We start from the raw sequence: 115,343 nt of genomic DNA, 5'->3' as shown, positions 1-115,343 counted from the left end.
TCGAACGGGGATTCAGGGGTCGCTACCGGTTCGCGAGCGACAGCGAGCATCAGATAGCGGCAGTCCGCAAGCAGATCAACCAGGCCGCTGCCACCTACGCACCCTACCCTCCTGTGCACAGTGGAAACATGCTGACTACAGGGGGGGCGTACCCGGTCTATCACCTGCGGGTCGAGGCGCAGCCGCTATCGCAGGCTCCGCGGAAATCGCGGCGCTGGCTGGCAGTCGGCGCGCTATGCCTTGTTCTGCTTGCTGCCGCCGCCGGGTACTGGCGTTATACGCAGATCATGCAGGCCAGACCCACCCTGTCGCCATCGATGCACTAGCAGGCAGGCTCACGGGCCACCTCGCGAGCGAAGTGAATGCGGGCACCGTCACCCTGGCAGAAAACGCCCAGCACACCACGCTCACCCTCCGGCTTGAAGGCATCTTCGAGGCCCGCCAGTCGACGGGCAAGGCCGCGCGAATACGCTCGCGCCCCGGCGTCGACGCAACCATCCAGTCTTCGAGTTGCCGGCGCGAGCGCACGCTCAGCACGTTACCGAGCAGGATCTTCGTGACCGACTGCACGATGGCGCGCGGCGTCGTGGTATCGAGCGCACCGTCGTACTGGTTCGAGGCCGGCTCGTAGCGATCGGAGCGCGTCACCGTATCGCCAAGACCGCGCACGAATTGCGTGAGCCCCTCCGGGCCGCCCGCGCTGCGCATGAGCAGGATGGCCGCCGTGTTGTCGCTCACCTCCACGGCGGCCTGGCACAGCGCGCTCACCGTCATCGCGCCGTGCGCGACATTCGCCTCGGTCACCGGCGAGGTGAAGATCAGGTCCTTGCGCGTATAGCGCACCTGCCGGTCCGGCTGCTCTTGCCCGGCGTCGATGCGCGCAAGAATCTGCGCCGCGAGCAAGCCCTTGAACGTGCTGCACATGAGAAAGCGCTCATCGGCGCGATGGGCCAGTGTGCGGCCCGAGCCGGTGTCGATGGCGAATACGCCGAGGCGGCCGCCGTTGCGGCGCTCGATATCGGCGAAGGGGGATTCGGCGGCGCCGGCCGGGCGGGTCATGGCGCCCGTGCCGAGCAGGAATGGCAATGCGATAGTCAGATGGCGGCGCGTTCTGGAGATCGTCACGGTTGTTTTGAGGTTCTGGCTGGCGTCTGCGGAAGCGGGAAATCGGGCAGGCAACCGGCAATGTATCCGCATACGCCTTTCGCCGTCCGTTACGTGTATGCACGTGCGTGCGTGCGCCCAGGGTCGCGCGGGTCCCGAGGCATCCGCCGCACTCATGCAGCCACGCTGCTGCGGCCGCACTCACGCAAGCCGGTAAGCCCCGTCCCCGTCGCGCTCGACCCGCCCATCGGCCATCAATTCGGCCAGATGCTGCGAGATCGTCCGGGTCTCGGCGGACCGTACCCACGGGCTCTCATAGCCAGGCGGATACAGCAGCCGTTGCTCGACCAGTTGCTCCAGCGTCTGTGGCGCGTCTTTCAGCCATGCCAGCAGGCGCCGCTCGCGTTCGTCGAGCTTGGCCGCATACGCGGCGAGGTCGCGCAAGAAATGGTCCCGGTCCGTATACACGCCCCGATGATGCGAGGTCACCCACACCTTCGCCGGAATATCGGGCAGCCGCGCCAGGCTGCGGCGGAAGTCGCGCAGGCTCGAACAGGCGTCGCCGTAGTAAGGCCCGAAGCCGGTCAGATCGATGTCGCCGGTGAAGGCCACGCCTTCCGGCTCGACCAGCAGCACGCAGTGGCCAACGGTGTGGCCGGGCAGGTGGAACGCGCGAATGCGCGACTGGCCGAGGTCCCAGCAAGTGCCGTCCACGTAGCCTTGCGCGTCCGGGCGCGGCGCATAGAAGAAGTCGCGCTGGAGCAGATCGTGCATTTCCGCCGCGTCCTGCTCGCGCAGGCCGTAAGCGGCGAGCATGCCGTCCCAACTGCGGATGGCAGGCAAATCGGCCTCGTGCACATGGACCGCAGCGCGCGCGATGCGGTGCAGGGCGGCCATATGGTCTTCGTGCACGTGCCCCATGACCACGAGCTCGGTGGCGTCGAACTCGGCGCCGATGTGGTTCGAGACCCGCGGCGTATCGAAGGCCGCGCGCGTGTCCGAGCCGCGAATGAGCACCTGGTTGCCGTCGGGATATTTTCCGTTCTTCTCGCCGAACAGCACCGAAACGCGGCCGAAATCGGCGCGCGCAATGCGTACGTCAGGCGCGACGGGTACGTGGGAAGCGGGGTTGCCGGGAGCCTGGTCCATATCGATCCATCCCTCTGCAAATGGTGTTGACCGCAGTGGCGAGCCGCCCCTCATCGCTTCGAAACGCGAGTCACGCCTCGATCATGCCTGGGTCATGCCTTTCTGACGAACTCCGATTTCAGGCTCATCGCGCCAAAGCCGTCCACCTTGCAATCGATGTCGTGATCGCTGTCCACGAGGCGGATATTCTTGACCTTGGTGCCCATCTTGATCACGCCGCCCGAGCCCTTGAGCTTCAGGTCCTTGATGACGGTGACGGTATCGCCGTCCTGCAGGACATTGCCGGCCGAATCGCGATAGACCTTCGCGGCGGGCTCGGCTGCGGCGGCCTCCGCGCCCGCGGCCCATTCGTGGGCGCACTCCGGGCAAATATAGACGGCGCCGTCTTCATAGACGAATTCGGAATGACACCGCGGGCACGGCGGTAATGCGTTCATGGTTCGATTCTCACGCCTTTCGAAGGCGGTTGTTGCGGTATGGGTCGACGGAGGGTCCGGCAGGCGCGGCGTGCGCGCCTTGAATGGCTTACCGGCGCGCGCGCGTGCCTACGGTACTTTTCGTCTTGTAGGTCACGCCGTGCTGGGCGAGGTAGTCGCGGATCAATTGACGGACGACCTGTGAGGGCGTCAAATCCTGTGCCGCGCACAGCTCTTCAAATGCCGCCTTCTTTGCGGGGTCGATCAGAATCGTCAGTCGGGCGCTTTTGGTTTCCATCACGCGGGTCCTGGAGAGTCCAGATATGTTAATCAAATTATAATCGAATCCGGACGCCTCCGGAGACCTGTATCGCCGGCGCACGCCGGCGTTCATTACGCCGCATCCGCCAGCGCGCCGACGAGGAACTCGCTTAACAGCGTCTCCCAGCCCGCTTCGCGCACGCTGACCGAGGCCCTGTCGATGCAGTTCATCTGCGAGTCGAAGCGCATGACGCCAAGCTGTTGCAGCGGCGGCGCGGCGCGGAAGAAGAGACCGCTCTCGTCGAGCAGCAGGCAAGGCTTGCCACTGTAGCGCGCCGCCAGCACCGAAAGCCCATCCTGAACGTGGCGGGCAGATTCCGCCGGATAGACGAACACGAGGTTCACGCCGGCGGCGTCGAGCTGCTCGCTCACGGCCGCAAAGCGGTGCAGCATCTGAAACCCGCGCCCGCCTGCCCGGCCCACGCTCACGGCAATGAGGCCGCGCTCGCCGCTCGCCTCGCGCAGGCTCACGCGCTTCCTCTCATGAGTCAGCAACGGAACATCCTCGTTAATCATCCGACCTCTCCCCGCTACACCACCACCCGGCACGACGCGCATCCAGCCCTCGTCGGGGTGTAATTACATGTTAATCATCTTGGAATTCGATGTAAACGCCGCCGAGCCGATTCCGAGGGCTGCGTCTATCCGTCTCGTTGCGTGTTCTTGCGCGTTTTTGCGTGTCGATACCCTCTGGAAACGCGAATCCGGTTCTGATAGTATGATAATGTTGTTAACATATTCTGTTAACCGTATGCGCTTCATCCCGAGAGCTGCATGACCCATCGCGCCCGCACACGACCCGCCCCTCATGGGGACCATCCCGAGCCGCCGCCCAACCAGGGCCGCCTCAGTCCGCTCTTCGCGGAGCTGTGCGGCCGCCAGTCCTCGCCGGTCGTCCCCGTGGTCCCCGTCGTCCATGAAGGGCTGCGCACGCGCACCCTCTGCTTCGGCACGCTCGGCGCGGTCCAGACCACCATGCGCAAGAGTGACCCCTACGCGCTGCAGCTCCCCTACACGCGGGCCATGATGGCGTTTCAGCTGTTCCAGCCGCGGCCCGCGCATATCCTCATCGTGGGTCTGGGCGGCGGGTCGCTCTCCAAGTACTGCCATCGCCGCTTTCCCGAGGCGCTCGTCACCACCGTCGAGATCGACGAGCGCGTCATCGCGCTGCGCGACTGAACCCAGCGGAGACCCTGCCCGATGGAACCTCGCCTCGTGATCCAGCTCGCGCTATGCGTCGTCGCGGGCTGGCTCGCGCTCGGCTGCGCGGGGCTCGCGCATCTGCGCCGCACGCGCGTGGTGGCGCACGGCCTGTTTCCGGCTGGCGCGCTGCTCGGGGTGCTGCTGTTCGGGATCGGCCTCTATGCCATGCGCGGCCCCGAAGCGACGCTCGTCTTGCCGCTCGGCCTGCCCGGTCTGCCGGGCTCGCCGTGCTGTTTCGCGCCTTCGGCATGAACGGGCTCGCGGCGCTGGCCATGACGGCGCTGCTCTACCAGATCGCGAGCCATGCGGCGTTCAAGAGTCTCCTGTTCGTCGGCACGGGCGCCGTGCTGCACGCCACGGGCGAGCGCAATCTCGGGCGCCTTGGCGGCCTGATTCACCGCATGCCCTGGACCGCGTGGGCCGCGCTCGTGGGCGCGCTGGCGAGCGCGGGGCTGCCGCCGCTCTCCGGCTTCGTGTCCGAATGGCTGCTGCTGCAAAGCTTTCTCTTCACGCCCGGGCTGCCGAACGCGTTCCTCAACATGGCCGTACCGCTCATCGCCGCGCTGATCGCGCTCGTGGCGGCGCTCGCCGGTTACACCATGGTCAAGTTCTTCGGCATCGTCTTTCTCGGGCAGCCGCGCGAAGCGGCGCTGGCCCGCGCGCGCGACGCGGGCCGCTGGGAGCGCACGGGCTTCGGCTGGTTCGTCGTGGCCACGGTGCTGCTCGGCCTCATGCCGGTGCAGATCGTGCGCGCCCTCACGCCGGTCGTGCGGCAACTCGCGGGCGCCGATCTGAGCGCGGCGATCTCGGCGGGTGGCTGGCTGCTGCTCGCGCCCAGCGGCATCGAGCGCGCGAGCTACATGCCCGCCGTTTTCCTCGCGTTCTTCGTGGGGTGCTGCGGGCTCGCCTTCGTGCTCGTGCGCCGCTTCTATCACGGACGCCTGCGCCGCGCGGTGCCATGGGCTTGCGGCAATCCGTTCGTGACCGCGCGCATGCAGGACTCGGCGGAAGGCTTCGGCCAGCCGATCCGCGAAATCTTTGCCCCGTTCTTGCGCATCGAGCGCAGCGTGCCGACGCCCTTCGACGCGCATCCGGCCTATCGCGTGAGCGCCTCGGATCGCACATGGGCCTGGATCTACGCGCCGCTCGCGCGCGGCCTGCGCTGGCTCGGCGCGCTCGCGGGGCGGCTGCAGACGGGCCGCATCGCGGTCTATCTGAGCTGCAGCTTTCTCGCGCTGATCACCCTGCTCATGCTGGTGCGCCGATGATCACGCGATCCGGGGCGCTCTCGCAAGGGCTCGAAATTCTCGTGGCGCTCGCGGCCGCGCCGCTGCTCTCGGGCTGGGTCGGCATCTGCCGGGCGCGGCTCCAGGGCCGGCGCGGGCCGAGTCTGTGGCAGCCCTACCGCATGCTGCACAAGCTCTTCAACAAGGAATCGGTGCTCGCGCAGCACGCGAGCCCGCTCACGCGCGTCGCCCCCTACGCGGTCTGGGGCTGCATGACGCTGGCCTGCGCGATCGTGCCCACGCTCTCGACCGATCTGCCGCTCTCGCCCGCCGCCGACGCGATCGCGCTCGTCGGGCTGTTCGCGCTCGCGCGCGTGACGATCTCGCTCGCGGCGATGGACACGGGCACCGCCTTCGGCACGCTCGGCGCGCGGCGCGAGATGCTGGTGGGCTTCCTCGCCGAACCGGCGCTGCTCATGGTGCTGTTCTCGGCCTCGCTGATCACGCAGTCGACGGGGCTCACGCGCATCGTCGCCACGCTGAGCCACGGCCAGCTCGCCATCTATCCCAGTCTCGCGTTCGCGGGCATCGCGTTCGCGATGGTATCGCTCGCGGAAAACGCGCGCCTGCCCGTCGACAATCCCGCCACGCACCTCGAACTGACGATGATCCACGAGGCGCTGATCGAATGGGCCGCGAGCCTCAAGCTCTTCGCGTACTCGTGCATCGGCCTCGCGCTGTTCGTACCATGGGGCATCGCCGAAACGGGCAATCCGCTCGCGCTGCTGCTGGCCGTGCCCGCGTTGTTCGCGAAGCTGCTCGCGGGCGGCGCGCTGCTCGCGCTCGTGGAGACGCTCAACGCAAAAATGCGGCTCTTTCGCGTGCCCGAGTTCCTCGCGACGGCCTATCTGCTCGCCGTGATCGGCATGCTCGTCCACTTCCTGCTGGGGGCCTGAATGCACGGCCTCGCCACGCAACTCGTCAACTTCCTCGCCGCGATCCTGCTGCTGATCTCGTTCGCGATGCTGAGCCAGCGCCGCATTCTCGCGCTGATCCACCTCTACACGCTGCAGGGCGTCGCGCTCGTGCTGGCCAATCTCGTGCTCGGCTTCGTGACCGCCGACACGCATCTCTACATTTCCGCGGCGCTCACGCTCGTGCTCAAGGTGGGGCTGATTCCGTGGATCCTCTATCGCCTCGTGCGGCGCCTGAACGTCACGAGCGACGTGGAATCGCTCATCAACATTCCCGCCACCTTGCTCACGGGCATCGTGCTCGTGGTCGTCGCCTTCAACGTGGCGCTGCCGGTCACGCAGTTCGCCGCGTCGGTGGCGCGCGGCACGCTCGGCATCGCGCTCGCGTGCGTACTGCTCTCGTTCATGATGATGATCACGCGCGCGAAGGCCATCGCGCAGGTGATCGCGTTCCTCTCGATGGAGAACAGCCTGTTCTTCGCGGCGGCGGCCGCCACCAACGGCATGCCGATGATCGTCGAGCTCGGTGTCGGGCTCGACGTGCTCGTGGGCATGCTGATTCTCGGCGTCTTCATGTTCCAGATCCGCGAGCAGTTCGACAGCCTCGACATTCACCACCTCGAAGAACGCAAAGATGAGTAGTGCCTGGATTCTCGCGGCGGTGTTCGGCCTGCCGATCGTTGCCGGTGCGAGCCTCGCGCTCGTGGGCGCGCGCCGCCTCGCGCCGGACCTGAACGCCACGTTCAGCTTCCTCACGCTTGCCGCCACCCTGTTGCTCGCGCAACGAATCCTGGCGCATGGTGCGACTTTCGTGTTCGGCCAGGCGTTCTATGTGGACCCGTTCAACGTCTTTCTCGCGGCGCTCACGGCGCTCGTCGGCTGGACCACGGCGCTGTTCTCGAAGCCGTATATGCGCGTCGAGCGCGAACGCGGCCGCATGAGCGCGAACCGCATGCGGCTCTATCACGCCATGTATCAGCTATTCGTGTTCGCGATGCTGCTCGCGCTGCTCACGAACAACATGGGCGTGCTATGGGTGGCGATGGAAGCGGCCACGCTCGCGGCCGTGCTGCTGGTGGCGGTCTACCGCACGGCAGCGAGCCTCGATGCGGCGTGGAAATACTTCATCCTCTGCGGCGTGGGCATTGCGCAGGCGCTGTTCGGCACGATCCTGCTGTACCTCGCCGCGAGCCGCGTGCTGGGCGGCGACGACGCGCTGCTGCTCACCAGCCTGAACGCCGCGAAGGCGAGCCTCGACCCCGCCATCGTTTCGCTCGCGTTCGTGTTTCTGCTGATCGGCTATGGCACCAAGGTCGGCCTCGTGCCGATGCACAACTGGCTGCCCGACGCCCACGCCGAAGGCCCGACGCCGATCTCGGCCGTACTCTCTGGACTCCTGCTCAACGTGGCGCTCTATGCGGTGCTGCGCTGCAAGGTGCTCGCCGACGGCGCGCTGCAAAACGGCCTGCCCGGCCATTTGCTCGCGGGCTTCGGGTTCGTCTCCGTGCTGGTCGCGACGTTCTCGCTGTTCAGGCAGACCGACGCAAAGCGCCTGTTCTCGTTCTCGTCGATCGAGCACATGGGCATGATGACCTTCGCCTTCGGCCTCGGCGGCCCCGTGGCGACGTTCGCGGGCCTGCTGCACATGACGGCGCACGCGCTCATCAAATCGGCGATCTTCTTCAGCGTGGGCCACGCCGCGCAGAAGACGGGCACCCAGGCCATCGACGGCATTCGCGGGCTCGTGCGCACGAGCCCCGTCGTCGGCTGGGGCATGGTGCTGGGCACGCTCGCGATACTCGGCATGCCGCCGTTCGGCGTATTCGCGAGCGAATTCCTGATTCTCACCACGGCGCTGAAAGCGCTGCCGTGGGCCGTGCCGCCACTGATGCTGGCGCTCGTCGTTGCCTTCGCGGTCATCTTCCGGCGCGTGCAGGGCATGGCGTTCGGCGAACCGACGGCGCGCCGCCTCGCCTATCGCCCGGCGCTGCTGCCCGTGTTCGTTCATCTGGCCATCGGGCTCATGCTCGGGGTCTACATTCCCTCCTGGCTTGCGGCCTGGTATCGCGCAGCGGGAGTTGTTCTTGCAGGATGATTGATGCGGATCGATGCCTTTCACGATGCCCGCGACATACGCGGCCTCACGCGCCTTGCCGCCTTTGCTGAAGCGCCGGCGGCGCTCGTCGCGCAGGTCGATGCCGCTGCGTGGCTGCGCGTCGCCGCCGAGGTCGACGCAGGCGGCGGACGCCTGATCTCGGTCTGGGGCGCCGAGAGCCGCGACGGCACGCTCGCCATCAGCGCGGCCTATGCCGTCGACGACGGCCTGCTGTGGGTCCGGTTGCCGCTCGGCAAGACGTCCCTCAGCGCCGTCGAATACCCTGACCTCTCCGCGCTGTTTGCGTGCGCGGTCCGCATGCAGCGCGCCGTCCACGATCTCACGGGCCTGCGTGCCTGCGGCGCCGCCGACGTGCGCCCCTGGCTCAATCACGGCAACTGGCCCGCCGATTATTTCCCGCTGCGCAAAGCCGCCTCGGGCACCGAGCGCTTCGAATCGCGCGAGGCCGATTACGCGTTCACGCGCGTCGAGGGAGACGGCGTGCACGAGATCGCCGTGGGGCCGATCCACGCGGGCATCATCGAGCCCGGCCACTTTCGCTTCTCGGTCGTCGGCGAAAAAGTGCTGCGGCTCGAAGAACGGCTCGGCTATGCGCATCGCGGCATCGAACGTCTGTTCGAGCGCACGCCGGCGTTCGCCGGTCATCGCGTGGCGGCCCGAATTGCCGGGGACAGCAGCATCGCGTTTGCATGGGCGTATTGCATGGCGCTCGAGCGCGCGCTCGACACGGTGATTCCGGCGCGCGCGCAATGGCTGCGCGCGCTGCTGCTCGAACGCGAGCGCGTGGCCAACCATCTGGGCGACCTCGGCGCGCTCGGCAACGACGCCGGGTTCGCATTCGGACTCGCGCAATTCGCGCGCATGAAAGAGGACTGGCTGCGCCTGAACGAACGCGCGTTCGGCCACCGCTACCTGTTCGACGCGATCGAACCGGGCGGCGTCGCGCGCGATCTCGACGCGCAGCAGGCCGCCGCGCTCGTGACGCAGTGCGAGCGCATCGAGCGCGAGGTGCATTCGATGCGGCGCATCTACGACGATCACGCCGGCTTGCAGGACCGCTTCGCGAAGACCGGCACGCTCACGCGCGCCGTGGCCGCCCAGCTCGGCGTATGCGGACTCGCCGCGCGCGCGAGCGGTGGCACGATGGACCTGCGCGTCGATCAAGGCCCCGCGCCGTACCGCGAAATCGGGGCGCGCGCCGCCAGCGACGCGCGCGGCGACGTGGCGGCGCGCGTGGGGCTGCGCTTTCGCGAGATCGACGAATCGCTACGGCAGATTCGCGCGATCGTCGCGGGCCTGCCGGGCGGCGGCATTGCCGTGCAACCCGACACCGGGCGCCCGCCCTCGTATGGCGCGGGCTGGATCGAAGGCTGGCGCGGCGACGTGCTCGTCGCGCTCGAGACCGCCGAGGACGGCACGCTGGCCCGCTGCCATTGCCATGACCCGTCATGGCAAAACTGGCCCGCGATCGAGGTGGCGATCATCGGCAATATCGTTGCGGACTTTCCGCTCATCAACAAATCGTTCAACCTCTGTTACGCGGGGCACGACCTGTGACGTGGCAACTTCTCAAGCGGATCGCCAGCACCCGCGCGCCCGCGCAATCGCAGCCGCAGGGCGGCGACGACTGGCGCACGGAGTCCCAGCGGTTGCACCAGCAGATTCTCGACGTGCCTGGACGCGCGCTGTGCATCCGGCAAATCGATGCGGGTTCGTGCAATGGCTGCGAGCTGGAGATTCATGCGCTCGGCAACCCGTACTACAACATCGAGGGGCTGGGGATTCGCTTCGTCGCGAGCCCGCGCCACGCCGACATGCTTCTGGTGACGGGACCGCTCGCGCTCAATATGCGCGAGGCGGTGCGGCTCGCCTACGAGGCCACGCCCAGCCCGAAGCTGGTCGTGGCCGCCGGCGAGTGCGCATGCACCGGCGGAATCTTTAAGGATAGCTATGCAGTTTGCGGGCCGCTTGCGCAGCTGATTCCCGTCGACGTGAGCATTCCGGGGTGCCCGCCTTCGCCGGTCGAGTTGCTGAGGGGGATTTTTGCGGCGTTGCGGGGTTCGAGGGGGTAGTCGTGCACATGCCGCGCCGCTCTACTCCTTCCCCTGCCCCTCTTCACCGTAATAGCACAGCCGCTCGGACAGATCCTTCGCGGCCGCCTTCACGCGCCCCACGAGCCCCTGATCGACGAGGGTCTTTTCTATGAACGGCCGCGCCACGGTCAGCGTGACCGCGGCCGCAATCAACCCCGAGCTATCGCGCACCGGCGCGCTGATCACCGAAATGCCCGGCTCGAACGACGATTCGCTCACCGCGCAGCCCTCGGCCGCGTACTTCTGCGCGCGCTCGTAGACTTCCTTCGCGTTGCGCGGCGTATGGGGCGTGTAGGTCGGCAGCATCGGCTCGGGAAACAGCGCCTCGACATCGGCTTCGTCGAGATCGCCGAGCAGCACGTGCCCATGCACCGACGCATGCGCCGGTATGCGCGTGCCCACGTTCACCTTGATCGTGCTGAGCGTGTTGTCGTGCGTCCAGGCCTTGGCGACGAACACCACGTCGCGCCCATCGCGCACGACCAGATGGCTCGCGAAACCCGTGTCGTCGCGCAGGCGCTCGATTACGGGCGTGCCGATATCGGTCAGCGCAAGCGAGTTCAGATACTCGAAGCCGAGCTTCATCACGCGCGGCCCGAGGCGGAAATCGCGGTCCCGGTTCGCGCGCTCCAGATAGCCGAGCGACTGCAGCGTCTGGACGAGACGAATGGCGGTCGTGCGCGGCAGGTTCAAACGCTGCGCAATGACGTTGGGCGTGAGCACCGGATCGTGGTGGCAGAACAGCTCGAGGATGCGCAACCCGCGCTCGAGCGCGGGCACCAGATAGGTGTCTTCGGCCCCGGATGCGGTCTCGGTCTCGTTGTAGTCGGACATAACTTTTCTTGCTGACAGGCAGGCGTTGCGGCGTTCGGGTTTGCGCTCAATCCCGCGCGGACGACGCGGCTTGCGCCGGATTCGCGGCTTCGCGCTTCGGTGACGGCGTCGCATGTGCCGATTGTGCCGTATCGCCGGGCATATCGGACGGCTCATCGTCGATTTCGATGCGTTTCACCTCGCCGAGCAGGAACGTATAAGCGAGCGCGCCAATCACCGCGAATACGCTGACGAGACCGAGCGCCCAGCCGAACGAGCCGGTCTCGCGCAGGATGAACCCGATGGCGATGGGCGTAACGATACCAGAGAGGTTGCCCGCGAAGTTCACCGCGCCGCCGGTCATGCCGATCATGCTTCTGGGCGCGATGTCGCCGATCAGCGACCACGAGGCCGACGCCACGCCCTGCGCGAAGAACGCGAACGACATGATCGCGATGACCACGGCGTTGCTGTCGGTGAGCAGCGAAAGCGACATCGTCGGCACGAGCAGGAGGCCCGTGATGATCGGCGTCTTGCGCGCGGTGCCGACGCTCGCGCCGCGGCGCAGCAGGAAGTCGGACAGCGTGCCGCCCGCCACCACGCCGATCGACGCGGCGATGAAAGGCAGCGCCGTCATGCCGCCCGCCTTCAGCACCGTGACGTGGCGCTCGCTGATCAGGTAGGTCGGGAACCAGGTCAGGAAGAAATACAGCGACGAAAGCGATGCGAACTTACCCATGCAGATCGCAATGATCTGGCGGTTGCGGAACACGATGGCGAGCTTGCGCCACGGGAACTTCTGGCTGGCCGCGGCGCCTCGCGCGTTCGCCCGGCCCGCGGCGACCAGCGCCCCGCCGTTGCGGATATGCGCGAGCTCGGCCTCGCTGACCCACGCGCATTGCTCGGGGTCGCGATAGAGGATGTACCAGACCGCCGCCCAGACGAGCCCGACCGCGCCCGTCGCCCAGAAGATCGCGCGCCAGCCGTACGCGTGCGCGATCCAGAACAGCGCGGGCGTGAGCGCCGCCATGCCGATGTACTGGCCCACCAGATAGACGCTCGTCGCGGTGCCGCGCTCGCGCTGCGTGAACCAGATCGAGACCACGCGGTTGTTGACGGGAAAGGTCGGCGCCTCGGCCACGCCGACGCCCAGCCGCAAGCCGAAGATCGTCGCGAAGCGCCCCGCGAAGCCCTGCGCGCACGTGAACGCCGACCAGACCAGCACGGCGAGCGCATACATGGCGCGCGAGCCGAAGCGGTCGACAACCCAGCCGCCGGGGATGTTCGCGATCACGTAGGTCCACGCGTAAGCCGAAAACAGCACGCCGATCTCGACCGGCCCGAGCCCGAATTCGTGTTTGAGCAGCGGCGCGGCCACGGAAAGATTGGCGCGGTCCACATAGTTGATGACGGTCCCCACGAACACGAGGAACAGCATCAGGAAGCGCACATGGGTAGTTCGGGTGGCGGGCAAGGTGTCTCTCTCCTCGCAAGACGGTGGCGTTGAGGCTTGCGCCCCAATTAACCACGTATGGCTATTTGTGTCAGGAGTGGCGATCCTAGGACGCCGCGCGTGGCGCGTCAAGCGTGCGTCCATACCTGATCGATATATTTTTTTCTTGATTTCGCGCAAGAAGCGCTTTTATGATCTGACAAAAATATATCCAAATACTAACAAAACATCCACCTATGGTCATTGCTTGCCCAAGCGCGGTTCACGGCGCGGGGGCTTGCGCCTGAACGGTCAACAACATGAAAAAACACTTTCTTCTCGCCGGATGCGGCTTGCTGGCAAGCACGCTCGCTCACGCACAGAGTTCGGTCACGCTTTGGGGACAGGTCGACTCCGGACTCACCTACATCAGCAACAAGAAGGGCGGATCGTCTTTCGGGACGGCGTCGGGGATTGGATCGCCCACGCGCTGGGGCTTGACGGGCAAGGAGGACCTGGGCGGCGGCTATCAGGCCATCTTCATGCTCGAGAGCGGCTTCAACATCAACACGGGCACGCTCATCAAGCCGAACACGCTGTTCGACCGCAACGCTTATGTGGGTCTGGACAGCCCGTATGGCACGCTCACATTCGGGCGTCAGTCGGATCTGATGGATGACGTCGCGATCCGCTATTCCAACGCGTTCTGGAATCGCAATCTCTATGCATTCCATGCGGGCAATCTCGACAGCCTCACGAACGGCTATCAGATCGAAAACGCCGTGAAGTACAAGAGCCCCGACTTCTACGGCTTCCACGCGGGCGGCATGTACGGCTTCACGGGCTCGGACGCGACCGGCCACACGGCGGGCGGCTACCTGACCTACGACTACGGCCCGCTCTCGGCCGGCGTGGTCTACATGACGACGAAGCGGCGCGTGCTCGATCTGTACACCTACTTCGGCTTCACGAGCTTCCTCGGCCAGACGCTTTCCGCCACGCAGACGTTCCAGTCGAACGAGGTGAACAATCTCGGCATTGGCGCGACGTGGAAGTTCAGCGACGCGCTCTCGGCCAACGCGCTCTACACGCGCACCGACATCAAGGGCGCGAGTGCCTCGACGCACATGCAGAACCAGGACGTGGGCCTGCTCTACCGCTTCACGCCCGCCGAAGCCGTGACGCTCAACTACACGTATTCACGCATGGGCGCCGATCACTGGAACACGATCGAAGCGGGCAACCTGTATTCGCTTTCGAAGCGCACCCAGGTTCAGGTCACGCTCACGTATCAGAAGGCATCGGGCACCGATGCGACGGCCGCCACCTACCCGAACGGCAATTCGTCGTCGCAATCGCAGTTGCTGGCGCACGTCGGCATCACGCATTCGTTCTGATTGCGAGCGCCGGCCATCCGTCGATGCGGGTGGCGGTTCAGTTCGCCTGAACCGCCGCGGGTTGCGCCTCGCGCACGGCGTCATAAGCGCGCTTCATTCGACGCGCGCCTTCCCTGATCGCCTCCACATCGGGCGCGGCGAATGACAGCCGCAGCGAGGCGGGGTCAGCGGCATCGGCGAAAAACGCCTTGCCGGGCACGAAAATGACCTTCTGCCCGATCGCCCGCGCCAGCAGGTCCGAGGCATCGATGCCGGGCAGCCGGGCCCATACGAACATGCCGCCTTCGGGCGCCTGAAACTCGATGGCCGCTCCCAGTTGCTCGCGCAACGCCGAGCACAGCTCGCCGCATTTCACGCCATACGCCGCCGTGATTTTCGGCAGGTGCTGCTCCAGCGCGCCGGCCGCAAGGTACTCGGCCGCGACCGCCTGCGTCCACGGCGCGCTGCAAAGATCGACCGTCTGCTTGGCGATCACGCAACGCCGCACGATCTCGCGCGGGCCGACCATCCAGCCCACGCGCAAGCCAGGCGCGACGATCTTCGACAGGCTCGCGAAATGCACGACCCAGTCGCGCGCGCCGTCCACCTGTTGCGCCTCGGCAAGCAGCGAACGCAGCGGCTCGCCCGCAAAACGCAAGTCGCCGTAGGGGTCGTCCTCAACCACCACGAAGCGATGCTTGACGGCCAGCGCGAGCAGCGCGCGACGGCGTTCGGCGGCGAGCGTCGCGCCCGTGGGGTTGGCGAAGGTCGGCACGGTGTACAGGAGCTTCGGCTTGCCGCACGCGCCCGACTCCAGCAGCGCGGCAAGCTCGTCCACCCGGATCCCGTGCGCGTCGGTCGGCACCGCCACGATCCGCGCGCGCTGCAACCGGAACGCCTGCAGCGTCGCCGGGTAAGCGGGCTCCTCGGTGAGCACCACGTCGCCGGGCTCGACCAGCACGCGCAGCAGCAAATCGAGCCCCTGCTGCGAGCCCGTGGTCGCCACCACTTCATCGGCCTCGCACGTTGCGCCGCGGCGCGCCATCAATTCGACGATTTCGCGCTTCAACGCCGCGAGGCCGTCGGTCGGCCCATATTGGAGGCATTGGAGCGGAGACGCATAAGCGCGCTCTGCCGCGAGACGCAAGCCCTCCACGTCGAACAGATCGCTGGCCGGATATCCGCCCGCGAACGAGATCATGCCGGGCTCGCTCAGATACTTGAAGAGCTCGCGAATCGGAGAGCCCGAGGGCTGCTGAAACGGGGAAGTGAACTCGTACATGGCGTCGATCGAGGGAGTGGAGAACGGGATTTAAATCGGGATTTAAAGCGCGTGCATTCAGTCGATGTTGAAATCGATGCCCTGCGCGAGCGGCAACGCCGACGAATAGTTCACGGTATTGGTCGCGCGGCGCATATAGCCCTTCCACGCATCGGAGCCCGATTCGCGGCCGCCGCCCGTTTCCTTTTCGCCGCCGAACGCGCCGCCGATCTCAGCGCCGCTCGGCCCGATGTTCACGTTCGCAATGCCGCAATCGCTGCCGCTGGCCGACAGGAAGCGCTCGCTTTCGCGCAGGTCGGTCGTGAACACGCATGACGAGAGACCGTGATGCGCTGCGTTGTTCGCCTCGATGGCGGCGTCGAAATCGCGGTACTTGAGCACGTAAAGGATCGGCGCGAAGGTTTCCGTGAGCACGATCGGCGTTTGCGAGGGCATCTCGACAATCGCGGGCCGCACGTAGAAGCCCTGCTCGTTGCCTCTCACGATATGGCGCTCGCCGCCGAACACCGTGCCGCCCTCCGCCTTCGCCTGCGCGAGCGCAGCCTGCATGCGGCCGAACGATTGCTCGTCGATGAGCGGGCCCATCAGCGTGCCCTGCTCCAGCGGATTGCCGATCGTCACCTTGCCGTAGAACACCTTGAGACGCTCGAGCGTCTTGTCGTAGACGCTTTCATGCACGAACAGCCGGCGCAACGTCGTGCAACGCTGGCCTGCCGTCCCCACAGCCGAGAACAGAATGCCGCGCAGCGCCAGTTCGAGATTGGCCGTGTTCGACACGATGCCGGCGTTATTGCCGCCGAGTTCGAGAATCGAGCGGCCGAAACGGCGCGCCACTTCGATGCCAACGGCACGGCCCATTTCCGTGCTGCCCGTCGCGCTGACGATGTTCGAGCGCGGATCGGCCACGAGCTTCTCGCCCACTTCGCGGCGACCGTTGATCAGCGTCGTCAGCCCCTCGGGCGCGTCGCCGAATTCCTTCAAGGCCTCCTGGAGGATGCCGTCGACCGCGAGCGCCGTGAGCGGCGTCTTTTCCGAAGGCTTCCAGATCACGGCATTGCCGCAAATGAGGGCGAGCGCCGCATTCCACGACCACACCGCCGCCGGGAAATTGAATGCGGAGATCACCGTGCAGACGCCCATCGGGTGCCACGTTTCCGCCATGCGATGGCCGGGGCGCTCCGAGGCAATGGTCAGGCCGTAGAGCTGGCGCGAGAGTCCCACCGCGAAATCGCAGATGTCGATCATTTCCTGGACTTCGCCGAGGCCTTCCTGGAGGATCTTGCCGGTTTCGAGCGTGATGATGCTGCCCAGTGCCTGCTTCTTCTCGCGCAGCTTGTTGCCGAGGAGGCGCACGAGCTCGCCGCGGCGCGGCGCGGGGACGTTGCGCCAGATCTTGAACGCGGCTTGCGCCTTGTCGAGCAGCGCATCGACGTGGGCGACCGGCTCGCTCGGGACACGACCGATCAGTGCGCCGTCGATCGGCGAATGAACGGCGATATCGCCCGCTTCCGCCAGGTGGGCAATGCCGAGTTCGGTGAGAATGCTCGATGCTTTCATGCTATGACCTCTTGATCATTCCGGTTCAAAAAAATTGCCGACACCGATTCGCTCGGGATGGTCGACGATGATTAAGCTATTTCAGGCGCGGGCCTCGGCGCACTCGGGCATCGCTTCGGGCCGCGCTGATTGACGAGGCTCTGCCCCAGCGCAAGCGAGCGCAACGCCAGCTCCGCGATATGCAGCGTGTGCCGTCCCGCGCCCTGCGAGATCTGCTCGCGGCAACTGAAGCCATTGGTCACGACCAGCGTTTCGCGCGGCGCCTGCCGCACGAGCGGCAACAGCGTGTCCTCTCCAATCTTCATCGAAAGCGCGTAATGGTCGGCGTTAAAGCCGAACGAACCGGCCATGCCGCAACAGCCGGTATCGAGCAGCGTCCAGCGCACGCCCAGCTTGTTCAGCAACGCCGTTTCGCCCTTCATGCCGAACAGCGACTTTTGATGGCAATGCCCATGCACCATCACGTCCGCGTCGAGCGCGGGCCAGGCGAACGGCGCCTGCGCGACGAAATCCGAAAACAGGAAGCTTTGCGCCGAGAGCCGCCGCGCGATGTCGTTGCCCGGAAGCTGCTTCAGCAATTCGTCCTTGAACACCGAAAGGCAACCGGGTTCGAGCCCGACCACGGGCACGCCGCTGCGGATCTCGCCGGCCAGTTCCTCGACGATGCCGGACAGCAGCGCGCGCGCCTCATCGAGCAGACCGTAGTCGTAGAGCGGGCGTCCGCAGCAAAGCCGCTTGCGCGGCAGCACCACGTCGTAGCCGATGCGCTCCAGCACCTCCATTGCCGCCGACGCAACCTGCGGAGAAAAATGGTCGTTGAAGGTATCGACCCAGAGGATCACCTTTGGCCGCCCCGCGCTCTGTCCCGCCGCGTGTTCCCTGTGTTTTTTTGCGCTCGATGCCCGGAACGAGCGCGGCGCGAAAGCCGGAAGATCGCGCTGCGCGGCCACGCCCGCGACCCATTTGCCGATGCGGGCCAGCGGCGGCGCGGACATCGCGAAGTTCGCCAGCCGCGGGAAGCGGCTCGCCCACGGCGCCCATTGCCCGATTCGCCCCATGAACATCGCCTGCCGGGGCCGCCGATGATTCTCATAGTAGTGCGATAGAAATTCCGCCTTGTACGAGGCCATGTCGGTATGCGTGGGGCAATCGGACTTGCAGCCCTTGCAGGCGAGGCACGCGTCGAGCGCCTCCTTGACTTCGCGGCTGTTCCAGCCGTCCTTGATGACCTCGCCCTGCAACATCTCCCAGAACAGATGCGCGCGGCCGCGCGTCGAAAAGCGCTCCTCGCGGGTCGCGCGGAAGCTCGGGCACATCGTGCCGCCGTCGAGCGAGCGGCACTTGCCCATGCCGATGCAGCGCTCGATCTCGCGCTGCATGCCGTCGCCCTCGGGGCTCGCGAAAGTGAGCTTCGTCGTGAGCGTCACGGGCTGGTAGGAAGGCCCCATGCGCAGGTTCTCGTCGGCGCGGTAAGCATTGATGACCTTGCCGGGATTGAGGCGATTCGCAGGGTCCCAGATCGCCTTGAACTCCTCCATCGCCCGCATGATCTCGGGGCCGTACATGATCGGCAGAAATTCGGCCTTCGCCTGGCCGTCGCCGTGCTCGCCCGAGAGCGAACCGCCGAAGTCCACGACGAGCTGCGCCGCTTCGCGAAGGAATCCTCTCCATTTGAGGACTCCTTCCGCGGTGCGGATATCGAAGGTGATGCGCGCATGCACGCAGCCATCGCCGAAATGCCCGTACAGGCAGGTTTCGTAGCCATAGCGGTCCACCAGAGCCTGAAAATTGCGCAGATAGTCGCCGAGACGCGCCGGGTCGACGGCGGCGTCTTCCCAGCCCACCATCGGGTCGGGCCTGCCCGGATCGATCGAGAGCGCGACCGCCGAGGCGCCCGTCTCGCGTATCGACCAGACCTTCTGCTGCTGGGCTTTTTCCGTGACGACGAAGCCCGTCACGTCGGCGCCCGCTTCTCCCGCGAGAAAATAGCGCTCCGCCGCTTGGGCCTGGCGTGTCGCGTCCTCCGGCGAATCCGCGCCGAATTCGAGCACGACCCATGCGTCGCCGCGCGGCAGCAGCGCAATTTCCTCGCGCTTGAGGCCGCGCGCCTGCAGGCCGCGCACGATGCCGCGATCGAGCCCCTCGATGGCGATGGGATTGAAGCGCGTGAAGTGCGGCACCGCATCCGCCGCGACGTAGATATCCTTGAAGCCGAGCAGGAGCAGCACGCGGCATGCGGGGCTATGCACGAGCCGCACCTTGGCCTGCAGCGTGATCGCGCAGGTGCCTTCGGTGCCCACGAGCGCGCGTGCAACGTTGAAGCCGTTCTCGGGCAGCAACTGGTCGAGGTTGAAGCCCGAGACGCGGCGCTTGATCTGCGCAAACTCGTGGCGAATGTGTTCGGCGTAGCGGTCGCGCAGATCGCGCAAACGCCGATAAATCTCACCACGCCGGCCGCCTTCGGCGATGATAGCGGCAAGTTCCGCATCGCTGGTCGGGCCGGCCCAAAAGCGCGCGCCGTCGTACGTCAGGACCTCGAGCGCCTCGACGTTCTCCGCCGTCTTGCCCGCCATCACCGAGTGCGCGCCGCAGGAGTTATTCGCAATCATGCCGCCGAGCGTGCAGCGGCTATGCGTGGCCGGATCGGGTGCGAAGGTCAGGCCGTGCGCTTCGGCGGCATCGCGCAGCGCGTCGCAGATGACGCCGGGCTCCACGAGCGCCGCCTTCGCGACCGGGTCCACGGAAATGACGCGGTTCACGTACTTGCTCGCATCCGCCACCACCGCGACGTTCACGCACTGGCCGTTTTGCGAGGTGCCGCCGCCACGCGTCAGGAACGGCACGTCGTGACGCCGGCACACGGCCACTGCGGCGACGAGGTCCTCCACGTCGGCGGGCACGACCACGCCTAGCGGAATTTGTCGGTAATTCGAAGCATCCGAGGCATAGAGCGCCTTCGAGCTGGCGTCGAACCGGACTTCGCCACGCAGCGAGCGGCCGAGATCGGCCTGAACCTCTTGCAGCAGGTGCTCGCTGGCCTGAAACGGAGTGGCGGCTTTCAAGTTACTTCCCGGCCGTGGCGACGTTCGCGGCGTTCGCGGTCATCCTGAAGATGCCGGTGGCGTTGCCCGCGTCGAAGCGCAGATCGGTTTCCCACTGGCGCGTGGCCTGGTTGAAGGTGCGCTTGCGCGTGATGAATTCGTAGAACGAGCCCGGCACTTCGCGCTTGACTGTGCCGCCGTCGCTCCGGCGCAATTCGCGCAGCACGATATCGGCGCGATAAGCGGTCTGGAATACGCGGCCCGAGCGCGAGCGCTCGACCTCGGGCTTCATCGGGCGGCCCTTGGCTTTTTCGTCGTCGGAGAGCTTGAACACGTCGGCCACGCGGTCGGTCGCATGATTGAAGGCATTGCCCTCGGTCGAGATCCACGCCATTTCCGCCGATTCGCGCAGCAGCGTCTCGTAGTCGTCGACGTTCGGTGCATCGTGCTGACGCGCAAACGCGCCGATGATCACGGGCAGCAGTTCGCGCGCCGCGTCGAGCGGCAGATAGCCGTCGCGCGCGAGCTCGGCAAGCTGCGAGCAGGCCAGCGGCGTGAGCGGATCGCGCGAGGAGCGCAGCACGTTGGACACCGCTTGCTGAAACTCGGCCGAGAAGCGCTCCGGATGCAATTCGCTCACGAAGAACTGCGCGATCTCGTCGGGCGCGTCTTCGTGCACGTAAGCACGGCCCGTCATGCCGAGCTTGTCCAGCGGATAGCGGCCATTGAGCTTGAAGCCGAGCGGCAGCAGGATACGCGTGAAGGCGGCCTCGCCGGGCGGCAGCGCGCCGCTCTGCGCCCAGCGCACCGTGCGCAGCGCGCCATGATCGAAATACACCGAGCCGCCTTGCGCGACGGCGTCGTCGGTGTAGATCCGGCCATTGGGCGAGCGCTCGAGCAGGTCCTCGAACAGCGCCATGTTCATCGCTTGCGCCAGCTCCGCGCGCGTGACGACGCCCTCTTCCCATTCCTGCAGCAACGCAGGCGTATTCAAGGTCGCGAACAGACGCCCGGTCTTTTCCGCACCGAGCAATCCACGCAGCAGGCTTTCAACATTCGAATTTCTCATTGCCATCTCTCAGATCACAGCCAATCGGGGCTAATCGGGCGCGCGGGACTGGGCCAATCCTGCGCAACGCATCGAGAAATTATTCAAAACGCCAAGCTCGCCGTAAAGTGACATAAAATTGCCAATTGATGATTTTTTGGAACTATCATGCGCAAGTTCAGGATCCCCAACATGAGCGCGCTGATCGCCTTCGAAGCCGCGGCGCGGCACGAGAGCTTCACGCAGGCGGCCAGAGAGCTCTTTCTCACGGAAAGCGCCGTGTCCCGGCAGATCGCCACGCTCGAATCGGGCCTCGGCGTGCGCTTGTTCGTGCGGGCCAGGCAGCGCGTGGTGCTGACGCGCGCGGGCAAGCTCTACGGCATGCAGGTGCGCCGCTCGCTGGAAAGTCTCGACAAGGACACGCTCTCGATCATCGTGCACGGCAGCGGCGGCGGCTACCTCGAACTCGCGGTCCTGCCGACCTTCGCGTCCGAGTGGTTGATTCCCCGCATGAAAGACTTCAACGACCGCCATGCCGACGTGCGGATCAATATGGGCGTGCGAACGGATACGTTCTCGTTCGACGAATCGCATTTCGAAGCCGCCATTCATTACGGGAAGCCCACGTGGCCCGGTACGACTTCCGATTACCTGTTTGGCGAAGAAGTGGTGCCCATCTGCTCGCCGGCGCTGTTAAAGAAGCCGATCAGGAAAGCCCACGAATTGCTCGCGTATCCGCTGCTCCATTCGACGACCCGGCCGCATGGATGGACGCAATGGTTTGCGTCGCTGGGCGTGGAGGACAACACCACGATGCAAGGCGTTCGCTATGAGCTGCATACGATGCTCACGGCCGGCGCGGCGGCAGGGCTCGGCATCGCGCTCGTGCCGCGGTTCCTCGTCGAGGGGCAGCTCAAGCACCTGGGCCTCGTGATTCCGTTCGAATCCCCCATGGCGCAAAGCGCCAGTTCGGACGCCGCCTACTATCTCGTCTACCCAACGGAGTTCAGCCACGGCAAACCGCTCGAAGCATTTCGCGCGTGGCTGCTGGAACAGGCGGGGGCGTACGCCGGTATCGAATGATTGGCAGACCGAAGCATATCGCCATGAAGGCAACGGCTTCGGTTGCCGATGAAGCGTACGCGGCGCTTAGTGCCGGTAGGCCGCGAGCGCGTCGCGCGCCTGAAACGCGGTGTAGGTGAGCTGCGCGGCCGCGAGGCCGGCCAGGCCGAACGTGCGGGTCAGGCCGAAAGCGGCAAAGCCGTCCGGCACCGGCTGGCCGAGCGCCAGCGCGTCGGCGAGCGTTTCGCCGGCGACCGTGGTGGGCGCCATGCCGTGCCCGCCGAACGCGATCGCGTGCCAGACGCCGTCGCCATCGCGGCCGATTTGCGGCATCTTGTGCCGCGCATAGCTCATCAGCCCGCCCCACGCGTACTCGACCTTCACATCCGCGAGTTGCGGATAGACGCGCACGAGATCGCGCCTGAGCAGCCTGGCGATGGCCTCCGGGCCGCGGTCAAGCACCGAGATACGGCCGCCCCACAAAATACGCGTGTCCTTGAGCGGCCGGTAATAATCGAACGCGAAGCGCGTGTCGTAGACCGCATAGGGCGCGTCGATCGCATCGGCAAGGCGCGCGCCGAGCGGCTCCGTGGCGATCACATAGGTCGCGATTGGCAGCACCGCGCGCTCGATGCGCTGCACCACGCCGCGCGCATAGCCGCCGCACGCGAACACCACGTCCTTCGCGGTCACGGTGCCATTCGGTGTGCGCACAACGAAACCCGCGCCGTCGCGTTCGATCGAGCGGGCCGGCGACTGCTCGTAGAGATGCGCGCCGCCCTGTGCCGCCGCATTCGCCACGCCGAGCACGTATTTGAGCGGATGGAAATGAAACGCGTTGGGTTCGAACAGCCCGCCGTGATAGCGCGCGGTCTTCAGCCGCGCGCGCAGCGCGTCCTTCGCCACGGGCTCCCACTCCACGCTGAAGTCGCGCTTCATCAGCGCGCGCAATACGTCGAGCCTCGACGGATCGTCGAACCAGTTCGCGAGCATGACGCCCCGGTCGACGAGATCGCAATCGATGCCATAGCGCGCGACGCGCGCGCGGATCAGGTCCACGGCGTCGATCGTGAGGCCGTACAGATGGCGCGCCTTGCTCGCCCCCAGCGTGCCGAGCAGGTCGCCATTGTCGAGACTGTAGCCGCCGAACACGAAGCCGCCGTTGCGGCCCGATGCGCCAAAGCCGACGCGCTCGCCATCGAGCACCACGACGTCGCGCACGCCGCGCTCGACGAGCCCGAGCGCCGTGTTCAGGCCCGCGAGGCCGCCGCCGATGATGCACACCTGCGCGTCGACCTTGCCGCTCAGCGGCGGATAGGGCTGGCGAGTGACGGTGGATTCGTAGAAGTTTTGCATGCGTTGGGGTTCGAAAACGGGGCTTCGACAAACGGGAAAACCGATGCGAAGATTGTAGAGCATCCGAATGAACGCATGCATGCCGGGATGACCGACCGAGCGATACGAAACTGGAATTCGTGAACGCGTACTTCAGAATCGCGTGCGAATGCCGGCCCCCCAGGTACTCCCGCTCGACAGCTTCGAGACGTGGTCGTACATATAGCCCGCATAGACATCGGTGCGCCTGGAGAACGGATAATCGTAGCTGAGCGTTGCGGTTTGCCGCGTCTGGTCCAGATTGCTGTTGTCGCGCGACCAGGCATACGAGGCCAGGATGCTGCCCACGCCCACCGGCACAGCCAGGCCGCCCTGGAGCATGTTGACGTGAAAGCTGCTGGCGACCAGCGTGTCGTCGCTATACGTATATTCGCCGTAAAGCTTCACGAAATTCAGGTTATACGACATACCCAATTGCAGCGCCGTCTGACTTTTAAAGCCTTGCAGCAAATTACTCAGGTCGCCCGGCGTGGAGCTGAAATTCAGGTATTGCCAGGTCAGGCCTAACGCGAGCGGGCCTCGCGTATACGTTGCCTGTGCGGAGACTTTCCTGGCGCTGTCGTCGCCCGCCTGATTGCCGAACGCATACATGACATGAGCGTTCAGGCCACTGTAATCGGGCGTCGCATACTGAATCGCATTGCTCCACGACGTCCCGCCCGGAATGCCTTGATAGGTCCGATAACCGGGGTAAGTGCCCAAGGCGGAATAGAGCTGATTGATGGTGGGCGAAAACGTGAACGAGGCATAGAACGGATTGAATTGCGCCGACTGCAAATAGAGCAAGCTGCTTTGCCGTCCCAGCGTCAAAGCCCCGTAGGGCGTTGCAATGCCCACGTACGCATTGCGTGAAAACATCGGATCGCCATTGAACGAACCATATTGACCATTCTGCGGGCGGAAAAAGCCTTCCACGGCGAACATCGCTTTATAACCGCCGCCCAGATCTTCCTGACCACGGAATCCCCAGAACGAGGTCGACAAACCGCCCCCGCCCAATTCGGCGGCGCCCGACTGGCCCGGAATGCGCAAATAGCCGGCCCAGGCGTCGACGATACCGTATAGCTGTACGCTCGATTGCGCACAGGCGTGAGCGCTCATGACCGCGAGCACGATAGTCGCAGCAATGCTGCAGATTCTTTTGGGCGTGGCAATGCAGGCACTTTGCGTGAACATGGAATGGTCTCTTTCGTTATTGAACAGGACGAGTGCGTACCGGCGTCATGAATGACGCCTCGAATCGGGTATTCAGGGGTGCGCTGAAACGGTAGAGCGATAAAGCGTTAGCGCGGCGCGGGGTCGCCCCGGAACGGGCGACCGCTTCAATCGCTCAAGAACGGCCGCTAGTTCGTGCGGTGCGCGAGCGATCTTTGCTGATACCACATCACCGCGCTCTTCATTTTCTTGAACAGGAAGAAGTAGAGCTTGATGTACTGCCCCACCAGAATGGCATTCATGAACGTGCCTTCGCGGATAAATTCAGGCTTCCCAAGGAATATGAAACCGATCGTCGCGCTGATGACCAGCAGCGTGCAGTCGAAGGTCGTCTTGATGTCGCCCCAGCGCCATCGCGTACGCTCGAACACCGCATTGACGAACATGTCGATCGGCATGAGCACGAGATTCGCGCGGATCATCAGGAACAGGCCGAATGCGAGCAACGCATCGGCGAAAGCCAGCAACGCGAATTTCAGCAGATAGTCCTCGAGCACGATCGAGCGCGTCAGCATCAGATTGAAATCGAGGCAGGTCGCGAGCACGAACGCCGGAATCAGCGATGCAAAGTTCTTCAGCCTGAAGTCCTTGCGCATCACGAGAAAAGTCAGGAACAACATGAACAACTCCAGCATGAAGTTGTAGGTTCCCTGGCTCAGAGGCTTGTACACGAGGGTCATCGTCCGGGTCAGGCTGCTTTGCGGCGAAATGCCGATGCCCGCCCGGATCGCGAGGCTGATCCCCATGGTCAGTATGTAAATGCCGATGATGTAGGTGGCCCAGCGCCGTTTCAGGCTGCCGGTATCGATGACTTCAGCTTCCCTTTCATGATGCGCCATGACGATCCCTTCGTTGTCGTCCTTCTTGTATGCCGTACCGGACGCCCCCTTCTGCACGGAGGCGTCCACCGGTTGTCTCCTCCTGCTACGCGGCCGTCAAGCCATGAAGCCGAAGCGGTCCAGCGAGATGAACAAGGTCAGCAGCTTGTTGACCACGGGTTCACCCTCATTGCGGTTGCCCAGCGTTTCCAGTGCGGCGTCGATATTGCGGGTCGCGGCGAGCAGATCGGCCAGGTTCATATTGGCCATGACGCCATAAATGTCCAGCGGCAGCACCGCCTTGACCGCCTTGTCTTCCGTGACGATGCAACCGCCCACATAGGTGTCCACCTGCTGGAGGCAATGGCACATCTCCGCGCTGTCCTCTCCCACCGCGACGAAATACGCTTTGGGCGCGGGCCAGAACGTCGCCACGGCGCCGCGGTCGATGCTCACGCCCTTGAACAACCCGTTGACCACATGGCGCTTGCCGTCGGCATAGCGTTGCACGACCGAAATGCGGTTGAGCCGGGTTCCCGCCACTTCGGGCACGACCTTTCCGTCGCGCAACGGCACCCAGACTTCCTGATAAAACTTTTCGTGCCCGCGGCCATAAACGTCGAACAGATATACCTTCGCCTCTTTGCCGTCCGGCGAAATTTCGAGCGGCACGAGATCCAGTTGCTCGGGCGTGAGGTCGCCGAGACCGGGAACCGGCTTCTTTGCCATGCGCGAATAATCGACATCGGCCTGCTTGAGGAGCTGGCGATCCTTGGCGACGAGTTCGCCATCCTTGAAAACAAAACGCGGATTGATTTTCGACAGGCTGTCTGTGAGCACGATATCGGCAAAGCGGCCCGGCGTCAGCGAGCCGAATTTGTTGTCCATCCGGAAGGCACGCGCCGTATAGAGCGTCGCCATCTTGATCGCCTTGATCGGCTCGATACCCATCTCGGCGCACAGCGAAACGATCCAGTCCATGTGGCCCTTGGTCAGCAGGCGGTCGACCGAGATATTGTCGGCGCACAGCTGGAAATTCTCGGCGGGCCATTTACGCTTGACGATCGCGCGCAGCATGATTTTGATGACCTCGGGGCTGCCGACGCCGAATTTAATTTGCGTCTGCAAGCCGTAACGGACGCTTTTCTCGATGTCGTCTTCCATCCAGACATCGTGATTCGCGAATGCGCCAATCGCGGGCATGTAGTTCAGCATCATGTCCGAGAGCGTGGTCACGCCCCAGTGCGTATTCATGAAGCCGCCCTTCGCGCGCCCGAGCGCCGACTTGCGGAAATCGTCGTCGTTGCCCTTGCTGTAGGTGAGGTGCGCGAGCTCGCCGAGACCGATCACGGGGTCCATCTTCAGCAGCGCATCGGTCACGGCCACCGAGGTCTTCTTGCCGGGCGCGAAGGCAAACACGCGATAAGGCAGGCGCTCGTGATGCTCGAAAAGCTGCTCGGTGGCCTCCACCGCTTCCGCGCCCGCGGCGCTCACGAAGTCGAGGCATTCGGAGAAGATGGTGGTCGTGCCGCACGGCACGATGGCCTCGGCAAACGCGGCCGGATGGGCCAGTTGCGCGTCGAAGTGGATATGCGCGTCGATCAGGCCGGGAATGGCGTAGAGGCCTTCGCCGTCGAATACCTGGCGCACCTTGATGGCCGTCTCGTCGGGATTCAAGGCGACGATGCGCTTGTTGTACACGAGAATGGAACCTTGATAGACCGACTCGCTATGGACGTCGAGGATATTCAGGTTCTTCAGAAGCAGGTCGGCTTCTCTTTTTCCGTTGAGCACATCGAAAATCGCCCTCACCTGGTCGTAGTGGGCGGCGACCTGGTCGCGTTGGCCCGCTGCACTGGCGTTTCTCTCGCTGACTTCCTGGTACATGGCTAGTCTCACTTTCATCAATTAGTTCGAGGCTGGTTTTTCCGCGCCGCAAAAAACAACTGCCGGCGACTGGGGTAATGAAAACCGAAATCACCGTAACTAAAAAGCAGCGTTTTTTGCACGGAGCGTACGCTTTTCGAGTACAGTGAGCCCACGCGAGGAGACGGCCGGAGACAGGCGAACATGCTGCATTCACGATTGCTGCGCTATATCGACGAGGTGGCGCGTTGCGGATCCATTCGCGGCGCCGGAGAAAAACTCCACGTAGCCGCATCGGCCGTGAACAAGCACGTGCTGCTGCTGGAAGAGGAAATTGGCGAGCCCTTGTTCGAGCGTCTGCCGCGCGGGCTGCGGCCCACGCCGGCCGGTGAAATCCTGCTGGCCCATGTGCGCAGGACCATGTCGGAATACCGCCAGGTCGAAGCGGAGATACGCAACCTCAAGACGCTGCAAAAGGGCGAGGTCATCATCGCGACCGTGAGCGGCCTCGCGAGCGGCATTGCCTCCACGGCGGCCGCGAATTTCAGCGCGCATCACCCGCACATCAAGATCTCGATCCGCGTGATGTCGGTGCGCGAGATTCACGAAGCGCTAGTGAGCGGCGAAGCCGATCTGGGGCTCGGCTTCAACCTGCCGCCCTCGCCACAACTCGAAAGCCTCTGGGAAATGGACACGAGCCTTGGCGCCGTGATTTCGCCGAAGCACGCGCTCGCGCGCATGGAGTCCATCCCGCTCGCTCACTGCACGTCGTATCCGCTCATTTTCGCCGACCGCTCCATGCTGATCCACGGCATCGTGGCCGATACGTTCGAAGAAGCGGGGCTCAGCGTCGAGCCCGCCTTTCGCACGAATTCCATTGAAACGATGAAGCGCCTGGCCGCCGCGAGCGAAGGCATTGCCTTTCTCAGCAAGTTCGACATCGCCGAGGAATACCGCCAGGACGTCCTCACTTACCGGCAGATTCGCGACCGTGCCTTCAGCAAGAACGTCCTCTCCCTCGTGCGCCGCGAGAAGCACGGACGCGGTCTCGCGAGCCTGCTGCTCGCCGAGGAAATCATGAACGTACTGGGTTCGATGAGCGGCTAGAAACCGCGATGCCGGGCTGGCGCCAGTCGCGCTAGTGACTGTCGGCATACCTCCCGCGGTGGCGATGCTCGGGGTTCTCGGCCTCGTATTTATCGAGTTCGAGCAGCACGACGTCGATCGCCGCGAGCTGCGTCTTGGTCAAATGCTCCGAGTCGAGCAATGCATGAAGCCGCCGGCGCCAATAGGCGGCCGGCAGTGCGGTCTCGGCGGCGGGCCTGCAAAACGAGGACCGCACCGCGCGCGTAATGTGCGCAATTTCCTGGTCGAGCAATGTCATCCTGGAGCCCCTCCCTTGGGGTTGCCATTGGCCGGTCTCTGCCAGCGTTGCCGCACCGCCCTCGCCACCCGGGCGATCGTCAGCGCGTGCTCGCGGCATGACCGCTCTTTTTTCCGGCGCTCAGATGTCTCTCAGATAGTCCGTTCGATTGCATCCCTCCTCGGTCATCGGCTGGGTATTAAAAGCGGCATTTAAAACCGCGCATTAACAGGAGCGCATTGATAGGAGCGCATTGATAGGAGCGCATTGATAGGAGTATAGCCAGCGCAATTCATCTGACAAGCGGCCGCTGCCCTCGCATGCACTGATGTGATTCATGACGCATCAATTGCCAATCCTTCGGATGACGAACGATGTGCGTGAGGCCATTCAATGAGTTTCGTATGACGAATAGAAGACCCGCGCAATTCAACCGTGTCAGCAGCACCGCCAATAGAAAGCCGCGAATAAATTACGAACGCCATTCTATTTATTACATTTTCATTAATACAACACTCATCTGCGCCCTACCCCGAAATGTCGCTGAAATGTCTTTGTTCCAATTGAAAGAAATCAATGCATATGGAATGATATCGATTCTCATTCCCGAGGAACTTTCGGGACATTTAAAAACTTGACCAGCCAGCCTAACGTCGTTCCCCCCGTGCCTATGGGGCGGCCCAGCCAGCCAATCCACCCGCGCCTTCCGTGACTTTCGCGCCATCCGCGCGCAATCGATCGCCCGGGTTCTCCTTGCACAGGGACCCTCATGTTGAACAGGACGCCGCTCGCGAGTGCGCTCGCGCTGGCTTTTGCCGTACCTTTTGCCTCGCCCGCGCTCGCGCAAAGCGCACCGGCCGCGGCCTCCGGCGCCGCCGTCGCGCCGGCAGCCGCCGCGCAGACCCTGGCCACGGACAACGCCACGCTGCCCGCGATCCCGGTCTCGGGCCAGGCGCCTGTCCAGGACTTCCAGGCCGAAACCTCGACCGTGGGCGCGAAGACGCCCACGGCGCTGCGCGACATCCCGCAGACCGTCACTGTCATCAACAAGTCCGTGATGCAGTCGCAAGGCGCGACCTCGTTCCAGGACGCCCTGCGCAATGCGCCCGGTATCACGATCGGCGGCGCCGAAGGCGGCCAGATCGGCAACAACATCAACCTGCGCGGCTTCACGGCCCAGAACGACATCTACCTCGACGGCTTTCGCGACCGCAACCAGTACTACCGCGACACCTTCGATCTCGAGTCGATCGAAGTGCTCTACGGTCCTTCGTCGATGCTGTTCGGGCGCGGCTCCACGGGCGGCGTGATCAACCAGGTGTCCAAGCAGGCGACGCTCAAGCCGCTCACCGAAGTCTCGGCGACGCTCGGCACCGACGACCGCTATCGCACGACGCTCGACGTGGACCGCCCGCTCGGCGACCATGCCGCGTTCCGCCTGAACGCGTTCGGCCAGTCGATGGGCTCGACGCGCGACGAGATGAAGAACAAGGATTACGGCTTCGCTCCCGAGCTGCGCTTCGGCATCGGCACGCCCACCGAAGTCACGCTCTCGGCGCTCATTCAGCACAACTACGATATGCCCGACTACGGCGTGCAGTCGATCAACGGTCATCCGTTCGCGCCTTCGAAGAGCACCTACTACGGCCTGACCGACGACCGCACGATCCAGGACGTGCAGACGGTGGCGGCGCGCATCGATCACAAGTTCAACGACCAGTTCAAGATCAGCAACCAGACGCAGTTCTCGCACTCGCTCACCGACGCGCGCGAGACCGCGCCGGGCGCCGTGCTCACGGGTCCACTCGCGTCGAGCACCGCGCTCAAGAACGGCAACTACACGACGCTGCCGCTCTCCGATCTCTACATCAAGCTCGCGAGCCACGACCGCGTGATCGAGAACCACTCGATCTACAACGATACGATGGCGCAGTACAAGTTCACCACGGGCTTCCTCAAGCACGAGATGATCGCGGGTGTCGAGGTCGGCCACGACAGCTATACGAACCAGGCCTATACGCGCAACAACCTGCCGATCGTCTCGCTGCTCGACCCCGTCTATATTCCGACACCTTCGAACGTCACGCAGACGGTGGGCAATCACGCGGAATCGGGCGCAACCTCGATTGCCGCGTACTTCAACGAAACGATGTCGATCGGCGAGCACTGGAAACTCATCGGCGGCCTGCGCTGGGACCGCTTCCAGGCGCATATCGCCAATTCAATCAGTGCTCCGAACTATGCGGACCAGACCAACACGTTCACGAGCGTGCGCGCGGGCGCAATCTATCAGCCCACGGACTGGCAGTCGTATTACTTCTCGTACGGCACCTCGTTCGATCCTTCGCTCGAAGCGCTCACGGTCACGAACAACACGCAGAACCTCGCGCCCGAGCACACGAAGTCGTATGAAGTGGGCGGCAAATGGGATCTGCTGGGCGGCAATCTCTCGGTAACATCGGCGTTCTTCCAGCAGGAGATGGACAACGCGCGCACGCAGACCTCCACAGGCGAATACACGCTCGAAGGCGACATTCGCGTGCGCGGCTTCCAGGCGGGCGCAACAGGCCACATCACGAACAAGTGGCAGGTGTTCGCGGGCTACACGTATATGGACGGCGTGGTGCTCAAGGCGCTCGACGGCACCCAGGGGAACACGCCGGCCAACACGCCGCGCAACACCTTCACGCTGTGGACCACCTATGCCTTCACGCCGCATTGGGAAATCGGCGGCGGCCCGACCTATATGTCCTCGCGCTATGCGGCGAACACGAACTACGTGGAAACGGGCGGCTATACGCGCTGGGATGCAATGGCCGAGTATCACGAGAAGAAGTGGGACGTGCGCCTGAACCTGCTGAATCTCACCAACAAGTTCTACTACGACGCGCTCATTCAGTCCGATGGCGGACGTTCGGTGCCCGGTATCGGCCGCACGTTCCTCGCGACGGCCGACTACCGGTTCTGAGCAGAGCACGCGTCACGCAACGAAGGAAACCCGCGATGCTGATTCACGTCCCCAAGGTCCTCGCGCCCGAGCAGGTGCGCGCGCTGCGCGAGCGGCTCGACCACGCAGGCGACGCCTGGGTGGACGGCCGCGCCACGGCCGGATGGTCGGGCGCGCCCGTCAAGCGCAACCGGCAGATTGCCGAGCACACGCCGCTCGCGCGCGAGCTGGGCGACGTGGTGCTCGCGGCCATCGAGCGCAATCCGCTCTTCATCAGCGCGGCGCTGCCCAACCAGGTGTATCCGCCGCTGTTCAACCGCTACGAAGGCGGCATGACGTTCGGCAGCCACGTCGACGGCGCCGTGCGCGTGCTGCCCAATGGCCAGAAGCTGCGCACCGACGTCTCGGTCACGCTGTTCCTTAGCTCACCCGACGAATACGACGGCGGCGAGCTCGTGGTCGAAGACACCTATGGCGTGCAGGAAGTGAAGCTGCCGGCCGGCGACATGATCGTCTACCCGGCCACGAGCCTCCACGAGGTCAGGCCGGTCACGCGCGGCGCGCGTGTCGCGAGCTTCTTCTGGGTGCAAAGCCTCGTGCGCGACGACACCAAACGCGCGCTGCTGTTCGACATGGACACCGCCATCCAGCGCCTGAACGCCAGCGACGCCGACGCCGCCGCGCGCCGCAGCCTCGTGGGCTGCTATCACAATCTCCTGCGACTCTGGAGCGAAACATGAGCCTGACCGGCACAGCCGAAGTCGACGCGCCGCGCACGCGCCTTGAAACTCCAATCCGTGAAGGGCGCACCGAACCCGCCAAACGTTCGCGCCGCGCGAGCTTCATCAAGTGGCTGCGCAAGGTGCACGGCTGGGTGGGACTCTGGGGCGCGGCGCTCGGACTGCTGTTCGGCGTAACGGGCTTCGTGCTCAACCACCGCGCCGGGCCGCTGCATATCTCGCCGGGCGCGCCGCAAGTCTCCACGCTCCAGCTCGCGGTGCCCGACCCCGCGCCCGAAACGCCGCGCGAGCTGGTGAAGTGGCTGAGGTCGCAACCCGACCTCAAGCTGCCGGCGCGCATGGGCCGCGTGCAGAAAGAGCCCGCGCACGCGGTAGCCTGGGGCGATCGCAAGACCGTGCAGCCCGAGCATTGGCAGATGATGTTCTCGTCGCCTCAGGAGAACGTGACGGTCGAATACTGGGCCGGCAACGACCACCTCACGCTCAAGCGCAACGACAACGCGTTGCTCGCGACGCTCACGAACCTGCACAAGGGCGTGGGCATGAGCATCGGCTGGGTGCTGTTCATCGACAGCTTCGCGGGCGCGCTGATCCTGCTCTCGATCACGGGCGTGCTGCTGTGGACCGAGCTCAACAAGCGCAAGACCGTGGGCGCGGTGCTGCTGCTCGGCCCGATCATCGTGGCCGTGTGCGTGGGGCTCGCCTGAGGGCCGCGCGCCGCGAATGAACGAAGCTCATTCGCCGTCCGGCGCAAGCCCCTCCCTGCTCAGTTCTACTGACGAACCGGCCAGATCCCGATAGCGGACGTAGCGCGAATCCGCGGCGGTCTTGGCTGCGTACATGGCGGTATCGGCCTTCGCCAGCAACTCCTCGGCATGGTCGCCGTCGCCCGGAAATTCGCTGATGCCGATGCTCACGCCCACCTTCATCAGGCGCCCGCCGATCGGCACGGGCGCCTCCATCGCCGTCTGAACGCGCCCCGCCGTCACCGGTATCGCCTCGGGCGAGCGCACGCCGGAGACGAGAATCACGAACTCGTCTCCGCCGAAGCGGGCGACCACGTCGGTGCCGCGCAGCGCGGCGCGCAGCCGCTGCGCGACCACCACGAGCGCCTGGTCGCCGGCCGAGTGGCCCAGTTGGTCGTTGATCTGCTTGAAGTCGTTCAGGTCGACGAACATCACGGCCAGCGTCTCGCCGCCCGTCGGCGCGTGGCGTATCGCCTGCTCCAGCTGCTCCATGAAGCGCATCCGGTTCGGCAAGCCGGTGAGTGGATCGTGTCCCGCCAGATGCGTGAGTTCCTCCTGTCTCGCGTGCAGCGTCTGGACCTGCGAGCGGATCTCGATGCGCATGCGGTCGAAGCAGCGCGCGAGCACGCCGATCTCGTCGGTGCGCGTCACGGGCAGACTGGGCAGCCGCGCGATGGCGCCTTCGTCGAAGATGTGCGTGACCGCATCGGCGAGCGTGCGCAGCGGACGCGCCATCGCGCGCGCAAACAGCACCGCCAGCACGATCGCGATGGCGCTCGAGATCAGCACGAGGCGCACGATCTGCGCGCCAAGCGCGTTCGCGGACGCGAGCACGTCCGTGAGCGGGCGCGCGAGACCGAGCGCGATGAAGCGGTTGCCATCCACGAGACCGAACGGCGAGCGCACGAACGCGAACACCTCGGCCGGCTCCTGATGCGCATGCGCGTAGCCGTGGAACGTCAGGCTCGTGCGCCCGCCGTCGAAGAGCGGCGCCGTGGCCGGAAAGCTCTTTTGCATCAGCACGCGCCGGCCACGCTCGAAACCGAAGGTCTGGGCCGGGTCCGGGTGGACGAGAAAATCACCCCACTCGTTGGCCAGGTACACCACGTAGTCGGCGGGCAAGTCGCGCTCGATCCGCTTGAACATCTGGGTCAGATCGACGTCGATCACCAGTACGCCTAACTTGTTGCCATTCTCGTCCGCAATCGGCGCGCCCACCCGCACCACGGGCTGGTCCTCGCCGGGGTCCGGGCCGGCTCCGCCCTTGAGGCCGACAGGCGAAACGTAGACGCGTTGCGTGCTCGCCGAAAGCGTATCGAACACATAGGGAAACTGACCTTTCTCCTGGAGTTCGCTTTCGGGCACGACGACAATGCCCTGCGCGCCGCGATCGACACGAATGCGCTCGAGCCCGTAATGGGCCCGCGAAATCAGGCGTATCTGCAGATACTCGGGATGGTGCTCCATGAAGCCCTGGAACACCTGCTTGAGCCTGGCGCCGCCGGGACGCCGCGCGTCGCCGCGCGCGACCGCCACGGACGAGGGCAGCGTCGCGAGCACGAGCGCGTCGTCGGCGACGTCGCCGAGCGCCGCGGTGAAACGCTGGCTCAGCAGTTGCGTCGAAGTGAGCAGGCTGTGCTCCGCTTCGTGCATGAGCATGCGGCGATTGGCGCGATAGGTGGAATAGCCCGTCGCGCCCGACGCCACCACGCCGATGCAGACCAGCAGGATCGAGAGCCGCGAAGTCAGTCCGAGCTTGATCATGGCGCAAAGCTCCTCAACCGGTCGCCCGCTTCGATCCGGTGCCATAGCGCCTCGCGCTCGCCGATGCTTTCCACGGGCTGGATCCAGATGAGCCGCGGGCCCGCGCCCGAAGCCTCGGTGGACACCTCGCCGGACACGGGCGTCATCGTGTTCGCCAGCCCCTCGCGCTGCGTGAGCTGCTTGCCGAGCGTGGGCTCCAGCATGGCGTTGATCCAGTCATAGGCCAGCGCGGGATTGTTCGCGTTGCGCGTGATCGCCCAGCAATCGAGCCACGCGAGCGCGCCCTCGTCGGGAATGACGTAGCCCACGTCCACGCCCGCCGCGCGCAACTGCTCGACCTGCTGCGTGCCGTAATTGCCGAACATCAGCGCCACGTGGTGCTGGACGAACTGCGCGGTCGCTTCTTCGGGCAGCGTGTAATAGGTGAGCAGATTGCGCCGCAAGCGCACGAGTTCGCGCGCGACAATGCGCGTTTGCTCGGGCGTCAAATGAAACGGATCGCGATAGCCGAGCGCGAGCGCGGTAAACGAAAAGTTGTGCTGCGCGCTATTGAAATCGAGCACCTTGCCGCGATAGCGCGGGTCCCAAAGCACGCGCATCGAGCGCGGCGGAACCGGAATCTGCTTGCGGTCGTAGATGAGCCCCATCGACGAATAGGTAAACGGAATCGCATAGGCGTGACCGGTAGCCACGAGCCCGCGAATGTCGGCGAGCCGCTGAAAATACGGCTGCTGCCAGCGTCGATTCGGAATGCGCGAGAGGTCCAGCGCCGTGAGCATGCCCGCTTGTGCATAGCGCGCGATCTCGGCAGTATTGGCCGCCAGCACGTCGAATGGCGGCGGCGCCGCGCTATGCATGCGCGCCCATAAGGCTTCGTCGGAATCGACCAATGTGACTTCGACTTTGGCGTGAAAGCGCTTTTCGAACGCGTGGACCCAGTCGTCGTCGGCATAGCCGGGCCACGCGAGCACGCGCAATACCGACTGGCGCGGCGAGTGAGAATCCGCGAGCGTATGGGTCCAGAGAAAGCAGCCCAAAAGAATGACGAGCGCCACGGGCGTGGCCCATCTGCCCGCGCGGCGGCGCGTGCTTTCCCCGTGGATGAAACGGCAAACGACCGTATTGACGCGTCGCTTCATTTCCCGAACTGGTTCAATACTGTTTTGGGGTTCCGCGCGGCGCGTACCCATTTATGACGAAGCGAAGACACCGCTTCGCTCGACCCCGTATTACCGTATATCTGGCGGCGACCACGATAGTAGTCCCTGCCGTACATCTTATCGAAGACAGAGAATCAGAATATGCCGCGCGGATAATTTTCAGCACGAGGGAAAACCCGGCTGTCCGATAGCGATAGTTAACACCGCTAATGTCACGCAATCCGGTTAATTGGATGATCGATTTTTAAAGCCTCCGTAAAAATCCCATTCGTGTTTCTGGAAAAAACTGCCGTTTCAGAACAAGAATCTTTCAACCGCAGCGCCGCGGGGGACGGAAGCTCTCTGTAAGGTCATCGAATGACAATATCCGGGTCCTTGTTCAACCCGCCCACCGCCGCCTTGCCGTGACCGACTCCATTGCCCCATCATCGCGCCCCACCCTGCTGGGACTCTTTCTGATCTTCAGCCGTATCGGCCTGACCAGCTTCGGCGGCGGCCTCAGCGGCTGGCTGCTCCGCGAATTCGTTCAGGACCGCCAATGGATCGGCGAGGAAGACTTTCTCAACGGCCTGGCGCTTTCGCAGGCGCTGCCGGGCATCAATGTCAAGAACATGGCGATCTGGATCGGGCACCGGCTGCTCGGCTGGCGCGGCGCCGCCGTTGCCGTCGCGGGCATCGTCGTGCCGCCCGCCATCGTCATCGTGCTGCTGGGCACGGCGATCGGCGCGCTGATCGTGCATCCGGTCACCAAGGTGCTGATCGCGGGCGCCGCCGCCGCGGCCACGGGGCTCTCGCTCTCGATCGGCGTGATCACCGCGCGGCGGGTCCGGCGCCAACTGGTTCCGCTGCTGCTGATGGCGGCGACCTTTCTCGCCATCGGCATCCTGCGCTGGCCGCTCGTCTGGGTGGTCGTGATCGGCGCCGCGCTCAGCATCGGCCACGAATACGTGGTGATTCGCAGGGGCGCGCGATGAACCTGCGCATTCTCGGACAGATCGTCGCCATTTTCGCGCCGCTCTCGCTCGTGACGATCGGCGGCGGCCAGGCCATCGTCGCCGAGATCCAGCGCCAGGTGGTCGACGTGCACGCCTGGATGAGCCCCGCGCAGTTCGCCGCCGACTTCGCGATCTCGCGCATGGCGCCGGGGCCGGGGTCGCTGCTCGTCACGCTGATCGGGTGGCAGGTGGCCGGCTTTTGGGGCGCGCTGGCCGCAACGGCCGCGCTCCTGCTGCCAACGGGCTTCCTCATCTACGGCGTCACGCACGTCTGGAGCCGCTATCGCGGCGCGACCTGGCAACTCGCGCTCGAACGCGGGCTGCGGCCCATCGCGGCGGGCATGATGCTCGCGGCGGGATGGGTGCTGCTGACCACGCTCAACGGCGGCCTGCCCGCGAAAGCGATTGCCGTGGTCTCGCTGGCCGTGCTGCTGAGGACGCGCGTCAGTCCGCTGCTGCTCCTGCTCGTGGGGGCGGTCGTGCTCGTGGGCATCAGCCAGTTCGGCGGCGCGCTGCCTTCATGGCTGCACGTTCAGGTCGCCTGAGAGCGAGGGCCGTGCCGCTCAAGCGTCGCCCACGCCCGCAACCGAAGACTCGCGGATCACCAGAGACGGATCGGACGGCGTGGCCGAATGTGGCGCACCGCCCTTGCCGGCCAGATGATCGAACAGCAGCGCGACGGCCTGCGACGCCATCTCGTCGAGATGCAGATCGACGGCCGTAAGCGGCGGCCGGCAACTGCGCGCGCGAATCCCGTCGTAGCGAGTCGCGATCCTTATGTCGTCGGGCACGCGCCGCCCCGCATCGGCAATGCCCTGCACGGCGCCCACCGCGAACGCGTCCACCAGCGCGCAGAGCCCGTCGAGCTGCGGATGCTCGCGCAACAGCGCCGCGCACGCTTCGCGGCCCGCTTCCTCGCCGCCCGCTTCGTCGGCCACGGCGATCACGGGCGTCATGTCGTGCTCCGCGCAGAACCGCTCGTAGGCCGCGCGCGATTCCACGTACGAGTTGCGCTGCTGCGCGCCGATCAACAGCGCAATCCGCCGGCTGCCCGCTTCGTGCAGATGGCGCAGCAGCAGCGCCGTGGTGGCGAACGAGTGGATGTCGACATAAGGCACCGCGTCGTTGCCGGGCAGGCGCCCGAGGCACACGACGGGCAGGCCGCGCTCCTGCAGATGGGTCACGTTCGCGTCGTCGGCGGTGGGCTCGATCACGATGGCGCCGTCGATGTCGAGCTGTTCGAGCGGCAGCCGCCCCGCCATCACGGGCGGCACGAGCACCAGCGCGAGCCCGCGCGTGAGCGCGGCGGCCGCCGCGACGGCCGCGACCTCCATCAGAAAGCCGAGCCGCGACGCGCCGCCCGCGATCTCGAACGGCATCGACGAAAGCAGCGCGATGGTGCGCGCCTCGCCCGTGCGCAGCCGTTGCGCGCGCACGCTCGGACGGTAGCCCAGCTCGCGCGCCACGTCCTTCACGCGCTGGCGCGTCTGCGGATCGACATAGCCCTTGTCGTTCAATGCGTGCGACACAGTCGTCGTGGAGACACCCGCGGCGCGGGCGACGTCGGCTATGGTCGGCCGCGGCTTCGGCGGCGCTGGACTCTGCATGCTGTTTCTCTCGCTTGGGGCGCGCGACGCCCCCGTTCGCAGGGCTATCGCAACCATCCGGTCGATAAATAATCCGGCTTGACAAGGCCTTAGTGGCGCACCATTCTACGATAGCAAATCGATTTGGGGTTCCCGCCCATTTTTTTGCGCCGCATCCCAAATCGATTTGGGATGTGCCTGGGGATGCACTTCAAGCAACCAGGAAGCACGCCGGTTTTCCAGAACAACGACACCCCTCGCAGACGCGAAGCGGACTGCGACTCATGGAGACACGAAGTCATGACGAAAGCCCAGCAGGTTCACGCTGTCGACGAGCGCTTACCGCTCCTCAAACTGATGTTGTTCGGCCTGCAGCACGTGCTGGTCGTGGCGGCCTCCCCGATCACGGCGGTCTTCCTGGTCGCTAAGGCGCTCGGGCTCGCGTCCGCGCTGACCGTCGACCTGATCAGCGCGACGTTTCTCGTCTGTGGCATCGGCACGCTGCTGCAGTCGTTCGGCCCGCTGCGCTTCGGCGCGCGCCTGCCGTTCATCATGGTGCCCGGCGGCGCGCCCGTGGTCCTGTTCGTGCTGATCGCGCAGCAAACCGACCTGCGCACCGCCGCCGGCGCGACCATCCTCACGGGCCTGTTCTACTTTCTGCTGCTGCCCGTGTTCCGGCGCTGCCTGCGCTTTTTCCCGCGCATCGTGATCGGCACGATGCTGATCCTCGTGGCCATCAACCTGATCCGCATCTACGGCGTCGTGATCGTCGGCCGCCCCGGCACCGCCGAGTTCGGCAGCCCGGCCGGGATCGGCCTCGCGCTCGCCACCGTCGGCTTCACCGTGCTGTTCGCGAAGCTCTTCAAGGGCATGCTCGGGCAGCTCGCCGTGCTGCTCGGCCTGCTCGCGGGCGCCGCGCTGGCCTCGGCGCTGGGCCTGATGAGCTTCGCCGGCGTCTGGAGCGGCGCGGTCGTCACGATGCCCACGCCGCTGCCGTTCGGCATGCCGCATTTCGACGTGCTCGCCGCGCTGCCGCTCCTGATCTTCAGCGTGATTTCGATGGCCGAGGCCACGGGGCAGACCGTGGCCATCGCCGAAATCGTGGGCAAGGAGATCGACCCGCGCGTGGCCGTGCCGCAGACCATTCGCGCCGACGCGCTTATGTCGGTGCTCGGCGGCCTCTTCGGCACCTCGCTCATCATCACGAGCAGCGAGAACATCGGCATCGTGGAAGCAACGGGCATCCGCTCGCGCTTCGTGACCGCGACGGCCGGCGTGCTGCTGATCGTGATCGCGCTGCTCGCGCCTTTGAGCCGCCTCGCCAACGCCATTCCCGCCGCGGTCGTGGGCGGCACGGCGCTGATCGTCTTCTCGATCATCGGCGTCATGGGCATCAACCTGCTGCGCCAGGTGGACCTGCGCTCGCGCGCCCACATGTACACGCTCGCCGCCGCGCTCACGATGGGGATCCTGCCGATCGTCGTGCCCGGCCTCTACAGCCGCTTTCCCGCGACGCTGCAAATCGTGCTCGGCAACGGGCTCGCGATGGGCGCGCTCACCGCCGTGATCGTCAACCTCCTGTTCGAGCATCTGAGCCTGCGCTGGCGCCCCCGCGCGCGCCATCGCGCCAGCGCGCTCGAAACCGCCGTCAACGAAAACCCTTCGTGCCACTAAATGTGCCACTGAATTTACCCAGCCCAAACTCATCATGCCCATTCGCTCCATTACCGCTTCGCCTGGCTCCGCGTCCCGCACCGAACTGTGCGCCGACGAACTGCTGCTGTTGCCCGACTCTCTGCTGCTCGCCGAAGGCCCGGTGCGCGACCACGCGCTCGTAGTCGCCAACGGACGGTTTCTCGACATGGGCCCCGCCGACGAGCTCGTTGCGCGCTACCCGCTGCTGACGCCGCTCGCGCTGCCGGGCAAGCTCCTGATGCCCGGCTTCGTCGATGCGCACCATCACCTCACGCAGTCGTTCGGCAAGGCGCTCGCGTTCGGCGAGCCCTCGGAGATCTACCGCCGCATCTGGGTCCCGCTCGAAAATTGCCTCGACGATAATCTGTTGTACTTATCGACCAAGCTCGCCGCGCTCGAAGCGCTGCGCGGCGGCTTCACGACCGTATGCGACGCCGGCACGCGCTCGGACAGCGACATCTCGACGATCGCCGCGGCCACCGAGGAAGCGGGCGTGCGCTGCGTGCTCGGCATGATCTGCAACGACCTGGGCGGCCATGTCGATGCGCGCGAGCGCGGCGCCATCGTCGCGCGCGCACAGGCCCATCTGGCGCATTGGAGCGGCCATGCGCTCGTGCATCCGTCGCTGGCCATTTCGGTGCCCGAGGCCGGCTCCGACGGCATGCTGCAAACCGCGGCCGCGCTATGCGCCGAGGCCGGCGCCGTGTTCCAGACCCACGCCAACGAGCACCTCGCCTCGGTCGAGCGCTCGATCGTCGGGCGCAAGATGCGGCCCATCGAGCATCTACACCACGCGGGCGCGCTGGGGCCGCAAACGCTGATCGCGCATGCCACGCTCGTCACGCCCTCCGAGCTCAACCTGCTGCGCGACACGGGCGCGGCCGTGAGCTACAACCCGGTCGCGAGCTCATGGAAGGGCAACGCGGTGGCGCCGGCCTTGCAGATGGCCGCGCTCGGCATCCGCTTTGGTCTCGGCACCGACGGCACGCGCAGCGACGCGTTCAGGCTGCTCGACGCGGCCGAGACCGCGCAGCGCCTCGCATTCGGCCTCGCGACGGGCGACTCGTCGTGTGGCGGGGGCAAGCTCTGGCTCGATCATGCACTGCGCGGCGGCGCCGACGCGGTGCAGCTGGGCGCGCTGACCGGCGAGATCGCGCCGGGCAAGGCCGCCGACTTCCTGCTCGTGGATCTCGACGTGCCCGAAATGCGGCCGTCGTGGGAGCTCGAATGGGAGCTCGTGCGCCTCGCGAACCGCAGCCAGATCGACGCGGTGTTCGTGGCGGGACGCATGCGCCTCTGGCATGGCTGGCCCGTCGACTGGGACGCACGCGCGCTGCTGCGCGAAATCGACGACGTCGCGGCCGCCGTGGTTGCGCGCGCACCGATCCAGCGGGTTCATGCTGCGCCCTTATCGGCCGCCGCCACGCATACCGGAGCGAACGCGCGGGACGCCATGCCATCGCCGCCATCGCTCTCCCAAGCCGCAGCGCCACTGGCCTCCAGCAGCTAAACCCGGTGCGGGCGCGATCGTCGTTCGACTCGCGCCCCGCGTCTTTGCGATTCATTCAGGATAACCAATCTATGAGCCTGACCGTATTCCTGCTTCTCGCCACCACCGTGACCATTGCCGCGTTCATCCAGGGCGCGGTTGGCGTCGGCTTCGCGCTCATCTGCGCGCCCGTGATCGGCTTGATCGACCCCCGCCTGTTGCCCGTCTCGCTGCTGATCCTGATGCTCCCGCTCAATGTCTATCTCGCGTGGCGTGAGCGTCCGGCCCTCGATTCGAACGGCACGCTGTGGATCACGGTCGGGCGCACCGTGGGCGCGGTGGGCGGCGTGCTGATCATCTCGCGCATCTCGGCCCACGATCTGAACCTGTTCATCGGCGCCTCGACGATCGCCGCCGCCGTCGCGACGCTCTGCGCGCCCACCTTCGCGCCGGGCCGCAACGCGTTGATCACGGCGGGCGCCGTGACGGGCATCACCGAAACCGCGACCGGCATCGGCGGACCGGCGCTCGCGATGGTGTTCCAGCACTACCGCGCGCCCGCGCTGCGCTCGACCATCGCGCTGTGCTTCGCGATCGGCGAGGCCGTCTCGCTCGTGATGCTGAGCTTCACCGGCCAGATCACGGCGGGCCGCTTCGTTTCCGCGCTGCTGCTCGTGCCGCCCGTGATCCTTGGCGCGTTCATCAGCCAGCACGTGCACCAGCGCCTGAACAGCAAGGCCTTGCGCATCAGCGTGATGGGCTTCGCGATCGTTTCGGGCGCGGCGATTCTGTACCAGACCTTGAAGTAAGCCGCAGGCACGACCGGCCTGGAGATGGCCGGCTCATTCCATAGAACATGACGAGGAGACCCCCATGAGAAAGTATTTGTTTGCGAGCGCCTGTACAGCGCTTAGTATTGCCAACGTTTCCGGTGCGTATGCACAGAGCAGCATCACGCTCTATGGCAGTCTCGATGCGGGCGTGGGCTACGTCAGCAACCTCCATGGCTCGCACGCGTTCATTGCCGAGCAGGGCACGTTCCAGGCCGACCGCTGGGGCATCACGGGCACCGAGGATCTGGGCTCGGGACTGAAGACCGTGTTCAAGCTCGAATCGGGCTTCTCGACGATCAGCGGCGCGATGTCGAGCGCGGGGACGCTGTTCAACCGGCAGGCCTGGGTGGGGCTCTCGAAGAACGACATCGGTACCGTCACGCTAGGCCGTCAAACCGACTTCCACTTCGAAATGCTGGGCCCGCTTTCGACCGCCCAGTCGCTCGGCGACTTCTCCGCCTTCCATCCCGGCAACGTCGACGGCCTCGCCAACACCGTGCCCGTCGAACTGTCCAATACCGCCAGGTTTGTCAGCCGGCCGTTCTGGGGCCTCACCGTCGGCGCGCTATACGGCTTCACGAATTCGAGCAGCAGTACGGCGGGGCGCACGATCAGCTTCGGCGCAAACTATGGCTACGGCCCGCTGAAGCTGGCCGCCGCGTGGTCGGAGTATCACGACCGCACGCTCAATCTGGCCGGCGGGCTCGGCCTCGATGCGTTCGAAGGCGTGAATCTCTCCGGCGGCGCGCCGTTCGTGGCCGACAGCGTGCGCAACGCGGGCATCGGCGGCAGCTATCAGTGGGGGCGGGTTCAGTTGCACGCGCTCGTGACCCAGGTGCGCATCGAACGCCATGGCGATGCGCAGAACTACCGGACCATCGACGGCGGCGTCAATGTCCAGGTCACGCCCGCGTATATGGTGGGCGCGGGCGCGTGGACCACGACGCTCGCCGGCCAGCGCTGGACCCAGGCGACACTGGCCAATGTGTATTCGCTCTCGAAGCGCACCCAGCTCTATATGGACGTGATGGTCGAGCGCGCCTCGTCGGGCGCCGTGGCCGATACGATGGGCATCGGCGCATCGTCTTCGGGGTCGCAGACGGCCGTGCTCGCGGGCATCCATCACTTCTTTTAGGTTGCCGAAGTTACCCTGATTTGCGGCGCCGCTCGCCCGACGGCGCCGACACCGCAAGGTCGATCACGGGTGCGCCCTGCTCGATCAGGAAGTCGCGAAACAAGCCGGTGACCTGAGAAATACGCCGGTCGGCGAGCGTCACCACGTACCATTCGCGCTCGACCGGATTGCCCGGAAACGGCAGTTGTTCCAGCAGCCCGGCGCGCAATTCCAGCGCGCACGCATGACGCGAGAGGAAGGCCACGCCGAGCCCCGCTTCGGCCATCTGCTTGATGGCCTCGTTGCTCGATAGTTCGGAGCCCACATGAAAGCGGTGGCCGGACGCCTTGAAAAGACTCTCCACGGTCGCTCTCGTCCCGGCGCCGCGCTCGCGTACGAGCAGGTGCGCCGACTCCAGATCCTTCATTGACACGCGCTTGCGCCGCATGAGCGGATGATCGGGCGCGGCCACGAACACCATCGGGTGCTTCGCGAACTCGGCCGCGTGCGTGCGCAGCTCCTTCGGCGGGCTGCCCATGACCGCGAGATCGATTTCATGCGTGGCGAGCATGCGGATGATCTCCTCGCGATTGCCCACCTTGAAATACGTCTTCACGTGCGGGCGCGTCGCCGTGAATTTGACCAGCAGCGGCGGTATCAAATATTCCGCGGTCGTGATCGCGCCGATGCGCAGCGTGCCGCCCAGCTCGCCCGTCAAGGCCGCCACTTCGTCGCCCGCGTCGCGCCACAGATGCAGGATCTCGCGTGCATAGCGCCCCACGATCTCGCCCGCCGTCGTCAGCTCCACGCCTCGTCCTACCCGCTGCAGCAATGCCGCGCCCACCGCTTCCTCCAGCAGCCGGATCTGCAGCGAGACGGCGGGCTGCGTCAGGTGCAATTCTTCGGCCGCGCGCGATACGCTGCCCGTGCGCATGACCATGTCGAGCGCCTTCAGTTGCCGGAAGGTCGCCGCCTTTCCTATAAGTGAATGCATATAGGTCGCCTATAAACATTAAATTGTCCTTTGGTACCCGAAACGATATCCTGGAATCCATCAAGACATTCAAACCGATTTCATTCCGGGAGACAACGATGGCACGCATCTCTGGTATCCCCTCGAAGGCGCGCGATGCAGGCCCGGCGCGCATCCTGATCGTCGGCGGCGGCGCCGGCGGGCTGCAGCTCGCCACGCGCCTCGGCAGCACGCTCGGCCGCCGCGGGCTCGCGCACGTCGTGCTCGTCGACCGCCTGCCGACGCACTTCTGGAAGCCGCTGCTGCATGAGGCCGCCTCCGGCCATCGCGATCCCGCTTCGCACACGATCGAATACGCGGCCCAGGCGAAACGCCATGGCTTCGAGTTCGTGCAGGGCGAATTGCGTTCCGTGGATCGGGCGCGCCGCGTCGCCACCATCGGCGCCGTGCTCGATAACGAGGGCGCGCAGATCGTCCCGCAACGCGAAGTGCCGTATCACGACCTCGTGCTGGCCGTGGGCAGCGTCACCCACTTCTTCAACGTGCCCGGCGCGGCGCGCCACGCGCTGCCGCTCGAACACGTCGGGCACGCCGAGGACTTCCGCAAGAAGTTTCTCGCGGCCTGCGCGAAGGTCAACCATCTCGCCGATGCGCCCGGTGCGTCGCCGGTGCGGCCGGTGTGCATCAACGTGATCGGCGCCGGCGCGACTGGCGTGGAGCTGGCCGCGGCACTGCGGCACGCGGTCGGCCAACTCGCGGCGTATCGCTTCCGGGCGCTCGACCCCGACCGCGACGTGCGCATTCGTCTGATCGAAGGCGCTGCGCGCGTGCTGCCGGTGCTCGACCCGCGCGTCTCGGCGCGCACCCAGGCGCAGCTCGAGCACCTTCATATCGAGGTGCTGACCGAGACCCGCGTGTCCAGCGTCGAGGAAGATGCCATCGTGACCGCAGCGGGCGAAAGGCTGCCCGCCGACGTGACGATCTGGGCCGCCGGCGTGGCCGGGCCCGCGATGCTGCGCACGATCGAAGGGCTGGCGCTCAGCGCGTCGAACCAGGTCATCGTGACCGACACCTTGCAGACGCCTGACGATCCGCACGTGTTCGCATTCGGCGACTGCGCGGCCTGTCCGTCCGGCCGGTCGAGCGCGTACCTGCCGCCGCGCGCCCAGGTCGCGCACCAGCAGGCGGTCTACCTGAGCCAGGCATTCGCGCGGCGCCTCGCCGGCAAGCCGGTCGCGGGCTTCGTGTTCCGCGACGCGGGCACGGTGGTGTCGCTGGGCCAGTCCGGCGCGCTCTACCAGGCGGACCTTCGTGTGCGCACGCGCTCGGTCATCGTCGACGGTCCGGCTGCAGCGGGCTTATATCGATTGCTGTATCGCAAGCACCTGTCGGGCGTGCATGGCGTCGGGCATACGCTGCTCCAGGCGCTGGGCCAGCTTCTGCACAGCTATGGACGGCCCTCGATCAAGCTCCATTGACGATGAGCCAACGGCGAAGCGCGGCGTCTTCGGAAGTCCGGCAGGCGGAGTGGAGCTGGACGCGCGCGCGGGAAGCGGCCGTGTCAGCCCATGCGCGCTTCAGCCTCTAGCAAGCGTTCGAGCGCGTCGCCCAGCATCGCGAGCAACGCGCTGACGGCCGGCGGCAGCGCGCGCGTCGCGCGCACATAGAAGCCCAGCCGGGCCACTGCCTGCTCGGCCTCGTCGAGCGGCACGAACGCGAGCCGGCCCGCCGCGCAGACCTCGTCAAGACCGATGCGCGTCTGGAAGCCGATGCCGGTCCCGCGCATCGCGAGCTGGCGCATCAACTCGATGGCCCCGCTATGGACCACGGCGCGCACGGGCCGCTGTGCGCGCGCCACGAGCGGCGCGAGGATCGCATGCACGGCCACGTCGGGATTGGGCATGATGAGCCCGTACCCGGCGCATTCGTCGAAGGTCACGCGCCGCCGCGCGGCGAGCGGATGGTCGGGCGCCATCACCGCGCCCAGCCTGAACTGGCCGCTCGCCACGCAAGTCAGTTCGGGATGCTCGCTCATGGCAAACGCCGCGCCAATGTCGACGTCGCCCGACGCCACGCGCTGCGCGATGGTTCCGGAGCCGAGCATGGAAACATGAAGCGAGACCTTGGGATGCTCGCTCGCCATGCGGTCGAGCACGGCGGGCAGCAGGCCCGCGCTGAGGCTTTCGGCGGCGGCCAGATGGACCTCGCCGCGCTCCAGCCCCTGGAGCCGTTCGATCTCGGCGATCACGCGCTGCTCGTCCTGGAGCACGGTCACCACGTGCTGCGCGAACAAGCGGCCCGCCTCGGTGAGGCGCAGGCCGCCGGGCAGGCGCTCGAACAGCGTTGCGCCCACCTCTTCCTCGAGATTGAGCAGTTGCCGGTTGACGGCCGAGCCGTCAACGTGCAAATGCCGCGCGGCCTCGCGAATGGAGCCGCAGCGGCAAATCATGTCGAAATAGCGAATGGAGCGGGCGTGGACGTTCACGCCGCGATACTAGCAGATCAAGCGTCGCTTCACGCAGCACCCTTCGGCACGATGCCGGGCAGCGCCGCGAGCGCGCGCTCCCAGATCTGCCGCGTGCGCATCCACACGAGTTCGCGCCAGTCGGCATCGGCGGGCAGGAACGATTCGAACAATGCGCGGCTGATCGCGCGGCCTCGCGCATCGTGCGGGTCGCCGTACAGATGCAGCCAGTGATCGTCGCGCAAGGCCGTGTGCATGGGCGCTTCCGGGTAGGTCCCGCATTCGACCACGAGCTGCATCAGATGCGTATCGGGCAGCGCGTCCAGCAGGGCCTGGGACGCATAGCCCGTCGCGCGCGCGACCACGCCGGTTTCGCTGATGGCGGCATCCGCGTGCGTGAGCAGCGTGTAGAGCCACGGGCCGTAGAGCTGCTGCGCATCGGCGAGCGCCGGATAGGCCGATTGCGCAATCGCCATCAGCATCGGGTGGCCGAACGCGCCCGCTCCCGTATGCAGGTCGAACGAGATGGCGACCCGCGCCTTCGCGAGGAAGCGCCGCACGATCTCGTGCAAGGTGCGGTTCGACCAGGTGGGCGCCTCGCCACCGTAAAAGAGTCCATCGGCATGGCGATACTGGCCCGCGCCCACGATCGCCTGCACGCCCGCCCAGCCGAGCGATTCGACTTGCTGCGCCAGCCGCGCATCGGCCTGACGCCTGCCGGCGCCGTCGATATCGCGGCACGCGTAGATCTCGTGCAGGGCCTCGTAGCGCTCATTGACCGGCAACGCCGCGCCGAAATCGACATAGTTGCGGTTCAGATCGACATTGTCTTCGTTCACGCGCCTGACCCACGCGGTGCCCCACGGATTGATCAGGTGCACCATCATCACGGCGACGTCGTCGGGCAAGCGCCGCGCGGCCAGCTCGTGCAGCCACTGCGTCTGACACGTCGAGCCGTAATAGCCCTCCACGCCATGCGTGCCCGAAACGGCCAGCAGCACACGCGACGCGGCGGGGTCGCCGAGCCAGGCGACGTCGGTCGCGAGCGCTTCGCCGTGGGGGCCCTTGAGCGGATGCGCGAACGAGGTCACGGTCGCGCCCGCCGCTTGCGCGGCGTGAAGAAAATGCTGGCGCTGGGCGTCGAAATCCGCTTCGACGGGAAAGCCTGGTTTCATGGAGTCCTCGGATCATCAAACGGGTTGTGGGGGCGTGTCGTCTTGCGCGCCGCTTCAGGTCGCCACGTTCAGCGCGCTCTCGGGCACCTCGGACAACGCCAGCGTCACGTTACCCGCGGGCTTCGCGCAACAGAGCAGCACGGCCCCTGCGGGCGGCGGGTCGAGCGGCTCGGTGGTGTACTCGACGCTGCCTTCCGCGAGCGGCGTCACGCAGGTATTGCAGATGCCGATGCGACAACTGAACGGCACCGCGTAGCCGTGCTGCTCCGCCAGTTCGAGCAGCGACTCGCAGCGGGCGTCCCATACGACCGGCGCCGCGCGAGGGTGGAATTTTACTATCGTTGCGTTCGCATCTATTTCGCGGTCGCGCTCCGTTCGCCCGAGCGTATCGGACGATGCTTCCTGCGCGGGTTCGGCATCGGCCTCCAGCACCGTTGCCGGGCCGAAGAACTCGTAGTGGATGCGTTCGCGCGCCACGCCAAGGCTGCGCAGCAGCCGCCAGTTGGCCTGCATGAACGCGGGAGGGCCGCAGAGATACACCTCGTAGTCGTCGAGCGGCAGCAAGCGTTGCAGGGTCTCGCGCGTGATGAATCCTTCGCTGTCGAAGCTGCGCGCGAGGCGGTCTTGCGCGGAAGGCTCGCGATAGCAGATGTGCACATGCACATTCGGAGACGCCGCCGCCAGCGCCGCTACTTCGCTGCCGAACGCGTGCACCGCGCCGTTCTCGCAGGCGTGAATGAAATGCACATGCCGGTCCCGCGCGCCTTCCATTGCCCGCAACCGATGCAGCATGCTCACGAGCGGCGTCAAGCCCACGCCGCCGCTCATCAGCACGACGGGACGCGCGGTGTCGTCGCCGCACACGAATGCGCCCGACGGTCCCGCCACGTCGAACTCGTCGCCGGCCTGCACCGTGTCGTGCAGGTATGACGAGCCACGCCCCGCCGATATGTCGTCGCGCCCTGTGGGGGCCGGCTCGCGCTTGACCGAGATCCGCCAGCGCGTCGTGTCGGCGGGATCGCCCGAGAGGCTGTACGTGCGCAGCAGTTTTTCGCCGCCCGGCAAGGGCAAACGCAGCGTCACGAACTGCCCCGCCACGAACGGCGGCAAGGCCGCGCCATCTGCGCAAACGAGCTCGAACGAAACGATCGAGGCGCTTTCGCGGCGGCGAGCATTCACTCGCAAACGGCGGAAGCCCGCGGGCGCGCGGCTCGCCAACGCCACCGCTGGATCGACGACATCGTTCATTTCACGGCTCCACGCGCTCGCGACGCACGACGTGAACGGGCTGCGCCGGCTTTTCGTCGTGCTTCGCGCCATCCTGCTCGCGCTCGATCATCTGCGCGAGCGCGCGCCGGAAGCGCAGCGGTCCCGCGTCGATGGCGAGGTCGATGTTCGGCGTGCGCGCGTCCCGCATGCCCGCATGCACGGCCGTCAACACCGCGCGGTCTTCCTCGAATGCGTGGCGCACGTCCTCGTCGAACTGGCGCGAGACCTGCTCGTCGTCCGGCGAGAAGTTGCGCGTCTGAAACCAGTAATAGCGCGTTTGCGCGGCGTCCACGGGCGTCATGAAGTTATACGAGTTCATGAGGAACACATCGGCATGCGGCGGCGCGTCGTCGCCACCGGTTCCCGCCGGCGTGAAAACGGCCTTGATGATCGCGTGGGACGGAAAGCGAACCTCGTAATGTTGCTTGCGGTCGCAACGACCTTCGAAGCGCACGAACTGCGCATAGAACGGCGCGACCTCCACGTCGCGCATCCAGCGCGAGACCGTCACGCCCTGCTCCGCGACCTCGGTCTTCAGCGGCTCGGCTTCGCAGGCCGCGTTGCCGAACGACGAGCGATGAACCCATGCCACGTGCGAGGGGTCCAGCAGATTGTCGGTGACGTAGAGATAGTGGCAGTCCACCGTCATCGCATCGCCGCGATTCACGCCCCATGCGGGGTCGCCCCATTCGTCGATCTGCACGATCTTCGCGGGATCGGCCGCCTCGGGATCGCCCATCCAGATCCAGAGCAGCCCGTAGCGCTCCGCGAGCGGATAGCTGCGCACCTTCGCTCCCGGCGGAATCCTCGGGCTGCCCGGCGCCCGCACGCAAGCGCCCTCGCAATCGAAGGTGAGGCCGTGGTAGCCACACTCGACGTCATCTCCGACGAGCCGGCCCATCGAGAGCGGCAGCTTGCGATGCGGACACGCATTGTCGAGCGCGACGGGCGTGCCGTCTTCGCGCCTGTACAGCACGACCGATTCGCCCAGCAGGGTCACCGGCGCGAGCTCGCGCGTCACTTGCGCGTCCCATGCCGCCACGTACCACGCATTCCTCAAAAACATGTCCTTGTCTCCGCTAATCCGGTTTCGTTTTCGTCCGTTCGCGCCCCAGAACGTTTCTGTGAGGGCCGCTCACCTCCGACTGTTTGCAAGGATAAAAAGCCAAAACATAAAAGAATAGATGTAAAAACCTGCCCGTTCGTTTAGAGTTTCTAAAACGTTAATAACCGGAATAGCCGCCGCCAATACAGACAATGACGCAGACGATGACGAAATGACCACGAACAGCTTTCCTCCGTTACGCGCGCTCCAGGTGTTCGAGGCCGTCGGCCGGTGCGGCGGCATCAGCGAAGCGGCGCGGCGCCTCGGCATTTCAGCGGGCGCGGTCAGCCAGCAGATCAAGCTGCTCGAAGACACACTGGGGCTGCATCTCACACAAAAGGACGGCAAGCGGCTGCGCCTCACGGCCATTGGCCGGCAGTACCACGAGAGTTGCGCGGCGGCGTTCGAAAGCCTGCGCGTGGCGCACGCCGAAATCGAACGCGCGAAGAACTCGCGCAGCCTGAGCATCAGCGCGCTGCCTTCGCTGCTCTCGAAGTGGCTCGCGCCGCGCATGCTCGAATGGCAGCGCGAGCACCCCGAACTCAGCGTGTATCTCGACGGCACGCATACGGAGCCGTCACCCGATGGCTACGAAATCGACTTTCGCATCAGCTATGGCGAGCGGGTCGTGAATGCCGAGAACGCCGTCGAGCTGTTCCGCGATTGCGTGGTGCCCGTGTGCAGCCCGCGCCTGCTGGAATCGGGCGCGCCGCTGGAGACGCCGGCCGATCTTCTCGCGTACCCGCTGATATCGGTGGACTGGCTGCCGAAGTTCGCCTCGCCGCCGTCGTGGCGCGAATGGTTCGCCGCCAGCGAGGTCGATTGCGGCGAGCTCAACGAGAACCGCCTCGTGTTCTCGCTGTCTGGCGTGGCCATCCAGGCGGCCATCGACGGCTATGGCTTCGTGCTCGCGCAAAGCTCGATGATAGGCGACGACCTGGCCGCGGGACGCCTCGTCATGCCCTTCGCGCTCGGGCTCGCGTTGCCCTCGCCCTACTTCCTCACGTGGAAGCCGAACGCCTTCGACCGGACCCATTGCCGCAACTTCCATCGCTGGCTGGTCACGCGCGCCAAAGAGCAGCAGCAACGCAACGAGAGCATGCTGCGCGTGGTCGCGTGAGGCATCGGGTGCCGACGCTCACGCATGCCTCAATCATCAAGAGGATGACTAATCAATCGCCGTAGATATCGAACTGGAAATACTTCGCGGCGATCTGCTGATAGGTTCCGTTCTTGCGTATCGTGCTGATGGCATCGTTGATGCGCGCTTCGAGCGCCGCATCGCCCTTGCGGATGCCGATAGCCACGCCATTCCCCGTGAGCCTGGGGTCCTTCACGACATCGCCCGCCACGGCGTAGCCTTTGCCGAGCGGCGTCTTCAGAAAGCCGTAATCGGCCTGCACCGCCGCCTGAAACGCCGCGTCGAGCCGTCCCGTGGCCACGTCCTGGTAGATCTGGTCCTGGGTTTGATACGCGACGATCGTGACGCCGTGCGGCGCCCATTCCTGCCGCGCATACGCCTCCTGCGTCGAGCCCTGCACGACGCCCACGCGCTTGCCCTGCAGCCCCTGCGCCGTGGGACGCAGCGTCGAGCCCGCGCGCGCGATCAGCGCCGAAGGACTGTTGTAGACGCGGTCCGTGAAGTCGATCTGCTGGCGACGCACCTCGGTCGCCGACATGGCCGACAAGATCGCGTCGAACTTGCGGGCCTTGAGCGCGGGAATCATGCCGTCGAAGCTCTGCTCGACCCACACGCACTTTTCATGGAGCGTCGCGCAGATGGCGTTGCCCAGCTCGATGTCGAAGCCTTGCAGACTGCCATCGGGCGCCTTCGATTCCATGGGCGGATAGCTCGGGTCCACGCCGAAGCGGATGACCTGCGGCTCCTGCGCGTGCGCCGCGAGCGGCAGCACGACCAGCGTGAGCAAACACGAGAGCACTGTACGTTTCATGAACGTTCCTTCGCAAGGGTTGAACGACGAATTGAACGATGGGCGCGACGTGAACCGGCTCAGACGAGAAAACTTTCGACGAGACGCACCCAGTAGCCCGCGCCGGTCATGAGGATGTCGTCGTTGAAGTCGTAGCCGGGGTTGTGGACCATGCAGCTTCCTTCGCCATCGCCGTTACCGATAATCAGGTAGCAGCCCGGGCAGCGTTGCAGGAACCACGCGAAATCCTCGCTGCCCGTGAACGGCGCGAGATTCTCGATCATGCCGCCCTCGCCCACCCAGTCGCGCGCGACCTTTTCGGCGAAGGCGGTCATCTCCGTGTCGTTCACGAGCACGGGATAACTGGCGTCGTAGGTGATCTCCGCGCGCGCGCCATAGACGGCCGCCTGGGCCGCGATGATCTCCTTGATGCGGCGCTCGAGTTCGTCGCGCACGGCCGGACGCAGCGCGCGCACCGAAATCGCCATGTGCGCTTCGTCGGGGATCACGTTCGACGCCTCGCCCGCGTGAATCGCGCCCACCGTGATCACGGCCATGTCGAGCGGCGCGACGTTGCGCGAGACCACCGTTTGCAGCGCGAACACGATGGCTGCGCAGACGACCACGGGGTCGACGGTCTTGTGCGGCATGGCGCCGTGACCGCCCACGCCTCTCACGCGCACCGTGACCTGATCGGCCGACGCCATGAAGGCGCCCGCGCGAAAGCCGAGCTTGCCCGCCGGATAGCCGGGCATGTTGTGCATCGCGAACACGGCATCGCAGGGAAAGCGCTCGAGCACGCCTTCTTCGAGCATCCGCCGCGCGCCCGCGAGACCTTCCTCCGCGGGCTGGAAAATCAGGTTGAGCGTGCCGTCGAATTGGCGCGTCTGCGCGAGCTGCTTCGCGGCGGCGAGCAGCATGGCCGTGTGGCCGTCGTGACCGCACGCGTGCATCTTGCCCGCGTGGCGGCTCGCATAGGGCAAGCCCGTTTGCTCGTGCACGGGCAGCGCGTCCATGTCGGCACGCAGGCCGATGCGGCGCGTGCCGCTGCCGTTCTTCAGCGTCCCGATCACGCCCGTGCCCGCCAGCCCGCGATGCACTTCGTAGCCCCATTGCGCGAGACGTTGCGCGACCAGATCGCTCGTGGCGAATTCCTCATAGCCAAGCTCGGGATGCGCGTGAATGCGCTGACGCAACTCGATCATTTCGCGGCTGCTGGCGTGGATATCGGACAAATCGGTCATCGTGCGCGTCTCCGTGTACAGGGAAGGTGAACAGTTGCCCCTAAGCTATCCCGACAGAAAGCACCCAGGGAGAGCTAGAATCGTGAACGTGGCAACCTTTGGCTAACACCTCGCCGAACCCGTCTGGAACCGCAAGGCCGGTTCGCAAACGAAACGCGCATGAAACTCCATCAACTCAGAACGCTCGTCGCCATTGCGGACGCCGGCGGCATTCGCGGCGCGGCGCGCGCGCTCGACGCCTCGCCGGCGGCCATCACCAAGAGCCTGCGCCAGCTCGAAGAAGCCGCGCAGATCCCGCTCGTGGTGCGCACGTCATCGGGCGTGACGTTGACGGAATTCGGGCAAACCCTGCTGGTCCATGCGCGGCTGATGATCGGCCAGATGGCGCGCGCGCAGGAAGCCGTCGACGCGATGCGGGGCACGGCGACCGGCAAGCTCTCGATCGCGATCACGCCGTGGCTCGCCATGACGTTTCTGCCCGAGACCATGAGGCGATTCACCGAGCGCATGCCCGAGATTCGTCTGGAGTTTTTCGAAGGCTTGCTGCCCATTGCGAATCCACGGCTGCGCGACGGCAGCCTCGACTTCTTTCTCGGCAGGCCCACGCCCGGCAATCTCGGCGTGGAGTTTCAATATCGGCCGCTGTTTTCTTCGTCGTGCGCCGTGGTCGTGCGGCAGGATCATCCGCGCGCGAATTGCCGCTCGCTCGCGGAACTCTGCGATCTGGACTGGCTGCTGACGTGGGACCCCTCGAACGACGGGCCGAGCGCAGAGAACATGTTCGAGCGCCACAAGCTGCCCATGCCGCGCAAGATTCATCTTGCGCATTCGTTTTCGATCGCGCTCTCGCTCTTGAGGCATAGCGACATGGCGAGCATTTTCCCGTGGCCGCTCGTGGAGGTGAGCGCGTCGCGCGAGGGGCTGTGCGCGGTGCCCGTGCGCGAGCAGCTGGAGGATGCGAAGGTAAGCATCATTTCGCGCAGCGGGCATCCGTTGAGCGTGGCGTCCGAGTGCTTTATCGAATGCCTCGTGGAGGCCGTGCACGATGCGCAGCGCTCGGACTCGGCCGATACGCGCAATGTCTTGAGGTCGGTGGATTTGCTGATTTGAGGCCCGCCCCGTTCACCCATTCAAGGCGAGCCCTCACCGCAACACGCCTTATTGCCGCGCCAGCACATCAAAATCGAAATAGCGCCGCTCGATCTTCTGATAAGTCCCGTCCTTGATCATCTCGCCAATCGCCTGATCGATCATCGCACGCAACTCCGTGTCGCTCTTGCGCAAGCCGATCGCGGCGCCCACGCCCAGCGTCTTCGGATCGTTGAGCGGCGCGCCAAGAAACGCATAACCCTGCCCTTGCGGGGTTTTCAGAAAGCCATTGCTGCCGGAAATCATGTCGGTCAAGGTCGCGTCGAGCCGTCCCGAGCGCAGGTCGGTATAAACCAGTTCCTGATTCGCATAGGAGATCACGTTGACGCCGGCCGGCGCCCAATACGCTTTCGCATAGGCCTCCTGAGTGGACCCTTGCGCCACGCCCACGTTCTTTCCCTTCAGCGAGGCCACCGTGGGCTCGAGCGTCGAGCCTCGCGGCCCGAGCAGACTGCTCGGCGTATTGAACAGCATGGTCGAGAACGCGACTTGCGCTTCGCGCTTCGGCGTGACCGACATCGCCGAGAGGATCGCATCGAACTTGCGGCCCTGCAAAGCCGGAATGATGCCGTCGAACGCGGTTTCCACCCAGACGCACTTCGTATGGAGCCGCCGGCAGATTTCGTTGCCGAGATCGATTTCAAAACCCACGAGCTTGCCGTCCGGCGCTTTGGACTCGAACGGGGCATAGGTTGGATCGACGCCGAATTTCAGCTCGCTCAAGGTCTTTGCCTGGGCGGAAAATGCGGAAAGCGCCGCGAGCGACAGCGTGAGACACACCAGCGTCTTCTTCATGGCAATCATGGAAATTCCTGTTCGGGAAGGTCGCCTTCGGCATCGGCGAAAAACCTGAGCGCGTGCGGCGAGGGTTAACGAGAACAGTGCAGCTTTCGGGGTCGCGATCACGACATTGGGCCAAGCATAGGGAGTCAAAAAATCGAAGAATAGAGGTGTACCGATGCACGATGCTTAAGTTTTTCTAAAATGTGGCGCGCTTTGGGCGGCCCGGTTCGCCATGTTCTTTCGTATACTCCCCGCCAGTATTGGCCTATACTCGTCCCCAGTATCCGAAACAGCCGCTTTCGCCCGCCGCAATGGGCGAATCATCCGACCGATTGTTCAGCGCTCACGCGCCATCAAGGAGACACATCATGGCCATTGCACTTCATCCGACCGTCGATCAGGGCATCAAGAAAGGCGCCGAAAATTTCGCGGGTGGCACGCTGCGTTGCCAGTGCAGCAGCGACCCCGTTGAAGTGCAGGTCGCCTCGCAGGTGCTGTTCAATCACGCATGCGGTTGCACCAGGTGCTGGAAGCCCGCGGGCGCCGTGTTCTCGGTCGTGGGCGTGGTGCCGCGCGAGAAGCTGTCTGTTACGGCGCACGGCGAAAAGCTCAAGGTCGTCGACGAAAAAGCGCCCATCCAGCGCCATGCCTGCACCGCTTGCGGCACGCATTTGTATGGCCGCATCGAGAACAAGGACCACGCGTTCTACGGACTCGATTTCATCCACACGGAACTGTCGCGCGATGCCGGTTGGGACGGCCCCGGTTTCGCGGCATTCGTTTCGTCGGTTATCGAGAGCGGCACGCCGCCTTCGCAAATGACGCAAGTGCGGCAAACCCTGCGCGACCACGGCCTCGAACCCTATGATTGCCTGAGCCCCGCGCTGATGGACATCCTGGCCACGCACGCGGCGAAGGCAAAGGGCACTTATCGCGAGGCGTAATCGGCCCGCGTGGCGAATTCGTTATTCGGCGCGTCGCTCGCGTATGCGCCGAAGCACTCGCCCGCTTGCCCGCTCGATCAAATCTCGACGCGCGCGCCCAGTTCAATGACGCGATTGGCGGGCAGCTTGAAGTACGCCGCAATATTGCCGACGTTGTGCAGCATCACCGCAAAGAGCCGTCCGCGCCAGAACGCCATGCCGCGGCCCGGCGCCGCCACCACGAGCGCGCGGCTCAGGAACCACGAGGTCTGCTCGGGATCGAGCGCGAGCCCGGCCGCCCTCGCGGCCGCGAGCGCCTGCGGCAGATTCACGTCGTCCTTGAAGCCGTAGGCGACCGTCACCTGATAGCAGCCCGGGTAGAGCGTCACCACTTTCGCGCGCTCGCTTTCAGGCACCGTGGGCACGCTGCGCGTCACGACAGTGAGGAAAACTACACATTCGTGCAGCACGCGGTTATGGCGCAGATTGTTGATGAGCGCGTGCGGCACGGAGTTGGGGTCGGGGGTGAGGAAGATCGCGGTCCCGTCCACGCGCACGGGCGAGCTCGCGAGCAGCGTGGCCAGGTAGGGCTTGAGCGGCTTCCTGCCCGCGCGCGCCCGCGCCTCGGCCATCATCAGTTGCCAGCCGCGGCCCCACGTCGCCATGATCGTGAACATGATTGCGCCGATCACGAGCGGGAACCAGCCGCCCTGCACGATCTTCAGCAGGTTCGCCGAAAAGAACAGCGTGTCGATCACGAGAAAGAAGGCCGTGGCGAGAATGCAGAGCGTCCAGTTGTAGTGCCACGCGTAGCGCACGACGAAGAACGTGAGACAGGTCGTGATGAGCATCGTGCCGGTCACGGCGATGCCATACGCGGAGCCCAGCGCCGTGGACGAGCCGAAGCCCACCACGGCGGCAATCACGGCAACGAGCAGGATCCAGTTGATGCCGGGCACGTAGATCTGCCCGATCTCGCGATCGGACGTGTGCACGATGTTCATGCGCGGCAGAAATGAGAGGTGCATGGCCTGCATCGTCATCGAATACGTGCCCGAGATCACGGCCTGCGAGGCGATCACCGTCGCGATGGTGGCAAGCACGATCATCGGAAAGATCGCCCATTGCGGAAAGAGCCGGTAGAACGGGTTCTGCACGGCGCCGGGATTGGCCAGCAGCAGCGCGCCCTGGCCCAGGTAATTGAGCGCGAGCGCGGGAAACACGATGCCGAACCATGTGATGCGGATGGGCCGCTTGCCGAAGTGGCCCATGTCGGCATAGAGCGCCTCGGCGCCCGTGAGCGAGAGCACCACTGCGCCGAGCGCGACGAACGCGAGCCAGCGGTGATGCAGGCAGAAGGCCAGGCCGCGCAGAGGGTTCAGCGCGACCAGCACGACCGGCGCGGAAGCGATATTGGCGATGCCGGCCACGCCGATCACGATGAACCAGAGCACCATCACCGGCCCGAACACCGCGCCGATGCCGCCGGTGCCCCGTTTCTGCGCGATGAAGAGCACGATCAGCGCGGCGAGCGTCACCGGAATCACAAAGGTCTTGAGCTCCGGCGCCGCGACTTCGAGGCCCTCGACGGCGCTCAGCACCGAGATGGCCGGCGTAATCACGCTGTCACCGAAGAAGAGCGCCGCGCCCATCACGCCCACGATCAGCAGCACGTTGCGCAGGCGCGGCCGGTGCGAGACCGACGACGCGGCGAGCGCGAGCAGCGCCATGATCCCGCCCTCGCCGTGGTTGTTCGCTCGCAGGATCAAGACGACGTACTTGAGCGAGACCACGATCATCAGCGACCAGAAGATCAGCGAGACGATGCTGACGATATTGAAAGCATCGAGCGCCAGGCCGTTCACGGGATCGAAGACCGTGGCGAGCGTGTAAAGCGGGCTCGTGCCGATGTCGCCGTAGACCACGCCGAGCGCCGCCAGCGCGAGGCCGCCGAGCGCCTGCTGGTGCCCTTCGGCGCCGTGCGCGTCAGCCGCGGGCGTGGCCGATGAGGAGTCTCCCATGTCTGCCTCCTGTGGACCCGAGATGCGCCGACGTTTCGTTTTGCTTACGAAATGGCTGCAAGCGGTTCGGCGAGCGCGGGCACTACGAATTATTCTAGTTTTATAGCTGTATCTGCGGCCCTTTTTGATGAGTTACATTTTTTAAGCCGACGCTCCCCTGCCGCCCTACGCGCCGTCGTCGCCCTCGCCATCCTTTTCGCTCTTGTCGTCCTTGTCGTCCGACACCTCGATGCCATAGCGCTTGAGCTTCGCATAGAGCAACTGCCGATTCACGTTGAGCCGCCGCGCGGCGTCGGTGCGATTGTTCTTGCTGTGCACGAGCGCGCGGCGAATGAGCATTTCCTCGAGACGCGCGAGCGCGGAAGGCAGGTCCTCGTCGGGCCAGTCGAGCGCCGGGTCCGTGCCCGCGCGCTCGCCCTGGAGAAACGCGAGATCGGTCGCGTGGATGTACTCGCCGCGCACCATCACGGCCACGCGCTCCATCGCGTTCTTAAGCTCCCGCACGTTGCCGGGCCAGCCATAGCGGATCAAATGCGCGGCGGCGTCGGCCGAGAGCCGCTTGCGCGTGCCCACGCGCGCGAGGAAATGCTCGGCGAGCGGCACGATGTCGGAGATGCGCGCCGCAAGCGGCGGCAGATGGATCGGCACCACGTGCAGCCGGTAGTAGAGGTCCTCGCGAAAGCTGCCCTCGCGCACGCCGCGCATGAGGTCGCGGTGCGTGGCGGCGATCACGCGCACCTGCACCGGCACGGGCCGCCCGCCCACCGGCGTCACCACGCGCTCCTGCAGCGCGCGCAGGATCTTGGCCTGCATCGCCATGCCCATGTCGCCGATTTCGTCGAGAAACAGCGTGCCGTGCTCGGCCTGGCGGAACGCGCCCTCGCGGTCGGCGCTCGCGCCCGTGAACGCGCCGCGCGTGTGGCCGAACAGCTCGCTTTCCAGCAGGTCGGGCGGAATGGCCGCGCAGTTCACGGCCACCAACGGCCCGCGATTGTGCTGCCCGTGCTCGTGGATCGCGCGCGCGACCACCTCCTTGCCCGTGCCCGTTTCGCCCGTGATGAGCACGGTGGCGTCGCTGTCGGCGAGCACGCCGATGGTCTTCTGCACCGTGCGCATCGCCTCGCTCGAACCGATCAGCGTCTCGGGCTCGGGGCGCGCGGCCGGCGGCTGCGGCTCGACGATGCTCGCGAGCATGCGCTCGAGCACCTGCGCGAGGTCGTTGCGGCCGATCGGCTTGGTGAGGTGGTCGAAGGCGCCCAGCCGCATCGCCTCGATGGTGTTGGACGCCGTGGCGTGCGCGGTCAGCACCGCGACGGTGGGCGCGGACGGACGCTCGCGCAGGCGGCGCAGCACTTCGAGCCCGTCGATGCCGGGCATGCGCAGGTCGAGGAACATCGCGCTCACGCTCTCGCGCTCCACGAGTTCGAGCGCGAGCGTGCCGTTTGCGGCGAGGCAGACGCTATGGCCGAGGTCGCGCACGACTTCGGCGAGCGCGTCGCGCATGGTCTCGTCGTCGTCGACGATCAGGATGTGGGCCATGGCAGCACTATTTCAAAGGTGGTTCCGTGGGCGGCGGGCTTGCTCGACGGGTTGGGCGCGTGGCGGCCGGCCTCGCGCAGGCGCGCCATGCCGCCGTGCGCCTCGGCCACTTCGCGCACGATCGAGAGGCCGAGGCCCGTGCCGTCGGGCCGCCCGGTCACGAACGGCTCGAACAGATGGTCGAGGATCGCGGCGGGCGGCCCCGCGCCCTCGTCGTGCACGGCAAACACGGCCCCTTCGGGCGCGTTGCGCGCGGTCACTTCGATGCGGCTGCCCGGCGGCGCCGCGTGGATCGCGTTGAGAATCAGGTTGTCGAGCGCACGCTGCATCTGGTCGGGATCGAAGCGGGCTTCGCGCAGTTCGCCCGTGCGCGTCATCGTAACCTGCTTCGCGGCCGCCACGTCCACGTGCTGGGCGAGACAGGCGTCGAGGAACGGCCCGACCGCAACGAGCTCGCGCTTGGGCTCGTCGTGCTCGGTGATGCTGAGCAGGCGCCGCACGAGCGCGTCGAGGCGCTCGATCTGTCCGAGGATCACGTTGAGCGCCTGGGGCTGGCGCTCGGGGCCCGCCGCCACGGCGCTCTCGGCCTTCAGGCGCATCGCCGCGATGGGGTTGCGGATCTCGTGCGCGACGCCCGCCGCCACGCGCCCGATCGCGGCCATGCGCTCGGCCGTGGCCATCTGGCGCGCGAGCGTGTCGGCGCGCTGGCGCGCGGCCGCGAGCCGGCGCGCCGCCTCGTTGAGCGCGAGCACGATGCGGTCGAGCTCGCGCTCGCGCGTGGCGGGCAGCACCGGCAGCTCGGCCACGTCGTAGGCATTGAGCGCGCCTTCGATCTGCGAGACGTGGCGCGACCACGTGATCGTGAGATGCATGAGCAGCGCCGCCGCCGCGAGCACGGTCGCGAGCAGCACGCCGAGACCCGCCATCAGCTGATGGTAGCTGCGGCCCGCGAACGTGAGCGTCCAGCTCATCGTCCACGCGGTCAGGTGCGGGACCGGCCCCGGCAGCGGGCACGCGGCCAGCAGCAGCGTTTGCGACTGGCCGCTGTAGCGGATGCTGGTCGAGCGGTCGTTCGCGAGCGCCTGCGCGTTGAGCTCGCGAATGCGCGGCAGCTCGCCCGCGGGCGGATCGGTGCGCTGGACCGCGCCCACGTAGGTCGGGTAGGCATAGGCGAGCGAGCCCGTCGCGCCGCTCCAGACGCCGCCCTGCACGCCGGGCCGCGTGCGCAGCGCGTTAGCGAGCAGCGTGCTCAGGCGGCCGCGCAAGGCCGCGCCCTCGGGGCCGTCGAGCGCGACGTCGCGCAGCTTCGGGTCCGTGCGGGCCTCGCCGCCCTGGGCGATGTAGGCCCGATATGCCGACGCGATCGAATCGCAGGCGCGGCTGTTCTCGGCCGCCGCCTGACCGAGCTGCGCGGCCGCCGATTGATGGAACAGGCTCACCATCAGGATGCCGGTCGCCAGCGCCGCGCCAACGAGAAGAACGAGCAGCAGGATCAGCCGGCCGCGCAGGGATCGAAGCATGTCGGTCCAGTTTCCGGTTTTCAGGGGTGAAGAGAGCAAGGGCAAGCTCCAATGCGAAAGCCGTGCCAGGGGCGCGCCACCCGCGCTGCCGTCGCGCGGGCACGCAGCGCGTGCGTAGCGTGTAAGCGATGTACGCGATCGGGACGGCCACAAGTGTCGCGAATCATGACACCGCCTGTTGGAATTCACGACAGACTCGCGCCCGCCGCCCCCATCCGATGCCCGCGCAACCCAGGCCGCATCGCTCACCACACGTATGGCACGACCCTTGCAGTAGCACTTCGCAAATTTTATCCCTCCCAGCGTGACCGAGCCGTCATGAAAAGAAAACCCCTCCACTGGACGGCGCTCGCCGCCGCGGTGCTGCTGATCGCCGTTGCGGCGTGGTTCTTCCTGATCCGGCGCCCCGCCGCGCCGCCTCCCGCGGCGCCGCGCGGCGTGCCGGTCTCGGCCGAGACCGTGAAGCTCGCCGACGTGCCCGTCTATATCGACGCGCTCGGCACCGTCACGGCCATCCGCACGGTCACGCTCGTCACCCAGGTCAACGGCATTCTCGATTCGGTCGACTTCCGCGAAGGCCAGCACGTCACGAAAGGCCAGGTGATCGCGCACATCGACTCGCGCCAGCTCGAAGCGCAGTTGCAGCAGGCCCAGGGCACGCTCGTGCACGACCAGGCCACGCTCGCCAACGACCGCCTGAACCTCCAGCGCTACCAGAGCCTCATCAAGATCGGCTCGGTCACGCAGCAGACGCTCGACACCCAGGCCGCCACCGTCAAGCAGGACGAAGGCACCGTCACCGCCGACACCGGCAACGTGAAGAGCCTCCAGGTGCAGGTGAGCTATTGCACGATCGCCTCGCCCGTGGACGGCGTGATCGGGCTGCGCCTCGTGGACCCCGGCAACTATGTGAGCACCACGAGCACCACGGGCATGGCCGTCATCACGCAGCTCGACCCCGCCACCGTGATCTTCGCGGTGCCTGAGGACTATCTCGGCCAGATTCACGAAGCGATGGCGCGCGGCGCCGTGAAGGTGCTCGCCTACGACCGCGACAAGCGCAAGCTGCTGGCCACGGGCGCGCTGCTCGCGCTCGACAACCAGGTGGACACCACCACGGGCACGGTCAAGGTGCGCGCCGAATTCGATCACGCGGGCGATGCGCTGTTCCCTAACCAGTTCGTGAACGCGCGCATGCAGGCCGACACGCTCGACCAGGTGCCCGTGATCCCGACCGTCGCGATCCAGCACGGCACCAACGGCGACTTCGTGTTCGTGATGGGCGCGGGCAACAAGGTCGTGCTGCGCAACGTGAAGACGGGCCCCGTGAACGGCGACGACACGGCCATTCTCGACGGCGGCGTGAAGGCCGGCGAGCGCGTGGTCACCGACGGCGCCGACAAGCTCGACAACGGCTCGCTCGTGCGCGTGGTCTCGTCCACGGCGTCTACCTCGTCGGCTTCGGGTGCTTCGTCCGCTTCCGCCGCTTCGTCAGCCTCGTCCGCTTCGCACTAGCAGGCCGCGCTCATGAATATCTCGCGCCCGTTCATCGAGCGGCCCATCGCCACGTCGCTCCTGATGGTGGCGGTCCTGCTCGCCGGCCTGCTCGGCTATCACCTGCTGCCCGTCTCCGCGCTGCCCGAAGTCGACTACCCGACGATCCAGGTCTACACGCAGTACCCCGGCGCCGCGCCCGACGTCGTGAGCTCGTCCATCACCGCGCCGCTCGAAGTGCAGCTCGGCGAAATGGCGGGCTTGAAGACGATGAACTCGACGAGCTCGAACGGCGTGTCGGTCATCACGCTCGAATTCGATCTCTCGCTCTCGCTCGACGTCGCGGAGCAGGAAGTGCAGGCCGCGATCAACGCGTCGGCGAGCTACCTGCCCGCGAACCTGCCCTATCCGCCCGTCTACAGCAAGGTCAATCCCGCCGACGCGCCGGTGCTCACGCTCTCGCTCACGTCCGACACCTTGCCGCTCACGAAGATCGAGGATCTCGCCGATACGCGCCTCGCGCAGAAGATCTCGCAGATCTCGGGCGTGGGGCTCGTGACGATCAGTGGCGGCCAGCGCCCCGCGGTGCGCGTGGAAACCAACACGGGCGCGCTCAATTCGCTGGGCATGTCGCTCGACGACGTGCGCACCGCGCTCGCCGAAGCGAACGTGAACCAGGCGAAGGGCAATCTCGACGGCCGCTATCAGTCGTATTCGATCGGCGCCAACGATCAGCTGCAAAGCGCCGATGCCTATACGGACCTCGTGATCGCGTACAAGAACGGCGCGCCCATCCGCCTCTCGCAGATCGCGCATCCCGTGAACGGCGCCGAGGACGTGCGCCAGGCCGCGTGGACCAACGCCAAGCCCTCGATCGTGCTCAACATCCAGCGCCAGCCCGGCGCCAACGTGATCGACGTGGTGGACCGCGTGCAGCAGGTGCTGCCGCAGTTGCGCGCGAGCCTGCCCGGCACGGTCAAGGTGGACGTACTGACCGACCGCACGCAGACGATCCGCGCCTCGGTGAAGGACGTCGAGGAGGAACTCGGCGTGGCCGTCGCGCTCGTGGTGATGGTGATCTTCATCTTCCTGCGCAAGCTCGCGGCCACCATCATTCCGGCCGTGACGGTGCCGCTCTCGCTGATCGGCACGCTCGCGGTGGCCTATGGGCTCGGCTTCTCGCTGAACAACCTCACGCTGATGTCGCTCACGGTGGCAACGGGCTTCGTGGTGGACGACGCGATCGTGATGATCGAGAACATCACGCGCCATCTGGAGATGGGCGAGACGCCGCTCGAAGCGGCGCTAAAGGGCGCGAAGCAGATCGGCTTCACGATTATTTCGCTCTCCGTATCGTTGATCGCGGTGATGATTCCGCTGCTCTTCATGGGCGACGTGGTCGGGCGGCTGTTTCGCGAATTCGCGCTCACGCTCGCGATCGCCATCGTGATCTCGGCGTTCGTCTCGCTCACGCTCACGCCGATGATGTGCTCGCGCATGTTCAAGCCGCACGACGCCGAACATGAAAAAGAGCAGCGCGCCGACTTCTTCGACAAGATCAACGCGCGCTACGTGCAGGGGCTCGGCTGGGTGCTCGAACACCGCGTACTCACGCTGATCTCGGTGGCCGTGACGGCGGCGCTCACCTTCGCGATTCTCCTTTTCATGCCCAAGGGCTTCTTTCCCGAGCAGGACACGGGCCTCATCGAAGGCATCTCGCAGGCCGCGCCCGGTATTTCGTTCCCCTACATGGTCCAGAAGCAGGAGCAACTGGTCGCGCAGATCCTCAAGGACCCGGCGGTGGCCAGCCTCTCGTCGTTCATCGGCATCAACCAGACGAGCCCGACGCTCAACCAGGGCACCATCCTCATCAACTTGAAGGACAAGGGCGATCGCGACAGCAGCGCCGCCGTGATCCGCCGCCTCGCGGACTCCACCGCGAGCGACGCGGGCATGCGCCTGTTCCTGCATCCGGTGCAGGACCTCACGCTCGACGACACGATCTCCACCACGAGCTATCGCGTGGGCCTCCAGGCGACCGACCCGGCCGTGCTAGGCGAGTGGACCGGCAAGCTGATTGCCGCGCTGCGCGCCGACCCCGCGTTCGCCGACGTGCAGAGCCAGTCCATGCAGGAAGGTAACCAGATCCAGCTGAGCTTCGACCGCGACACGGCCTCGCGCCTCGGCATCACACCCCAGGCCATCGACGACGTGCTCTACGATGCATTCGGCCAACGCCAGGTCTCGACCATCTACACGCAACTGAACCAGTACCACGTCGTGCTGGCCGCCGATCATACGTCGAGCGGCGTCGCGCATCTGCTCGACGGCCTTTACGTGGATACGTCCTCGGGCGGCGTGGCCCCGCTCGCCTCGATGGCGACCATGAAGATCGTGCCCGTGCCCGTGACGATCAACCGCCAGGGCCAGTTCCCCTATGCCGATGTTTCGTTCAACCTGGCACCGGGCTACACGCTCGGTACCGCCCTCTCGCACCTGAAGGACGCCGAAGCGCGCATCGGCCTGCCGGCCACGGTACAGGCCTCGCTCGAAGGCTCGGCGGCCACGTTCCAGGCCTCGCTCTCGAACGAGGCGTTTCTCGTCGCGGCCGCCATCGTCGTGGTCTACCTGATGCTCGGCATTCTCTACGAAAGCTTCATCCATCCGGTGACGATACTCTCGACGCTGCCCTCGGCCGCGCTCGGCGCGCTCGCGGCGCTCGTCATCACCGGCACGCAGTTCGATATCATCGGCCTGATCGGCATCGTGCTGCTGATCGGCATCGTGATGAAGAACGCGATCATGATGATCGACTTCGCGCTCGAACTCGAACGCAACGAAGGGCTCGCGCCCGTCGAAGCGATCCGCCGCGCCGCCGAGCTGCGCTTCCGGCCCATCCTGATGACCACGATGGCCTCGCTGTTCGGCGCGCTGCCGCTCGCGTTCGGCACCGGCATGGGCTCGGAGCTGAGGCATCCGCTCGGCATCGCGATCATCGGCGGCCTGATCGTGAGCCAGCTCCTCACGCTGTTCTCGACGCCCGTGATGTATCTCGCGCTGCATCGCGTCGAGGACTTCTTCAGCAAGCCTGCGCCGGGCCACGCCGACGCGGCCGCGGAGTAAGGCGCGATGAACCTCTCCGAACCGTTCATCCGCCGCCCCATCGCGACCACGCTGATCGCGGTGGGCATCGCGCTCTTCGGCATGCTCGCGTTCAAGCTGCTGCCCGTGGCGCCGCTGCCCGAGATCGATTTTCCGACCATCAACGTGACCGCCCACCTGCCGGGCGCCGATCCCGAAACGGTGGCCACCTCGGTGGCCACGCCGCTCGAACGGCAGTTCGGGCAGATCGCGGGCATCACGCAGATGACCTCGGTGAGCTCGCTCGGCGCCACACGCATCACGATGCAGTTCGACCTGAACCGCAATATCGACGGCGCCGCGCGCGACGTGCAGGCCGCCATCAACGCGGCGCGCACGAACCTGCCCGCGAATCTCGACGGCAATCCCACCTATCGCAAGGTCAATCCCGCCGACGCGCCCATCCTCATCATCAGCCTCACCTCCGATTCGGCCACGCGCGGGCAGCTCTACGACGCGGCCTCCACGGTGCTCCAGCAAAAGCTGCTGCAAACGCCGGGCGTGGGCGACGTGACCGTGGGCGGCGGCGCGCTGCCCGCCGTGCGCATCGAATTGAACCCCGACCGCGTGAGCCACTACGGCGTGAGCCTCGAACAGATCCGCACGGCCATCGCGAACGCCAACACGGACCTGCCCAAAGGCTCGGCCGCGCTCGCCGGCGTGAACTACACGATCGGCGCGAACGACATGCTCTACAACCCGGCCGACTACGCACCCATCGTCGTCAAGCGCGTGGGCAACGACGTCGTGCATATCTCGGACCTCGGCTATGTGCGCCAGGACGTGGAGAACCTGGAGAACTTCGGCCTCTCGGACGGCAAACCCGCGGTACTCCTGATCGTTTACAAGGAGCCGGGCGCGAACGTCATCAACACCGTCGACAACGTGAAGGCCGAGTTGCCCTTCCTCAAGGCGTCGATCCTGCCGACCATCAAGCTCAACATCCTGATGGACCGCACGACCACGATCCGCGCCTCGCTGATCGACGTGGAAATCACGCTGCTCATTTCGATCCTGCTCGTGACCGCGGTGACCTTCGCGTTCTTCCGGAGCTGGCGCACGACGCTCGTGCCCGCGATCGTGGTGCCGCTCTCGCTGCTCGGCACGTTCGGCATCATGTACTTCCTCGGCTACAGCCTCAACAATCTCTCGCTGATGGCACTCACGATCTCCACGGGCTTCGTGGTGGACGACGCCATCGTCGTGGTCGAGAACATCATGCGGCACCTCGAACGCGGCGAGCGGCCCGTGATCGCCGCGCTCAACGGCGCGCGCGAAGTGGGCTTCACGGTGCTCACGATCAGCGTCTCGCTCGTGGCCGTGTTCATTCCGCTGCTCTTGATGGGCGGCATCGTCGGGCGGCTGTTTCGCGAGTTTTCCGTCTCGCTCTCGGCCGCGATTCTCATGTCGATGCTGATCTCGCTCACCGTCACGCCCATGCTTTCGAGCGTGGCGCTGCGCGGCGCGCACGAAGGACACCGCGAAGAGGAATACCCCGACTCGCGCTTTCACCGCTTCTACGCGCGCACGCTCGGCTGGGTGATCCGCCATCCGCTGCTGATGGGCGTGGTCACGATCCTCGTGCTCGCGCTCAACGTGATGCTCTATGTGATCGTGCCCAAGGGCTTCTTTCCGCAGGAGGACACCGGGCGCCTGATCGGCTCGATCCAGGCCTCGCAGAGCATCTCGTACCGGCTGATGCAGCAGAAGTTCCAGGCGATCTCGAAGCAGGTGCTTCGGAATCCCAATGTTCAGGCCGTGGGCGGCTTCATCGGCGGCACCAATGCGATCAACACGGCGATCCTGTTCGTGACGCTCAAGCCGCTCGGCGAGCGCCACGCGAGCGCCGACGCCATCATCGCGCAGATCCGCCGCACGCTCGGCAATATTCCGGGCGCGCGGCTCTATCTGCAATCGGCCCAGGACATTACCGTGGGCGGCCGGCAGAGCGCGGCGCAGTACCAGTACACGCTCACCGCCGACGACCAGGCCGACCTCGACAAATGGGTGCCCAAAGTGGTCGCGCAGATGCACAAGATCCCCATACTCGAAGACGTGAACACCGACCAGCAGGACAACAGCATGCAGGCGAGCGTGGACGTGAACCGCGACGCCGCCGCGCGCATGGGCGTGCAGTTCTCGTCGATCGACAACGCGCTCTACGACGCGTTCGGGCAGCGCCAGGTCTCCACGATCTACAAATCGGCGAACCAGTACCACGTGGTGATGGAGCTCGCGCCCGAGTACTGGACCAACCCGACGGCGCTCAAGGGCATCTACGTGCCCTCCGGCGTGCCGAGTGCGGGCGGGAGCGGATCGAGTGGCAACGGCAGCGCCGCGGCCGCGAGCGTGGCCACCTCCGCGAGCGAGGCCGCCGCGACCGCCGCCGCCGCATCGGCCGCCGCCGCGGCGGGCCCCGGCAGCACGACCAATACGCCCTCCACCGCGGTGCTCGCGAACGGCCAGGCGCTCGTGCCGCTCAACGCCATGGCGCAGTTCTCGATCGACCGCACCGCCATCTCGATCAATCACCAGGGCACGTTTCCCGCGGTGACGGCCTCGTTCAACCTCGCGCCAGGCGCCTCGATCGGCGACGCCACGCGCGAAGTCGACGACGCCGTCGCGCAACTGCGCATGCCCGCCAGCATCACGGGCAACTTCGCGGGCACGGCGCAGGTGTTCCAGCAGGCGGTCGCGAGCGAGCCGCTGCTGATCCTGGCCGCGCTGCTCTCCGTGTACATCGTGCTCGGCATGCTCTACGAGAACCTGATGCACCCGCTCACGATTCTCTCGACACTGCCTTCGGCCGGCGTGGGCGCGCTCATCGCACTGCTCGCCACGCATACGCAGCTCTCGATCATCGCGCTCGTGGGCGTGATCCTGCTGATCGGCATCGTGAAGAAAAACGCGATCATGATGATCGACTTCGCCATCACCGAGGAGCGCGAGCGCAAGCTGCCCGCGAGTGAGGCCATCATGCGCGCGTGCCTGATCCGCTTCCGGCCCATCATGATGACGACGAGCGCCGCGATACTGGGCGCACTGCCGCTCGTGTTCGGTTCGGGCTACGGATCGGAATTCCGCAAGCCGCTCGGCATCTCGATCATCGGCGGCCTCATCTTCAGCCAGATGCTCACGCTCTATACGACGCCCGTCATTTATCTGTGGCTCGACCGGGCCTATCAACGCTTGCGTCCTCGCAAGAAGGCAGCATGACCATGACCTCTGCGTTCCTCATTGCGCGGTCTTCCCACGCCTCATCGCCAGGCTCGCCGCTGAAGCCGCTAAAGCCGCTGAAGTTGCATAGCACGCTGCGCCGCTGCGCGGCGGCGCTCGCGCTGATCTGGCTCGCGGGCTGCGCAGTCGGCCCCGACTACCGCAAACCCACGGTCGAGGTGCCGACCTCGTTCAAGGAAGGCACCGACTGGCAGCGCGCGCAGGCCAACCCGCAGGCCGCGCTATCGAACAGCTGGTGGACGATCTACGACGATCCCGCGCTCACGCAGCTCGTCGAGCAGTCGCTCAAGGCGAACCAGTCGATCGTCGCCGCCGAGGCCGCCTACCGGCTCGCGCAGGCCACCGTGGACGCCAGCGTGGCGAGCCTCTTTCCCGTGGTCACGGCCGGCATGTCGGCCACGCGCAGCGGCACGGGCACGAACGCCGCAACAGGCGGCGTGAGCTCGACGACGGGCACCGTGCCCGGCGTGCACAACAGCGTGAGCGTAAACGTGGCGGCCAGCTGGGAGCCCGACCTCTGGGGGCAAATCCGCCGCGAGATCGAATCGAGCAAGGCGAGCGCGCAAGCCTCCGACGCGCAACTCGCGGGCGAGCGCCTCTCGATCACGGCGAGCGTGGCCGACGACTACTTCGCATTGCGCCAGGCCGATATCGACATCGCCTCGCTCAAAGAGCAGCAAGGCATCGACGCGCGCCTGCTCGACATCACGCGCGCGGCCTATGCGCAGGGCACGGCCTCGAACGACGACGTGCTCGCGGCGCAGGACACACTGGAGCTCGTGGTGGCGGCGTTGCAGACCACCGAGACCGCGCGCGAGCAGGACGAGCACGCGATTGCCGTGCTGATCGGCGAGCCGCCCGCGAGCTTCACGCTGGCGCCGCGCGCCGACTATGCGTTCAACACACCGGCGGTGCCGCTCGCGCTGCCCTCGCAACTACTCGAGCGCCGGCCCGACGTCGGGCAGGCCGAGCGCACGGCGGCGGCGGCCAACGCGAAAATCGGCGTGGCCGAAGCCGCGTTTTTCCCGGTGCTGGACCTGGGCGTGCAAGGCGGCTTCGAGCACAACACCTTCGCGCATCTGTTCTCGCTGCCGAGCCGCGTCTGGACGCTGGGCCCGGAACTCGCCGCGACGCTGTTCGACGCGGGCGCGCGTAGCGCCGCCGTGCATGAGGCGCAGGCGTCGTATGACGAGGCCGCCGCCAACTATCGACAAGCCGTGCTGGGCGCGTTCCAGAACGTGGAGGACAGCCTTTCCTCGTGGAATCATCTTGCGCAGCAGGAAACCGCGTACGCGAATATCTATCGGCGGAATCAGGCGCTGTTCGCGAGCACGCAGGCGCAGTTGAATGCGGGCACGGCCAGCGAGCAAAGCTTGTTGACGCAGCAGCTAACCTTGCTGCAGGCCGCGCAGAGTCTCAAGGATACGCAGGCGCTGCAGGTGCAAAGCAGCGTGGCGTTGATCAAGAATCTCGGCGGGGGCTGGCAGCAAGGCGCGGCTATGGCGGGGGCCAGTGCGGAGGGTGGGAAGAGCGTGCAGTAACCGGCGATTTGCCTGGGCTAGCGTATCGGGTGATAAGGATGCCTTACCAGCGAGCAGTCAGAGTGACCACAATCAGCGCCGAAAAAACCAGCGCCGGGGCGAGATGCCGGAACGGCTCCCGATTTCGCACCAACGTGACGAGTGCGCCAATCATGATCGCGCCGGCCAGCGTCAAGCCGAAGACCCGGGTTTGCTCTCGCAAAAGAAGGGCCGCACTGAGCAATTCGAGCGCGCCACAAAGCCACTGAAACCATGCCGGATAGCCCCAGCGTGCGAAGTCGCGCTTCACCGCGCCGGGTCTGGCGAGATTGACGACGCCGGCAATCGCGAACAGAACCGCGACAATCATCGCGAGGATCGATTCGAGAGACACACCGTTCCACGCCATCGTCATGCTCCGTTGATTTGCTGAAAGTGCGTTTGCGCGGAGAGGTCCGCAATCAGGCCGGGGCCATGAGGTTCCCACGCCAGCACGCGCCGCGCATGCCGACCGCTGATCGTCTGGTCGAGCGCCAGTGCGTCCGCGAACGGCCCAAGCGAATGGCGGGCATCGTCGAGCGGCCAGAGGTCGACGCGATCGACGCCGACCGAGGCCCGAATCGCTTCGCCCATTTCCGCAACGGCAACGGCCTCTTCCGCGACCACATTGAGGATCTGCCCCGTGACTCGCACGTCTGCGCTTGCCGCCTGCTCCAGCGCGCTCAGATAAGCCGTCGCGAGATCATCGACGTGAACGGCAGGCCAGTGATTGCGACCCTCGCCGACGATCCTCACGCTGCCCGCCTCACGAGCCATCCTGGCGAGCATGCCGAAGATGCCGCCACCGTAGCCGTGCACCATCGCCGGTCTCAGAACCACCGCGGCAATCGAACGGCTCGCGGCCAGCGCCAGCACATGCTGCTCGACCGCGGGCCGCCAGGCGACGAGCGGTGTCGGGTCCAGCGCCGATGCTTCGGTCGCGGGCTCCCGGACGGTATTGCCGTAGACCCAGGTGCCCGACGTATAGACAAACGCCGCGCCCGGCCGCAAATGGGAAAGCATCGCGACCACGGCGGCCTCGTCGGCGGCACCGGCAAAAGCGTCGTTGGTCGATGCGGCGTGCACCACGCCATCCGCGGCACCGGCCGCCGCAGCGAAAGACTGCGGCTCGCGCAGATCGCCGGAATGCAGTTTCACACCGAGACGTGCGAGCGCGCTCGCGGCCGCCGACTTGTCCTGGCGCACCAGCGCCGTCACCCGATGGCCGAGGCCGATTGCCTTGCGCGCGAGAGCTTGCCCGATGTAGCCAGTACCGCCTGTCATGAACAGTTCCAAAGCGTTCTCCCAACGATTGCCTGCGAAGTTAGACCGTCACCTGAACGAGACCAACAAGTCTCGTTTGCGGCAATGTAGACGAGACTGACCAGTCTTGTCAACCGCCTGTCGATCTGGTATTTATTTCGGATGAACGCTTCCTCTCTTTCCGACCTGAGCCCGCTGCAACGCCGCAAGCGGTCTGCCATCCTCGACGGCGCGAAAACCGTTTTTTTAAGCCAGGGCTTCGGCCTGGCAACAATGGACGATGTCGCGGCGGCCGCCGGCGTCGGCAAACAAACGGTCTATCGCCACTTCAAGTCGAAGGAGGCGCTCTTCGTGGGTCTGGTGAGTTCCATGTGCGCCGAGGTGGGGGGATTTCTTGCCAGCGCTCAGGACGAGCAATCCGATAGCTCACCCGAGGCCGGGTTGCGCGAGCTGGGATGGGTGCTCGCACGAAGCCTGATTACGCCCGATTACCTGCGGCTTTACCGGGCCATCGTGGCGGAAGCCGAGCGTCTTCCCGAACTCGGCCAGGAGTTTTACGAGAATGGCGCAAAAGTCGTGCGGGCCTTCGCCGCGGAAATTCTGCGCAAGCGGTTTGATGAATCGACTGCCGCACTACGCGCGGCGACATTCGTTCAACTGGTGCTGGGCGACGCGTATCTGGAACTGTCGATTGGCTATACGGTGCCCAATGTCGAAGCGCGTTTTGCGCTGCAGATCGACGAGGCCGTGGCCGCTGCACTTCGCTAATCTGATCTGCGAGGTTGCCATGAACGAAAAGGCCTTGCTGCCTCACAATGCAACAATCATTCGGATCCCTTATGACTGAGTCTCGTCTGACCTTCCTTGACCAGAATGAATGGGAAAACTGGTTGACGCAAAACGGCGGCACCTCGACCGGAATATGGCTGCGCCTGGCCAAAAAAGGCGCCGGGCAGTCAACCTTGACTTACGAGCAGGCGCTCGAAAGTGCGCTTTGTCATGGCTGGATCGACGGTCAAAAACAGACTGAAAGTGAAGAATACTGGTTGCAACGTTTTACTCGACGCTCTGCAAAAAGTATCTGGTCGAAGCTCAACAAAGAGCGGGCCGAAGCGCTGATCGCCGCGGGCCGAATGCTTCCTTCTGGTATGCGGGAAGTCGAGAAAGCCAGGGAGGATGGCCGCTGGGAGGCGGCCTATACGTCGGCCAGCAACTCGGTCGTGCCCGACGACCTGCAGGCTGCGCTCGATGCCAATCCCAAGGCCAGCGCGTTCTTTGCGACGCTGAGTAGCCGAAACCGTTACGCTATTCTTTATCGGATACAGAACGCTAAAAGGCCTGCAACGCGGGTGCGCAAGATCGAGGAGTTTATTGGCATGCTTAGTCGGGGGGAGACTGTGCATTCTTAGGGTGGGCGTGGAGTTCGACCGCCGATGAAAATTGCCGGACGATGCTGCGCTCGATGCGGGTAATCCGCTGCGGTCTTCAAGGCTCAGCGCTGGTGAGCGTCGATCAATGATGGCTTGCGGTTTATTTATCTCTTTGGGCACTATTTGTGCATGACTGGCTGTTATGAAAAGCCGGCTGGGCGTTGGATTCTGGTTGAGCGTATGCGCTCGCTGACTTCGCCGTAGGTTGCTTCAAAAACATTCACCGAGAGCCAGCGGCAAAGTACAACAACGCGGCCAACACCCAGCGAAGCGAAATCGCCCTCGTGCACCATGAAGCGAAACTCGCCCTGAGCACTGACCGCCGAAATCATGTTCAGCGAGAAACGCTTGCCCGTCACTTGCACCACCGGCGTGCCGCCCTGCGGTGCCCATGTCGTAGCCGTGTGGTAGTCCGAACGAATGCCCGATTCATCGGCAAAGTAGAGGGTCGCTCCAGCTGCCCGCGCCTCGGCCCGAATCGCCGGATACGTGTCGAACTCCCACTGTCGTACCAGCGTCGCGTCCTGTTGCCACGCCTGATACAGCGGTTTTTGCGCCGTGAAGCCCAACAGCTTCATGATGCGGCTCACCCCGGAAAGCGCCAGCTTTTTGCCGAACTGCCGCTCATATTGTCTCGTGAACATGACAATACTTTCGAAAAGGTTAGTAAATCGCGATCAGGTGTAGCAAGCCCCTTTCAAGCCCGCGCGCTCGCCACTCGCGAATATGAGGCTAATTTACGGACCGTTAAAAATTAGCTTACCGAAGAATCGGGATGAACAAGCACAACCACCGCCTTGTCTTCAACCGTCGTCGGGAAATGCTTGTCGCCGTCGAGGAAACCGCAACAGCCGCAGGTAAAACCGGAGAGACGCGCGCCGCAGACCGCACATCGGCCCCGACCGGCATCCGCCTGATATTACGCCGCCTGCTGCCCGCCGCACTGCTCGCCCTTGTGCCGATGCTCGCGTTCGCCCAGATCGTCGCAGGTGGCTCGCACGCACCAAACGTCATCCAGACACAAAATGGTCTGGATCAGGTCAACATCAATCGCCCGACAACTGCAGCAGGCGTTTCTGTTAACACCTATACCCAGTTCGATGTGCCTGGGCGGGGCGCCATTCTGAACAATGCGAATTCGATTGTCCAGACGCAACAGGCCGGGATGATTAACGGCAACCCGAACTTTGCGCCGGGTCAATCCGCAAAGATTATTGTCAACCAGGTCAACAGTGCAAACCCGTCACAGTTCAACGGGTTTCTCGAAACGGCGGGCAATCGCGCGGAAGTCATCATTGCGAACCCGTCGGGCATTTCGGTGAACGGCGGCGGCTTCATCAATACGAGCCGCGCCGTTCTGACCACCGGCACGCCGAATTACGCGCCTGATGGCTCTGTCTCGGGCTTCAACGTCACGGGCGGCAACATCACGGTTAGCGGCGCGGGCCTGAACGCGTCAAACGTCGATCAGGTCGATCTGCTCGCGCGTGCAGTGCAGGCAAATGCGGCCATCTATGCCGGGAAGAACCTGAACGTCGTCACGGGCGCGAACAGCATTGACCACGACACGCTGAACGCGACTCCGATTGCAGGCGACGGCCCCGCGCCTGGCGTGTCTATCGACGTGAGCAATCTCGGTGGCATGTACGCTAACCGTATCGTTCTCGTCGGCACAGAATCAGGCATAGGTATTTCACTGAAGGGCGTCGTGGCGGCGAATGCCGGCGACCTCGTACTTCAGTCCAACGGACAGCTCGTGCTTGCGGGCACGCAGAACGCAAGCGGCAATATCAGCGCGAACGCGCGCGACGGCATCAGCAACAGCGGCACGACGTACGCGCAGCAGAACGTCAACCTGAGTACGTCTGGCGCGTTGACCAACAGCGGCATGGTTGCCTCACAGCAGAACACGACCGTCAGCGCGGGCGCGGTGAATTCGACCGGCACGCTCGCGTCAGGTGTGAACGGCGACGGCTCACTGGCGCATTCCGGCGACCTGAACGTGAATGCTTCAGGCACCGTCATGGCGACCGGGCGCAATGTGGCGGGCGGCAATGCAGCCATCGGCGGCGCGACGGTCAACCTCGCGGGCAGTACGACGTCAGCAAACAGCGCTATCACGCTCGCGGCGAACAGCGGCGACCTGAACCTGTCGGGGGCAACGACAACTGCGGGCAGCACGCTCGACGCCCGCGCGAGCGGCACGCTCACGAACGACAACGGCGCGATGTCCTCGGGCGGCGCGCAGACCGTCACGGCGGGCGCACTCTCGAACCGCAGCGGCCAGATGGTTTCGGGCGGTGCGCTGACCGAAAACGTCACTGGCGCGACGAACAACTCGGGCGGCACCATGCAGGCGAGCGGCGCGTTGTCGGCTGCGTCTGGCTCGCTCGACAATACGGGCGGCCATGTCGTATCGCTGAATGCTGACGGCGTGACCATGTCGACGGGCGGCCTGCTCAACAACGGCGCGGGCGGTAGCATCGGCGGCAACGGCAACGTCACCTTGCAGGCGGGACAGATCGCGAACGCCGGTTCCATCACAGCGGTCCAGAGCCTGATTGCGAAGGCAGTACAGACCCTGTTCAACAGCGGCACGTTCGCGGCCAACGCGAACATGACACTCGCAGCCGGCTCGACGCTCACGAACGCCAGCCAGTTCAGCGCGGCCGGCGCGCTCGCACTCTCGGCGGCAACGTTCGACAACAGCCACGGCACGACCAGCGCAAACCAGTTCACGCTGCACGCGGCGAACCTGGTCAACCACGCAGGCAGCATCTCCCAGGCTGGAACCGGCGCGACGACGCTCGACGTGACCGGCACGCTCGACAACTCGGCGGGCGGCACGCTCCAAACCGCGACGACACCACGGCCACGGACACGCAGGCGACGACTGCAATTTATGGTCTCGGCAAGGTCGTGCTTGCGGGCGGCAAGGATGCGAGCGGCAACTACACCAACGCAAGCCGGATACCGTCGCTTCGGGCAAGAACATCAACGTCACCGGCAGCGCGCTCACGCTCGACAAGGGAACGGCCACGCTCGCGGCAACGGGCAACGTGAACATCGGCGCGGCAACCGAAACGCACGTCGACAACTCGCAGGAACAGCACAGCCACAGCAACGTCGTGAGCGGCAAGGAAGTATCGAGTTCCCGCGATACCACTACGACGCTCTCCCAAGGCAGCCTGATATCTGCGGATGCCGTGACGGTCGCCAGTGGCAATAACATCAACGTCGCGGGCAGTACGATTGTCGGGACGAACGATGTCGCGCTCAACGCGGCGCATGACGTGAACATCACCACGACGCAGAACACGATGCAATCGTCGGGCACGTATCAGGAGAAGAATACCGGCCTCGGGACGAGTGGCCTGACCGTCACGGTCGGGACGAACAAGCTCGCGACAACTGACCAGGAGTCGAGCGTCACGAACAACGCGAGTACGGTCGGCTCAATCAATGGCGACCTCTCGATTCAGGCTGGCAACACCCTGCATGTCACGGGCAGCGATCTTGTTGCAGGCGGCAACCTCGCGGGCACGGCGGCAAACGTCATCATCGACGCCGCTACCGACACCGCTCATCAGGCGCAGACGCAAAAACAGAGCAGCAGCGGCCTGACAATTGGTCTGGCGGGGTCGGTCGGCGACGCGATCAATAACGCGTATTCCGAAAGTCAAGCGGCCAGGAATTCCACTAGCACGGGCAATGACCGCGCCGCAGCGCTGCACAGCATTGCGGCAGCGGGCGATGTCGCCCTGACTGGCTTGACATCCGCGGGCGTAACAGCCGGCGGCAAGCCGGACATCGGTATCAAGGTCAGTATCGGTTCAAGCAAGAGTCAAAGCCAGTCGTCAGAGGATCAGACGACGCAACGCGGTTCCAGCATTCAGGCAGGCGGAACTGCGGGACTCATTGCGACGAACGGCGATCTGACTATCGCCGGGTCGAACGTGAACGCCAACGACGTCATTCTCGCGGCGAAAAACAAGGTGAACGTCATCAACACGACGGACACCGATTCGACGCGCAGTTCGAACAGTTCCAGCAGCGCAAGCGTGGGCGTGCAGTACACGCTTGGGGGCGGCTTTGGCGTCTCGGCGGCGATGGCGAACGCGCATGGCGACGCGAACAGCGACGCGTCGATCCAGAACGCGTCACACGTCACGGGTGCGAACAGCGTCACGGTCATTTCGGGCGGCGATACGAACATCACCGGATCGCAGATCAGCGGCAAGCAGATTGCGGCCGACGTGGGCGGCAACCTGAATATCGCGAGTGTGCAGGACGTGACAAACAGCGCCGCGCACCAGAGCAGCGCGGGCGGCGGCTTCACGATCAGCCAGGGCGGCGGCAGCGCGAGTTTTAGCGCGCAGAACGGCCACGCGGATTCGAACTATGCGGGTGTGAACGAACAGGCCGGAATCTACTCGGGCGATGGTGGATTCAACGTCAACGTCAAAGGCAACACCGGCCTGACTGGCGCAGTCATCGCGAGCACCGCAGACGCGTCGAAGAACAGCCTGACAACGGGCACGCTCACCTACAGCGACATCCAGAACCAGTCGCACTACGACGCCAACAGCAACGGCATCAGCGCGGGCGTGGGCTTCGGTGGCAGCACCGGCAAAGCAGTCGGCCCCGGTTCGGTAAGCGGAACGCCTTCGGTCGCGCCGATGATTTCGCAGAACGAGAACGGCGATTCGAGCGCGACGACGCGCAGCGCTATCAGTGCGGGCACGATCAACGTGACGAACACGGGCGCGCAGACACAGGATGTAGCGGCCCTTTCGCGCGATACGACGAACACGAACGGCACAGTCGCCAAAACGCCGGACGTGAATACGATCCTCAACCAGCAGGCCGACACCATGCAGGCCGCGCAGGCAGCGGGCCAGACCGTGTCGCAAGGCATCGGCGCGTATGCGGATATGAAACGCAACGATGCGGCCGATGCCTACGCCGCTGCATACAAACGTGGTGACAGCGACGGGATGGCTGCGGCGGCAGCCGACTACAACAACTGGAAGGAAGGCGGCAATTCACGCGCAGAACTGCATGTTGCAGGCGGCGCACTGATTGGCGGCCTTGGTGGCGGCAGCGCGTTCAGCACCATTGGCGGTGCGGCGGGCGCGGGCGCGGCGTCGAAGATGGCCGGTTCACTGAACGATATCTCGAAGGGAGTAGCATCGGCGACAGGATCGGACCTGATCGGCAACCTTGCGGCGAACATTGCTGCGGGCGTCGGCGGCGCTGTCGTTGGCGGTACGGCAGGGGCGGCGATGGCGTCGAACGTCCATCTGTATAACCAGTCGATAGACGATGAGCGTCAGTTGACGGGCGAGCCCGGAAAGAAGTCGCCAACACTGTTCTCCCTGGCAATGCAAGGTATTGCTAATGGGTTGAACGCAATTATTGGCGTGGGCGGCGGCGTGCCGCCCGCTGCGAGTTCTGGAGCGGTGCTAGTTAACAGCGGGACCCAAGGACTCGCCGCAGGTGCTGCGTCCAGCGGCAGTACGATCGCTGGCTTCGACAACGGCTATGCCACGTTAAGCAAGTCTCCAAATTCGGAGATGCGCGAGAATGCGAACGCAAGTGGCACCTACGTCAATCCGCTAACTGGTGAGGTCACACCGGCAAACGGTCCGCTGGCAGCAGACCATATCGTGCCGCAAAATTGGATTAAACAGCAGCCGGGTTTCGACCAACTCACGCCGGATCAACAGAGTGCCTTGTTGAACGATCCGGCAAACACTCAAGGTTTGCCAGCGACTTACAATTCTTCGAAAGGCGCGAAGATGCCGGGAGATTGGACAACCTATAAGGGGCAACCACTCGATTCGGGCTACATTGAAACTAGCGCTGCGCAGGCAGCCGCGCTAAGAAACTACCTCACTGGTCGCATCAATACGATGCTTGGGAAGTAACGCTATGGCAGACATGAAATCGAATTTTCGCGGAGTCTTTCAACACCCGGACATTGTTGTGTCGATGCCGTCGGGGGCTGAGTTCGGAGCGAAGCCGATAATTTCCTATTTCGAGGACGAGGTTCGACGGGGAACCGTGTTCAAGGCTGGCGAAACTGTGCAGATGGGGTGGATGATTCTCATGCTGAAATCCACCGATGCCGGCGAACTAGACGTATGGGAGCCGTGCTTTGGAAAGGTGCCGATTGTTTGGGAACGCGGAGCAAGCAGGACGTATCGACAACTCATCGTTCAGAAAAGTGTATCTGAACTGTTAGCCGTCGAGCCTTCGTTTCCTTCACTTACGCAGTCTGCCGTGGTCTCCCCGAGGTTTATGGCTTCAAAGGACTTCCAGATGTCGCGGGAGGCTTCGCAGGGAACCGATTCGGGCTGGCTGTTTTCCGCGGACTCAAGCGAATCTGACGGCGGGCGCTTGGTGTCTTTGTTCGAAATTGCGAGCCAACGACCAGAAGTAATTCCCTTCTTGGCTCTACCCGAATCGTCATCGGTTGTGCTGAACAACGGGGAAGTAAAGATCAGGTGCGGCGACACGGAAGTGGAATCAGATTCTAGCGAACTGTTGCGTAGACTCCCGGCGAGTGACCTCATCAGCTAAGACAAGACCATTAGGGGCCGCTTACCCGAACGACGGCGGCACCCCACACGAGCTGTAACCAAAATTATCATGAAAATTCGCAAGAGGCTGGCGGCGCTGCCGCTTACAGCCCTGGTCACTCTCGCGCCCAATGTGCCGGCGCAAAGCCTGGGCGGCATAGAAACCGAGCAAAACCAGCAGCAACGGCGTGACGCGCAGCAGCGTGAGGCGGCGGTATCGGCGCCGGTCGTGCGCTCTGAACTGCCGAAGATCGAAACGTACCCCGCACTCCCGCACGAGTCGCCATGCTTCCGCATCGACCGGTTTTCGGTCGATGTTCCCGACTCGCTGTCCGCGAGCGCGCACAAGAAAGGCGCGTCGGCTTTGCCGCTTGACCCGTTCGCATTCGCACGCGAATGGCTCGACCACTATCAAGGTCAGTGTGTCGGCAAGGAAGGTATCGACGTGCTCACCAAAGGATTGCAGCAGGCAATCTTGAGTCGTGGCTACGTGACCACACGCGTACTCGTGCAGCCGCAAGACCTGTCAGGCGGAACGCTGAAATTCGCGCTTGTGCCGGGTATCGTGCGCAAGATCGCATTCGCCGATCCGTCGATGTGGGGCACATGGAAGACCGCTTACCCGACCAGTAGCGGCGACGTGCTGAACCTTCGCGACCTTGAGCAAGGGCTTGAGCAGATGAAGCGCGTCAGCAGCCAGGACGTGAACATGGAAATCCGGCCGACCGACGTACCGGGCGAAAGTGACGTTGTCCTCACGGTCAAGCGCTCGAAGCCCTGGACATTCGTCGCTTCGGTCGATAATTCAGGTACGGAGTCGACGGGCAAGTGGCAGGGCAACGTCAACCTTGGCCTGAACAATCCGCTCGGCCTGAACGACATCCTCTCGCTCGGCGCGAATCAGGATTTGTCGTTCGGCAACAAGGCACTCGGCTCGCACGGTTTCAACGGCTCGTATTCCGTGCCGTGGGGCTACTGGACTGCAACCCTCTCAGGCAACACGAATACGTACTACCAGAACATCGCTGGCATGAACCAGACACTCGTGTCGAGCGGCAATTCGCAGACGGCAGCGCTGCGCATCGCGCGCATTGTTTCGCGTAGCCAGAACGACGTGCTCGGCGGCTATGTCCAGCTATCGAAGCGCTTCGGCGACAGCTTCATCGACGACACGGTGATTCCCACTCAGGCGCGCAACAACACGTTTCTGGAGTTGGGCGCGACGGACCGCCATTATTTCGGCGCCGCTCAGTTCGACGGCACGCTCGCCTATCGCCAGGGTATCGGTGGGTTCGGCGCGACGGCGGACCCGTATCCTGACGGCCCAACGTACCGCTTCCATATGACCGTGCTCGACGCGAACCTGTCGGTTCCGTTTGCGGTCGGGAATCAGCGCTTCGCCTATGTCGGCACGGTTCACGGCCAGTTCACGAACGACACGCTGTTCTATATCGACGACCTGACCATCGGCAGCCGGTACACGGTACGCGGGTTCGATGGTGAAACGATGCTCGAGGCCGAACGCGGCTTCTACTGGCGCAACGAACTGCAATGGCCGGTATTCCAGACGGGGCAAACGCTGTATGCAGGGATCGACTACGGGCGCGTATTCGGACCGAACACGGCGGCACTGGTGGGAACGCAACTGGCGGGCGCGGTGATTGGCGTACGCGGCAGCTTGCCGGCGAAGTTTGTCGGCGTTTCCTACGACCTTTTTGCAGGCACGCCGATCTACAAACTGAGGGATTCCCGACCGCGCGATGGACGGTCGGGTTCCAGTTGACGGCGGCGTTCCAGGCGTGTGCTCCTTGCTGCACATATGAGCGGCGCGCAACTGACTGCGCCTCATCCATCAGCTTGAACGCCTCGTCGGCGCTCAGACTGACATCTGGCAGGCGGCGCGCATCGCGTGTGACCGCTTCGACGAGTGCCAGTAAGATGCGAGAAAGGGCGATGAAACTACGGGAAGCGTTATCGGGAGACGCAACAGCAGAAGCACGACAGATTATCGCGAAGCCAATGGGGCCGATTGGAATTGAACTGCGAGATGGCGCGTACTTCGCTGCCTATGATGACGTCTCCGAACGGCTGCTGCTCTCGGCAACCGGAGAAATGTCTCCAATTGTGGTTGCGGGGGCAGGATTTGAACCTGCGTAGCGCCGCTCTTGTCCACGATAACCATCTCGGGTTCGCTGTTCTGTTCACCTTCTCGAAGTAACAGCGAGCTACTTGACCGTGCTAACGCGACTAAGCCTTCCAGACCTTCAAGGACGTGGGGCCCGAGACACATCGAACCAGTTCGCCGCATCATGACCACAACGAGAAACCTGGCGCTCATTCTGGCATGCGTGTTTGCCTATTCACAGCACGGCTACGCGCAATGTGTCGACCTGGTCGCCAGTCTTGATGGCGGTCAGTTGATGCAGTCGCGGATTGCGCTGATCGACCGTGCCACGCCTGCCGAGCAGATCCGCATCCTCGCCTACATCTTCGAAATCGATCAGACCGGCGGCCTGCTGTTGCGTCATCTGGTGGAGGCCGCGCGCCGAGGCGTGCCGGTCAAGCTGCTGATCGACGGCATCGGCCCCGAACCGCACTACCCGTTCGAGGACGAGCTCATCGTCGCCCTGCACGAGGTGGCTCCCGGCATCGAACTCCGAATCTTCCATCCACGATCCGATCTCGTCGAGATTGCGCATCGCATGCACGACAAGCTGTTCCTGGTTGGCGACACGGCCGTGATCGGCAGTACCTCGATCTGGGATGCGAGCTTCCGCAACTGGCTCAGCGAGCGCGATCTGATGGTGTCGGGCGACGCCGGCCAGGAGGCTTCCTCCCTGCACGCCATGTACCAGCATTTCGCCCTGTTCTGGAATAGCCCGGAAGTGGTTCGCCCCGAGCCGGAAAAATTCCTCAAAGTCGCAACTCCTTATCGCGACTCGCAGGGTTATCCGACGCTGGACCCGGCGCGCATCCATTATTGGCGCGAATGGCTGCTGGCTCCCCTCGATGCTGCAGCCGGGGCGACAGATCCGGCCGCTACCGATACACCAGTGGCCTCCGATACGCCCAATGATCCCGCCGCTCCGCCCGCTCCCGGGGCGGATTTTGATCCCGCCTGGATGCCGATCGTCTGCGAGCACCTGCGCTATGTCCACGACTGGCCCGACAAGCGCTCGCCAGGCACGTTGCAGGACATGCTACAAGCGTTCGATACGGCGCAGCACGAGATCCTGATCATCAACCCCTACCTGATCCTGGTGCCGGAACTGCGCGAGGTGCTTGAGCGCAAGCAGCGCGAAGGTGTCCACGTGATCCTGGTAAGTGCCTCGCTGGCGAGCATCACGCAGGAATTCCCTGCAGTCGGGCGCGCCTATGCCGACGATCTGCCCGGCTTGGTGAATGCCGGGATCGAGGTGCGCGAATATTCCGATCGAGAGAACCGCATGATGCACGCCAAGCTGGTCGTCATTGACGGCCATCGATATTATCTCGGCAGTTTCAATTTTGATTCGCTGTCGGCCCGCTTGAATACCGAAAACGGTTTGTGGATAGATATCCCCGAGGACGGGCTCGATCCCTTGCAAGACAGCGTGGCGTACTTCCTGCGCAACTCAAGCTCGGTGAGCGACGCCAACGGTCGCCTTCTGGCGGATCCCGATGCGCGTTGCCGGGCCGCTGGCTGCGGGGGTGCCTGGCGGTTGGTGACGGACCTGATCAGGAGCTTCCTCTGAGCGCGGCGTGCCCTGTCGCTAAACTACGTGGCCAGTTTGGGTCGCCGTCCGCACTGTGTCACGCAGTTGTCGGCCAACTTCAGTAATTCGACGTCCCAGCTCAGATCGTTTGTATTCCTTACGTTCCATGAGACACCTCGCAGAGCCAGTATGCTCCTTTCAAGGTGTCCACTGAACGTGGGTAAGATCAACTGCTGCCTAATGTCGATAGGTCCAGGCCGGGCCACGGCGCCAGTTCGACGTCGGACCGCCTGCACACAGACAACCACCACCGCGCCAAAACGAACGTTCCTCAGGCCTTCGGCACCTTCACGTACCCTGCTATGTCGGAAAGACGCATTTGCGCGAGACGCCGGAGCAATTCGTCCTCCGCCGAATTCAGTGCATCGTCGAGGAACCGGTTGACTGCCGACTCCACCGGGCAGGCCGGATTGTCATCCGCCGTACCGATCGCGAATGCGCTCTTGGGTGCTGTAGCCGCATAGATGTCACGCACGGTGAGATCGCCAAGTTCACGACTGAGAGCCCAGCCTCCTCCCGGTCCGGCGATCGACTCGACATAACCGGCTGAACGCAGCGCAGCCATCGTGCGTCGGACCAGCGACGGCTGGGTGTGCAGCATCCGCGCGATCGTCTCGGAGGTGGTCGTGCCGCCGCGCAAATGCATGTGGATGAGTACGTGAAGAAGCCGGGCCAGCCGTGTATCTCGATGCATGTCTTTTGAAGCAGATATTCGTGACATTTGATGTTACGATTTCGCGTGACTTAAGGCAACCATGGGAGCGCGATCGTGTACGCATTGACTCAGTCCTTCATCGAAACCAATGGCGTCCGCCTGAACGTCGCCGCCCAGGGAGCGGGGCCGCTGGTCCTGCTTCTTCACGGGTTTCCCGAGACGTCGTACGCGTGGCGACACCAGTTAGCGGGCTTGTCGAGTGCTGGATTTCGCGCCGTTGCGCCGGATCTGCGAGGCTTTGGACTCAGCGATTGTCCGATTGAACCGGGGCGGTATACGACGCTCGACATCATCGGTGATCTGGTGGGGATCCTGGATGCATTCGGAGAGACAAAGGCTGTCGTGGTGGGAAACGACTGGGGCGCAACCATTGCGTGGCAGGCCGCGCAGTTGCGGCCCGACCGCTTTCGCGCTGTCGTGGCGCTAGGGGTTCCCATGATGGACCGGGCCCCGGTCACGCCGAGCCGGTTATTTCCGCAAACTGAACAAGCGTGGTTTTACACGCATTATTTTTCCCAACCGGGGCAAGCCGAGAGCGAACTCGAGTCCGACGTTGCCGCTACCCTGCGTAAGCTCTATTTCTGGGCATCAGGGGACGCCGGCCCGCGCGACCAGACCACACCGAATCCTTTCGGACTCGTGGCGCGGCAGGCGGGACTCCTCGGCGCTTTGCCGGAGCCTGCGTCGTCACTCACGTGGCTCGAGAAGGCCGACTTCGACGCTTTTGTGCAGGCATACGAGGTGTCGGGGTTTCGCGGTGGGCTGAACTATTACCGCAATCTCGACCGTAACTGGGAATTGCAGGCAGCCTTCATTGGCCTGCCGGTCCAGACTCCCGCCCTTTATCTGGTCGGAGAATACGACACCGGGCTGGCGATTCCGGGCATGCACGAAATCATCGGCGGCATGCACAAGCTTGTGCCCAATCTGCGAGACTCCCGAATCATTCAGCAAGCGGGCCACTGGCTTCAACAAGAGGCCCCGGACCTCGTCAACGCCGCCGTGATCGAGTTTCTGCGCAGCCTTTAGAAGCCGTTTTGGTTTCCTTCAGTGTCGATATCAGGATTCACGCATGTCCCGTGCCGAACGTCTGCTCCAACTCCTACAAGTGTTAGGTCGTTATCGACGACCCGTGAGCGGCCAGATTCTCGCTGACGAGCTCGGCGTGAGCATCCGCACGCTATATCGGGACATCGCCAGCTTGCAGGCCCAGGGAGCAATGATCGAAGGCGAGCCAGGCGTTGGCTACGTGATGAAGCCCGGCTTCATGCTGCCACCGATCATGTTCCGCTCGGAGGAACTCGATGCCCTGGTGCTTGGCATGCGCTGGGTGGCCGATCGGGGTGACAAGGCGCTTTCGGCTGGTGCATCAAGCACGCTTGCAAAGATAGCCGCCGTACTGCCCGCTGAACTACGTCGTGAGCTTCAGGAATCGTCGCTGCTGGTCGGCGCGCCGTTGACAAGACCCGCTCACACAATCTCGCCGGACCTGCTGCGTGCCGCGGTTCGTGCAGAGCAAAAGCTCGAAATTACTTACGTGGACAGCAGCGGCATTCAATCGCGACGCGTCGTTTGGCCCTTTGCGCTGGTGTATTTCGATCAGGCACGAGTGCTGATGTGCTGGTGCGAACTTCGAACTGGCTTTCGAAATTTTCGTTCGGACCGGATCTTGAGCGTCGAGCAAAAACCGGAGCGCTACCCAAAGAGGCGTTCCACACTGCTTCGGGAGTGGCGCAAGGTCAACCAGGTCGCCAGCCGCACCATACTGCCAGAAACTGACAGTATCACCCATTAGACTGAAGCTCTTTTTCCAGCAAAAGGAGCTAAAAATGAAGTTTGCATCGGTTCGACTGGTTACCCTTGATATCGAACGGCTGGTCGAGTTTTATCAGAGGCTTTCCGGGATCGAAGCTGTACGGCTGGCCGATGGGTTTGCCGAAATGCGATTCGTGAGTTCGACACTCGCGATTTCATCTGAGAATCTGATCAAGCTTTTCAATGTCGGAGCGGCCACCGCCGCAGCCAATCAATCGGCAATCCTCGAGTTCGAAGTGGAGGACGTGGACGTGGTGTTCGAGCGGATGAAAGCTTCCGGCACAACCATCGTGATGCCGACGACATTGATGCCCTGGGGCAATCGCTCGCTCCTGCTGCGCGACCCGGATGGGAATCTCGTCAATATTTTTTCTCGATCCGGGCGTTGAGAAAGGCTGAGCGAGCGCATCATCCGAAATTCCGCCGTTGGCACACGAGTATAAAATCAGGATCTGGCCTTCGAGCCGTTTCGCCGCAATACCGCCAATCAGGATATTGAAAGCAGACAACTCACCGCTCAAAATCACATGAAAACGTCCATATTGGCCGTTCTGTTGTGCCTGTCTACGGCAATTGCACACGCCGCCGGAATAAAGTTCGCGCAGATTCCGGCTGATGCCGGCGGTCCGGCGTTGAAAGCGATAATGTGGACACCGTGTGCCGAGCCTGCCCAGGAGGTGCCGGTCGGGCCATATGTCCTGAAGGGGGTGCGCGACTGTCCGACCGCTGGCGAAAAGCTTCCCCTCGTTGTCATTTCGCACGGCTATGGCGGATCGTACCTTGGCCACCGAGACCTTGCCGAGACGCTTGCCGAAGCGGGCTTTGTCGTGGCGGCAATCAATCATCCAGGCGATACATTCTCCGACATGACTCGGGCCGACGATATGTCGGTGTTCGTCGAGCGACCGACCGACATCAAGCGTCTTATCGATTACATGTTGAGCACCTCCCCCGACGCAGCCAGAATCGACCCGCAACGGATAGGCTTTTTTGGCTTTTCGCGCGGTGGCTACACAGGCCTGGTGTTGGCCGGCGGTAACCCGGATTTCCCGCATGCCGATATTACGTGCCCGGACCCGCGCGCCCCGATTTGCAAACAGGTCAGAAGTGGAGAGGTGCCCACCGACCACCTGACTCATGACGCGCGGATCAAAGCCTTTGTGCTAGCGGACCCGTTCAACGCATTCCCAACCGCGGCGAGTCTGAGGAATGTGCAAGCGCCAATCCAGCTTTGGGCTTCCCAGTTCGGTGGCGACGGCGTGCTGCCGCGCAACGCTGACGCACTCGCCAGAACCCTTCCTCACAGGCCTGAATATCACATTGTTTCCAACGCGGCGCATTTTGCTTTTCTTGCTCCGTGTCCTGCGGCAATGAAGAACAAAGAACCGCGACTCTGCGTCGATGCAAACGGCTTCGATCGGACAGTCTTTCACAAGCAGTTTGACGAAATGGCGCTTACGTTTTTTCAGGCGAATCTTCGGTGAATCCCGGCTTAGTCCGGTGGACCGCGCGTGCCAGATGAGTCGGCTCAGCGAGCGTTCACCCCACCCAACAAAACCCTCACCCATTAATCCAGGCCCGCGCCTGCTCCAACTCATCACCATGAAACGCCTTGACCTCCGCCTTCATAAAGAACCGCGCCAGATGCATCGAGGCGCGAATCCAGCCCGCGTCGGCCACCACGGCGGCGCGCGTGACCTTGCGGGCGACGGAGACGCCGAGCGTCATGTCGGTCCATAGCGCCTTCGGCTCGATGCCGCTGAAATGCTCAATGCGTTCGAGCACACGGGTCTTGCCGTTCAGTTCGAGATCGCCACGCAGGCGTTCGATGGTTTCGCGCAGCTCGTGGTCGGTAATCTTGCCTTCAACCGTTATTTCGATGACCGGTGAATCAGGCGTGGTGTGATACAGGATCATGGCGGCCCCCTGTCCAGAAAGACGTTACGCGCTCAGGCAACGATGAGCCTGGCGTTCGATAGCTTTCTCATGGTACGCCGTTCCAGGTGGTGATGCCCGTGCACGCTCATGCGTGGCGAACGGGCCTTGCACACAGCGGCTTATCGATCAGCCTCACGAATCCCGCTCGCTCCCCAAGCTTCATCGCCGCACCCCGCGCCGTCGCCCTCTCCAGCCGCCGCCAGCGCCTCGAGCGACACATCCTTCGTCTCGATCCCGAGCACCCACACGGCCAGCGCCGCGATCACGAACGATAGCGCGCCCAGCGTAAACACCCCGCCCTGACCGAACATCGGCAACACGACGCCCACCGCATAAGGGCCGATTAGCGACCCCACCCGCCCGATCGCCGATGCAAATCCCGAACCCGTTGCGCGCGCACCGGTCCCGTAAAGCTCGGGCGTATAGGTATAGAGCGCGGCCCACATCGCGAACAGGAAGAACTGCATCACGAGCCCCGTGCCGATCAGCAGCGCGATGCTCGCCCCATGCAACGCCGTTTGCCCATACGCGAACGCCATCGCACCGCCACCCACGAGCGACGCGATGCAAACAGGCTTGCGGCCCCAGCGCTCGACGAGCCACGCCGCGCACAGGAATCCCGGTATGCCGCCGAGCGAGATCAGCACCGTATAGAGCACCGACTGCGTGAGCGCGAATCCCGCCTGTTGCAGCAGCGCGCCGAGCCACGAGGTGAGTCCGTAAAAGCCGAGCAGCGCGAAAAACCAGAGCAGCCACACCATGATGGTGCGGCGCCGATAGGCAGGACTCCAGATTTCCCGCCATGCCCCGCGCCCGTGCGAAGGCGCGGGCTGCGCGAGCCGCGGCGGCGCGGGCAGGCTCGACACGCCCGCCGAGCGCATCACGCGCGCCTCCACGTCCGCGACCACGCGATCGGCGTCGGCGAGGCGTCCGCGATGTTCGAGCCAGCGCGGCGATTCGGGCACGATCCGGCGCACGACGAGCACGAACACGGCGGGAATCGCCAGCAGCGCGAACACGGTGCGCCAGCCGAGCGCCGGCAGTACGAAGTACGCGACGATGCCCGCGGTAATGAAGCCGAGCGGCCAGAAGCCGTCCATCAGCGCGACAAGGCGGCCGCGCTGCGCGGCGGGCACGAATTCGGAGAGCAGCGCCTGGGCGATGGGGAACTCCATGCCCATGCCGAAGCCGAGCAGGATCCGGTAGACGATCAGCGAATTCATGTCGTGCGCCGTCGAGCACAGATACGAGGCGATGCCCCAGAGCACCATGCTCCATTGAAATACCGGGCGCCGGCCGAAGCGGTCGGCAAGCAGGCCCGCCACCGCGGCGCCCAGCGTCATGCCGAAAAAGCTCGAGCTCGCGACGAGTCCCGCCTGCGCACTCGTGAGGCCAAATTCTTTCTTGATCGAGCCGAGCACGAAGGTCATCGTGCCCAGGTCGACCGAGTCGAAGAAGAATGCGAGCGCAATGATCAGAAAAATCAGCTTGTGATAGCCGGAAAACGGCAAGCGTTCGAGCCGCGCGGCGGCACTCGCGCGCGTGTCGGGCGATGGGGAAGCGGAAGCGTTTCGCATGTCGTCCTCTGAGGGAGAACGGTGGCGCTACGGGACGTGGCGCAGCCGTTCTTCCTCAGTAAACGCGAACAAAATGCCGGGCTATAGAAGCCGAACGGCATTGTGACAGAACGCAGGCGCCATCCATGCCTCGCTCGTGAGCACCACCGCTCGCGCGTGTTCAGTAAGCGTGACTTCCGTACAGCGACAGATAGCGTCGCATTTGCTAATTTGCATTCGATTGTCATATCCCATATGGCAATCGGCCCTTTGGGCACCATAGCCATGTGCCCACTGTCTTGAGCCCGCCATATCGCCCTGATTGGCGGGTTCTTTTTTTGCTTCATCACACATTCACTGCTGGAGCGCAGATTGGCCGGCGCAGCTTCCTGACCATGGTCGCGATTGGTGTGAAGGAACCGAAGCGGTTCGTCCGGCACTGGCATCGGCCTACCGGTCACGCCACTAACTTGCGATACACGGCTGCAAGCCGTCCCACTTCCCCCGATGAACTGGTAGATATTTACCGACATTAAAAGCAGGGCATCGGTATAAATGACTGGCGAGGCATTAACGATGAATACATCGGATACCTATCTATGGACTATTTTTTTGTTGTCATTGGCCTGAAACCAGGCGAAGCTAGCACCGTTGTCCAGGGCGTCCGAAATGTCCGTATAGACCGATATATAAACAGTGCGCGGCCGCCACCACTACTGCATAATGATCGTGCGACATTCGCTCGCAACCCTCCTGGAGCCGCCGGCTTCAGATGACTGGGGAAGGTCTCCCCCGTCCATCGCCACACCGTAGCATTCGTCTCATGAGGTTCGTCTTCCATGCCAGGGCTCCATTCAGCCGGAGCGTGATTCGTCGCGCGCCGCGTTGAGCTTGCAAGCCAGGTTTCAGGTTTCTTGCCAATTGCTTTCCGTTGATCGTCGTTTAATGCTGTATGCAAGCATGCAACTTATTGATCTGATTATTTGGCATCGCCCGCCCGATAAATCCATATTGGAGACAGACATGCTCAGCCCACACGAATTCGCGACTCTGATGCTGGTAAAGGATTCTCCAGACCAGATCGATCTCACTCGCGAAGAACTGGATGTCCTGGTCGAACACCAGTTGATTGCGATGGAACAGCTCGCGTCCGGCATCCATCGCCCCTGCCTGACCGACGACGGAAACTCGCTGCTTCAAAGCATCACGCGCATGCACTGAGCGCCCTGCGCGAGTCGCCATCGCATCCACTCCGCGCGACTGCACATTCGTTTTCATCTACTGCCATGCCCACGGCGTTACATGGCCTCCCCCATGTCACGCCGCTTTTCTTATACAACTCGACCCTGCCCACAGGAGCTTCACCATGCAAGTCCAGGAACTGGTTTCCGCTGCGCAAAAGACCAACATCGACCTGTTCGTCGAACTCAGCAGCGCGTTCACCGACAACATGAACAAGTTAGCAGACCTCAATCTGGAGGCCGCCCGCACGCTTCTGAGCACGACTCGCGAGTTCTCGCAGCAGGCGCTGGCCACGCATGAACCTTCCGAATGGCTGACGCTGCAAAACGCGTTCATGGTCCCTGCCGCCGGGCAAGTCCAGGACTACAATCGCCGCCTCCTCGATCTCGCAGCATCGGTCCAGGCGACTTATGTGCGCTGCTCGCAGGCGCAGGCGCAAGCGTGCAGCACCCAAGCGAGAGCGGCGCTGCAAGACTTCGCGAAGCGCGTCCCTCAGGGATCGGAGCCCATCGTGGCCGCGCTGGATTCGGCCATCGGCGCCGCGCATCAACTCTATGGGTCGCTCCAGCAGACTGGGCAACAGGCCGTGGAGGTCGCGCGAACTCAAGTCGATCTGGCAGCCAATGCGGCGGCGAGGTCGGCAAAGCGCGGCATCGATCCGGTAGCGCAGGCGACGAAGTCCTGAGGCGAGGGTGTTGTTCAGTCGCTGCTTGCGGGGGCGTCGTGAGCGTTCGTCGCTTTCCGGGCCTGGCCCGGCTTCGCGCGATGCGGCTTCGATTGAACCGATGACGCACTCGCGCCGCTTGCGGACGGCGTCTCCTCGACGCTCCGGGTAGGCGCCGACGATCCCGCGCCGTTCGCCTCGCCGCCCGGCCCCGCGCCCATTTCGCCGCTGCCGCCGGTGTTCTGCGCAATCGCGGAGCACGTAGCGGCGAACATCGCCGCCATGCTTGCGGAAACGAAAATCGTGCGTGCCTTCATGAATCGTTCTCCTCAACGCGTCAAACAGCGTCGATTTGCTCCCGCATCGCCGCGCTGATGCGTTGGCGCGCGCGTCCGTAGCCGTCCCAGGGATCGCCCGTCATCGCGTCCAGCCGTTCGTGCAGGTTCGCGATATTCCACTGGTCGCCCGCGGTCGTGGCGTCGAGTTCGTCCCAGCGAAGCGGCACGGAAACAGGTAGACCGGGCCGCGCTCTCGGCGAGTACGCGGCGATCGTGCTCGCGCCGCGCGCATTACGCAGGTAGTCGAGAAAGATGCGCCCCTTGCGGTTCTGCGCGCCCATCTTCGCGCTGAAGCGCTCGGGCATTTGCGCCGCCATGCGGTCCGTCACCGCGTGCGCGAAGTCCAGCGCCTCGTCCCAGCCCGCGTGACGCGCGAGCGGCACGACCACGTGCAGGCCCTTCCCGCCGCTCGTCTTGCACCATGCGCGCAAGCCGAGCCGTTCGAGCAGTTCGCGCGTCTGATGCGCCGCTTCGATCACGCGGCCCCAGTCGAGCGCGGGATCGGGGTCGAGGTCGAAGATGATCCGGTCGGGCTTCTCGATGTTCGTCGTCGACGCGTTCCAGGTATGCAGATCGATCGCGTCCATCTGGGCCGCGTCCACGAGCGCCGCGACGGATTCGAGCGTCAGCAGCGGCGCATGGCCGGGGTCGAGGTCGGCATGGCGCACCGCATGCGGGATCTGCGGCGGCTTCGCGTGCCGCTGGAAAAATTGCTCGCCCGATACGCCGCGTGGCGCGCGCACGAGCGATACCGGCCGCTGGTCCAGTTGCGGCAACAGCAACGGCGCAATCGCCTCGATGTAGTGAACGAGATCGATCTTGCGCAGACCGCTTTGCTCGTCGATCACGCGCTCGGGGTGCGTGATGCGTACGCCGGCTACTTCCGCTTCGCCTTCGGCGGCGCGGCGGGTGCGCCGGGCCGGTGCGCTCGCGGGCCTGGCGTCGCGCTTCGTATCGCGTGCCGTGTCGTGCTTCGCCTCGCGCTTTGCGTCCGGCTCCGTCTTGCGCCCCGCCCTCCGCTCGGGCGCGGTCGAGGCCGGGGCCGCCTCATCCGCCGCCTCATCGTCGCGCTGCTTGATCAGAAGCCATCGCTCCTGCTTCGCGTCGCCCATGGGACTGCGCACCAGCGCCCAGCCGCCGTGCAACCGGTCGCCGTCGAGCGTGAATTTCAGCTTGCCCTGCGCGTAGCCCTCGCGCGCGGCACCCAGCCCGCCCTCGGGCCGCCAGGTGCCACGATCCCAGATCTCCACGTTGCCCGCGCCATAGTTGCCTTCGGGAATGCGCCCTTCGAAGCTGCCATACGCGAGCGGATGATCCTCGACGTGAACCGCGAGCCGCTTGACGGACGGATCGAGACTCGGCTCCTTCGGCACGGCCCACGACTTGAGCGCGCCGTCGAGTTCGAGCCGGAAGTCGTAATGCAGCGTCCGCGCGTCGTGACGCTGGATCACGTACGAAGCCGCGCCGTCGCCACCATCGCCACCCTCGCGGCGGCCACGGGCCTTGCGTGGCTGGGCGTTGCCACGCGGCTCCGGCGTGTTCTCGAAGCGGCGCTTCGATTCGTAGACCTCGAGTTTGCGTTTCATCGCTCTCCCCTTCCGATGCGTCCGATGCAGCAATGATTTTCAGCAATCGAGGTGCCTGCCGGCGAGCACAAGCGTCGCGGGCCATCAGGCCAATCAGGCCGATCAAGCCGATGTGAAGCCGCATTCGCCCCGCACGGGCACGATGACTGCTGCACCAGAACGCCACCCACCCAACAAGGAGCACGATCATGGATAGAGCAGCACGCGCAAGCGGCATGCTTCACGAAGCAGCAGGCGGAGCGAAGGCGTTGGCCGGCGATCTGCTGGGAGACCAGGAAATGCAGGTCTCCGGCAGGGTGAAGGCGCTGTGCGGGAAATCGCAGCGGCTCGCGAGCAATGCCGCTGACGCCACGCGCGATACGATCGCGGAAAATCCGCTCATGGCGCTCGGCGTGGCAGCGGGCATTGGCCTCATCTGCGGCGCGCTATGGGCCTGGAAGCGCGAGTGAGTGCACGCATCGGCGGCGAACGGAGCGCCCGGAGCAGAGCGGGACGGGCGATCCGCGCCGCTGCGTTCAAATGGCCGGTTCCGCCGCCTCGCTCACCGCGCGTTGCGCACGGAAGCAGACACGTTCTCAATGAGCGCGCAAAGCTCCTCGACGGAAAACGGCTTGCGCAGCGCCGCGCATTCGAGCCCGGTTTCCTTCGCGGACGGCGCCTCGTTGCCCGAGGCGAAGATCACGTTCAGTTGCGGGTTCAGCCGCAGCGCGGCGCGCGCGAGCTCGATGCCCGAGCCGCCGCGCAACGCGATATCGGTGATGAGCACCTGCGCGGCCTGATCGGCCAATGCGCGCATCGCCTCTTGCTCGTCGCCGGCCTGGCGCACTGAGTAGCCCATTTCCGCGAGCAGTTCGCTCACGGCTTCGCGCGAGGCCGATTCGTCGTCGACGACGAGTATCGATAGCGGCACCCCCGCCGGCCCGACCAGCGCTGCGCCCGCAGCCCCTTTCGCACCGGACGGACCCAGCACGTGCCGGATCTTGCCCGCGAGCTGCGCGCGGCTGTACGGCTTGCTCAGCAGATGCACGCCTTCGTCGAGCCGGCCGCCGTGCACGATAGCGTTTTCCGCGTAGCCGGACGTAAACAGCACCTTGAGGCCGGGCACCGCGCGCACCGCCATGCTGGCCAGCTCCGTGCTGCTCAGCGGGCCCGGCATCACCACGTCGGAAAACAGCAGATCGATCTTCGCGCCGCTTTTCACGACCACCATGGCGCTTTGCGCATCGTCGGCCTTGAGCACGGTATAGCCCAGCTCGCCCAGCGTTTCGACCACGGCCGATTGAACGTAGCGATCATCCTCGACGACGAGGATGGTCTCCGTCCCGCCCTCGACGCGCATGGGCGGCAAGGGATCGAGGTCGACCACGCTCTCGTCCGATTGCGGCAACCAGACCTTCACCGTCGTGCCGTGCCCCGGCTCGCTATAGATGCGCATGTCGCCGCCGCTTTGCTTGATGAAGCCATAGGCCATGCTCAAGCCGAGACCCGTGCCCTCGCCTTCGGGCTTGGTGCTGAAGTACGGCTCGAACGCGCGTTCGAGCACCTCGCGCGGCATGCCCGTTCCCGTATCGGTGACCGCGAGCAGCACGTAGTGTCCCTCGGGCACGTCGGCGGCCAGCGCGCTGCCGTGCCGGTCCAGCGTCGCGTTCGAGAGTTCGAGCGTGAGCTTGCCGCCGCTGGGCATCGCGTCGCGGCCGTTGATGGCGAGATTGAGCACCACGCTTTCGAGCTGGTTGGGATCGACGAGCGTATTCCAGAGGTCCTCGGAAACCACGGCCTCCACTTCGATCAGTTCCCCCAGCGCGCGCCGCAGCATGTCATCCATGTTGTCGAGCATGGCCGCGAGGTTCACCACGCGCGGCTGCAGCGCCTGGCGGCGGCCGAAGGCGAGTAGCTGCGCAGCGAGTTTCGCGCCATGCTCCACGGCGCCGATGGCTTTGTCCAGACGTTCGCGCGAGACGGGGTCGTGGCCGTGACGCCGTTCGAGCAGTTCGAGGTTGCCGCGCAGCACCTGCAGGACGTTGTTGAAATTGTGGGCCACGCCGCCGGTGAGCTTGCCGATCGCCTCCATCTTCTGCGCCTGCAGCAGCGCGACGCGCGCGCTTTCGAGCTGCTCCTGGGCGGCCTTGCGCTCGGAGACGTCGCGCGTAATCTTGGCGAAGCCGATGAGCTTGCCGTCCTCGTCGCGGATCGCGTCGATCACGACGTTGGCCCAGAAGCGGCTTGCGTCCTTGCGAATGCGCCAGCCTTCGGTCTCGAAGCGGCCTTCGCGCGCGGCGATCTGCAGGCCGCGCTCGGGCAGGCCCTGCGCGGCGTCCTCGGGCGTGTAGAAGCGCCGGAAATGCGTGCCGATGACTTCGCTCGCCTCGTAGCCCTTGATGCGCGCCGCGCCCATGTTCCAGTTCGTCACCTTGCCTTCGGGCGAGAGCATGAAGATCGAATAGTCGGTGACGCCCTGCACGAGCAGCCGGAACTTGCGCTCGCTTTCCATGAGCGCGTCGTAGGCGAGCCGCTTGTCGGTCACGTCGCGCACGATCTTGGCGAATCCGGTGAGCGAGCCGTCCTTCGCGCGCAGCGGCGTGACGAGGACGCTGGCCCAGAAGCGCAGGCCGTCCTTGCGCATGCGCCACGCTTCGGTGGCGAACTGGCCGGTATCGCACGCCATCTGCAGCGCCGCGGCCGGCACGCCCGCCTCCCGGTCCTCGCGCGGATAAAAGACCGAGAAATGCTGCCCGACGATTTCCTCGGCGCTGTAGCCCGTGATACGCGCAGCTCCCGCGTTCCAACTCACCACTTCGCCAGTCGTCGTCAAACGAAAAATCGCATACTCGGAAACGCGCGCGATCAAGGCTTGCTCCCAGCAGTCATACTGCTCGGGCCGTGATTGATTCATGCGATTCTCCCTTGATCGCCGTGGGTCCGGACAGTACCGTCCGATCGTTGAGTGGCGCGTCGTGCATCGGAACGTTGCGCAATTGCCGTTCCAGGGCCGGCGGCGCCGCGATTCGCGGCGGCCACGCCGGGTAAATACCGGGTACAGGCCGGCGCGGCCCTTCCCACGTGGGTGATGGGCATTTTGCCATGCGGGGCGCAATCGTTGTTCGAATGAAGGGAACCGCGAAGGCTGAATGTCGATGAAGGCGCGGCTTTCCGGCCCCAAATTGGCGTGACCTCGGTAGACGACGCGCGGCAGCTGAAGAAGCGCTAGCGCGAGAGGCAGTGCGCCGAAAGCGCCATTGCGCGTTATCGATGCCATCGCCCGCTAGCGCGCCTGCGCGGCCTCCCGGCGGCGCAGATAGCGTCCCAGCGCGTAGCCGGCCGTCGAGCCGTGCAGCACCACGGAGATCACAATCGCATCGAGCGCCGCGGGCAGCACCGGGCGCAGCGTCTCGCCCGCCTGGTCGATCCCCCACACCGCGTAATAGAACGCGCCCACGCCGCGTATGCCCATCCAGGCCATGAGCCGGCGCTGCTGCCCGTCCGCGCTCGAACCCGTCATCGCCGCGAGCACGCCCAGCGGCCGCACGAGGAACACGAGCGCCAGCGCGTAGAGCACGGCGCGCGGCTCCAGCATCTCGCGCCAGTGCGCCGAGACCACGCAGCCAATGATCAGGAGAACCGAAAATTCGGCGAAGCGCTCGATTTCGAGCGTGAAGTCCGTCATGCCCTCGGCGAGCCACGCATGCGCGCGCTCGGGGTCTTGCGCGACTTCGGTGCGCTCGGCGAGCTGCACGCTCGCGAGCGCCTCGGCGGGACGCCGCGCGCCCGTCGCGCGCAGCTCCTCGTGCCGCAGCGCGACGCCCGCGGCGAACACCGCCACGAAGGCGTACGCATGGAGCAGCAGCGCCACGCCATAAGTCACCGACATGAGGCCGATTGCGATGAAGCCGTCGAACCCCAGCGCCTCGCCGTAATGCGTGCGCAGATGCAGCACGAGCCGCACGCAGAGCATGGCGAGCGCGCCGCCGGTGAGCACGGCGCCGGCCACGCCCCACACGAGCGTCGCCGCGAACGCCGGCACGCTTTGCATGCCGCTCACGTGCACGCCGCACAGCGCGAGGCCGAGCATCGCAAACGGCAGCGCCGCGCCGTCGTTGAGGCCGCCTTCGCCGGAGAGCGCGAAGCGCACGGGCTCGGCGTCGCCGGCTTCGTGCACGCGCAGCTCGTTGGCGAGCACCGGATCGGTGGGCGCGAGCGCGGCGGCCAGGAACAGTGCGACGCCAGGCGGCCAGCCCGTCGCCCAGGCCAGCGCGAACATCAAAGCGACGGTGAGCGCCATGGCCGGCACGCCGAGGCGCAGCGGCAAGCGCCAGAGCCGGTCGCGCAGCGGCACGCGCAGGTGCATGCCGACCGAGAACAGCGAGATGACGAGGCCGGCCTCGGCGATCACGGAGAGCGTGCGCACGTTCTGCGCGAGATCGGCATGGACGAGGCCGAGGCAGCCCGGCCCCACGACCACGCCCGCGGCGAGATAGATCATCGCGCCCGTGAGCGGCAGCCGCGCGATCGGGCCGCGCGCCAGCGCGACGAACATCAGCAGCACGCCGACGACCAGGAACCACAGCGCTTCTTCGGTCATCCGGTTTTGGGGTCCTTTTTCAGGTGCTTTCTCCTCACCGCCGCGCTGTTGTGGCCGTGCGAATCCGGCGGCTCCACGCCGCCGTCCGTGCCCAGCGGCACCTCCGCTGTCTGCTTCGGATGCGGGCCGCCCGCGCGCGGCATCACTTCGTCGTTCGGCTCGGGCTGGTCGAAGCTGCCCGGCGCGCCGCGCGCCTTGCCTGGCTTGCCCGGCTTGTCCGACTTGTCCGCGTGCGAGGCGGATCGATCATCATCCGGGCGCGCCGGCTCGCCTGGCGCTGGGTGGTGCGTGGGGTTTCCCATGACTGCTCTCCTCGATTGCGTTCGTGCATTCATGCGTGTCGCAAGCGATGTTCCGCGACGTGGATACGCTCAAGTGCCGTGCAAACGCTGCTTCGTCCAGTTGAGCGCGCCGCCGTGCAGCAGATAATCGACCTGGCGCGGCGTTATCGCGTGACGGGTTTCGATCGTGCGATTTTTCGAAGCAATCCCATGACGGCGCAGCATTTCGAGGATCACGTCCTTGGCGCTCACCCAGTCGGGCCGGCGGCCCGTGAGCCGCACGCCCCAGATTTCGGGCATGCGCGTGAAGAACGGCTCGCCCGCGATCGCCTGCGCCACCTCCACGCCGCCCGCGCCGACCGCCAGCATGCCGATGGCGCCCGCCGCGCAGGTGTGGCTGTCCGAGCCGAGCAGCGTGCAGCCGGGCTTGCCGAAATTCTCCTGATGGCACGGATGGCTCACGCCGTTGCCGGGCCGCGAATACCAGAGGCCGAAGCGCTGGGCCGCGCTGTGCAGGAACAGATGATCGTCGGCGTTGCGGTAGTCCTCCTGGATCAGGTTGTGATCGACATACTGGACGCTGAGCCGCGTGCGCGCGCGGTCGAGGCCCATGGCTTCGAGCTCCAGCATCACGAGCGTGCCCGTGGCGTCCTTCATGCCTGGTCGGTCATGCCTGCGCGGTCAGGCGGCCGAACGACAACGCCGCCAGCAACGCCAGCGGCACGGCCAGCGCCATCACGCCGAAGCGCTGCTCGCCCAGCGCGCCCGCCGCCGCGCCCGTCATGAACACCAGCAGTTGCAGCGATAGCTGCACTAACGTGCGGTCCTGCGCTGCGGCTGCGGCTGCGTCGTCAGCGTCGCCAGCGCCAGGCTTGCGGCGCGTGAGACGCTGCGCGAGCGCGAGAGTCCACGCGCTGAAGTTGCTCGTCATCACCGTGGTGGGCGTGCCTAAACCGGCCGCGCCGGGCAGCTTCGAGAGCGCGCCCTGGCAGCCCATCGCGGCGCCCGCGCAGAGCGCGACCGCGTAGCGCGCCCAGGCGCCTTCGGGCAGCACGGCGTCGAGCACGAGCAGCAGCGCGAGCCATGCCGCCTCGACACGTATCACCGCGCGGCGCACCGGCGCGGGCGCGGCGGCGTCGCGGGCGTCCAGCGCGCAGGCCACGCAAAACGCGCATACGCCGCCGCCCGCAAACGCGCCGATCACGGCCACGCGCAATCCCGTCGCGCTATCGGGCTTGACGAGCGCGCTCGCGAGCGCCGCGAAATTGCCGGTGACGTGCGCCGTGAAAACCTGCGAGAGCGCCATGAAGCACGCAGCATCGACAAAGCCGGCCGCAGCCGACAGCACGACGAACATCGGCATCGCACCCTCGCAGCGCAGTTTGATCGACGCAATCCAGGCATCGCCGATCGAGCGCGCAACGCTGCGATGCCGGCCTTCGGACGTTTGCAACGCATCGCAACGCATCGCGCGTGCCTGCGCGGGCAAGACAGCGCGATGGGGCGATGGGGCGATGGCTCGATGACGCAAGGCCCGCGCGCCGCCACGGCCTCAGCCCCGCGCCCGATCCCCCATCAGCCCTACGCACTGGACCATGCGAATCGCAGCCGCCAGGCATAATCCACGCGTTGCCCTGTCACGAGCGCGATCATGAGCGCAGCGCTGCACATTGCATGGGTGGGATTGCTGGTCTTCGCCGCAGCCGCGTTGCTCGTCTATGTCGCGGCGACAGGCTTGCTGTTCTGGCTGCAGGGCCGGCTGATCTATCCGCCCGAGCGCATGCGTCGCGGCCCCACCGCGCACGAAGCCGCCCAAAACCGCATCGGCTACATACGCGTGCGCGCCGCGGACGGCATCGAGCTCGTCTGCGGCTACGCGGCGCCCCGGCATGCGGAGCGCGCGACCGTGGTGCTTTTCCACGGCAACGGCGACGATCTGCACCAACGCATGCACGTCGCGCACGCATTGCTCGACGCCGGCTATGGCGTCCTGCTCGCGGGATATCGCGGCTATGGGGGTGCGCCGGGCCATCCGCACGAAGCCGGCCTCTACGCCGATGGCCGCGCGGCGCTCGCCTATGCCATGGAGCGCTCGCGCCGCGTGGTCGTGCATGGCTATTCGCTGGGCAGCGGCGTCGCCGTGCAACTGGCCACGGAGTTCGCGCTCGCGGCGCTGATACTCGAAGCGCCGTTCACCTCGATCGCCGACGTCGCCGCCACGCGCTTCCGCTGGATGCCGGTGCGCCGCCTCGTGCGCGACCGCTACGACAACCTCGCGAAGATCGGCCGCGTTGCCGCGCCCGTCCTGATCTATGGCGGCAACGCCGACCGCGTGATTCCGCCGGCGCAGTTTTCGAGGCTTTACACGGCCGTGCGGGCGCCACGTCGGCTCGCGCTCGTCGCCGACGCGAGCCACGTCGACGCATGGGAGCGCGGCGGCGCCACACATGTGCTGCGCTTTCTCGCGGACGTGCTCACGCCCGGCCCCCGCGAATCTTCTGCTGATTCGTTCACCTGAAGAAATCGACTCAACCCACGACCCAGCCCCGCCTCACCGCGCGACTCGCCCCGCAGCGCCCCCCGCGGGCAGCGACACCACGAATTCGCTGCCGCACCCCGGCCCCGCGCTGCGCGCCTCCACGCGCCCGCCGTGCCGCTCCACGAGCTGCTTGACCAGCATGAGCCCGATGCCGAGCCCGCGCTTGCCGCCCGCCGTGTTCCGGTGCGCCTGCGCGAACATCTCGAAGACATAGCCGAGCTGCTCCTTCGCGATCCCCGCCCCGCTGTCGCGCACGGAAATGACGACCCGGTCGCTGCCGTCGCGGGTCACGGTCAGCCAGGCCTGCGCGCCGGCCTCGCTGTATTTGGCCGCGTTGTGCAGCAGGTTGGCGATGATCTGCGTGAGGCGCACGCCATCGGCAACGAGCACGACAGGCGTCTCGGGCAGCGACACCGTGAGCGTCTGCCGGTTCTGGTCGAACAGCGGCCGGCACGACTCCACGGCGCTGCGCACGGCGTCGCCGAGCGCGGTGGGCCGCATGTCGAACTCGACCTTGCCTTGCGCAATGCGCGCAAGATCGAGCAGATCGTCCACGAGCCGCGTCACCTGATGCACCTGGCGGTCCAGTATTTCGGCGATGCCGTCGGGCAGGGGCCCCGCCGTCTTCGCGCGCAGCAGGAGCTGGGCCACGTTGCTGATCGAGGCAAGCGGATTGCGCAGCTCGTGCGCGAGCGTCGCCAGAAACTCGTCCTTGTGCCGGTCGGCCTCGTGCGCGAGGCTGACCTCGTGGAACGCGCCATGCATGCGCCGCGCGGCCGCGACGAATACGGCCATGTCGCCGAGAAAGCGCGCATCCTGGGCGTCGAAGCGTCGGCCGTAAGCGTGCGTCACGGCCCAGACGGCGCCCACGACGTCGCCGTGGATCGCGCACGGCACGATCAGCGCTTCGTGGATCTGCGGCTCGATATGGCGCAGCGCCGTGAAATAGCGCGCGGGCTCGCGCAACAACAGGACCTCGTTGCGGATGACGGCCGTGCCGCACGGCATCTCGCCGAGCCCCGCCGAGCGGCCCGCGCGAGCCGCGAGTGGACCGGCGATGGCGGCGAGGCGCAGGACGACGCCCTCATCCTCCCCATCGTCTCCCTCGTCTCCCTCGTCTCCATGGCCTCCGTCCCGCACATCGTCCTGAGGTTCGAGCAGGCAGACGCCCGCGGAATCCGCGTGGCAGCGGTCGAGCGCCAGATCGGCCACCGTTTGGCCGATGCGGCGCGATTGCGCGGCCAGTTGCCGGCCGAGCCCGCTCAATGCCGCGCACTCGGCCTGATAGTTGCGCATGGCGGCCGGCCTGCGCGAAAGCTCCTCCGTAACGATCACGTCATCGACGGTCATGACCTGTGTGCAATCGTGGTTCATGCTGGCTCCATGCATGCATCACATAGCAATGATGGGCAAGGGGCACGCCAACTGGCGCGATGGGCATAACGGAAAACTACCGGTTCATTGCGGCCAAATCGTGTCCAGATCCGTTGTCGCGACCCGCCATGTCCGTTGAGCAACCTTTAAGGACAGCGTAGTCGAAACTGCAAAAAAAATGGGATATGGTCCCCGCCGTCCGGGGCCTGTCCGTATAGCAACCGTGACGGGCAGGCCGTGCTGGCGCAGGTTCCGGCGGACACCTTGGGGTCGCGTGCCACGCGAGCCGTCAGATGGCGGGCGCGTCCGTTTCGCTCGGCACGACCGACGCTGCGCGAATGCGCATGATGGTTTGACGGGACGTTTTGAAACGACGTGCGATCTCGCTCACCGACACGCCCTGGTCGAGCAGGCCGATCACGTCCTCGCGGTCCCCCGGCGAAAGCGAGCCCGGCCGTCCCGTGGGCCGTCCGCTCTGTTGCGCCTCTTTCAGGCTGGTGCTGCTGCGCTCGCTGCGCATGGCCGTTTCGAGGCGCACGACGGCCTTGAGCATCCTGACCGCCTGAGGCTCGGGGCGGCCCGCGAGATCCACGTTGCCGAATTCCACGCAACGGACCGCGATACGCTCCTTGCGGCATCGCTGCAAGGTCGAAAGCACGTCGCGCGCGCTTCTGCCGAGGCACGAGAGATCGAGCACGACGAGCTCGTCGCCGGGCGCCGCGCGCCGCAGCAGGCCGCTCAATGCCGCGCGTTCCGCGGTGCCGACGAACGGCCGCACGTTGTCGATGGCCACGCGGCTGAGCGCGACCGTATAGCCGGCCTTGTCGAGGCGAATGAGCTCCTGCTCCGGGAAATAGCGGTCGCTCGGGCCGTTGATATAGAACCAGGTCTGCGGCAAGAGACTCTCCGGTACGGCGCGAGCGCGCGCGGCAAGGAATCAGCCCTGTCGCAGGCGGGCCACGACGGCAATCAGGTCGTCGAGCAGCACGGGCTTTTTCAGGTGCGCGTTGAAGCCGGCATTTTCGGCCTGGCGTATTTCCGCCTCCTGGCCAAAGCCGCTCAGCGCAATGCAGATCACCGATTGCATCGCCGGCTCGCGACGCAGCTTTTCGACGAACTCGATGCCGTCCATGCCCGGCATGCCCAGATCGGACAGCACGACATCGGGTGCATTGCCGTCGAGCATTTTCAGGGCCTGCTCGCCGCTCGTGGCCGTCTGCACGGTCGCGCCCTCGCTTTCGAGCAGCAGCTTGAAGGTCTCGACGGTGCCCGGATCGTCGTCGACCATCAGGATGCGCAGGCCGTGCAGCGACTCGGGGGCCGCGCCGTCGCCGCCCGGCAGTTCCGCCGCGTGCCGGTGCGTGGGCAGCGCCACCGTGAAGGTCGTGCCGTGCCCGGCACCGTCCGACTCCGCGCGCACGGCGCCGCCGTGCAGCGTCACGAGCTCGCGCACCAGCGCGAGGCCGATGCCGAGGCCCGCGCGGCGCGTGGCCGAGTCGCGGCTCTGCTGGTACATCTCGAAGATGTGCGGCAGCAGCGCGGGTTCGATGCCGTTGCCCGTGTCGGCCACCTGGAGCACCGCTTGCGCGTGCTCGTTGACCTGCAGCTTGACGTTCACGGAGCCGCGCGCCGTGAACTTCAGCGCGTTGCTGATGAGGTTCCAGACGATCTGCTCCACGCGCGTGAGATCGGCATGGACGATCACGGGCGTCTCGCTCACGGCGACGTTGAGCGCGATGCCGCGATGCTCGGCCTCCTCGCGCACCGCGCCGCATACGCGCTGCACGATCTCGCGCATGTCCACGGCCGTGCGCACCACCGAAAGCTTGCCGGTGCGCACGCGCGAAATGTCGAGCAGGTCGTCGATGATCTGCGCCTGGCCGATCACCGTGCGCCGGATCGTATCGGTCGCGCGCGCGAGGTTCAGGTTGCGCCGCGTCTCGGGCGCGCGCGCGATCAGCTCCGCGCTCGCCGAGATCAGATTGAGCGGATGCTTGAGCTCGTGCGAGACCACGGCCAGGAATTCGTCGCGGCGGCGCTGCGCGTCGCGCTCGCCCGCTTCTCTCGCCGCCTCGATGCGTGCGCCGCCGACCCCGCCGTCGTCGTCGAAGGTCATGATCGCGTGGTCGCGCGTGCCCTCGGCCACGATGCGCATGCGCCGCTCGCCCTCGCGCAGCCGGTCCTCGGCGTGGCGGCGGTCCGTGATGTCGATGAACGAAAGCACCGCGCCGTCGATGCGGTCCTCGGTCGTGCGGTACGGCACGAAGCGCGCGAGATACCAGCGCCCGTCGTTGCTCTTGAGCTCGCGCTCGATGAGACGCAGCGAATCGAACGCCTCGGCGGCGTCGTCGGCAAGCCTGTCGTATTCGAGGCGATGCGTGATGTCGAGCAGCGAGCGCCCGATATCGGATGGAATGATGCTGAACACGTCGATCGCGCGCGGCGTATAGCGCTTGATGCAGATATTGCGGTCGACGAAGATCGTGCCGATGTCGTTGGCGGCGATGAGGTTCTGCAAGTCGTCGTTGATCTTGCCCGTTTCCTCGACCTTCGACTTGAGCTCCGCGTTCACCGTGGTGAGCTCCTCGTTGATCGAGTGAAGCTCTTCCTTGCTGGTTTCGAGCTCCTCGGTGGCCGAGCGCAGTTCCTCGTTGATCACCTGCAGTTCCTCGTTGGAGGCCTTCAACTCCTCGGTCGAGGTCTCCGACTGCTCGATGGTCGACTGCAACTGCTCCTTGGTGCGCTGCAGCTCGCGTTCGAGCTGGCTGATGATCGGGTCCTTCCCGGTGTCGCCGGCCGCCGTGTCCGACCCGCTCATGCTGTCTTCGACTTCGTCGAACAGCACGAGCACGAAATCGGCGTTGGCCTCGGGGTCGTGCACGGGCCGCGCCGTCATGTTCACGATGTACGAGCGGCTGTCGCGCTCGATGCGCACGCGCCGCGCCTCCACGCTGCGGTTCGTGTTCAGCGCCTGGTAGATCGCGGTGCGCAGCTCCACGCGCAGCTCGGGACGCACCACGGCGACGATATTGTGCGAGGGCTCGCCGCCCGAATACTGCAAAAAGCGCCCGGCGCGGTCGGACAGGTGCACGATTTCCGACTCGCGGCTCACGAGCACGCTGGGCGGCGCGTACTGCTCGACGAGCCGCTGGTGCAGGTCGCCGAACGAGAAGCGCCGGCGGCCCGGCGGCTGCACCGTCGCCACCACGGGGCGCGCATTGAGCGGGCCCGAGAGCGTGACCGGCATTGGCGTGTCGCCGCGCACGGCCATGTTCGCGCGGTAGATGCGGCTGCGCTTGTCCACCACGCTGAACAACGCGCTCACGCTATCGGCGGATTCGGAGTTGCCCAGGAACAGAATGCCGCCCGGACGCAGGGCGAAATGGAACATCTTGAGAATCTCGATCTGCGCTTCGCGGTCGAGATAGATCAGCAGATTGCGGCAGCAGATCAGGTCGAGGCGCGAGAACGGCGGATCGCTCAGCACGTTGTGATGCGCGAACAGCATGTGCTCGCGCAGCTCCTTCTTGATGCGGTAGTGCGCGGCGTCCCTGGAGAAGAACTGGCGCACGCGGCCCGGCGCGACGTCGTTGAGGATCGTGTCGGAATAGAGGCCCGTGCGCGCGAAGGTGATCGCGCGCTCGTCGATGTCGGTGGCGAAGATCTGGAACGAAGCGCCCTCGGGCGCCTTGAGCGAGCGCTCCTGGAGCAGCATCGCGAGCGAATAGGCTTCCTCGCCGGTGGCGCAGCCGACCGACCACACGCGAATACGATCCTCCTCGCTGCGCCCCTCGAAGATCGCCGGCAGCACGTCGCGCTCCAGCACCTCGAACGATTCCTTGTCGCGCAAGAAGTTCGTCACGCTGATCAGCATGTCCTGGAGCAGCGCCTGGGTTTCGTCGGGATGCAGGTGCAGGTAGTCGCGGTACGCCTGGAGGTCGGTGATGCCGTTGACCTGCAGACGGCGCTCGATGCGGCGCATGATCGTCGCGCGCTTGTAATGGCGGAAATCGTGCGCCGTGCGCGTGCGCAGAATCACCATGATCTCGCGCAGCGCGCGCTCGGCGGCCTCGTTGGCGAGCGTCTGCTCGCGCTCGTCGGGCTCCCGATCCGGCAGGCGGATCTCTTTCGCTGTGAGCCACAGATCGAGCAGCCGTTGCGGCATCTCCGCGGCCGTGAGCACGAAATCGACCATGCCGGTGGAGATCGCGCTGCGCGGCATGCTGTCGTATTCGGCTTCGGCCGGGTCCTGGGCGAACGTGATGCCGCCCATCTCCTTCACGCGCGCGAGGCCCGCGGAGCCGTCCGGGCCCGCGCCCGAAAGCACGATGCCGATGGCCCGCTCGCGGTGCGCCTCGGCCAGCGTGCGGAAGAACAGGTCGATGGCGGCGCGGCGCCCTTCGCCGGGGCGATTCTGCTCGACCCGCAAGTAGTCGTCGACCATCGTGAGGCCCCGCGACGGGGCGATCAGGTAGACGTGGTCAGGCTCGATGGCGGTGGGCTGGGTCACCTGCAGCACCGGCATCGTGGTGGCCTTCTGCAGGAGCTCGGGCAGGTTGCTGACGTGGTCGGGCGCGAGATGGACCACCACGACGAACGCCATCGAGGTATGCGCAGGCAACGCTTCGAAAAACTCCAGCAGCGCACGCAATCCGCCGGCCGACGCACCGATCCCGACGACCGGATGTTTCGCCTGCCCGGGGAGATTGGGCCCACGTTTGTTCGCCATGGCTGGCTAGCCCTTTGAAAAATAGTCGTGTCTGCTGCTGCCGGGGCACGCGTTTGCCGCCCTGTCTCCAACGCGAGCCGTGCAATCCATGCAAGCCGTGCAAATTCGCTCCCTGAGGACAAGCATTAATAGTTAGCAATTATCGTGCCGCGTGGCGCGCCAGTCGGTCACGCGGCTTGGGGCACGCTACGGACTTGAAGCAGGCGTGGCACAGCGGTTGCGCGCGTTATCGACGAAGTTCATTAAACGCAGGAGGACAACCATGCCCGAGAAGAAAACGATCGAGCGCGCGCGTGCCGACAAGCGCGCCGGCAAGGCGCCCAGCACCCAGGCCGGCGAGTTCGTCAAGGAAGAAGTCGACCGCGTGCGCGCCGGCAAGCACGGTGTGCGCTCGGCGAAGCAGGCCGTGGCCATCGGCCTCTCGAAGGCGCGCCGCGCCGGCGTCGACCTGAAGCCGCCCGCCAAGGGCAAGGCCAGCGAAGCGACGCGCAAGAAGGCCGCCAAGGACAGCGAGGCGGGCCAGCACAAGGAGCGCCACAGCGCGAGCACCGAATCGTCCGCGAAACGCGCGCGCGTGAGCACCGCCGTGCTCAAGCGCGAGAGCAAGGCCGGCGCGTCGGAAAAGGCGATGTCGAAGCAGGCACAGGGCGCTGCGGCGCGACGCACGCCTGCGAGCCGTTCGGCGGCGGCGAAGAAGGCCGTGCAGACGAAGGGCGCGGCGGGACGTTCGGCGGCCGCGAAGAAAGCCGTGCAGACGAAGGGCGCAGCGGGCCGTTCGGCTGCGGCGAAAAAGGCGGCTCAGACGCGCGCGGCGCGCGCGCATCACGGGCACCGGTAGGGCGCCCCGGCGCGATTCCGCCCGACACAATTCTGGTTGTGCCGGGCGGGATCTTGCGAGGGAGGTCGGCCGCCGCAGGCGGCCTTTCTCAATGGCCGATAACCCGGCCACGCGCCGGTCAGCGCGTATGGCGCGTCGTCTCGAACAGGAACCAGACGCGCTCCTCGGTCTGGTCGATCCAGTTCTCGATCAGGCTGGCCGTCGCCACATCGTCCTTGTCGTCGCAGACCTGATGAAGTTCGCGCATGAAGTGCACGAGCGCCTCGTTGTCGCGACGCAGTTCGTCGAGCATCGCTTCAGGCGCGACGAACGCCGCGTCGTTATCGGCGATGCGCTTGAGCGAGTTGATCTGTCCCACCGAGCGCAGCGTCGTGCCGCCGAGCTTGCGCACGCGCTCGCCCACCGGATCGATCATCGCAAAGACGAGCGCGGACTGGTCGTCGAGCAGCAGGTGGTAGTCGCGGAAATGCGGACCGCTCACGTGCCAGTGGAAATTCTTCGTTTTCACGAAGAGCGCGAAGACGTCCGCCAGCAGCTTCGTGAGTCCCGCCGAGACTTCCTTGCGGGCGTCCTGCCCCAAGTCGGTCGGGGTGGCCAGATTCGCTTCGGTACCGCCTTTTTGCTTCGATTCCGTATTCGCCATGGTGCTCGCTCCTTGGTACGTGCAGTTGATACATACAGTTGAAAACATCCTGCGCGCAGCGTCCGTGCCCGGCGGCGCCGCAAGCGACACCCTTATTCAGGCATCCTTACCAGCCGCTCGCGCTCCGCGCGCGCCGGGTCACGGCACGCTGCGCGCTCGTCTTTCGCGGGACCCTCAGCGCCTTATCGCGCCAAACAGCAGGCTGGCAATGAACAGGACGACGAAGACGAGGAACAGGATCTTGGCGATGCTCGCCGCACCGGCAGCAATACCGCCGAACCCGAAAATAGCCGCCACCACGGCTATGATGAAAAATACGACCGCGTAATAAAGCATTGTCGGCTCCTGAATGTCGCCGGGCACGACGCGCCGCGATGAAACAGATGCTCATCGCGGCGCGCGGACCCAGGCTCCTGGTCACGGTGATCGCTACGCAATGAGCGTGCCTTGCCGCGCCGCTGCGGCGCACGCATGCTGGCCGTCCGTGAGCGGCCAGGCGCATCGCCCGGTGCCCGGGCTTACGTCCTCGCCAGATACGTTCAAACCTTACGCGTAAGGGCTACAAAAACCGGGCCTGGATGGAATGCCGGGCCCGCGCGCCGGGCTGGCCCGATCGGCTTTCCAGCCCAACGAACCCAGCAAACCCGACGCGCGGCATCGCTGTTGCTTCCGGTTACGGAGTACGGCCAGGCCCGTACGCACCTTGTATGGACCCCGGAGAGCAGGAGGAACCCCGCCATGCAGACGACGGCCAGGCCGGCCACGAAACGGCGCCTCGGCAACTGGATGCCGCAGAAGGAAGAAGCGGCGGCGCAGGCGCGCCTGCGGATCGCGGCCGCCGCGCGCGAGCGCGAGCGCCGCACGCCCATGACGCGCGTCGTGCGCCAGCTCGCGGAGCTCGTGCACAGCGACACCGTGCTGCGGATGAATCTCTCGCGCGCGATCGACGAAGCGCTGGGCATGGGCTTCGAGCTCGGCTACGCCAATATCGACGAGCTGATGAGCATCGTCGATTATCTGGCGGGCTATGCGCCGCCCTTCGATGCGCAAGTGCCCATTGCGACGCCGCTGAACCTCGTGCTCGACTGGCCGATGTGCATGCCGTCCGGCTATGCGGTGTTTCGCGACCCCGCGTTCAACGCGCAGTTGCGGCGCGTGCTTGAATACTGGTGCGGCTTTCTGTGCGGGCCGCATTCGCGCACGCATCTGACGACCGACGCGCCCCACGGATGGTTCTGCGAGGCCGCGCAACGCAAGATGAGCCTCGCCGATTACCACTGCGACCGCTCGCAGCCGCATTGGGGATTCGCCTCGTGGAACGACTTCTTCACGCGCCGGCTGCGCGCGGGCGCGCGGCTCGTGGACGAGCCCGAGAACCCCGCCGTGATCGTCAACGCGTGCGAAGCTTCGCCCTACGACGTGCGCGAAGACTGCCAGTTGCACGACCGCTTCTGGGTCAAGGCACAACCGTATTCGCTGCGCGAGATCCTCGCGGGCAGCGAGACCGAATTCGTGCGGCGCTTCGCGGGCGGTCAGGTGTACCAGGGATATCTGAGCGCGTTCAACTATCACCGCTGGCATGCCCCGATCGCGGGGCGGATCGTGCAGGCGTACAACATCGACGGCACTTATTATTCGGGGCTCGAAGCCGAGGGCACCGACGTGCGGGGCCTCAACGACTCGCAGGGCTACACGAGCGCCGTGGCGGCGCGCGCCGTGATCGTGATCGAGGCGGACTCGCCCGCCATCGGCACGCTCGCGTGCGTGTTCGTCGGCATGGCCGAGGTGTCGTCGTGCCGCATCGTCGCCTCGGTGGGGCAGCATCTGGCCAAGGGCGACGAGCTGGGCTTCTTTCAGTACGGCGGGAGCACCTACTGCCTGATCTTCCAGCCGAACGTGATCCGCCGGTTCATCCCCAAGCCGCCCTACCGCGACGACGTCGCGCCGCTCAAGGTCAATGCGCGGCTCGCACTGGCTTCGGGGTGAGCGCAGAGCTGTGCTGCATGGTCAATCGCAAAGGCGAAGGCACACGCATCACGAACGCCCGCGCCCCAACCGACGCGCGCCCATCGCCGCCGCGCCGATCAAGCCCAGCAGGCCGAGCGCGAGGCCGCCCTTGAGCGCCCGCGCATGGCGGTCGGTGAAGAGCGGCACGCCTGCGCTGCGCGCTTCGTCGTCGAAGCGGCCATGCGCGCCGTAGTCACCCGGCACCGGCGCGTGAAGATTGTCGGGGGCGTCGTCGGCGCGCGGCTCGTCGGTCAACTGGCCGCTGTAGCCCGCATGCGCGAGATAGCGGTCGACGAGGCCCGGCGCGAGCAGGTCCGCCACGATCGCGCGCGCCGTGGACCAGCCCAGCCACAGCGTGCGGCGCCGATGCTCGGCCGCAAAGCGGATCGCGCGCGCCGCCACCTCGGGCTGATAGACGGGCGCGACGGGCCGCGCGCGCTTGCCGGTGCGATTGGCCGCCCAGTCGAACTGCGGTGTGTTGATGGCGGGCAGATCGACGAGCGAGAGGTGCACCGCGAGGCCGTCGTGCAGGATCTCCGAGCGCAGCGCGTCGGTGAAGCCGCGCACCGCGAACTTCGCGCCGCAGTAGGCCGATTGCAGCGGCACCGCGCGCGAGGCCAGCGCGGACCCCACGTTGACGATCGTGCCGCAATTACGCCGGCGCATGCGCGCGAGCGCGGCCATGGTCCCGTAGACCTGGCCCAGATAGGTGACCTGGGTGGCGCGCTCCACGTCGCGCGCATCGAGCGCCGAGACCGGCGCGAAAACCGTTGCCATCGCAACGTTTACCCAGACGTCGATCGGCCCGAGCTCGCTTTCCACGCGCGCCGCCGCGGCTTCCACGGCCTGCGCATCGGCCACGTCGGTGGGAAGCGCGAGCACCCGCACGCCATAGCCGCGCAATTGCGCGGCGGCGCGCGCGAGGCGCTGCGGTTCGCGCGCGAGCATCGCGACGTCGTAGCCCGCGCGCGCGAATTCCTCGGCGGCGGCCCGGCCCACGCCGGCACCCGCGCCGGTCACCACGACGATCCTGTTCTGCGCCCGATTCGTCATAGCACGTACTCCTGATGGTTCTGGCACGGCGCACGCAACGCGCATGCCTGTGCACCAATCGCTCACATTTGGAGGCGTTCGGCAGCGCCACGGCACGCCCGGAGCGAACGAGCGCCCCCGGCCGCGTTCGCGGCACGGCCGATGCGGAGAAACGCCAGGACTCCCCACTCCACGAGGACGCGCTATGCCCGAGAATCGCCCCACCCCACCCCTGCCCGAGCAACAGCAGGAGCGCACGCCCGGCCTCACCGCGCCGATGCACCCGCAGCCCGACCACGGCGAAAAGAGCTATCGCGGCTCGGACCGGCTCGCCGGCAAGGTCGCGCTCGTCACGGGCGGCGACAGCGGCATCGGCCGCGCGGTCTGCATTGCCTACGCGCGCGAAGGCGCCGACGTCGCCATCGCCTATCTCGACGAGCACGACGACGCGCAGGAAACCGCGCGCTGGGTCGAGGAAGCCGGCCGGCGCTCGCTGCTGCTGCCCGGCGACGTGCGCGATCGCGCATGGTGCCGCGAGCTCGTGCGCACGACCGTGAACACGTTCGGCAAGCTCGACATTCTCGTAAACAACGCGGCCTACCAGATGACGCACGACTCGCCCGAATCGATCAGCGACGACGAATGGGACCGCACCTTCGATACCAATATCGGCGCGATGTTTCGCATCTCGCGCGAAGCGATCACGCACATGAAGCCGGGCAGCGCGATCGTCAACACCGCGTCGATCAACGCCGACCAGCCCAAGCCCACCCTGCTCGCCTACGCGGCCACGAAGGGCGCGATCCAGAACTTCACGGGCGGGCTCGCGCAGCTCGTGGCCGAGCGCGGCATCCGCGTGAACTGCGTAGCGCCGGGACCGATCTGGACGCCGCTGATTCCCTCGACGATGCCGGCCGGCGACGTCGCCGGGTTCGGCCAGGCCACGCCGATGAAGCGGCCCGGCCAGCCCGCCGAGCTCGCCGGCGCCTATGTGCTGCTCGCCTCGTGCGAAGGCAGCTATATCTCGGGCGCCACGCTCGCGGTCACGGGCGGCACGCCGCTCATTTGAAGGCGCTGTTCGCCAAACGCGCCGTATTTTCCGGAGCCTTGCCATGCCGCGCATCGATACCTTGAACCCCTCGTTCCATTTGCCGCCGACCGATCCGATAGACGACCCGGCCGGCGACCCCGAACGCCAACCGCCCCCGCCGCGCCCCGACGACGAGCCGCCGCCGCTGCCCGAAGGCGACCCGCCCTCGAACGCGCCGCCCGAGCGCGCGGGGCGGACTCCTGCTTCTGGCAGTCCTTACGTGTAACGGTTGAAACGGGGCCGGCCCGGCGCGCGCAAAAGCGGCACGGGAAGCGGCGGCCGGGCGGCGCGGCCGTGGCCGCGCCGATCTGCAATCACAAGCTGGTCGGCGCGCTGTCGCTCGGCGACATCGCCACGCGCCGCGACGGCGCGCAGCGCGAGCATCTCGCCAACACGCTCGAAGATATCTCGCAGCGGCGCATCGGTTGAGCGTCGGCTCGACGTCGGCTCAACGTCGGAAGCGCTGCGGCCAGTCCTTACGCTGTCCTTTCTCTCGTCCCGCCTGTCCTGCCTGTAGCGCGGGCAAGCGTCGCGACGAGCGCCGGCACGGCGATGGGCTTGCCCAGCCGCACCACGAACAAGCCGCGCTCGGTAGCGGTTTCGGCTTCGCGCGCCACGCGTCCCGTCATCGCGATCGCGGGGATGCGTCGCGCCGGGGCGCACGCCTGCACTTCGATCTCGCGCAGCGCGGCGATCACGCGCGTGCCGTCCTCGGCGCCGAGGTCGAGATCGCAGAGCACGGCGTCGGGCCATGCCGCGCGGGGCCGCTCGCGTAACGCGGCCAGCCACCGCGCGCCGCCCGCGGCCACCTCCACCGTGGCGCCGTGCAGCGCGAGCGCCGCTTCGAGCGCGTCGCGCGTTTCCGCTTCGTCGTCGAGCACGGCCACGCGCAGGCCCGCAAGCTCGCCGCTGCGCTGCGCGGCGCGAACCGGTTCTGAGGCGGATGCGGGTGAGCTTGCGGACGCGAGCACATGCAGCGGCACGGCCACGGCATAGCGCACGTGCCCGTCGCCGGGATCGAGCGTGAAGCTCGCGCCGGCCTCGCGCAACAGCGCTTCGAGGTGCGCGAGCGCGTCGTCGTCGAGCGGCGCGGGCTGCGCGCCGCCCGTCACGCATAGCAGCACGGTGTTGTCGCGGCGGCGCGCGTCGAGCTGCAGGGCGTGGGCGCCGTCGCGTGGGTTGTGTTCATCGCGTGCATGGTGCGTCTTGCGTCCAGTACGCGCGTCGCGTGCGCGAGGTTCATCACGTGCGCCCGCCTCGCGCGCCTCATTCGCGGCAAGCAGCACGAGCGCCTGATAAAGCGCATCGCCATCGACAGCCATCACCGAGAGCCCCTGCACCGACTGCCCCGCGACCCGCACCGCCGCGCGCGGCGCGCTTTCGCGCACGCGCGCGGCCACCCGCTCGAGCAGCGCCATCACGTCCAGCGGCGCGGCCACGAGGCGGCGCTCCGCATGCTCGAGATCGTCCTGCTGCCATTGCATCGCCCACATCTTCGCGTAGACGCCGTCGCGCGCGAGCAGCGCCTCGTGCCGCCCGCGCTCGACAATGCGCCCGTGCTCCATCACGAGGATCACGTCCGCATCGACGACGGTCGAGAGCCGGTGCGCGACCACGATCGTCGTGCGCCCGCGCGCGAGCCGCCTGAGCTCGTCCTGGATCGCGCGCTCCGAGCGCGTGTCGAGCGCCGAGGTCGCCTCGTCGAACACCATCACGCGCGGGTTCTTGAGCATCGCGCGCGCGATCGCGATGCGCTGGCGCTCGCCGCCCGAAAGCCGCACGCCGCGCTCGCCCACGCGCGTCTCGTAGTGGTCGGGCAGGCGCTCGATCAGGTCGTCGAGCTGGGCGGCCCGCGCGGCGCGCACGACGTCGGCGCGCG

At 65.5% G+C, this 115,343-nt stretch carries 97 protein-coding genes and 3 pseudogenes (2 of these 100 running past the window's edge); 50 read left to right on the top strand and 50 right to left on the bottom strand.

Features of this window, described 5'->3' with window-relative positions; translation table 11 throughout:
• A protein-coding gene (locus U5775_RS07195) for a DotU/TssL family secretion system protein (protein WP_322057432.1) crosses the window boundary here: on the top strand, positions 1-326 show its 3' portion. 475 nt of this gene lie to the left of the window's left edge; 326 of the gene's 801 nt are visible here — the last part of the coding sequence; its start codon lies beyond the left edge, outside the window; its stop codon occupies positions 324-326.
• Here U5775_RS07195 and bla read toward each other — a convergent pair.
• From bla to U5775_RS07170, 5 genes are all read right to left on the bottom strand, one after another.
• Positions 286-1,125, bottom strand: coding sequence for a class A beta-lactamase (gene bla, locus U5775_RS07190; RefSeq protein WP_322057431.1), 840 nt, complete (start codon positions 1,123-1,125; stop codon positions 286-288). The two genes, U5775_RS07195 and bla, sit on opposite strands and share 41 nt — an antisense overlap.
• Before the next feature lie 180 nt (positions 1,126-1,305).
• Positions 1,306-2,253: an MBL fold metallo-hydrolase gene (locus tag U5775_RS07185; protein ID WP_322057430.1), complete on the bottom strand. Its 948-nt coding sequence runs from the start codon at positions 2,251-2,253 to the stop codon at positions 1,306-1,308.
• Between the two features lie 92 nt (positions 2,254-2,345).
• Positions 2,346-2,690, bottom strand: coding sequence for a zinc ribbon domain-containing protein YjdM (locus tag U5775_RS07180; protein WP_322057429.1), 345 nt, complete (start codon positions 2,688-2,690; stop codon positions 2,346-2,348).
• Between the two features lie 88 nt (positions 2,691-2,778).
• A complete protein-coding gene (locus U5775_RS07175; RefSeq protein ID WP_322057428.1) occupies positions 2,779-2,967 on the bottom strand; it encodes a ribbon-helix-helix protein, CopG family in 189 nt (62 codons plus the stop codon).
• Positions 2,968-3,062: 95 nt separating this feature from the next.
• Entirely contained in the window at positions 3,063-3,485 is a 423-nt protein-coding gene (locus tag U5775_RS07170) for a hypothetical protein (protein ID WP_322057427.1), read from the bottom strand.
• Positions 3,486-3,764: 279 nt separating this feature from the next.
• Between U5775_RS07170 and U5775_RS07165 the strand changes: the two genes are divergently transcribed.
• From U5775_RS07165 to U5775_RS07135, 8 genes and pseudogenes are all read left to right on the top strand, one after another.
• A complete protein-coding gene (locus U5775_RS07165; protein WP_322057426.1) occupies positions 3,765-4,169 on the top strand; it encodes a hypothetical protein in 405 nt (134 codons plus the stop codon).
• Between the two features lie 21 nt (positions 4,170-4,190).
• Positions 4,191-4,445, top strand: a complete 255-nt coding sequence (locus U5775_RS39430) for a hypothetical protein (protein ID WP_415913528.1) — start codon at positions 4,191-4,193, stop codon at positions 4,443-4,445.
• Positions 4,406-5,461 (top strand): annotated as a pseudogene (locus U5775_RS07160) (proton-conducting transporter membrane subunit); the annotation flags it as partial. The gene U5775_RS39430 and the pseudogene U5775_RS07160, both read left to right, overlap by 40 nt.
• A complete protein-coding gene (locus U5775_RS07155; protein WP_322057425.1) occupies positions 5,458-6,375 on the top strand; it encodes a respiratory chain complex I subunit 1 family protein in 918 nt (305 codons plus the stop codon). The pseudogene U5775_RS07160 and the gene U5775_RS07155, both read left to right, overlap by 4 nt.
• A complete protein-coding gene (locus tag U5775_RS07150; RefSeq protein ID WP_322057424.1) occupies positions 6,376-7,035 on the top strand; it encodes a formate hydrogenlyase in 660 nt (219 codons plus the stop codon).
• A complete protein-coding gene (locus tag U5775_RS07145; protein ID WP_322057423.1) occupies positions 7,028-8,488 on the top strand; it encodes a hydrogenase 4 subunit F in 1,461 nt (486 codons plus the stop codon). Before U5775_RS07150 ends, U5775_RS07145 begins: the two co-directional genes overlap by 8 nt.
• Before the next feature lie 3 nt (positions 8,489-8,491).
• Positions 8,492-10,066, top strand: a complete 1,575-nt coding sequence (locus U5775_RS07140; protein WP_322057422.1) for an NADH-quinone oxidoreductase subunit C — start codon at positions 8,492-8,494, stop codon at positions 10,064-10,066.
• Positions 10,063-10,581, top strand: a complete 519-nt coding sequence (locus U5775_RS07135) for an NADH-quinone oxidoreductase subunit B family protein (protein WP_322057421.1) — start codon at positions 10,063-10,065, stop codon at positions 10,579-10,581. Before U5775_RS07140 ends, U5775_RS07135 begins: the two co-directional genes overlap by 4 nt.
• A 21-nt stretch (positions 10,582-10,602) precedes the next feature.
• Here the strand turns inward: U5775_RS07135 and U5775_RS07130 are convergent, their stop codons facing one another.
• Both U5775_RS07130 and U5775_RS07125 read right to left on the bottom strand, forming a co-directional pair.
• Positions 10,603-11,436, bottom strand: coding sequence for an IclR family transcriptional regulator (locus tag U5775_RS07130; RefSeq protein WP_322057420.1), 834 nt, complete (start codon positions 11,434-11,436; stop codon positions 10,603-10,605).
• A gap of 46 nt (positions 11,437-11,482) precedes the next feature.
• The gene (locus U5775_RS07125; RefSeq protein ID WP_415913527.1) at positions 11,483-12,853 is read right to left on the bottom strand and encodes an MFS transporter; all 1,371 of its coding nucleotides are present in this window, start codon (positions 12,851-12,853) and stop codon (positions 11,483-11,485) included.
• Between the two features lie 314 nt (positions 12,854-13,167).
• Here U5775_RS07125 and U5775_RS07120 point away from each other — a divergent pair, with 314 nt between their 5' ends.
• A complete protein-coding gene (locus tag U5775_RS07120) occupies positions 13,168-14,244 on the top strand; it encodes a porin (protein WP_322057418.1) in 1,077 nt (358 codons plus the stop codon).
• Between the two features lie 37 nt (positions 14,245-14,281).
• Here the strand turns inward: U5775_RS07120 and U5775_RS07115 are convergent, their stop codons facing one another.
• From U5775_RS07115 to U5775_RS07100, 4 genes are all read right to left on the bottom strand, one after another.
• Positions 14,282-15,505, bottom strand: a complete 1,224-nt coding sequence (locus U5775_RS07115; RefSeq protein WP_322057417.1) for a PLP-dependent aminotransferase family protein — start codon at positions 15,503-15,505, stop codon at positions 14,282-14,284.
• A 57-nt stretch (positions 15,506-15,562) separates the two neighbouring features.
• Positions 15,563-17,062, bottom strand: coding sequence for an aldehyde dehydrogenase family protein (locus U5775_RS07110; protein WP_322057416.1), 1,500 nt, complete (start codon positions 17,060-17,062; stop codon positions 15,563-15,565).
• A 71-nt stretch (positions 17,063-17,133) separates the two neighbouring features.
• Positions 17,134-20,124 carry an FAD-binding and (Fe-S)-binding domain-containing protein gene (locus U5775_RS07105; protein ID WP_322057415.1) on the bottom strand — a complete coding sequence of 997 codons (2,991 nt, stop codon included), beginning with the start codon at positions 20,122-20,124 and terminating at the stop codon, positions 17,134-17,136.
• Position 20,125: 1 nt separating this feature from the next.
• Positions 20,126-21,172, bottom strand: coding sequence for a DUF1338 domain-containing protein (locus U5775_RS07100; RefSeq protein WP_322057414.1), 1,047 nt, complete (start codon positions 21,170-21,172; stop codon positions 20,126-20,128).
• Between the two features lie 147 nt (positions 21,173-21,319).
• Between U5775_RS07100 and U5775_RS07095 the strand changes: the two genes are divergently transcribed.
• Positions 21,320-22,234 carry a LysR family transcriptional regulator gene (locus U5775_RS07095; protein ID WP_322057413.1) on the top strand — a complete coding sequence of 305 codons (915 nt, stop codon included), beginning with the start codon at positions 21,320-21,322 and terminating at the stop codon, positions 22,232-22,234.
• Positions 22,235-22,300: 66 nt separating this feature from the next.
• On the opposite strand, the gene U5775_RS07090 is transcribed toward U5775_RS07095, so the two are convergent.
• The 4 genes from U5775_RS07090 to U5775_RS07075 all read right to left on the bottom strand — a co-directional run bounded on the left by U5775_RS07090 (position 22,301) and on the right by U5775_RS07075 (position 27,546).
• Entirely contained in the window at positions 22,301-23,569 is a 1,269-nt protein-coding gene (locus U5775_RS07090; RefSeq protein WP_322057412.1) for an FAD-binding oxidoreductase, read from the bottom strand.
• A 132-nt stretch (positions 23,570-23,701) separates the two neighbouring features.
• Entirely contained in the window at positions 23,702-24,784 is a 1,083-nt protein-coding gene (locus tag U5775_RS07085) for a porin (protein WP_322057411.1), read from the bottom strand.
• A 167-nt stretch (positions 24,785-24,951) separates the two neighbouring features.
• Entirely contained in the window at positions 24,952-25,731 is a 780-nt protein-coding gene (locus tag U5775_RS07080; protein ID WP_322057410.1) for a YczE/YyaS/YitT family protein, read from the bottom strand.
• Positions 25,732-25,758: 27 nt separating this feature from the next.
• Positions 25,759-27,546 (bottom strand): adenine deaminase C-terminal domain-containing protein, encoded by a 1,788-nt coding sequence (locus tag U5775_RS07075; protein ID WP_322057409.1) that lies wholly within the window; start codon positions 27,544-27,546, stop codon positions 25,759-25,761.
• A 165-nt stretch (positions 27,547-27,711) separates the two neighbouring features.
• On the opposite strand from U5775_RS07075, the gene U5775_RS07070 reads away from it, so the two are divergent.
• The gene (locus U5775_RS07070) at positions 27,712-28,614 is read left to right on the top strand and encodes a LysR family transcriptional regulator (protein WP_322057408.1); all 903 of its coding nucleotides are present in this window, start codon (positions 27,712-27,714) and stop codon (positions 28,612-28,614) included.
• Positions 28,615-28,645: 31 nt separating this feature from the next.
• On the opposite strand, the gene U5775_RS07065 is transcribed toward U5775_RS07070, so the two are convergent.
• Positions 28,646-28,891 carry a hypothetical protein gene (locus U5775_RS07065; RefSeq protein WP_322057407.1) on the bottom strand — a complete coding sequence of 82 codons (246 nt, stop codon included), beginning with the start codon at positions 28,889-28,891 and terminating at the stop codon, positions 28,646-28,648.
• 748 nt (positions 28,892-29,639) lie between these two features.
• On the opposite strand from U5775_RS07065, the gene U5775_RS07060 reads away from it, so the two are divergent.
• Genes U5775_RS07060 through U5775_RS07050 form a run of 3 tightly spaced genes read left to right on the top strand, consistent with a single transcriptional unit; the run spans position 29,640 to position 33,264 of the window.
• On the top strand, positions 29,640-31,838 hold the full coding sequence (locus tag U5775_RS07060; RefSeq protein WP_322057406.1) for a TonB-dependent siderophore receptor: 2,199 nt from the start codon (positions 29,640-29,642) through the stop codon (positions 31,836-31,838).
• Between the two features lie 35 nt (positions 31,839-31,873).
• The gene (locus U5775_RS07055) at positions 31,874-32,557 is read left to right on the top strand and encodes a Fe2+-dependent dioxygenase (RefSeq protein ID WP_322057405.1); all 684 of its coding nucleotides are present in this window, start codon (positions 31,874-31,876) and stop codon (positions 32,555-32,557) included.
• On the top strand, positions 32,554-33,264 hold the full coding sequence (locus U5775_RS07050) for a PepSY-associated TM helix domain-containing protein (RefSeq protein WP_322057404.1): 711 nt from the start codon (positions 32,554-32,556) through the stop codon (positions 33,262-33,264). Before U5775_RS07055 ends, U5775_RS07050 begins: the two co-directional genes overlap by 4 nt.
• 27 nt (positions 33,265-33,291) lie before the next feature.
• Here the strand turns inward: U5775_RS07050 and U5775_RS07045 are convergent, their stop codons facing one another.
• Both U5775_RS07045 and U5775_RS07040 read right to left on the bottom strand, forming a co-directional pair.
• Positions 33,292-35,067 carry a diguanylate cyclase domain-containing protein gene (locus U5775_RS07045; RefSeq protein ID WP_322057403.1) on the bottom strand — a complete coding sequence of 592 codons (1,776 nt, stop codon included), beginning with the start codon at positions 35,065-35,067 and terminating at the stop codon, positions 33,292-33,294.
• Entirely contained in the window at positions 35,064-36,206 is a 1,143-nt protein-coding gene (locus U5775_RS07040; RefSeq protein WP_322057402.1) for an extracellular solute-binding protein, read from the bottom strand. Before U5775_RS07040 ends, U5775_RS07045 begins: the two co-directional genes overlap by 4 nt.
• Positions 36,207-36,631: 425 nt before the next feature.
• Here U5775_RS07040 and U5775_RS07035 point away from each other — a divergent pair, with 425 nt between their 5' ends.
• Together U5775_RS07035 and U5775_RS07030 are read left to right on the top strand one after the other, a co-directional pair.
• A complete protein-coding gene (locus U5775_RS07035; RefSeq protein WP_322057401.1) occupies positions 36,632-37,201 on the top strand; it encodes a chromate transporter in 570 nt (189 codons plus the stop codon).
• Entirely contained in the window at positions 37,198-37,767 is a 570-nt protein-coding gene (locus U5775_RS07030) for a chromate transporter (RefSeq protein ID WP_322057400.1), read from the top strand. Before U5775_RS07035 ends, U5775_RS07030 begins: the two co-directional genes overlap by 4 nt.
• Positions 37,768-37,785: 18 nt before the next feature.
• Here the strand turns inward: U5775_RS07030 and U5775_RS07025 are convergent, their stop codons facing one another.
• Positions 37,786-38,829 carry a LacI family DNA-binding transcriptional regulator gene (locus U5775_RS07025; protein ID WP_322057399.1) on the bottom strand — a complete coding sequence of 348 codons (1,044 nt, stop codon included), beginning with the start codon at positions 38,827-38,829 and terminating at the stop codon, positions 37,786-37,788.
• 279 nt (positions 38,830-39,108) lie between these two features.
• Between U5775_RS07025 and U5775_RS07020 the strand changes: the two genes are divergently transcribed.
• The 4 genes from U5775_RS07020 (at position 39,109) to U5775_RS07005 (ending at position 43,960) form a co-directional block, all read left to right on the top strand.
• Complete coding sequence (locus U5775_RS07020; RefSeq protein ID WP_322057398.1) at positions 39,109-40,482, top strand: uracil-xanthine permease family protein; 1,374 nt, start codon at positions 39,109-39,111, stop codon at positions 40,480-40,482.
• 34 nt (positions 40,483-40,516) lie between these two features.
• Positions 40,517-42,013, top strand: coding sequence for an amidohydrolase family protein (locus U5775_RS07015; protein ID WP_322057397.1), 1,497 nt, complete (start codon positions 40,517-40,519; stop codon positions 42,011-42,013).
• A 71-nt stretch (positions 42,014-42,084) separates the two neighbouring features.
• On the top strand, positions 42,085-42,801 hold the full coding sequence (locus tag U5775_RS07010) for a sulfite exporter TauE/SafE family protein (protein WP_322057396.1): 717 nt from the start codon (positions 42,085-42,087) through the stop codon (positions 42,799-42,801).
• A gap of 64 nt (positions 42,802-42,865) precedes the next feature.
• Positions 42,866-43,960 (top strand): porin, encoded by a 1,095-nt coding sequence (locus tag U5775_RS07005; protein WP_322057395.1) that lies wholly within the window; start codon positions 42,866-42,868, stop codon positions 43,958-43,960.
• Positions 43,961-43,970: 10 nt separating this feature from the next.
• Here U5775_RS07005 and U5775_RS07000 read toward each other — a convergent pair whose 3' ends face one another.
• Positions 43,971-44,933: a LysR family transcriptional regulator gene (locus tag U5775_RS07000; protein ID WP_322057394.1), complete on the bottom strand. Its 963-nt coding sequence runs from the start codon at positions 44,931-44,933 to the stop codon at positions 43,971-43,973.
• Positions 44,934-45,031: 98 nt separating this feature from the next.
• Between U5775_RS07000 and U5775_RS06995 the strand changes: the two genes are divergently transcribed.
• Positions 45,032-46,390 carry an NAD(P)/FAD-dependent oxidoreductase gene (locus U5775_RS06995; RefSeq protein ID WP_322057393.1) on the top strand — a complete coding sequence of 453 codons (1,359 nt, stop codon included), beginning with the start codon at positions 45,032-45,034 and terminating at the stop codon, positions 46,388-46,390.
• A gap of 83 nt (positions 46,391-46,473) precedes the next feature.
• Here the strand turns inward: U5775_RS06995 and U5775_RS06990 are convergent, their stop codons facing one another.
• From U5775_RS06990 to U5775_RS06975, 4 genes are read right to left on the bottom strand one after another with little or no spacing between them, the layout of a single operon-like run.
• On the bottom strand, positions 46,474-47,397 hold the full coding sequence (locus U5775_RS06990; protein WP_322057392.1) for a LysR family transcriptional regulator: 924 nt from the start codon (positions 47,395-47,397) through the stop codon (positions 46,474-46,476).
• A gap of 29 nt (positions 47,398-47,426) precedes the next feature.
• The gene (locus U5775_RS06985; RefSeq protein WP_322057391.1) at positions 47,427-48,551 is read right to left on the bottom strand and encodes a DUF2817 domain-containing protein; all 1,125 of its coding nucleotides are present in this window, start codon (positions 48,549-48,551) and stop codon (positions 47,427-47,429) included.
• 54 nt (positions 48,552-48,605) lie between these two features.
• Complete coding sequence (locus U5775_RS06980) at positions 48,606-49,799, bottom strand: 2Fe-2S iron-sulfur cluster-binding protein (RefSeq protein WP_322057390.1); 1,194 nt, start codon at positions 49,797-49,799, stop codon at positions 48,606-48,608.
• Between the two features lies 1 nt (position 49,800).
• Positions 49,801-50,886 (bottom strand): aromatic ring-hydroxylating dioxygenase subunit alpha, encoded by a 1,086-nt coding sequence (locus U5775_RS06975; protein WP_322057389.1) that lies wholly within the window; start codon positions 50,884-50,886, stop codon positions 49,801-49,803.
• A 211-nt stretch (positions 50,887-51,097) separates the two neighbouring features.
• On the opposite strand from U5775_RS06975, the gene U5775_RS06970 reads away from it, so the two are divergent.
• Positions 51,098-52,045 carry a LysR substrate-binding domain-containing protein gene (locus U5775_RS06970; RefSeq protein WP_322057388.1) on the top strand — a complete coding sequence of 316 codons (948 nt, stop codon included), beginning with the start codon at positions 51,098-51,100 and terminating at the stop codon, positions 52,043-52,045.
• 52 nt (positions 52,046-52,097) lie between these two features.
• Here the strand turns inward: U5775_RS06970 and U5775_RS06965 are convergent, their stop codons facing one another.
• On the bottom strand, positions 52,098-52,877 hold the full coding sequence (locus tag U5775_RS06965) for an ABC transporter substrate-binding protein (protein ID WP_322057387.1): 780 nt from the start codon (positions 52,875-52,877) through the stop codon (positions 52,098-52,100).
• Positions 52,878-52,936: 59 nt separating this feature from the next.
• Entirely contained in the window at positions 52,937-54,100 is a 1,164-nt protein-coding gene (locus tag U5775_RS06960; RefSeq protein WP_322057386.1) for a M20 aminoacylase family protein, read from the bottom strand.
• Between the two features lie 159 nt (positions 54,101-54,259).
• On the opposite strand from U5775_RS06960, the gene U5775_RS06955 reads away from it, so the two are divergent.
• Entirely contained in the window at positions 54,260-55,210 is a 951-nt protein-coding gene (locus U5775_RS06955) for a LysR substrate-binding domain-containing protein (protein ID WP_322057385.1), read from the top strand.
• 48 nt (positions 55,211-55,258) lie between these two features.
• Here the strand turns inward: U5775_RS06955 and U5775_RS06950 are convergent, their stop codons facing one another.
• Positions 55,259-56,044, bottom strand: a complete 786-nt coding sequence (locus tag U5775_RS06950; RefSeq protein WP_322057458.1) for an ABC transporter substrate-binding protein — start codon at positions 56,042-56,044, stop codon at positions 55,259-55,261.
• Positions 56,045-56,400: 356 nt separating this feature from the next.
• Between U5775_RS06950 and gfa the strand changes: the two genes are divergently transcribed.
• Entirely contained in the window at positions 56,401-56,976 is a 576-nt protein-coding gene (gene gfa / locus U5775_RS06945; RefSeq protein ID WP_322057384.1) for an S-(hydroxymethyl)glutathione synthase, read from the top strand.
• A gap of 77 nt (positions 56,977-57,053) precedes the next feature.
• Here the strand turns inward: gfa and U5775_RS06940 are convergent, their stop codons facing one another.
• The 3 genes from U5775_RS06940 to U5775_RS06930 all read right to left on the bottom strand — a co-directional run bounded on the left by U5775_RS06940 (position 57,054) and on the right by U5775_RS06930 (position 62,035).
• A complete protein-coding gene (locus tag U5775_RS06940; protein WP_322057383.1) occupies positions 57,054-58,976 on the bottom strand; it encodes a potassium transporter Kup in 1,923 nt (640 codons plus the stop codon).
• Positions 58,977-59,141: 165 nt separating this feature from the next.
• On the bottom strand, positions 59,142-60,515 hold the full coding sequence (locus tag U5775_RS06935; protein ID WP_322057382.1) for a sigma-54 dependent transcriptional regulator: 1,374 nt from the start codon (positions 60,513-60,515) through the stop codon (positions 59,142-59,144).
• Positions 60,500-62,035, bottom strand: coding sequence for a HAMP domain-containing sensor histidine kinase (locus U5775_RS06930; protein WP_322057381.1), 1,536 nt, complete (start codon positions 62,033-62,035; stop codon positions 60,500-60,502). The genes U5775_RS06935 and U5775_RS06930 overlap by 16 nt, the downstream gene beginning before the upstream one ends.
• A 318-nt stretch (positions 62,036-62,353) precedes the next feature.
• Here U5775_RS06930 and U5775_RS06925 point away from each other — a divergent pair, with 318 nt between their 5' ends.
• From U5775_RS06925 to U5775_RS06910, 4 genes are read left to right on the top strand one after another with little or no spacing between them, the layout of a single operon-like run.
• Positions 62,354-63,550: an efflux RND transporter periplasmic adaptor subunit gene (locus tag U5775_RS06925; RefSeq protein ID WP_322057380.1), complete on the top strand. Its 1,197-nt coding sequence runs from the start codon at positions 62,354-62,356 to the stop codon at positions 63,548-63,550.
• Positions 63,551-63,562: 12 nt separating this feature from the next.
• The gene (locus U5775_RS06920) at positions 63,563-66,652 is read left to right on the top strand and encodes an efflux RND transporter permease subunit (RefSeq protein WP_322057379.1); all 3,090 of its coding nucleotides are present in this window, start codon (positions 63,563-63,565) and stop codon (positions 66,650-66,652) included.
• 6 nt (positions 66,653-66,658) lie between these two features.
• Positions 66,659-69,886 (top strand): efflux RND transporter permease subunit, encoded by a 3,228-nt coding sequence (locus tag U5775_RS06915; RefSeq protein ID WP_322057378.1) that lies wholly within the window; start codon positions 66,659-66,661, stop codon positions 69,884-69,886.
• Positions 69,883-71,448 carry an efflux transporter outer membrane subunit gene (locus U5775_RS06910; RefSeq protein ID WP_322057377.1) on the top strand — a complete coding sequence of 522 codons (1,566 nt, stop codon included), beginning with the start codon at positions 69,883-69,885 and terminating at the stop codon, positions 71,446-71,448. The genes U5775_RS06915 and U5775_RS06910 overlap by 4 nt, the downstream gene beginning before the upstream one ends.
• Before the next feature lie 43 nt (positions 71,449-71,491).
• Here U5775_RS06910 and U5775_RS06905 read toward each other — a convergent pair whose 3' ends face one another.
• The gene (locus U5775_RS06905; protein WP_322057376.1) at positions 71,492-71,836 is read right to left on the bottom strand and encodes a DoxX family protein; all 345 of its coding nucleotides are present in this window, start codon (positions 71,834-71,836) and stop codon (positions 71,492-71,494) included.
• A 2-nt stretch (positions 71,837-71,838) separates the two neighbouring features.
• Positions 71,839-72,750, bottom strand: a complete 912-nt coding sequence (locus tag U5775_RS06900; protein WP_322057375.1) for an NAD-dependent epimerase/dehydratase family protein — start codon at positions 72,748-72,750, stop codon at positions 71,839-71,841.
• A 141-nt stretch (positions 72,751-72,891) separates the two neighbouring features.
• Here U5775_RS06900 and U5775_RS06895 point away from each other — a divergent pair, with 141 nt between their 5' ends.
• Positions 72,892-73,497 carry a TetR/AcrR family transcriptional regulator gene (locus U5775_RS06895; RefSeq protein ID WP_322057374.1) on the top strand — a complete coding sequence of 202 codons (606 nt, stop codon included), beginning with the start codon at positions 72,892-72,894 and terminating at the stop codon, positions 73,495-73,497.
• A gap of 71 nt (positions 73,498-73,568) precedes the next feature.
• Positions 73,569-74,138, top strand: coding sequence for a YdeI/OmpD-associated family protein (locus U5775_RS06890; RefSeq protein WP_322057373.1), 570 nt, complete (start codon positions 73,569-73,571; stop codon positions 74,136-74,138).
• A gap of 299 nt (positions 74,139-74,437) precedes the next feature.
• Here U5775_RS06890 and U5775_RS06885 read toward each other — a convergent pair.
• Positions 74,438-74,782, bottom strand: a pseudogene (locus tag U5775_RS06885) (winged helix-turn-helix domain-containing protein); the annotation flags it as partial.
• A 152-nt stretch (positions 74,783-74,934) separates the two neighbouring features.
• On the opposite strand from U5775_RS06885, the gene U5775_RS39425 reads away from it, so the two are divergent.
• The 6 genes and pseudogenes from U5775_RS39425 to U5775_RS06860 all read left to right on the top strand — a co-directional run bounded on the left by U5775_RS39425 (position 74,935) and on the right by U5775_RS06860 (position 84,477).
• Positions 74,935-77,388, top strand: coding sequence for a filamentous hemagglutinin N-terminal domain-containing protein (locus U5775_RS39425; RefSeq protein WP_415913521.1), 2,454 nt, complete (start codon positions 74,935-74,937; stop codon positions 77,386-77,388).
• On the top strand, positions 77,288-80,089 hold the full coding sequence (locus tag U5775_RS39420) for a hemagglutinin repeat-containing protein (RefSeq protein WP_415913526.1): 2,802 nt from the start codon (positions 77,288-77,290) through the stop codon (positions 80,087-80,089). Before U5775_RS39425 ends, U5775_RS39420 begins: the two co-directional genes overlap by 101 nt.
• A 4-nt stretch (positions 80,090-80,093) precedes the next feature.
• Positions 80,094-80,744: a hypothetical protein gene (locus U5775_RS06875; RefSeq protein WP_322057372.1), complete on the top strand. Its 651-nt coding sequence runs from the start codon at positions 80,094-80,096 to the stop codon at positions 80,742-80,744.
• A gap of 69 nt (positions 80,745-80,813) precedes the next feature.
• Positions 80,814-82,537, top strand: a pseudogene (locus U5775_RS06870) (ShlB/FhaC/HecB family hemolysin secretion/activation protein); the annotation flags it as partial.
• A 159-nt stretch (positions 82,538-82,696) separates the two neighbouring features.
• Positions 82,697-82,900: a hypothetical protein gene (locus tag U5775_RS06865; RefSeq protein WP_322057461.1), complete on the top strand. Its 204-nt coding sequence runs from the start codon at positions 82,697-82,699 to the stop codon at positions 82,898-82,900.
• Positions 82,901-83,052: 152 nt separating this feature from the next.
• On the top strand, positions 83,053-84,477 hold the full coding sequence (locus tag U5775_RS06860) for a phosphatidylserine/phosphatidylglycerophosphate/cardiolipin synthase family protein (protein WP_322057371.1): 1,425 nt from the start codon (positions 83,053-83,055) through the stop codon (positions 84,475-84,477).
• A gap of 292 nt (positions 84,478-84,769) precedes the next feature.
• Here the strand turns inward: U5775_RS06860 and U5775_RS06855 are convergent, their stop codons facing one another.
• Positions 84,770-85,219, bottom strand: coding sequence for an Rrf2 family transcriptional regulator (locus U5775_RS06855; protein WP_322057370.1), 450 nt, complete (start codon positions 85,217-85,219; stop codon positions 84,770-84,772).
• A 48-nt stretch (positions 85,220-85,267) separates the two neighbouring features.
• Between U5775_RS06855 and U5775_RS06850 the strand changes: the two genes are divergently transcribed.
• From U5775_RS06850 to U5775_RS06835, 4 genes are all read left to right on the top strand, one after another.
• The gene (locus tag U5775_RS06850; protein WP_322057369.1) at positions 85,268-86,242 is read left to right on the top strand and encodes an alpha/beta hydrolase; all 975 of its coding nucleotides are present in this window, start codon (positions 85,268-85,270) and stop codon (positions 86,240-86,242) included.
• A gap of 43 nt (positions 86,243-86,285) precedes the next feature.
• Positions 86,286-87,008, top strand: coding sequence for a YafY family protein (locus U5775_RS06845; protein WP_322057368.1), 723 nt, complete (start codon positions 86,286-86,288; stop codon positions 87,006-87,008).
• A gap of 34 nt (positions 87,009-87,042) precedes the next feature.
• Positions 87,043-87,417, top strand: coding sequence for a VOC family protein (locus tag U5775_RS06840; protein WP_322057367.1), 375 nt, complete (start codon positions 87,043-87,045; stop codon positions 87,415-87,417).
• 138 nt (positions 87,418-87,555) lie between these two features.
• Positions 87,556-88,512, top strand: coding sequence for an alpha/beta hydrolase family protein (locus U5775_RS06835; protein ID WP_322057366.1), 957 nt, complete (start codon positions 87,556-87,558; stop codon positions 88,510-88,512).
• Positions 88,513-88,588: 76 nt separating this feature from the next.
• On the opposite strand, the gene U5775_RS06830 is transcribed toward U5775_RS06835, so the two are convergent.
• Together U5775_RS06830 and U5775_RS06825 are read right to left on the bottom strand one after the other, a co-directional pair.
• Positions 88,589-88,945 (bottom strand): STAS/SEC14 domain-containing protein, encoded by a 357-nt coding sequence (locus U5775_RS06830; RefSeq protein ID WP_322057365.1) that lies wholly within the window; start codon positions 88,943-88,945, stop codon positions 88,589-88,591.
• Positions 88,946-89,085: 140 nt separating this feature from the next.
• Positions 89,086-90,543, bottom strand: coding sequence for an MFS transporter (locus tag U5775_RS06825; protein WP_322057364.1), 1,458 nt, complete (start codon positions 90,541-90,543; stop codon positions 89,086-89,088).
• Between the two features lie 1,002 nt (positions 90,544-91,545).
• Here U5775_RS06825 and U5775_RS06820 point away from each other — a divergent pair.
• Both U5775_RS06820 and U5775_RS06815 read left to right on the top strand, forming a co-directional pair.
• On the top strand, positions 91,546-91,743 hold the full coding sequence (locus tag U5775_RS06820) for a hypothetical protein (RefSeq protein WP_322057457.1): 198 nt from the start codon (positions 91,546-91,548) through the stop codon (positions 91,741-91,743).
• A 145-nt stretch (positions 91,744-91,888) separates the two neighbouring features.
• Positions 91,889-92,449: a phasin family protein gene (locus U5775_RS06815; protein WP_322057363.1), complete on the top strand. Its 561-nt coding sequence runs from the start codon at positions 91,889-91,891 to the stop codon at positions 92,447-92,449.
• 14 nt (positions 92,450-92,463) lie between these two features.
• Here U5775_RS06815 and U5775_RS06810 read toward each other — a convergent pair whose 3' ends face one another.
• Together U5775_RS06810 and ligD are read right to left on the bottom strand one after the other, a co-directional pair.
• Positions 92,464-92,745, bottom strand: coding sequence for a hypothetical protein (locus U5775_RS06810; protein ID WP_322057362.1), 282 nt, complete (start codon positions 92,743-92,745; stop codon positions 92,464-92,466).
• A 20-nt stretch (positions 92,746-92,765) separates the two neighbouring features.
• Positions 92,766-94,352 carry a non-homologous end-joining DNA ligase gene (gene ligD, locus U5775_RS06805; protein WP_322057361.1) on the bottom strand — a complete coding sequence of 529 codons (1,587 nt, stop codon included), beginning with the start codon at positions 94,350-94,352 and terminating at the stop codon, positions 92,766-92,768.
• A 188-nt stretch (positions 94,353-94,540) separates the two neighbouring features.
• Between ligD and U5775_RS06800 the strand changes: the two genes are divergently transcribed.
• On the top strand, positions 94,541-94,801 hold the full coding sequence (locus tag U5775_RS06800; RefSeq protein ID WP_322057360.1) for a glycine zipper domain-containing protein: 261 nt from the start codon (positions 94,541-94,543) through the stop codon (positions 94,799-94,801).
• A 92-nt stretch (positions 94,802-94,893) separates the two neighbouring features.
• Here U5775_RS06800 and U5775_RS06795 read toward each other — a convergent pair whose 3' ends face one another.
• The 5 genes from U5775_RS06795 to U5775_RS06775 all read right to left on the bottom strand — a co-directional run bounded on the left by U5775_RS06795 (position 94,894) and on the right by U5775_RS06775 (position 100,665).
• Positions 94,894-97,245: a PAS domain S-box protein gene (locus U5775_RS06795; protein WP_322057359.1), complete on the bottom strand. Its 2,352-nt coding sequence runs from the start codon at positions 97,243-97,245 to the stop codon at positions 94,894-94,896.
• 369 nt (positions 97,246-97,614) lie between these two features.
• Positions 97,615-98,931, bottom strand: coding sequence for a cation:proton antiporter (locus U5775_RS06790; RefSeq protein ID WP_322057358.1), 1,317 nt, complete (start codon positions 98,929-98,931; stop codon positions 97,615-97,617).
• Positions 98,928-99,233, bottom strand: a complete 306-nt coding sequence (locus tag U5775_RS06785) for a hypothetical protein (RefSeq protein ID WP_322057357.1) — start codon at positions 99,231-99,233, stop codon at positions 98,928-98,930. Before U5775_RS06785 ends, U5775_RS06790 begins: the two co-directional genes overlap by 4 nt.
• 69 nt (positions 99,234-99,302) lie before the next feature.
• Positions 99,303-99,869, bottom strand: a complete 567-nt coding sequence (locus U5775_RS06780) for an aconitase family protein (protein WP_322057356.1) — start codon at positions 99,867-99,869, stop codon at positions 99,303-99,305.
• 10 nt (positions 99,870-99,879) lie between these two features.
• Entirely contained in the window at positions 99,880-100,665 is a 786-nt protein-coding gene (locus U5775_RS06775) for a DUF1275 family protein (protein WP_322057355.1), read from the bottom strand.
• A 198-nt stretch (positions 100,666-100,863) separates the two neighbouring features.
• Between U5775_RS06775 and U5775_RS06770 the strand changes: the two genes are divergently transcribed.
• On the top strand, positions 100,864-101,730 hold the full coding sequence (locus U5775_RS06770) for an alpha/beta hydrolase (RefSeq protein ID WP_322057354.1): 867 nt from the start codon (positions 100,864-100,866) through the stop codon (positions 101,728-101,730).
• 33 nt (positions 101,731-101,763) lie between these two features.
• On the opposite strand, the gene U5775_RS06765 is transcribed toward U5775_RS06770, so the two are convergent.
• The 3 genes from U5775_RS06765 to U5775_RS06755 all read right to left on the bottom strand — a co-directional run bounded on the left by U5775_RS06765 (position 101,764) and on the right by U5775_RS06755 (position 107,854).
• Positions 101,764-103,125: a HAMP domain-containing sensor histidine kinase gene (locus tag U5775_RS06765; protein WP_322057353.1), complete on the bottom strand. Its 1,362-nt coding sequence runs from the start codon at positions 103,123-103,125 to the stop codon at positions 101,764-101,766.
• 289 nt (positions 103,126-103,414) lie between these two features.
• Positions 103,415-104,023, bottom strand: a complete 609-nt coding sequence (locus tag U5775_RS06760; protein ID WP_322057352.1) for a recombinase family protein — start codon at positions 104,021-104,023, stop codon at positions 103,415-103,417.
• 39 nt (positions 104,024-104,062) lie between these two features.
• Positions 104,063-107,854, bottom strand: a complete 3,792-nt coding sequence (locus tag U5775_RS06755) for a CheR family methyltransferase (protein ID WP_322057351.1) — start codon at positions 107,852-107,854, stop codon at positions 104,063-104,065.
• A 262-nt stretch (positions 107,855-108,116) separates the two neighbouring features.
• Here U5775_RS06755 and U5775_RS06750 point away from each other — a divergent pair, with 262 nt between their 5' ends.
• Complete coding sequence (locus U5775_RS06750; RefSeq protein ID WP_322057350.1) at positions 108,117-108,692, top strand: DUF6496 domain-containing protein; 576 nt, start codon at positions 108,117-108,119, stop codon at positions 108,690-108,692.
• Positions 108,693-108,810: 118 nt separating this feature from the next.
• Here U5775_RS06750 and U5775_RS06745 read toward each other — a convergent pair whose 3' ends face one another.
• Both U5775_RS06745 and U5775_RS06740 read right to left on the bottom strand, forming a co-directional pair.
• Positions 108,811-109,335 carry a DNA starvation/stationary phase protection protein gene (locus tag U5775_RS06745; RefSeq protein WP_322057349.1) on the bottom strand — a complete coding sequence of 175 codons (525 nt, stop codon included), beginning with the start codon at positions 109,333-109,335 and terminating at the stop codon, positions 108,811-108,813.
• Between the two features lie 174 nt (positions 109,336-109,509).
• Positions 109,510-109,671, bottom strand: coding sequence for a DUF1328 family protein (locus tag U5775_RS06740; RefSeq protein WP_322057348.1), 162 nt, complete (start codon positions 109,669-109,671; stop codon positions 109,510-109,512).
• A gap of 402 nt (positions 109,672-110,073) precedes the next feature.
• Here U5775_RS06740 and U5775_RS06735 point away from each other — a divergent pair, with 402 nt between their 5' ends.
• Positions 110,074-111,321, top strand: a complete 1,248-nt coding sequence (locus U5775_RS06735) for a phosphatidylserine decarboxylase family protein (protein ID WP_322057347.1) — start codon at positions 110,074-110,076, stop codon at positions 111,319-111,321.
• 48 nt (positions 111,322-111,369) lie between these two features.
• Here U5775_RS06735 and U5775_RS06730 read toward each other — a convergent pair whose 3' ends face one another.
• A complete protein-coding gene (locus tag U5775_RS06730) occupies positions 111,370-112,395 on the bottom strand; it encodes an SDR family oxidoreductase (RefSeq protein WP_322057346.1) in 1,026 nt (341 codons plus the stop codon).
• 184 nt (positions 112,396-112,579) lie between these two features.
• On the opposite strand from U5775_RS06730, the gene U5775_RS06725 reads away from it, so the two are divergent.
• From U5775_RS06725 to U5775_RS06715, 3 genes are all read left to right on the top strand, one after another.
• Positions 112,580-113,443, top strand: coding sequence for an SDR family oxidoreductase (locus U5775_RS06725; RefSeq protein ID WP_322057345.1), 864 nt, complete (start codon positions 112,580-112,582; stop codon positions 113,441-113,443).
• A 43-nt stretch (positions 113,444-113,486) separates the two neighbouring features.
• The gene (locus U5775_RS06720; RefSeq protein WP_322057344.1) at positions 113,487-113,690 is read left to right on the top strand and encodes a hypothetical protein; all 204 of its coding nucleotides are present in this window, start codon (positions 113,487-113,489) and stop codon (positions 113,688-113,690) included.
• A 68-nt stretch (positions 113,691-113,758) separates the two neighbouring features.
• Complete coding sequence (locus tag U5775_RS06715) at positions 113,759-113,893, top strand: hypothetical protein (protein WP_415913520.1); 135 nt, start codon at positions 113,759-113,761, stop codon at positions 113,891-113,893.
• A gap of 47 nt (positions 113,894-113,940) precedes the next feature.
• On the opposite strand, the gene U5775_RS06710 is transcribed toward U5775_RS06715, so the two are convergent.
• Positions 113,941-115,343 carry the 3' portion of an ATP-binding cassette domain-containing protein gene (locus U5775_RS06710; protein WP_322057343.1) on the bottom strand. It continues 1,213 nt past the right edge of the window, so 1,403 of the gene's 2,616 nt are visible here — the last part of the coding sequence; its start codon lies off the right edge, out of view — the gene reads right to left on this strand; the stop codon is at positions 113,941-113,943.

This window comes from Paraburkholderia sp. J63 (genome assembly GCF_905220245.1).
Taxonomy (GTDB): domain Bacteria; phylum Pseudomonadota; class Gammaproteobacteria; order Burkholderiales; family Burkholderiaceae; genus Paraburkholderia.
Note: the sequence above shows the minus strand (reverse complement) of the source record. Positions and strands in the feature narration are given on the sequence as shown.

Excerpts from the sequence above, each read along its gene's own strand:
- U5775_RS06940 (WP_322057383.1), bottom strand. The coding sequence starts at position 58,976 with ATGGGAGACTCCTCATCGGCCACGCCCGCGGCTGACGCGCACGGCGCC.
- U5775_RS06750 (WP_322057350.1), top strand. The coding sequence starts at position 108,117 with ATGCCCGAGAAGAAAACGATCGAGCGCGCGCGTGCCGACAAGCGCGCC.
- U5775_RS06930 (WP_322057381.1), bottom strand. The coding sequence starts at position 62,035 with ATGCTTCGATCCCTGCGCGGCCGGCTGATCCTGCTGCTCGTTCTTCTC.
- U5775_RS06780 (WP_322057356.1), bottom strand. The coding sequence starts at position 99,869 with ATGAAGGACGCCACGGGCACGCTCGTGATGCTGGAGCTCGAAGCCATG.
- U5775_RS06975 (WP_322057389.1), bottom strand. The coding sequence starts at position 50,886 with ATGTTTTTGAGGAATGCGTGGTACGTGGCGGCATGGGACGCGCAAGTG.
- U5775_RS06965 (WP_322057387.1), bottom strand. The coding sequence starts at position 52,877 with ATGAAACGTACAGTGCTCTCGTGTTTGCTCACGCTGGTCGTGCTGCCG.
- U5775_RS06845 (WP_322057368.1), top strand. The coding sequence starts at position 86,286 with ATGTCCCGTGCCGAACGTCTGCTCCAACTCCTACAAGTGTTAGGTCGT.
- U5775_RS06960 (WP_322057386.1), bottom strand. The coding sequence starts at position 54,100 with ATGACCGATTTGTCCGATATCCACGCCAGCAGCCGCGAAATGATCGAG.
- U5775_RS06950 (WP_322057458.1), bottom strand. The coding sequence starts at position 56,044 with ATGAAGAAGACGCTGGTGTGTCTCACGCTGTCGCTCGCGGCGCTTTCC.
- U5775_RS06925 (WP_322057380.1), top strand. The coding sequence starts at position 62,354 with ATGAAAAGAAAACCCCTCCACTGGACGGCGCTCGCCGCCGCGGTGCTG.
- U5775_RS06785 (WP_322057357.1), bottom strand. The coding sequence starts at position 99,233 with ATGGGAAACCCCACGCACCACCCAGCGCCAGGCGAGCCGGCGCGCCCG.
- U5775_RS07025 (WP_322057399.1), bottom strand. The coding sequence starts at position 38,829 with ATGCAGAGTCCAGCGCCGCCGAAGCCGCGGCCGACCATAGCCGACGTC.
- U5775_RS07110 (WP_322057416.1), bottom strand. The coding sequence starts at position 17,062 with ATGAAAGCATCGAGCATTCTCACCGAACTCGGCATTGCCCACCTGGCG.
- U5775_RS06980 (WP_322057390.1), bottom strand. The coding sequence starts at position 49,799 with ATGAACGATGTCGTCGATCCAGCGGTGGCGTTGGCGAGCCGCGCGCCC.
- U5775_RS06735 (WP_322057347.1), top strand. The coding sequence starts at position 110,074 with ATGCAGACGACGGCCAGGCCGGCCACGAAACGGCGCCTCGGCAACTGG.
- U5775_RS07115 (WP_322057417.1), bottom strand. The coding sequence starts at position 15,505 with ATGTACGAGTTCACTTCCCCGTTTCAGCAGCCCTCGGGCTCTCCGATT.
- U5775_RS06810 (WP_322057362.1), bottom strand. The coding sequence starts at position 92,745 with ATGAAGGCACGCACGATTTTCGTTTCCGCAAGCATGGCGGCGATGTTC.
- U5775_RS07125 (WP_415913527.1), bottom strand. The coding sequence starts at position 12,853 with ATGCTGTTCCTCGTGTTCGTGGGGACCGTCATCAACTATGTGGACCGC.
- U5775_RS07145 (WP_322057423.1), top strand. The coding sequence starts at position 7,028 with ATGAGTAGTGCCTGGATTCTCGCGGCGGTGTTCGGCCTGCCGATCGTT.
- U5775_RS06825 (WP_322057364.1), bottom strand. The coding sequence starts at position 90,543 with ATGCGAAACGCTTCCGCTTCCCCATCGCCCGACACGCGCGCGAGTGCC.
- U5775_RS07155 (WP_322057425.1), top strand. The coding sequence starts at position 5,458 with ATGATCACGCGATCCGGGGCGCTCTCGCAAGGGCTCGAAATTCTCGTG.
- U5775_RS06970 (WP_322057388.1), top strand. The coding sequence starts at position 51,098 with ATGACCACGAACAGCTTTCCTCCGTTACGCGCGCTCCAGGTGTTCGAG.
- U5775_RS07140 (WP_322057422.1), top strand. The coding sequence starts at position 8,492 with ATGCGGATCGATGCCTTTCACGATGCCCGCGACATACGCGGCCTCACG.
- U5775_RS06725 (WP_322057345.1), top strand. The coding sequence starts at position 112,580 with ATGCCCGAGAATCGCCCCACCCCACCCCTGCCCGAGCAACAGCAGGAG.
- U5775_RS06920 (WP_322057379.1), top strand. The coding sequence starts at position 63,563 with ATGAATATCTCGCGCCCGTTCATCGAGCGGCCCATCGCCACGTCGCTC.
- U5775_RS06795 (WP_322057359.1), bottom strand. The coding sequence starts at position 97,245 with ATGAATCAATCACGGCCCGAGCAGTATGACTGCTGGGAGCAAGCCTTG.
- U5775_RS07020 (WP_322057398.1), top strand. The coding sequence starts at position 39,109 with ATGACGAAAGCCCAGCAGGTTCACGCTGTCGACGAGCGCTTACCGCTC.
- U5775_RS07120 (WP_322057418.1), top strand. The coding sequence starts at position 13,168 with ATGAAAAAACACTTTCTTCTCGCCGGATGCGGCTTGCTGGCAAGCACG.
- U5775_RS06790 (WP_322057358.1), bottom strand. The coding sequence starts at position 98,931 with ATGACCGAAGAAGCGCTGTGGTTCCTGGTCGTCGGCGTGCTGCTGATG.
- U5775_RS06985 (WP_322057391.1), bottom strand. The coding sequence starts at position 48,551 with ATGAAACCAGGCTTTCCCGTCGAAGCGGATTTCGACGCCCAGCGCCAG.
- U5775_RS07085 (WP_322057411.1), bottom strand. The coding sequence starts at position 24,784 with ATGTTCACGCAAAGTGCCTGCATTGCCACGCCCAAAAGAATCTGCAGC.
- U5775_RS06840 (WP_322057367.1), top strand. The coding sequence starts at position 87,043 with ATGAAGTTTGCATCGGTTCGACTGGTTACCCTTGATATCGAACGGCTG.
- U5775_RS07100 (WP_322057414.1), bottom strand. The coding sequence starts at position 21,172 with ATGAGAAATTCGAATGTTGAAAGCCTGCTGCGTGGATTGCTCGGTGCG.
- U5775_RS06905 (WP_322057376.1), bottom strand. The coding sequence starts at position 71,836 with ATGGCGTGGAACGGTGTGTCTCTCGAATCGATCCTCGCGATGATTGTC.
- U5775_RS07050 (WP_322057404.1), top strand. The coding sequence starts at position 32,554 with ATGAGCCTGACCGGCACAGCCGAAGTCGACGCGCCGCGCACGCGCCTT.
- U5775_RS07030 (WP_322057400.1), top strand. The coding sequence starts at position 37,198 with ATGAACCTGCGCATTCTCGGACAGATCGTCGCCATTTTCGCGCCGCTC.
- U5775_RS06915 (WP_322057378.1), top strand. The coding sequence starts at position 66,659 with ATGAACCTCTCCGAACCGTTCATCCGCCGCCCCATCGCGACCACGCTG.
- U5775_RS07180 (WP_322057429.1), bottom strand. The coding sequence starts at position 2,690 with ATGAACGCATTACCGCCGTGCCCGCGGTGTCATTCCGAATTCGTCTAT.
- U5775_RS07000 (WP_322057394.1), bottom strand. The coding sequence starts at position 44,933 with ATGCATTCACTTATAGGAAAGGCGGCGACCTTCCGGCAACTGAAGGCG.
- U5775_RS39430 (WP_415913528.1), top strand. The coding sequence starts at position 4,191 with ATGGAACCTCGCCTCGTGATCCAGCTCGCGCTATGCGTCGTCGCGGGC.
- U5775_RS07070 (WP_322057408.1), top strand. The coding sequence starts at position 27,712 with ATGCTGCATTCACGATTGCTGCGCTATATCGACGAGGTGGCGCGTTGC.
- U5775_RS06860 (WP_322057371.1), top strand. The coding sequence starts at position 83,053 with ATGACCACAACGAGAAACCTGGCGCTCATTCTGGCATGCGTGTTTGCC.
- U5775_RS06820 (WP_322057457.1), top strand. The coding sequence starts at position 91,546 with ATGCTCAGCCCACACGAATTCGCGACTCTGATGCTGGTAAAGGATTCT.
- U5775_RS06835 (WP_322057366.1), top strand. The coding sequence starts at position 87,556 with ATGAAAACGTCCATATTGGCCGTTCTGTTGTGCCTGTCTACGGCAATT.
- U5775_RS07045 (WP_322057403.1), bottom strand. The coding sequence starts at position 35,067 with ATGATCAAGCTCGGACTGACTTCGCGGCTCTCGATCCTGCTGGTCTGC.
- U5775_RS07075 (WP_322057409.1), bottom strand. The coding sequence starts at position 27,546 with ATGAAAGTGAGACTAGCCATGTACCAGGAAGTCAGCGAGAGAAACGCC.
- U5775_RS07010 (WP_322057396.1), top strand. The coding sequence starts at position 42,085 with ATGAGCCTGACCGTATTCCTGCTTCTCGCCACCACCGTGACCATTGCC.
- U5775_RS07175 (WP_322057428.1), bottom strand. The coding sequence starts at position 2,967 with ATGGAAACCAAAAGCGCCCGACTGACGATTCTGATCGACCCCGCAAAG.
- U5775_RS07005 (WP_322057395.1), top strand. The coding sequence starts at position 42,866 with ATGAGAAAGTATTTGTTTGCGAGCGCCTGTACAGCGCTTAGTATTGCC.
- U5775_RS06890 (WP_322057373.1), top strand. The coding sequence starts at position 73,569 with ATGACTGAGTCTCGTCTGACCTTCCTTGACCAGAATGAATGGGAAAAC.
- U5775_RS06815 (WP_322057363.1), top strand. The coding sequence starts at position 91,889 with ATGCAAGTCCAGGAACTGGTTTCCGCTGCGCAAAAGACCAACATCGAC.
- U5775_RS06800 (WP_322057360.1), top strand. The coding sequence starts at position 94,541 with ATGGATAGAGCAGCACGCGCAAGCGGCATGCTTCACGAAGCAGCAGGC.
- U5775_RS06865 (WP_322057461.1), top strand. The coding sequence starts at position 82,697 with ATGAAACTACGGGAAGCGTTATCGGGAGACGCAACAGCAGAAGCACGA.
- U5775_RS07185 (WP_322057430.1), bottom strand. The coding sequence starts at position 2,253 with ATGGACCAGGCTCCCGGCAACCCCGCTTCCCACGTACCCGTCGCGCCT.
- U5775_RS06745 (WP_322057349.1), bottom strand. The coding sequence starts at position 109,335 with ATGGCGAATACGGAATCGAAGCAAAAAGGCGGTACCGAAGCGAATCTG.
- U5775_RS06935 (WP_322057382.1), bottom strand. The coding sequence starts at position 60,515 with ATGGCCCACATCCTGATCGTCGACGACGACGAGACCATGCGCGACGCG.
- U5775_RS06995 (WP_322057393.1), top strand. The coding sequence starts at position 45,032 with ATGGCACGCATCTCTGGTATCCCCTCGAAGGCGCGCGATGCAGGCCCG.
- gfa (WP_322057384.1), top strand. The coding sequence starts at position 56,401 with ATGGCCATTGCACTTCATCCGACCGTCGATCAGGGCATCAAGAAAGGC.
- U5775_RS06765 (WP_322057353.1), bottom strand. The coding sequence starts at position 103,125 with ATGAACCACGATTGCACACAGGTCATGACCGTCGATGACGTGATCGTT.
- U5775_RS07040 (WP_322057402.1), bottom strand. The coding sequence starts at position 36,206 with ATGAAGCGACGCGTCAATACGGTCGTTTGCCGTTTCATCCACGGGGAA.
- U5775_RS06875 (WP_322057372.1), top strand. The coding sequence starts at position 80,094 with ATGGCAGACATGAAATCGAATTTTCGCGGAGTCTTTCAACACCCGGAC.
- U5775_RS06855 (WP_322057370.1), bottom strand. The coding sequence starts at position 85,219 with ATGTCACGAATATCTGCTTCAAAAGACATGCATCGAGATACACGGCTG.
- U5775_RS07165 (WP_322057426.1), top strand. The coding sequence starts at position 3,765 with ATGACCCATCGCGCCCGCACACGACCCGCCCCTCATGGGGACCATCCC.
- U5775_RS06895 (WP_322057374.1), top strand. The coding sequence starts at position 72,892 with ATGAACGCTTCCTCTCTTTCCGACCTGAGCCCGCTGCAACGCCGCAAG.
- U5775_RS07065 (WP_322057407.1), bottom strand. The coding sequence starts at position 28,891 with ATGACATTGCTCGACCAGGAAATTGCGCACATTACGCGCGCGGTGCGG.
- U5775_RS06730 (WP_322057346.1), bottom strand. The coding sequence starts at position 112,395 with ATGACGAATCGGGCGCAGAACAGGATCGTCGTGGTGACCGGCGCGGGT.
- U5775_RS06740 (WP_322057348.1), bottom strand. The coding sequence starts at position 109,671 with ATGCTTTATTACGCGGTCGTATTTTTCATCATAGCCGTGGTGGCGGCT.
- U5775_RS06900 (WP_322057375.1), bottom strand. The coding sequence starts at position 72,750 with ATGACAGGCGGTACTGGCTACATCGGGCAAGCTCTCGCGCGCAAGGCA.
- U5775_RS07095 (WP_322057413.1), top strand. The coding sequence starts at position 21,320 with ATGCGCAAGTTCAGGATCCCCAACATGAGCGCGCTGATCGCCTTCGAA.
- U5775_RS07130 (WP_322057420.1), bottom strand. The coding sequence starts at position 11,436 with ATGTCCGACTACAACGAGACCGAGACCGCATCCGGGGCCGAAGACACC.
- U5775_RS06755 (WP_322057351.1), bottom strand. The coding sequence starts at position 107,854 with ATGGCGAACAAACGTGGGCCCAATCTCCCCGGGCAGGCGAAACATCCG.
- U5775_RS06955 (WP_322057385.1), top strand. The coding sequence starts at position 54,260 with ATGAAACTCCATCAACTCAGAACGCTCGTCGCCATTGCGGACGCCGGC.
- U5775_RS07015 (WP_322057397.1), top strand. The coding sequence starts at position 40,517 with ATGCCCATTCGCTCCATTACCGCTTCGCCTGGCTCCGCGTCCCGCACC.
- U5775_RS06770 (WP_322057354.1), top strand. The coding sequence starts at position 100,864 with ATGAGCGCAGCGCTGCACATTGCATGGGTGGGATTGCTGGTCTTCGCC.
- U5775_RS39425 (WP_415913521.1), top strand. The coding sequence starts at position 74,935 with ATGAACAAGCACAACCACCGCCTTGTCTTCAACCGTCGTCGGGAAATG.
- U5775_RS06720 (WP_322057344.1), top strand. The coding sequence starts at position 113,487 with ATGCCGCGCATCGATACCTTGAACCCCTCGTTCCATTTGCCGCCGACC.
- ligD (WP_322057361.1), bottom strand. The coding sequence starts at position 94,352 with ATGAAACGCAAACTCGAGGTCTACGAATCGAAGCGCCGCTTCGAGAAC.
- U5775_RS07090 (WP_322057412.1), bottom strand. The coding sequence starts at position 23,569 with ATGCAAAACTTCTACGAATCCACCGTCACTCGCCAGCCCTATCCGCCG.
- U5775_RS06830 (WP_322057365.1), bottom strand. The coding sequence starts at position 88,945 with ATGATCCTGTATCACACCACGCCTGATTCACCGGTCATCGAAATAACG.
- U5775_RS07060 (WP_322057406.1), top strand. The coding sequence starts at position 29,640 with ATGTTGAACAGGACGCCGCTCGCGAGTGCGCTCGCGCTGGCTTTTGCC.
- U5775_RS07150 (WP_322057424.1), top strand. The coding sequence starts at position 6,376 with ATGCACGGCCTCGCCACGCAACTCGTCAACTTCCTCGCCGCGATCCTG.
- U5775_RS07055 (WP_322057405.1), top strand. The coding sequence starts at position 31,874 with ATGCTGATTCACGTCCCCAAGGTCCTCGCGCCCGAGCAGGTGCGCGCG.
- U5775_RS06910 (WP_322057377.1), top strand. The coding sequence starts at position 69,883 with ATGACCATGACCTCTGCGTTCCTCATTGCGCGGTCTTCCCACGCCTCA.